This window comes from Paramicrobacterium agarici (assembly GCF_002563955.1).
Taxonomy (GTDB): Bacteria; Actinomycetota; Actinomycetes; order Actinomycetales; family Microbacteriaceae; genus Paramicrobacterium; species Paramicrobacterium agarici.
On record NZ_PDJE01000001.1, the window covers coordinates 1,468,273 to 1,580,321 of the forward strand.

At 65.2% G+C, this 112,049-nt stretch carries 117 protein-coding genes, 1 tRNA gene and 1 other RNA gene (2 of these 119 only partly in view); 50 read left to right on the forward strand and 69 right to left on the reverse strand.

What is annotated here, in order from left to right; genetic code table 11:
* Both ATJ78_RS07175 and ATJ78_RS07180 read right to left on the reverse strand, forming a co-directional pair.
* Positions 1-805, reverse strand: partial view of a DEAD/DEAH box helicase gene (locus ATJ78_RS07175; RefSeq protein ID WP_098406967.1) — the 5' portion only. Its footprint begins 731 nt before the window's first position; 805 of the gene's 1,536 nt are visible here — the first part of the coding sequence; its start codon is at positions 803-805; its stop codon lies beyond the left edge, outside the window.
* Positions 806-999: 194 nt separating this feature from the next.
* Positions 1,000-1,485 (reverse strand): hypothetical protein, encoded by a 486-nt coding sequence (locus ATJ78_RS07180; RefSeq protein WP_098406968.1) that lies wholly within the window; start codon positions 1,483-1,485, stop codon positions 1,000-1,002.
* A 46-nt stretch (positions 1,486-1,531) separates the two neighbouring features.
* On the opposite strand from ATJ78_RS07180, the gene ATJ78_RS07185 reads away from it, so the two are divergent.
* Positions 1,532-2,038 (forward strand): EVE domain-containing protein, encoded by a 507-nt coding sequence (locus tag ATJ78_RS07185; protein WP_098406969.1) that lies wholly within the window; start codon positions 1,532-1,534, stop codon positions 2,036-2,038.
* A gap of 62 nt (positions 2,039-2,100) precedes the next feature.
* Positions 2,101-2,706, forward strand: coding sequence for a 2-phosphosulfolactate phosphatase (locus ATJ78_RS07190; protein WP_098406970.1), 606 nt, complete (start codon positions 2,101-2,103; stop codon positions 2,704-2,706).
* On the opposite strand, the gene ATJ78_RS07195 is transcribed toward ATJ78_RS07190, so the two are convergent.
* Both ATJ78_RS07195 and ATJ78_RS07200 read right to left on the reverse strand, forming a co-directional pair.
* Positions 2,688-3,329 carry a CGNR zinc finger domain-containing protein gene (locus tag ATJ78_RS07195; protein ID WP_245836241.1) on the reverse strand — a complete coding sequence of 214 codons (642 nt, stop codon included), beginning with the start codon at positions 3,327-3,329 and terminating at the stop codon, positions 2,688-2,690. The genes ATJ78_RS07190 and ATJ78_RS07195 overlap by 19 nt on opposite strands.
* A 51-nt stretch (positions 3,330-3,380) precedes the next feature.
* Positions 3,381-4,397, reverse strand: coding sequence for a LacI family DNA-binding transcriptional regulator (locus ATJ78_RS07200; protein ID WP_098406971.1), 1,017 nt, complete (start codon positions 4,395-4,397; stop codon positions 3,381-3,383).
* 171 nt (positions 4,398-4,568) lie between these two features.
* On the opposite strand from ATJ78_RS07200, the gene ATJ78_RS07205 reads away from it, so the two are divergent.
* The 7 genes from ATJ78_RS07205 (at position 4,569) to ATJ78_RS07235 (ending at position 11,678) form a co-directional block, all read left to right on the forward strand.
* Complete coding sequence (locus ATJ78_RS07205; protein ID WP_098406972.1) at positions 4,569-5,870, forward strand: extracellular solute-binding protein; 1,302 nt, start codon at positions 4,569-4,571, stop codon at positions 5,868-5,870.
* 83 nt (positions 5,871-5,953) lie between these two features.
* A complete protein-coding gene (locus tag ATJ78_RS07210; RefSeq protein ID WP_098406973.1) occupies positions 5,954-6,799 on the forward strand; it encodes a carbohydrate ABC transporter permease in 846 nt (281 codons plus the stop codon).
* Entirely contained in the window at positions 6,796-7,623 is an 828-nt protein-coding gene (locus ATJ78_RS07215) for a carbohydrate ABC transporter permease (protein ID WP_098406974.1), read from the forward strand. The genes ATJ78_RS07210 and ATJ78_RS07215 overlap by 4 nt, the downstream gene beginning before the upstream one ends.
* Before the next feature lie 11 nt (positions 7,624-7,634).
* Positions 7,635-8,810, forward strand: a complete 1,176-nt coding sequence (locus tag ATJ78_RS07220) for a Gfo/Idh/MocA family protein (RefSeq protein ID WP_098409266.1) — start codon at positions 7,635-7,637, stop codon at positions 8,808-8,810.
* Positions 8,811-8,835: 25 nt separating this feature from the next.
* Positions 8,836-9,846, forward strand: a complete 1,011-nt coding sequence (locus ATJ78_RS07225) for a sugar phosphate isomerase/epimerase family protein (RefSeq protein ID WP_098406975.1) — start codon at positions 8,836-8,838, stop codon at positions 9,844-9,846.
* 24 nt (positions 9,847-9,870) lie between these two features.
* Positions 9,871-10,575, forward strand: coding sequence for a ThuA domain-containing protein (locus ATJ78_RS07230; RefSeq protein ID WP_098406976.1), 705 nt, complete (start codon positions 9,871-9,873; stop codon positions 10,573-10,575).
* Positions 10,560-11,678 carry a Gfo/Idh/MocA family protein gene (locus ATJ78_RS07235; RefSeq protein WP_245836242.1) on the forward strand — a complete coding sequence of 373 codons (1,119 nt, stop codon included), beginning with the start codon at positions 10,560-10,562 and terminating at the stop codon, positions 11,676-11,678. The genes ATJ78_RS07230 and ATJ78_RS07235 overlap by 16 nt, the downstream gene beginning before the upstream one ends.
* A 6-nt stretch (positions 11,679-11,684) precedes the next feature.
* Here the strand turns inward: ATJ78_RS07235 and ATJ78_RS07240 are convergent, their stop codons facing one another.
* Positions 11,685-12,647, reverse strand: coding sequence for an acetylxylan esterase (locus tag ATJ78_RS07240; protein WP_098406977.1), 963 nt, complete (start codon positions 12,645-12,647; stop codon positions 11,685-11,687).
* 290 nt (positions 12,648-12,937) lie between these two features.
* Between ATJ78_RS07240 and ATJ78_RS07245 the strand changes: the two genes are divergently transcribed.
* The 7 genes from ATJ78_RS07245 (at position 12,938) to ATJ78_RS07275 (ending at position 22,049) form a co-directional block, all read left to right on the forward strand.
* On the forward strand, positions 12,938-14,173 hold the full coding sequence (locus ATJ78_RS07245; RefSeq protein WP_098409268.1) for an ABC transporter substrate-binding protein: 1,236 nt from the start codon (positions 12,938-12,940) through the stop codon (positions 14,171-14,173).
* A 143-nt stretch (positions 14,174-14,316) separates the two neighbouring features.
* Positions 14,317-15,222, forward strand: a complete 906-nt coding sequence (locus tag ATJ78_RS07250) for a carbohydrate ABC transporter permease (protein WP_098409269.1) — start codon at positions 14,317-14,319, stop codon at positions 15,220-15,222.
* Entirely contained in the window at positions 15,222-16,106 is an 885-nt protein-coding gene (locus ATJ78_RS07255) for a carbohydrate ABC transporter permease (RefSeq protein WP_098406978.1), read from the forward strand. The genes ATJ78_RS07250 and ATJ78_RS07255 overlap by 1 nt, the downstream gene beginning before the upstream one ends.
* The gene (gene yicI / locus ATJ78_RS07260; protein WP_098406979.1) at positions 16,107-18,404 is read left to right on the forward strand and encodes an alpha-xylosidase; all 2,298 of its coding nucleotides are present in this window, start codon (positions 16,107-16,109) and stop codon (positions 18,402-18,404) included.
* 64 nt (positions 18,405-18,468) lie between these two features.
* On the forward strand, positions 18,469-19,488 hold the full coding sequence (locus ATJ78_RS07265) for a LacI family DNA-binding transcriptional regulator (RefSeq protein WP_098406980.1): 1,020 nt from the start codon (positions 18,469-18,471) through the stop codon (positions 19,486-19,488).
* A gap of 77 nt (positions 19,489-19,565) precedes the next feature.
* Positions 19,566-20,747, forward strand: a complete 1,182-nt coding sequence (locus ATJ78_RS07270) for an ROK family transcriptional regulator (protein ID WP_098406981.1) — start codon at positions 19,566-19,568, stop codon at positions 20,745-20,747.
* A 75-nt stretch (positions 20,748-20,822) separates the two neighbouring features.
* On the forward strand, positions 20,823-22,049 hold the full coding sequence (locus tag ATJ78_RS07275; RefSeq protein ID WP_098406982.1) for a multidrug effflux MFS transporter: 1,227 nt from the start codon (positions 20,823-20,825) through the stop codon (positions 22,047-22,049).
* A 63-nt stretch (positions 22,050-22,112) separates the two neighbouring features.
* Here the strand turns inward: ATJ78_RS07275 and ATJ78_RS07280 are convergent, their stop codons facing one another.
* From ATJ78_RS07280 to ATJ78_RS07290, 3 genes are all read right to left on the reverse strand, one after another.
* On the reverse strand, positions 22,113-22,985 hold the full coding sequence (locus tag ATJ78_RS07280) for an ABC transporter permease subunit (RefSeq protein ID WP_098406983.1): 873 nt from the start codon (positions 22,983-22,985) through the stop codon (positions 22,113-22,115).
* Positions 22,982-23,893 carry an ABC transporter ATP-binding protein gene (locus tag ATJ78_RS07285; protein ID WP_098406984.1) on the reverse strand — a complete coding sequence of 304 codons (912 nt, stop codon included), beginning with the start codon at positions 23,891-23,893 and terminating at the stop codon, positions 22,982-22,984. The genes ATJ78_RS07280 and ATJ78_RS07285 overlap by 4 nt, the downstream gene beginning before the upstream one ends.
* Positions 23,894-24,032: 139 nt before the next feature.
* Positions 24,033-25,040, reverse strand: coding sequence for a LacI family DNA-binding transcriptional regulator (locus ATJ78_RS07290; protein WP_098406985.1), 1,008 nt, complete (start codon positions 25,038-25,040; stop codon positions 24,033-24,035).
* 199 nt (positions 25,041-25,239) lie between these two features.
* On the opposite strand from ATJ78_RS07290, the gene ATJ78_RS07295 reads away from it, so the two are divergent.
* The 6 genes from ATJ78_RS07295 to ATJ78_RS07320 are packed head-to-tail and all read left to right on the forward strand — an operon-like array spanning position 25,240 to position 32,782.
* A complete protein-coding gene (locus tag ATJ78_RS07295) occupies positions 25,240-26,523 on the forward strand; it encodes an ABC transporter substrate-binding protein (protein WP_098406986.1) in 1,284 nt (427 codons plus the stop codon).
* A gap of 48 nt (positions 26,524-26,571) precedes the next feature.
* Positions 26,572-27,546, forward strand: coding sequence for a carbohydrate ABC transporter permease (locus ATJ78_RS07300; RefSeq protein ID WP_434061488.1), 975 nt, complete (start codon positions 26,572-26,574; stop codon positions 27,544-27,546).
* Positions 27,546-28,415 (forward strand): carbohydrate ABC transporter permease, encoded by an 870-nt coding sequence (locus tag ATJ78_RS07305; RefSeq protein ID WP_098406988.1) that lies wholly within the window; start codon positions 27,546-27,548, stop codon positions 28,413-28,415. Before ATJ78_RS07300 ends, ATJ78_RS07305 begins: the two co-directional genes overlap by 1 nt.
* A 52-nt stretch (positions 28,416-28,467) precedes the next feature.
* The gene (locus ATJ78_RS07310) at positions 28,468-30,771 is read left to right on the forward strand and encodes a beta-xylosidase/alpha-l-arabinosidase (protein WP_098406989.1); all 2,304 of its coding nucleotides are present in this window, start codon (positions 28,468-28,470) and stop codon (positions 30,769-30,771) included.
* 46 nt (positions 30,772-30,817) lie between these two features.
* Positions 30,818-31,477 carry a phosphatase PAP2 family protein gene (locus tag ATJ78_RS07315; protein WP_245836244.1) on the forward strand — a complete coding sequence of 220 codons (660 nt, stop codon included), beginning with the start codon at positions 30,818-30,820 and terminating at the stop codon, positions 31,475-31,477.
* A gap of 45 nt (positions 31,478-31,522) precedes the next feature.
* Positions 31,523-32,782, forward strand: coding sequence for an FAD-binding protein (locus tag ATJ78_RS07320; RefSeq protein ID WP_098406990.1), 1,260 nt, complete (start codon positions 31,523-31,525; stop codon positions 32,780-32,782).
* Positions 32,783-32,864: 82 nt separating this feature from the next.
* On the opposite strand, the gene ATJ78_RS07325 is transcribed toward ATJ78_RS07320, so the two are convergent.
* A complete protein-coding gene (locus ATJ78_RS07325; protein ID WP_098406991.1) occupies positions 32,865-33,287 on the reverse strand; it encodes a VOC family protein in 423 nt (140 codons plus the stop codon).
* A gap of 80 nt (positions 33,288-33,367) precedes the next feature.
* Here ATJ78_RS07325 and ATJ78_RS07330 point away from each other — a divergent pair, with 80 nt between their 5' ends.
* Complete coding sequence (locus ATJ78_RS07330) at positions 33,368-33,961, forward strand: GNAT family N-acetyltransferase (RefSeq protein WP_098406992.1); 594 nt, start codon at positions 33,368-33,370, stop codon at positions 33,959-33,961.
* 15 nt (positions 33,962-33,976) lie between these two features.
* Here ATJ78_RS07330 and ATJ78_RS07335 read toward each other — a convergent pair whose 3' ends face one another.
* The 3 genes from ATJ78_RS07335 to ATJ78_RS07345 form a co-directional block, all read right to left on the reverse strand.
* Positions 33,977-34,510, reverse strand: a complete 534-nt coding sequence (locus ATJ78_RS07335; RefSeq protein ID WP_098406993.1) for a hypothetical protein — start codon at positions 34,508-34,510, stop codon at positions 33,977-33,979.
* 103 nt (positions 34,511-34,613) lie between these two features.
* Entirely contained in the window at positions 34,614-35,372 is a 759-nt protein-coding gene (locus ATJ78_RS07340; protein ID WP_098406994.1) for an ABC transporter permease, read from the reverse strand.
* Positions 35,369-36,298, reverse strand: coding sequence for an ATP-binding cassette domain-containing protein (locus tag ATJ78_RS07345; protein WP_098406995.1), 930 nt, complete (start codon positions 36,296-36,298; stop codon positions 35,369-35,371). The genes ATJ78_RS07340 and ATJ78_RS07345 overlap by 4 nt, the downstream gene beginning before the upstream one ends.
* 80 nt (positions 36,299-36,378) lie before the next feature.
* On the opposite strand from ATJ78_RS07345, the gene ATJ78_RS07350 reads away from it, so the two are divergent.
* A complete protein-coding gene (locus ATJ78_RS07350) occupies positions 36,379-36,993 on the forward strand; it encodes a TetR/AcrR family transcriptional regulator (protein ID WP_169923417.1) in 615 nt (204 codons plus the stop codon).
* Between the two features lie 10 nt (positions 36,994-37,003).
* Here the strand turns inward: ATJ78_RS07350 and ATJ78_RS07355 are convergent.
* A tRNA-Ser gene (locus ATJ78_RS07355) sits at positions 37,004-37,091 on the reverse strand.
* A 109-nt stretch (positions 37,092-37,200) separates the two neighbouring features.
* Between ATJ78_RS07355 and ffs the strand changes: the two genes are divergently transcribed.
* Positions 37,201-37,297: signal recognition particle sRNA small type (gene ffs, locus ATJ78_RS07360), an RNA gene on the forward strand.
* Positions 37,298-37,301: 4 nt separating this feature from the next.
* Here the strand turns inward: ffs and narI are convergent.
* The 5 genes from narI to ATJ78_RS07385 form a co-directional block, all read right to left on the reverse strand.
* Complete coding sequence (gene narI, locus ATJ78_RS07365) at positions 37,302-38,063, reverse strand: respiratory nitrate reductase subunit gamma (RefSeq protein WP_098406997.1); 762 nt, start codon at positions 38,061-38,063, stop codon at positions 37,302-37,304.
* Positions 38,060-38,740: a nitrate reductase molybdenum cofactor assembly chaperone gene (gene narJ / locus ATJ78_RS07370; protein WP_098406998.1), complete on the reverse strand. Its 681-nt coding sequence runs from the start codon at positions 38,738-38,740 to the stop codon at positions 38,060-38,062. Before narJ ends, narI begins: the two co-directional genes overlap by 4 nt.
* Complete coding sequence (gene narH / locus ATJ78_RS07375) at positions 38,737-40,386, reverse strand: nitrate reductase subunit beta (RefSeq protein ID WP_098406999.1); 1,650 nt, start codon at positions 40,384-40,386, stop codon at positions 38,737-38,739. Before narH ends, narJ begins: the two co-directional genes overlap by 4 nt.
* The gene (locus ATJ78_RS07380) at positions 40,386-44,177 is read right to left on the reverse strand and encodes a nitrate reductase subunit alpha (protein ID WP_098407000.1); all 3,792 of its coding nucleotides are present in this window, start codon (positions 44,175-44,177) and stop codon (positions 40,386-40,388) included. Before ATJ78_RS07380 ends, narH begins: the two co-directional genes overlap by 1 nt.
* A gap of 62 nt (positions 44,178-44,239) precedes the next feature.
* The gene (locus ATJ78_RS07385) at positions 44,240-45,568 is read right to left on the reverse strand and encodes an MFS transporter (RefSeq protein WP_245836245.1); all 1,329 of its coding nucleotides are present in this window, start codon (positions 45,566-45,568) and stop codon (positions 44,240-44,242) included.
* A 139-nt stretch (positions 45,569-45,707) separates the two neighbouring features.
* Between ATJ78_RS07385 and ATJ78_RS07390 the strand changes: the two genes are divergently transcribed.
* Both ATJ78_RS07390 and ATJ78_RS07395 read left to right on the forward strand, forming a co-directional pair.
* Entirely contained in the window at positions 45,708-46,199 is a 492-nt protein-coding gene (locus tag ATJ78_RS07390; protein ID WP_098407001.1) for a MogA/MoaB family molybdenum cofactor biosynthesis protein, read from the forward strand.
* Positions 46,196-46,630, forward strand: coding sequence for a molybdenum cofactor biosynthesis protein MoaE (locus ATJ78_RS07395; RefSeq protein ID WP_098407002.1), 435 nt, complete (start codon positions 46,196-46,198; stop codon positions 46,628-46,630). Before ATJ78_RS07390 ends, ATJ78_RS07395 begins: the two co-directional genes overlap by 4 nt.
* 22 nt (positions 46,631-46,652) lie before the next feature.
* Here ATJ78_RS07395 and ATJ78_RS07400 read toward each other — a convergent pair whose 3' ends face one another.
* From ATJ78_RS07400 to ATJ78_RS07415, 4 genes are read right to left on the reverse strand one after another with little or no spacing between them, the layout of a single operon-like run.
* Entirely contained in the window at positions 46,653-47,531 is an 879-nt protein-coding gene (locus ATJ78_RS07400; protein ID WP_098407003.1) for a GntR family transcriptional regulator, read from the reverse strand.
* Between the two features lie 46 nt (positions 47,532-47,577).
* A complete protein-coding gene (gene pdxA, locus ATJ78_RS07405; RefSeq protein ID WP_098407004.1) occupies positions 47,578-48,603 on the reverse strand; it encodes a 4-hydroxythreonine-4-phosphate dehydrogenase PdxA in 1,026 nt (341 codons plus the stop codon).
* Entirely contained in the window at positions 48,600-49,874 is a 1,275-nt protein-coding gene (locus ATJ78_RS07410) for a four-carbon acid sugar kinase family protein (protein WP_169923418.1), read from the reverse strand. Before ATJ78_RS07410 ends, pdxA begins: the two co-directional genes overlap by 4 nt.
* A gap of 29 nt (positions 49,875-49,903) precedes the next feature.
* Positions 49,904-50,917 (reverse strand): 2-keto-3-deoxygluconate permease, encoded by a 1,014-nt coding sequence (locus ATJ78_RS07415; protein ID WP_098407006.1) that lies wholly within the window; start codon positions 50,915-50,917, stop codon positions 49,904-49,906.
* Between the two features lie 162 nt (positions 50,918-51,079).
* On the opposite strand from ATJ78_RS07415, the gene ATJ78_RS07420 reads away from it, so the two are divergent.
* Positions 51,080-52,087, forward strand: coding sequence for an isopenicillin N synthase family dioxygenase (locus ATJ78_RS07420; protein WP_098407007.1), 1,008 nt, complete (start codon positions 51,080-51,082; stop codon positions 52,085-52,087).
* A 72-nt stretch (positions 52,088-52,159) separates the two neighbouring features.
* Here the strand turns inward: ATJ78_RS07420 and ATJ78_RS07425 are convergent, their stop codons facing one another.
* From ATJ78_RS07425 to ATJ78_RS07455, 7 genes are all read right to left on the reverse strand, one after another.
* A complete protein-coding gene (locus ATJ78_RS07425; RefSeq protein ID WP_098407008.1) occupies positions 52,160-54,100 on the reverse strand; it encodes a BCCT family transporter in 1,941 nt (646 codons plus the stop codon).
* Positions 54,101-54,290: 190 nt separating this feature from the next.
* Positions 54,291-54,530 carry a MoaD/ThiS family protein gene (locus ATJ78_RS07430; RefSeq protein ID WP_211288444.1) on the reverse strand — a complete coding sequence of 80 codons (240 nt, stop codon included), beginning with the start codon at positions 54,528-54,530 and terminating at the stop codon, positions 54,291-54,293.
* Positions 54,527-54,769, reverse strand: coding sequence for a DUF6457 domain-containing protein (locus ATJ78_RS07435; RefSeq protein WP_098407009.1), 243 nt, complete (start codon positions 54,767-54,769; stop codon positions 54,527-54,529). The genes ATJ78_RS07430 and ATJ78_RS07435 overlap by 4 nt, the downstream gene beginning before the upstream one ends.
* Positions 54,762-55,358: a molybdenum cofactor guanylyltransferase gene (gene mobA / locus ATJ78_RS07440; protein WP_098407010.1), complete on the reverse strand. Its 597-nt coding sequence runs from the start codon at positions 55,356-55,358 to the stop codon at positions 54,762-54,764. The genes ATJ78_RS07435 and mobA overlap by 8 nt, the downstream gene beginning before the upstream one ends.
* Positions 55,359-55,445: 87 nt before the next feature.
* Positions 55,446-55,970 (reverse strand): cyclic pyranopterin monophosphate synthase MoaC, encoded by a 525-nt coding sequence (gene moaC, locus ATJ78_RS07445; protein ID WP_281253372.1) that lies wholly within the window; start codon positions 55,968-55,970, stop codon positions 55,446-55,448.
* Positions 55,967-57,211: a molybdopterin molybdotransferase MoeA gene (locus ATJ78_RS07450; RefSeq protein WP_245836246.1), complete on the reverse strand. Its 1,245-nt coding sequence runs from the start codon at positions 57,209-57,211 to the stop codon at positions 55,967-55,969. Before ATJ78_RS07450 ends, moaC begins: the two co-directional genes overlap by 4 nt.
* Entirely contained in the window at positions 57,208-58,314 is a 1,107-nt protein-coding gene (locus ATJ78_RS07455; RefSeq protein WP_098407011.1) for a ThiF family adenylyltransferase, read from the reverse strand. The genes ATJ78_RS07450 and ATJ78_RS07455 overlap by 4 nt, the downstream gene beginning before the upstream one ends.
* 158 nt (positions 58,315-58,472) lie before the next feature.
* On the opposite strand from ATJ78_RS07455, the gene ATJ78_RS07460 reads away from it, so the two are divergent.
* The 9 genes from ATJ78_RS07460 to ATJ78_RS07500 all read left to right on the forward strand — a co-directional run bounded on the left by ATJ78_RS07460 (position 58,473) and on the right by ATJ78_RS07500 (position 68,443).
* On the forward strand, positions 58,473-58,874 hold the full coding sequence (locus ATJ78_RS07460) for a TOBE domain-containing protein (protein WP_098407012.1): 402 nt from the start codon (positions 58,473-58,475) through the stop codon (positions 58,872-58,874).
* Positions 58,875-58,908: 34 nt separating this feature from the next.
* Positions 58,909-59,706 (forward strand): molybdate ABC transporter substrate-binding protein, encoded by a 798-nt coding sequence (gene modA / locus ATJ78_RS07465; protein WP_098407013.1) that lies wholly within the window; start codon positions 58,909-58,911, stop codon positions 59,704-59,706.
* Complete coding sequence (modB, locus tag ATJ78_RS07470; protein WP_098407014.1) at positions 59,703-60,491, forward strand: molybdate ABC transporter permease subunit; 789 nt, start codon at positions 59,703-59,705, stop codon at positions 60,489-60,491. The genes modA and modB overlap by 4 nt, the downstream gene beginning before the upstream one ends.
* On the forward strand, positions 60,488-61,687 hold the full coding sequence (locus tag ATJ78_RS07475) for a sulfate/molybdate ABC transporter ATP-binding protein (RefSeq protein WP_098407015.1): 1,200 nt from the start codon (positions 60,488-60,490) through the stop codon (positions 61,685-61,687). Before modB ends, ATJ78_RS07475 begins: the two co-directional genes overlap by 4 nt.
* Before the next feature lie 114 nt (positions 61,688-61,801).
* A complete protein-coding gene (locus tag ATJ78_RS07480; protein ID WP_098407016.1) occupies positions 61,802-62,245 on the forward strand; it encodes a helix-turn-helix transcriptional regulator in 444 nt (147 codons plus the stop codon).
* Between the two features lie 10 nt (positions 62,246-62,255).
* Entirely contained in the window at positions 62,256-62,666 is a 411-nt protein-coding gene (locus ATJ78_RS07485) for a VOC family protein (protein WP_098407017.1), read from the forward strand.
* A 28-nt stretch (positions 62,667-62,694) separates the two neighbouring features.
* Complete coding sequence (locus ATJ78_RS07490; RefSeq protein ID WP_098407018.1) at positions 62,695-65,073, forward strand: ATP-binding cassette domain-containing protein; 2,379 nt, start codon at positions 62,695-62,697, stop codon at positions 65,071-65,073.
* A 74-nt stretch (positions 65,074-65,147) separates the two neighbouring features.
* Positions 65,148-67,250, forward strand: coding sequence for a phosphate acetyltransferase (pta, locus tag ATJ78_RS07495; protein WP_098409275.1), 2,103 nt, complete (start codon positions 65,148-65,150; stop codon positions 67,248-67,250).
* Positions 67,247-68,443: an acetate/propionate family kinase gene (locus tag ATJ78_RS07500; protein ID WP_098407019.1), complete on the forward strand. Its 1,197-nt coding sequence runs from the start codon at positions 67,247-67,249 to the stop codon at positions 68,441-68,443. Before pta ends, ATJ78_RS07500 begins: the two co-directional genes overlap by 4 nt.
* 2 nt (positions 68,444-68,445) lie before the next feature.
* On the opposite strand, the gene ATJ78_RS07505 is transcribed toward ATJ78_RS07500, so the two are convergent.
* Positions 68,446-68,913, reverse strand: coding sequence for a hypothetical protein (locus ATJ78_RS07505; RefSeq protein ID WP_098407020.1), 468 nt, complete (start codon positions 68,911-68,913; stop codon positions 68,446-68,448).
* A 206-nt stretch (positions 68,914-69,119) separates the two neighbouring features.
* Between ATJ78_RS07505 and ATJ78_RS07510 the strand changes: the two genes are divergently transcribed.
* From ATJ78_RS07510 to ATJ78_RS07520, 3 genes are read left to right on the forward strand one after another with little or no spacing between them, the layout of a single operon-like run.
* Positions 69,120-69,539 (forward strand): hypothetical protein, encoded by a 420-nt coding sequence (locus tag ATJ78_RS07510; RefSeq protein WP_098407021.1) that lies wholly within the window; start codon positions 69,120-69,122, stop codon positions 69,537-69,539.
* Positions 69,540-69,550: 11 nt separating this feature from the next.
* The gene (locus ATJ78_RS07515) at positions 69,551-70,144 is read left to right on the forward strand and encodes a signal peptidase I (RefSeq protein ID WP_098407022.1); all 594 of its coding nucleotides are present in this window, start codon (positions 69,551-69,553) and stop codon (positions 70,142-70,144) included.
* Positions 70,141-70,965 (forward strand): hypothetical protein, encoded by an 825-nt coding sequence (locus tag ATJ78_RS07520; protein WP_098407023.1) that lies wholly within the window; start codon positions 70,141-70,143, stop codon positions 70,963-70,965. Before ATJ78_RS07515 ends, ATJ78_RS07520 begins: the two co-directional genes overlap by 4 nt.
* A 66-nt stretch (positions 70,966-71,031) precedes the next feature.
* On the opposite strand, the gene csrA is transcribed toward ATJ78_RS07520, so the two are convergent.
* From csrA to ATJ78_RS07670, 30 genes are all read right to left on the reverse strand, one after another.
* Complete coding sequence (gene csrA, locus ATJ78_RS07525) at positions 71,032-71,283, reverse strand: carbon storage regulator CsrA (RefSeq protein ID WP_098407024.1); 252 nt, start codon at positions 71,281-71,283, stop codon at positions 71,032-71,034.
* A gap of 4 nt (positions 71,284-71,287) precedes the next feature.
* Positions 71,288-72,220, reverse strand: coding sequence for a hypothetical protein (locus ATJ78_RS07530; RefSeq protein ID WP_098407025.1), 933 nt, complete (start codon positions 72,218-72,220; stop codon positions 71,288-71,290).
* Positions 72,195-74,234, reverse strand: a complete 2,040-nt coding sequence (locus ATJ78_RS07535) for a flagellar biosynthesis protein FlhA (protein WP_098407026.1) — start codon at positions 74,232-74,234, stop codon at positions 72,195-72,197. The genes ATJ78_RS07530 and ATJ78_RS07535 overlap by 26 nt, the downstream gene beginning before the upstream one ends.
* On the reverse strand, positions 74,231-75,322 hold the full coding sequence (locus ATJ78_RS07540) for an EscU/YscU/HrcU family type III secretion system export apparatus switch protein (protein ID WP_098407027.1): 1,092 nt from the start codon (positions 75,320-75,322) through the stop codon (positions 74,231-74,233). The genes ATJ78_RS07535 and ATJ78_RS07540 overlap by 4 nt, the downstream gene beginning before the upstream one ends.
* Positions 75,322-76,080 (reverse strand): flagellar biosynthetic protein FliR, encoded by a 759-nt coding sequence (locus tag ATJ78_RS07545; protein ID WP_098407028.1) that lies wholly within the window; start codon positions 76,078-76,080, stop codon positions 75,322-75,324. The genes ATJ78_RS07540 and ATJ78_RS07545 overlap by 1 nt, the downstream gene beginning before the upstream one ends.
* Before the next feature lies 1 nt (position 76,081).
* Positions 76,082-76,357 carry a flagellar biosynthesis protein FliQ gene (gene fliQ, locus ATJ78_RS07550; RefSeq protein WP_098407029.1) on the reverse strand — a complete coding sequence of 92 codons (276 nt, stop codon included), beginning with the start codon at positions 76,355-76,357 and terminating at the stop codon, positions 76,082-76,084.
* Entirely contained in the window at positions 76,354-77,199 is an 846-nt protein-coding gene (gene fliP, locus ATJ78_RS07555; protein WP_098407030.1) for a flagellar type III secretion system pore protein FliP, read from the reverse strand. The genes fliQ and fliP overlap by 4 nt, the downstream gene beginning before the upstream one ends.
* Positions 77,196-77,666 carry a flagellar biosynthetic protein FliO gene (fliO, locus tag ATJ78_RS07560; protein WP_245836247.1) on the reverse strand — a complete coding sequence of 157 codons (471 nt, stop codon included), beginning with the start codon at positions 77,664-77,666 and terminating at the stop codon, positions 77,196-77,198. The genes fliP and fliO overlap by 4 nt, the downstream gene beginning before the upstream one ends.
* A 1-nt stretch (position 77,667) precedes the next feature.
* Positions 77,668-78,321: a flagellar motor switch protein FliN gene (gene fliN / locus ATJ78_RS07565; protein ID WP_098407031.1), complete on the reverse strand. Its 654-nt coding sequence runs from the start codon at positions 78,319-78,321 to the stop codon at positions 77,668-77,670.
* On the reverse strand, positions 78,318-79,226 hold the full coding sequence (locus tag ATJ78_RS07570; protein WP_098407032.1) for a flagellar motor switch protein FliM: 909 nt from the start codon (positions 79,224-79,226) through the stop codon (positions 78,318-78,320). Before ATJ78_RS07570 ends, fliN begins: the two co-directional genes overlap by 4 nt.
* Positions 79,227-79,276: 50 nt before the next feature.
* Entirely contained in the window at positions 79,277-80,089 is an 813-nt protein-coding gene (locus tag ATJ78_RS07575) for an OmpA/MotB family protein (RefSeq protein WP_098407033.1), read from the reverse strand.
* 1 nt (position 80,090) lies between these two features.
* Positions 80,091-80,888, reverse strand: a complete 798-nt coding sequence (locus tag ATJ78_RS07580; protein ID WP_098407034.1) for a motility protein A — start codon at positions 80,886-80,888, stop codon at positions 80,091-80,093.
* The gene (locus tag ATJ78_RS07585; RefSeq protein WP_098407035.1) at positions 80,888-81,160 is read right to left on the reverse strand and encodes a flagellar FlbD family protein; all 273 of its coding nucleotides are present in this window, start codon (positions 81,158-81,160) and stop codon (positions 80,888-80,890) included. The genes ATJ78_RS07580 and ATJ78_RS07585 overlap by 1 nt, the downstream gene beginning before the upstream one ends.
* A 145-nt stretch (positions 81,161-81,305) precedes the next feature.
* A complete protein-coding gene (locus ATJ78_RS07590) occupies positions 81,306-82,463 on the reverse strand; it encodes a flagellar hook protein FlgE (RefSeq protein WP_098407036.1) in 1,158 nt (385 codons plus the stop codon).
* Between the two features lie 21 nt (positions 82,464-82,484).
* Positions 82,485-82,904 carry a flagellar hook assembly protein FlgD gene (locus ATJ78_RS07595; RefSeq protein WP_098407037.1) on the reverse strand — a complete coding sequence of 140 codons (420 nt, stop codon included), beginning with the start codon at positions 82,902-82,904 and terminating at the stop codon, positions 82,485-82,487.
* Positions 82,905-82,919: 15 nt separating this feature from the next.
* Positions 82,920-84,398: a flagellar hook-length control protein FliK gene (locus ATJ78_RS07600; protein WP_098407038.1), complete on the reverse strand. Its 1,479-nt coding sequence runs from the start codon at positions 84,396-84,398 to the stop codon at positions 82,920-82,922.
* Entirely contained in the window at positions 84,395-85,102 is a 708-nt protein-coding gene (locus tag ATJ78_RS07605) for a C40 family peptidase (RefSeq protein WP_098407039.1), read from the reverse strand. The genes ATJ78_RS07600 and ATJ78_RS07605 overlap by 4 nt, the downstream gene beginning before the upstream one ends.
* The gene (locus tag ATJ78_RS07610; protein WP_098407040.1) at positions 85,099-85,521 is read right to left on the reverse strand and encodes a flagellar FliJ family protein; all 423 of its coding nucleotides are present in this window, start codon (positions 85,519-85,521) and stop codon (positions 85,099-85,101) included. Before ATJ78_RS07610 ends, ATJ78_RS07605 begins: the two co-directional genes overlap by 4 nt.
* Entirely contained in the window at positions 85,521-86,819 is a 1,299-nt protein-coding gene (locus ATJ78_RS07615) for a FliI/YscN family ATPase (RefSeq protein ID WP_245836248.1), read from the reverse strand. Before ATJ78_RS07615 ends, ATJ78_RS07610 begins: the two co-directional genes overlap by 1 nt.
* Positions 86,816-87,424, reverse strand: coding sequence for a FliH/SctL family protein (locus tag ATJ78_RS07620; RefSeq protein WP_098407041.1), 609 nt, complete (start codon positions 87,422-87,424; stop codon positions 86,816-86,818). The genes ATJ78_RS07615 and ATJ78_RS07620 overlap by 4 nt, the downstream gene beginning before the upstream one ends.
* Positions 87,414-88,421 (reverse strand): flagellar motor switch protein FliG, encoded by a 1,008-nt coding sequence (gene fliG / locus ATJ78_RS07625; protein ID WP_098407042.1) that lies wholly within the window; start codon positions 88,419-88,421, stop codon positions 87,414-87,416. Before fliG ends, ATJ78_RS07620 begins: the two co-directional genes overlap by 11 nt.
* Entirely contained in the window at positions 88,418-90,007 is a 1,590-nt protein-coding gene (fliF, locus tag ATJ78_RS07630; RefSeq protein ID WP_098407043.1) for a flagellar basal-body MS-ring/collar protein FliF, read from the reverse strand. The genes fliG and fliF overlap by 4 nt, the downstream gene beginning before the upstream one ends.
* Positions 90,007-90,309 (reverse strand): flagellar hook-basal body complex protein FliE, encoded by a 303-nt coding sequence (fliE, locus tag ATJ78_RS07635; protein WP_098407044.1) that lies wholly within the window; start codon positions 90,307-90,309, stop codon positions 90,007-90,009. Before fliE ends, fliF begins: the two co-directional genes overlap by 1 nt.
* A complete protein-coding gene (locus tag ATJ78_RS07640; protein WP_098407045.1) occupies positions 90,309-90,701 on the reverse strand; it encodes a flagellar basal body rod protein FlgC in 393 nt (130 codons plus the stop codon). The genes fliE and ATJ78_RS07640 overlap by 1 nt, the downstream gene beginning before the upstream one ends.
* Entirely contained in the window at positions 90,701-91,042 is a 342-nt protein-coding gene (locus ATJ78_RS07645; protein WP_098409278.1) for a flagellar basal body rod protein FlgB, read from the reverse strand. Before ATJ78_RS07645 ends, ATJ78_RS07640 begins: the two co-directional genes overlap by 1 nt.
* Before the next feature lie 111 nt (positions 91,043-91,153).
* Positions 91,154-91,426, reverse strand: a complete 273-nt coding sequence (locus tag ATJ78_RS07650; RefSeq protein WP_098407046.1) for a hypothetical protein — start codon at positions 91,424-91,426, stop codon at positions 91,154-91,156.
* The gene (fliS, locus tag ATJ78_RS07655; RefSeq protein WP_098407047.1) at positions 91,419-91,817 is read right to left on the reverse strand and encodes a flagellar export chaperone FliS; all 399 of its coding nucleotides are present in this window, start codon (positions 91,815-91,817) and stop codon (positions 91,419-91,421) included. Before fliS ends, ATJ78_RS07650 begins: the two co-directional genes overlap by 8 nt.
* The gene (gene fliD, locus ATJ78_RS07660; protein ID WP_098407048.1) at positions 91,814-93,196 is read right to left on the reverse strand and encodes a flagellar filament capping protein FliD; all 1,383 of its coding nucleotides are present in this window, start codon (positions 93,194-93,196) and stop codon (positions 91,814-91,816) included. Before fliD ends, fliS begins: the two co-directional genes overlap by 4 nt.
* A gap of 95 nt (positions 93,197-93,291) precedes the next feature.
* Positions 93,292-94,176 (reverse strand): flagellin N-terminal helical domain-containing protein, encoded by an 885-nt coding sequence (locus tag ATJ78_RS07665; protein ID WP_098407049.1) that lies wholly within the window; start codon positions 94,174-94,176, stop codon positions 93,292-93,294.
* Between the two features lie 196 nt (positions 94,177-94,372).
* Positions 94,373-95,179 (reverse strand): sigma-70 family RNA polymerase sigma factor, encoded by an 807-nt coding sequence (locus ATJ78_RS07670; RefSeq protein ID WP_098407050.1) that lies wholly within the window; start codon positions 95,177-95,179, stop codon positions 94,373-94,375.
* 416 nt (positions 95,180-95,595) lie between these two features.
* Between ATJ78_RS07670 and ATJ78_RS07675 the strand changes: the two genes are divergently transcribed.
* The 7 genes from ATJ78_RS07675 (at position 95,596) to recR (ending at position 102,123) form a co-directional block, all read left to right on the forward strand.
* Positions 95,596-96,078 carry a flagellar protein FlgN gene (locus ATJ78_RS07675; RefSeq protein WP_098407051.1) on the forward strand — a complete coding sequence of 161 codons (483 nt, stop codon included), beginning with the start codon at positions 95,596-95,598 and terminating at the stop codon, positions 96,076-96,078.
* A gap of 11 nt (positions 96,079-96,089) precedes the next feature.
* Complete coding sequence (gene flgK, locus ATJ78_RS07680) at positions 96,090-97,499, forward strand: flagellar hook-associated protein FlgK (RefSeq protein WP_098407052.1); 1,410 nt, start codon at positions 96,090-96,092, stop codon at positions 97,497-97,499.
* Between the two features lie 14 nt (positions 97,500-97,513).
* Entirely contained in the window at positions 97,514-98,416 is a 903-nt protein-coding gene (gene flgL, locus ATJ78_RS07685) for a flagellar hook-associated protein FlgL (RefSeq protein ID WP_098407053.1), read from the forward strand.
* Entirely contained in the window at positions 98,413-98,784 is a 372-nt protein-coding gene (gene fliW, locus ATJ78_RS07690) for a flagellar assembly protein FliW (RefSeq protein ID WP_098407054.1), read from the forward strand. Before flgL ends, fliW begins: the two co-directional genes overlap by 4 nt.
* A 64-nt stretch (positions 98,785-98,848) precedes the next feature.
* A complete protein-coding gene (locus ATJ78_RS07695) occupies positions 98,849-99,169 on the forward strand; it encodes a YrhK family protein (protein ID WP_098407055.1) in 321 nt (106 codons plus the stop codon).
* Between the two features lie 74 nt (positions 99,170-99,243).
* The gene (locus ATJ78_RS07700; RefSeq protein WP_098407056.1) at positions 99,244-101,523 is read left to right on the forward strand and encodes a DNA polymerase III subunit gamma and tau; all 2,280 of its coding nucleotides are present in this window, start codon (positions 99,244-99,246) and stop codon (positions 101,521-101,523) included.
* Between the two features lie 3 nt (positions 101,524-101,526).
* Positions 101,527-102,123, forward strand: coding sequence for a recombination mediator RecR (gene recR, locus ATJ78_RS07705; protein WP_098407057.1), 597 nt, complete (start codon positions 101,527-101,529; stop codon positions 102,121-102,123).
* A gap of 24 nt (positions 102,124-102,147) precedes the next feature.
* Here the strand turns inward: recR and ATJ78_RS07710 are convergent, their stop codons facing one another.
* From ATJ78_RS07710 to ATJ78_RS07720, 3 genes are all read right to left on the reverse strand, one after another.
* Entirely contained in the window at positions 102,148-102,549 is a 402-nt protein-coding gene (locus tag ATJ78_RS07710) for a hypothetical protein (protein ID WP_098407058.1), read from the reverse strand.
* Positions 102,550-102,552: 3 nt separating this feature from the next.
* Positions 102,553-102,759: a type II toxin-antitoxin system HicA family toxin gene (locus tag ATJ78_RS16285; RefSeq protein ID WP_098407059.1), complete on the reverse strand. Its 207-nt coding sequence runs from the start codon at positions 102,757-102,759 to the stop codon at positions 102,553-102,555.
* 104 nt (positions 102,760-102,863) lie between these two features.
* Positions 102,864-103,799 carry a TIGR01777 family oxidoreductase gene (locus ATJ78_RS07720; RefSeq protein WP_098407060.1) on the reverse strand — a complete coding sequence of 312 codons (936 nt, stop codon included), beginning with the start codon at positions 103,797-103,799 and terminating at the stop codon, positions 102,864-102,866.
* A 223-nt stretch (positions 103,800-104,022) separates the two neighbouring features.
* Here ATJ78_RS07720 and ATJ78_RS07725 point away from each other — a divergent pair, with 223 nt between their 5' ends.
* Positions 104,023-104,919, forward strand: a complete 897-nt coding sequence (locus ATJ78_RS07725; protein WP_098407061.1) for a glucose 1-dehydrogenase — start codon at positions 104,023-104,025, stop codon at positions 104,917-104,919.
* Between the two features lie 45 nt (positions 104,920-104,964).
* Positions 104,965-105,447 (forward strand): pyridoxamine 5'-phosphate oxidase family protein, encoded by a 483-nt coding sequence (locus ATJ78_RS07730; protein ID WP_098407062.1) that lies wholly within the window; start codon positions 104,965-104,967, stop codon positions 105,445-105,447.
* A 94-nt stretch (positions 105,448-105,541) separates the two neighbouring features.
* Here the strand turns inward: ATJ78_RS07730 and ATJ78_RS07735 are convergent, their stop codons facing one another.
* A complete protein-coding gene (locus tag ATJ78_RS07735; protein WP_098409279.1) occupies positions 105,542-106,906 on the reverse strand; it encodes a cryptochrome/photolyase family protein in 1,365 nt (454 codons plus the stop codon).
* A gap of 8 nt (positions 106,907-106,914) precedes the next feature.
* Positions 106,915-108,096, reverse strand: coding sequence for a ferrochelatase (locus tag ATJ78_RS07740; RefSeq protein ID WP_098407063.1), 1,182 nt, complete (start codon positions 108,094-108,096; stop codon positions 106,915-106,917).
* A gap of 76 nt (positions 108,097-108,172) precedes the next feature.
* On the opposite strand from ATJ78_RS07740, the gene ATJ78_RS07745 reads away from it, so the two are divergent.
* Positions 108,173-109,066 carry a TspO/MBR family protein gene (locus ATJ78_RS07745; protein WP_098407064.1) on the forward strand — a complete coding sequence of 298 codons (894 nt, stop codon included), beginning with the start codon at positions 108,173-108,175 and terminating at the stop codon, positions 109,064-109,066.
* Between the two features lie 8 nt (positions 109,067-109,074).
* On the opposite strand, the gene ATJ78_RS07750 is transcribed toward ATJ78_RS07745, so the two are convergent.
* The 4 genes in view from ATJ78_RS07750 to ATJ78_RS07765 are tightly spaced (each overlapping or abutting the next) and all read right to left on the reverse strand, a layout consistent with a single transcriptional unit that may run on beyond the window.
* On the reverse strand, positions 109,075-110,550 hold the full coding sequence (locus ATJ78_RS07750; RefSeq protein WP_098407065.1) for an SDR family oxidoreductase: 1,476 nt from the start codon (positions 110,548-110,550) through the stop codon (positions 109,075-109,077).
* Positions 110,547-111,446: a prenyltransferase gene (locus tag ATJ78_RS07755; protein WP_098407066.1), complete on the reverse strand. Its 900-nt coding sequence runs from the start codon at positions 111,444-111,446 to the stop codon at positions 110,547-110,549. Before ATJ78_RS07755 ends, ATJ78_RS07750 begins: the two co-directional genes overlap by 4 nt.
* A complete protein-coding gene (locus tag ATJ78_RS07760) occupies positions 111,430-111,762 on the reverse strand; it encodes a lycopene cyclase domain-containing protein (protein WP_098407067.1) in 333 nt (110 codons plus the stop codon). The genes ATJ78_RS07755 and ATJ78_RS07760 overlap by 17 nt, the downstream gene beginning before the upstream one ends.
* Positions 111,759-112,049, reverse strand: partial view of a lycopene cyclase domain-containing protein gene (locus ATJ78_RS07765; RefSeq protein ID WP_098407068.1) — the 3' portion only. It continues 33 nt past the right edge of the window; only the last 291 of its 324 coding nucleotides appear in the window; its start codon lies off the right edge, out of view; it ends in the stop codon at positions 111,759-111,761. The genes ATJ78_RS07760 and ATJ78_RS07765 overlap by 4 nt, the downstream gene beginning before the upstream one ends.

Sequence of the window (112,049 nt, forward strand, 5' to 3'; positions counted from 1 at the left end):
TCAGCTGACGCGCCAGCTTCTTGGCGTGGTGCTTGGTGCGGGTGAAGAGAATGCGGCGACCACGGCCGGAGGCGAGCTTCTCGACGAGGGCCCTCTTGCCGTCAGCATCCTCGACAAAGAACACGTGGTGCGTCATGGCGTCGACGGGGCTGGTCTCGTCGTCGACCGAGTGCGTCACGGGCTTGTGCAGAAAGCGCTTGACGATCTTGTCGACGCCGTTGTCAAGCGTCGCCGAGAACAGCAGACGCTGCCCGTTCTCGGGTGTTGCCGCGAGAATGCGCGTGACGACCGGCAGAAACCCGAGGTCGGCCATGTGATCCGCCTCGTCGAGCACCGTGATCTCGACGGCGTCGAGGCGAACGTGGCCCTGGTTCATGAGATCTTCGAGACGGCCGGGGCACGCAACCACGATGTCGACGCCGGCGTTGAGCGCCTCAACCTGGCGGCGCTGGTTGATGCCGCCGTAGATCGTCGTGGTCTTCATGCCGTACGCCGCGGCGAGCGGTGCGAGCACGGCATCGATCTGCGTCGCGAGCTCGCGCGTCGGCGCAAGAACGAGGCCGAGCGGCCGGCCGGGACGGCGCTTGCCGCCGGCCAGATCTGTGCCGAGGCGCGCGACCATGGGAATCGAGAATGCGAGGGTCTTACCGCTGCCGGTGCGGCCGCGACCGAGCACGTCGCGCCCGGCGAGTGTGTCGGGCAGCGTGTCGATCTGAATCGGGAAGGCTTCGGTCTTGCCATCATTCGCGAGGGCAGACACGAGGGGAGCGGGCACGCCGAGCGCGCCGAATGTGTTTTCTGACATGGTGCCTTTCAGGCATCGAGATCCGCAGGTGATGCGGAGAAATGGCGAAGGCGCGGGATCGCGCATTCGTTCGCCGTATGAAAGTCATCGACCCGTTGCCGGGGAGAGGGAGCGTTCTACGACGCAAGGGGCATGACGTTGCCCGCAAGTGCACTCAGTCTAGCTGATGGATGCTGTGAGTCGCCGCCGCGCTCTCAATCGCTCTGCAGCTCGGGGTCGAACGCCCAACTCGGCGCCATGTCGCGCAAGCGGGAGCCACGCCACTGCCAGATGGCCCAGAGCGGATACCAGTACGCCGCGGCTGCCGGCCCGTGAAAGCTCAGTCGATCGCGCAGCAGCGTCCGGCCGGGTTCGCCGGGAGCGGGCGACACCGCCATACGGTGGTTCCAGCCGCGCAGGGCGCTGAGCGGACCGCTGGTTGGAGCGCCCGTGTCGCGCAGAATCTTCACGCCGCGGTGGCTCGTCTCGTCGTAGTCCAGGTCGATCAGCTGGCGCCCGAGCGGCACGAGTCCCGCGAACGACAGAGGTGCCTCGCGTGCGGTATTGCCCCACATGGTTTCGGCGCCCGTGTCGACGCTGATGAACGGAGCGTACAACTCCCGCATCACCGCGGGCGACCTCAGTGCCCGCCACGCGGCGGCGGCGTCAGTGTCGAGCACCAGCTTCAACTGCACGTACATGGCCCCAGTCTGCCTGCGCGTCGTCGGTTTCGGGTAGAAATAGCACATGGCGATTCGGTTCTGGCTTGGCGTGGTTCAGCGGGACCACGTGCGCGAGGCGGTTCGTCTGGGCATCGCTCAGCTCAATTACGGCAGCCGCGAGGCGATCAGCCGGCTCGGCGAAGCCGACGGTCTCGTCTACTACTCGCCGCGCGAGTCGGCGGATGGCGCACCGCTGCGCGCCTTCACAGCGATCGGGCGCGTTGCCGACGATGAGGTCTACTCGGCTGATCGTCGCGCCGACGCATCCGCTCGCCACTGGCGGCGCCGCATGGACTGGTACCGCCCTGCGATCGAAGCGCCGATTCGCCCGCTCAAACCCCACCTTGATCTCACCCGGTCCAGTCGCACCTGGGGCGTGAAGCTGCGTCCGGGCCTTGTCGAGCTCAGTCGTCACGATTGGGACGCCATTCGTCTCGCCATGCGCATGCCAGCGCCCGAGGATCGCCGTCCGCACGACCGCATCATCGCCGATGTCGTTCCCGAGCCGCGCGATGACCCGCGCTGGTATTGACGCGGTCGTCATACGGGGCAACACTCCGGATGCTGCCGCCGGCACAGGCCTAGGCTGGCGGCGTGAGCACAGAAGTTCAGCAGCAACAGCGGTATGAGGTTCGGTTCGAGTGGGGAAGCGCGGGGCTCGAGACCATCGCTGAGGGCGCTGGCGTCGTCATCGTTGCGCAGGGGATCGCCGACGGGCATCCGCTCTCGACGGAGATCGAGGCGCGCGGCCGCGCTCGGGCGAGCGAGTGGGTCGAGGATGCTGCTCGAGCAACGGGTGCGCGCGTGTACGCCGCCTCGCTGCGCAATCGCACGGCTGTCGCACAACGCGTTCTGCAGTTCCAAGTCGAGCAGGGCGACCGAGTGCGCGTCGCCGTCGTCGCCGAGACGGCATCTGAGCCGAACGGGTCGGGGTTCGCCGTTGACGCGTTGTTCGCGGGCGGTGCCATCGTCGATGCACTCGCTGCCGTCGGCATCGACTACGCCTCTCCCGAAGCCGCGGCGGCAAGTGCGGCGTTCACCGGGCTTGAGCGCGCCGTCGGCCACCTGTTCACGGCGTCCGCGGCGGGGCAGAAGCAGATCGCTGCTGGCCGTCGTGACGATGTTGTTGCCGCGGGCACGGTTGACGTGAGCGAGCTTGTCCCGGTTCTCGGAGCAGACGGCTACTGGGCAGCGGGCTGAGCGTTCGCCTCGGCCCTCGCTCGCTGCCTGGCTCGATGCTGCCGCACTTTGTGCCGGTTTCCGCAGCGCTGCATGGAGCACCAGCGCCGCGTTCCCGCGCGCGAGACGTCCAGGTAGATCAGCGAGCAGTCGTCGGCATCGCATGTGCGGATGATTCCGCCGCGCTCGCCGCCGAAGACGCTCACGGCGTCGCGCGCGATTGTCGACAGCGCTTGCCCTGCTCTCGGCATCGTTCGCCCCGCCTGCCGCGATCCGCCGTCGAGCCGCGGAGGAAGGTCGGGAGTCGCGGCATACAGATTGATGATGTCGATGTCGCGGCGCAGTGGGTTCTTCTGCGCAGCAGCGGTTTTCATGACATGCGCAATCGCTTCGCGCAGTGTGAGCGCGTCGCGCAGATCGCGTTCGTTCCCGGCAGACACGGTGAAGCGGTCGCTCAGCCATTCATCGAGGTCAGCCGAATTGACGAGCTGCTCCCAACTCGAGGCCAGGCCGTCGCCGGTGTCATCGTTCGGTCCGGTGTAGGCGAAATCGAGGCACAGCGCCCCGCTGTCGTACCACCAACGGGTGCCCTCTTGAGACTCGAGCCACTGCCCGGTCTCTGAAAGGCGTTCCCCCGAAATCACGCATTTACTCTATCCGGTCGCGTCGGGCCGCTTTGGTCCCTCGAAGAACCGTCACCGTGGCGGCGCCGTCGACTCGCGCACGACGAGCGACGTCGCGAGCTGAATGTGCATCGACGGCGGCGTTGCGCCGCGCGAGAGACTCAGCACGGTCTCCACGGCCATCGCACCCATACCCGCGAGCGGCTGATTAACTGTCGTCAGTTGGGGTGTCGCGCGCCGGGCGGCCGGAGTGTCGTCGAACCCCACGACCGACACGTCATGCGGTACGCCGAGCCCCGCTTCGCGTGCGGCCTGAATCACTCCGAGGGCGATCTCGTCATTGCCGCACACGAAGCCGCTCGGCGGATGTGCACGCGACAGCAGTGGCAGCGCGTTCTCGTATCCCGTCTGGAACGTGTAGTCACCGCTCACGATCAGTGACTCGTCGATGGTCAACCTCGCTCCTTGCATTGCGCTCGCGTATCCGTGACGTCGTTCAATAGACGGAATCGACCCCGAAAGGCCGCCGATCCACGCAATGCGCCGGTGCCCGAGGGTAATGAGGTGCTCGGTTGCGGTTCGACCACCCTCCCAGTTCGTGGCGCCGATGGAGACGACTCGGCTGTCTTTGGTATCGATCGGATCGATCATCACGATCGGAATGTTCATCGAATGCGCTGTCGAGATCATGGAATCCGACAGAGTTCCCGTAAGCATGATCACACCCGTTGCGTCCGCGAGTTCGGCAAGCCATTGCTCAGCGGACGCGACGTCGTCGTGCGTGTCCGTACGTCGAGCGAGAGTCACGACGAGGTCGACGCCCAGCGGATCGACGGCGCGCGCCATGCCGTCGACGATGCTCGCCGCGTATGCAGAGTCGAAGCCGTGAGAGGCAGCGACGATCGCTGGGCGTCGGTGTGGAGCTGTCTCGACGCTGCGGCGGTACCCCGTCTGCTTGATCGCATCGAGCACGCGTCTTCTCGTGCTCTCCGCGATTCCTTCGCGGTCATTGAGCACCTTGGATGCTGTCGCCGCTGAAACTCCCGCCATGTGCGCCACCGTGTGCAGCGTTGGTCGAGCTACCTCCATGCGACACCTCCCCTGAAACTATTTCGAGCCTATACCTCTGGCGAGACGTGCGGGGAGTACACGCGCGGGCCATTGTCCTGCGTAATTTGGTCTGCTAATCTCTCGAAACGACGCGGAAAGAACTGCGGAAATTGTTTCGAAGCGATACTCAACGATGAGAAAGGGCGAATCATGATCCGATCGCGAAGGAGACTGGCGCTCGGTACTGCGCTGCTGGCCACAGCCGCATTGACGCTGAGCGCATGCGGTACGAGCGGACCCGGCGAAAGCGCTGCCGGCGAGGCGAGCGCATGGGCCACCACCGGAAGCGTGCACGAACAAATCTGGAAGACGTCGTTCGAGAACTGGAACAGCGAACATCCCGATGCCGAGATCTCCGTCGAGTGGTTCAACAACGACGCGTACAAGGAGAAGATCCGCACGGCAATCGGCGCAGGTACCGGCCCGAGTCTGGTGTTCGGCTGGGGTGGCGGCACACTCGCCGACTATGTGGATCAGGGAAAGGTCGTCGATCTGACGGGCAAGGTGTCCAACCTCGTTGATCGTGTGCTTCCGTCCGTCGTGAAGAACGGCATGATCGGCGACAAGCTCTACGCTGTTCCCAACTCACAGAGCCAGCCCGTGGTTCTGTACTACAACACTGAGCTTTTCGACGAGGTCGGTGTCGACGTACCGAAGACGTGGAACGAACTGCTCTCGGCTGTCGATGCGTTCGTTGACGCAGGCGTGACACCGTTTGCCCTCGCCGGTGCGTCGAAGTGGCCGGAGTTGATGTGGATTCAGTACCTCACCGACAGGATCGGCGGATCCGAGGTCTTCGATGCTGTACTCGCAGGAGAAGAGGACGCATGGTCCGACCCGGCGATCATCGAAGCACTCGAGAAGATTCAGGAACTCGTTGATCGCGGCGCGTTCGGCGATGGCTTCGGTTCCGTCGTGGCCGATACCCGCGCAGACGCGGCCCTGCTGCACACGGGCAAGGCAGCGATGCTTCTGCAAGGCAGCTGGCTCTACTCGTCATTCCTCACAGACGCCCCCGACTTCGTGGAGCGCGGCGGTCTCGCCACGACGAGCTTCCCGACCATCGAGGGTGGTGCCGGTGATCCTGCCAACATCGTCGGCAACCCGGCCAACTACTGGTCCGTGAGCGCCGACGCATCGGAAGACGTGCAGGACACGGTCACCTCGTATCTCGACGAGATGGTGTTCTCTGACGATTACACCACCCAGCTCATCGAGGGCGGAGGGGTTCCGCCCGTCGCTGGCCTTGAAGAGGAGCTTGCGAAGTCGGACAACGCGGACTTCCTCACCTTCGCCTACGACTTGGTCAAGAACGCCCCGCACTTCCAGTTGTCCTGGGATCAGGCGCTGCGCCCGTCGCAAGCTCAGGAACTCCTGACGAACCTCGATCTCGTCTTCTTGAAGAAGTCGACACCGCAGCAGTTCGTTGACGCGATGAACGGGACGCTCTAGTGGTCACAACCGTCACCGAACGGTTGGTAGCGGGAGGAGCCACTCGGTCCGCGACGCGTGCGCGTCGCGGTCCGAGCCCGGTCATGGTCATTCCGGCCCTTGCGTTCTTCGCGGTTTTCGCTCTGATTCCGTTGGCAGGCGTCCTGGTTCTGAGCTTCATGAGCTGGGATGGGCTGGGAACGCCGACGTGGGCGGGCGTCGACAACTGGCTGCGTACGCTCACGTCGCCGGAGACTGGAAACGCGGCGTGGCTGAGCTTCGTTGTCATGGTCGCGAGCTGGCTCATCCAAGCGCCGATCAGTCTTCTGCTCGGAGTGTTCACGGCCGGTCACCAGCGCTACCGGGCCGTGCTTGCTGTGCTGTACTTTCTCCCGCTCGTGTTCTCGGCCGCAGCGGTGGCCATCGCCTTCAAATCACTCCTCGACCCGAACTTCGGCCTCGGCAGCGCTCTGGGAATCGACGCTCTCGCGCAGAACTGGCTCGGAGATCCGCAACTCGCCCTCGGCGTCGTGCTCTTCGTGATCGCGTGGAGTTTCATTCCGTTTCACACGCTCCTGTACCAAGCCGGCGTCAAGCAGATCCCGGCAAGCTTGTATGAAGCCGCGATGATCGACGGAGCGAGCGTCTGGACGAGATTCTGGTCGATCACGATCCCGCAGCTGCGGTACACAATCGTGACGTCATCGACGCTCATGCTCGTCGGCTCGCTGACCTACTTCGACCTGATCTACGTGCTCACGGCGGGAGGCCCAGGGAATGCAACCCGCATCCTTCCCCTGGACATGTATCTCGTCGGGTTCCGCAGCTTCGACATGGGGCGCGCGAGCGTCATCGCCGTCATCCTCGTTGTCGTCGGCCTGACATTGTCGCTCGTTCTCAACCGAATGAGCGGCGCCAACCGCATGGAGAGCCAGATGGAGGGCGCATGAGCGCGGTCAGAACACGCCCGAACGTCATCGGAGGGCTCCTCGGCTGGGTCTGGCTCGCCATCATCATCGTGCCGATCTACTACGTCGTCGTCACCAGCATCCGGGAACAGTCGTCGTTCTTCAGCGAGAACGCACTTCTTCCGCCGTCTGAACCCACGCTCGACGCGTATGTCACGGTGCTGCAGAACGATTTCGCCCTCTACTTCATGAACAGCGTGATCGTGACGGCGTCGACGGTTCTGGTCGTGCTCATCGTGTGCGTCATGGCCGCCTACTACGTGGTTCGCAGCAGAACGCGATTCGCGAAGAACTCGTTCGCGCTCATCCTTCTGGGAATCGCGATACCGCTGCAGGCGACGATCATTCCGATCTACTACATGATCACGCAGCTCCGCCTTTACGACAGTCTGCTTGCGCTGATCCTTCCGTCGATCGCCTTCGCCATTCCCATCACGGTGCTCATTCTCGTCAATTTCATGCGAGACATTCCCGGTGAACTTTTCGAGTCGATGCACATGGACGGTGCGGGTGATTGGCGGATGCTGCGCAGCCTCGTCGTGCCGTTGGCGAAGCCCGCGATCATCACCGTCGCGATCTACGATGGGCTCAACGTGTGGAACGGCTTCCTCTTTCCACTCGTTCTCACGCAAAGCGCCGACAAGCGGGTACTTCCGCTTTCACTGTGGGCGTACCAAGGTGAGTTCCAGATAAACATTCCTGCCGTGCTCGCCGCGGTGACACTGTCGGCGCTTCCGATCGTTGTTCTCTACGCGCTGGGTCGCCGGCAGCTCGTGAGCGGTCTCACAGCAGGATTCGGAAAATGACGGGAGACACAATGACCACACAACGACTGCGCGTCGGCATGGTCGGATACGCGTTCATGGGCGCCGCACACTCGCACGCGTGGCGCACAGCCCCGCGGTTCTTCGACCTGCCGCTGACGCCAGAGCTGACGGCGGTCGCAGGACGCAACGAGGCAGCGGTCCGCGAGGCTGCAGACCGCATGGGCTGGGAGTCGGTGGAGACCGGTTGGCGACGCCTCATCGAGCGCGACGACATTGATCTCATCGACATCTGCACACCGGGCGACACGCACCGAGAGATCGCACTCGCCGCGCTCGCCGCGGGCAAACACGTCATGTGCGAGAAGCCGCTGGCGAACTCCCTCGCCGACGCGGAGGAGATGGCGGATGCTGCTGCGCGCGCAGCCGAGCAGGGGGTCTTTGCCATGTGCGGCTTCACGTACCGCCGCACGCCCGCATTGACCCTCGCAAAGAGATTCGTCGAGGAGGGCCGGCTCGGCAGCATCCGGCATGTGCGCGCGCAGTACCTGCAAGACTGGCTGAGCGACGAGAACGCGCCTCTCACGTGGCGGCTCGATCGCGAAAAGGCGGGAAGCGGCGCGCTCGGCGACATCGGGGCCCACAGCATCGACATTGCGCAGTGGGTGACGGGGCAGCGCATCGAGGGAGTCTCGGCGCTGACCCACACGTTCGTGACCGAGCGGCCCGTCGGCGGCGATTTCGTCGGACTCGGCGGCCATGGCGATGCAGCGAATGCCGAGAAGGGCGCCGTGACCGTGGACGACGCCGCGATCTTCAGCGCGCGATTCGCCGACGGCGCGATCGGGGTGTTCGAAGCCACGCGATACGCGCTTGGCCGCAAGAACGCCATGCGGGTGGAGATCAACGGCAGCCGCGGCTCGGTCTCGTTCGATTTCGAGGAGTCGAACGTTCTCAACTACTACGATGCGACAGACGATGCCGAGGCCATTGGCTTCAGGCGCATCATCGTGACCGAGCCCGAGCACCCGTACGTGGGCAACTGGTGGCCGACGGGGCACGGTCTCGGCTACGAGCACGGCTTCACCCACCAGGTCGTCGACCTCGTCAACGACATCGCGGCAGGCAGGCAGCCCAGCCCGTCGTTTGCCGAGGCTGCCCAGGTGCAGCGGGTGCTGGATGCTGTCGAGCACAGCGCACAGAACGCGTCGACGTGGCGCACCGCATGAGATTCGAGAATCGAGAGGAAGAGCAATGACGCGTCCGATCACACTGTTCACCGGACAATGGGCCGACCTGCCGTTCGAGGAGGTCGCTCGCCTCGCCGGCGAGTGGGGATACGACGGCCTCGAGATCGCGAGCTGGGGTGACCACCTCGACGTTCGCCGTGCAGCATCCGACCCCGACTACGTGCGCAACCGCAGAGAGATTCTCGAACGCAACGGGCTGTCGGTGTTCGCGATCTCGAACCATCTCGTCGGGCAGGCCGTGTGCGACGATCCAATCGACGAACGGCACGAGGCGATTCTGCCCGCACACGTGTGGGGCGACGGCGACGCCGAGGGCGTCCGCCAACGCGCCGCTGAGGAGATGAAGCAGACGGCCCGCGCGGCCGCGGCCCTTGGCGTTGACGTCGTGACCGGCTTCAGCGGTTCGGCGATCTGGAAGACCGTCGCCGGTTTTCCGCCCGTACCGGATGGCATGATCGACGCAGGCTACCGGGACTTCGCCGATCGATGGAATCCGATTCTCGACGTGTTCGACGAGGTCGGCGTGCGGTTTGCCCTCGAAGTGCACCCATCAGAGATCGCGTACGACTACTGGACGGCGAAGCGCGCTCTTGAGGAGATCGGCGACCGTGAGGCGTTCGGCTTCAATTTCGACCCGAGCCACTTCGTGTGGCAGCAGGTCGACCCGGTGACGTTCCTGCTCGATTTCGCGCCGAAGATCTATCACGTGCACTGCAAGGAATCGGTCGTGCAGTTGACGGGAGGGCGAAACGGCCGTCTCGGCTCACACCTGCCGTGGGGCGACCCGCGGCGCGGCTGGGACTTCGTCTCGACGGGTCACGGCGACGTTCCCTGGGGTCCGATTTTTCGAACGCTCAACGCCATCGGGTATGACGGGCCGACGAGCGTCGAGTGGGAAGACGCCGGAATGGAACGGCTCGTCGGTGGCCCAGAAGCGCTGGAGTTCGTGCGCAACCTCGCGCGGATCAGTCCGCCGGACGCCGCTTTCGACGCCGCGTTTTCGCAGAAGAAGTAGCTCACAGAAAGAAGACAATCAGCAATGAGCAGTAATCGCAGACAAGCGCTCATCGTGCGCGGCGGGTGGGACGGCCACCAGCCGATCGAGACGACCGACAGCGTCATTCCGTTTCTCGAGAGCAACGACTTCGACGTGCAGGTGGAGGAATCGACGGGGGTATACACGGACGCCGAATTTCTGGCATCCGTCGATCTCATCGTGCAGACGAACACCATGAGCACCATCGCCGACGATGAGCTCGCCGGGCTCATCGGAGCGGTGCGCGGCGGCACGGGGCTCGCGGGCTGGCACGGCGGCATCGCGGACTCGTACCGCAACAGCGCAGATTACCTGCACATGGTTGGCGGGCAGTTCGCCCACCACGCGGCGAAGGCTCCGAAGAGCGAGCTCGCGGGGGAGCAGGCCGACAACTACCTCACGCACACGATCACCATCGTTCCCGAGCGCGCCGACCACCCGATCGTCGCGGGGCTCAGCGACTTCGAACTCACGACCGAGCAGTACTGGGTGCTCTCAGACGGCTACAACGACGTGCTCGCGACGACGACAGTCGCCGCCCGTGACTTCGACGCGTGGAACGAGCCCGTCACGACGCCCGCTGTGTGGACCCGCAAGTGGGGTCGCGGACGCATCTTCGTCTGCACCGCCGGTCATCGGCTCGAGGTTCTTGACGACCCGAACGTGCGCACGATCGTCGAGAGGGGACTCCTGTGGGCGGCACGCTGAACGCCGACCGAGGCGGTTCAGCAACCGGAGGCCCCCTGCGCATCGGAATCGTCGGCGTCGGCAACATCAGCGCGCAGTACTTCGCCGAACTGCCGCGGCACGCGGGCGTTCAGATCGTCGCCGTCGCCGATGTTGACCAGGGGCGAGCGGATGCTGTCGCCACAGAGCGCGGCGTCAGATCGCTGACCGTCGACGCACTGCTCGCGGACCCCGGCGTCGACCTCGTGCTGAACCTGACGATCCCTGCCGCTCACGCCGAGATCGCTCGACGCGCTCTTGAGGCAGGCAAGCACGTGTACGGAGAGAAGCCGCTCGCGCTCACCCCCGAGCAGGCGCAGCCCGTGCTCCAGCTCGCGCGAGACCGAGGACGCCGCGTGGGATGTGCGCCGGACACCGTGCTCGGCACCGGCGTGCAATCGGCGCGGCGCGCTCTCGACGACGGGCGCGTCGGGTCGCCCGTTGCAGCATCCGTTCACTGGAGCGCACCGGGCCACGAACTCTGGCACCCCTCTCCGGCGTTCTACTACCAGCCGGGCGGCGGGCCCCTGTTCGACATGGGTCCGTACTACCTCACGAGCCTCGTGACGCTGTTCGGGCCGGTGACGCGGGTCTCGGGAACCGTGAGGCGGTCGAACAGGCAGCGCACCGTCGCGACCGGAGCGCTCGCCGGAGAGCCGGTGCCCGTCGACGTCGACACGCACATCACGGCGCTGCTCGAGCACGCATCGGGGGTGACGGCGACGGTCACGATGAGCTTCGAGGTATGGGCGACGCGGGCCCCGCTGTTCGAGGTGTACGGCACGGAAGGCACGATCGCCGTTCCCGACCCCAATCATTTCTCGCAGACCGGCGAAGTGTGGACGCCCGAGAGCAGGCAGTGGATGCCGCTGGTCGACGCGGCGGGGTTCCGCGACGGCGGCCGTGGCATCGGCATCGTCGACCTCGCGGAGGCGATTGACGAAGGCCGGCCGCACCGAGCGTCTGGCGAGCTCGCGTTTCACGTGCTCGAGGTCATGGACGCGATTCTGCGCGCGGGCGCGGAGCACGCGGTCGTCGACATCGCGAGCACGGTCGAGCGACCGGATGCTGTCGCGCTGCGGTGACCGGGGCTAGCCCAGCACGTCGCGGAAGAACTCGAGGGCGTACTGGCGGTCGAGCGGTCCGCCGCCCTCGTGGCCGTTGTACTGCCACAGCGACATGCGCTTCGGCCCGCGCCACTCGTTGAACGCGCCGTAAATTGTCGACGGCGGGCACGTCGGGTCCATGAGGCTCGCCGAGAACAGCGTCGGAGCCACAGCCCGGCGGGCGAAGTTGACGCCGTCGAAGTACGACAGCACCTCGTGCACGCTCGCGACCTTGTCGCGATGCACGGCGAGGTAGCGGCCGATCTCCTTGTACGGATCGTTGTCGGTGATCACGGTCGCCCGGGGAAAATCGCACAGGAACGGAACGTAGGGCGCCGCCGCGGCGACGTCGGGAACCAGCCCGGCGACCGCGATGGCGATGCCGCCGCCCTGACTGCCGCCCGTGATCACCGTGCGTTCAGCATCCGTGATCTCGAGCTCGCGCGCGGTTTCAAGTGCGCGTACCGCGTCGGTGAAGACGCGGCGGTAGTAGTACGTGTCTGTGCTGTCGATGCCGCGCGTCATCATGCCCGGAATCTGCGGCCCCGTGCCATCGGGATCGGGAGTGTCACCGGTCGCCCAGCCCGCTCCCTGCCCTCGGGTGTCCATGAGCAGATGAGCGAAACCGGCAGATGCCCACATGAGGTTCTCGTGCAGGTGACCGCGGCCTCCGCCGTAGCCGATGTACTCGACAACCGCAGGCAGCGGCCCCTGTGCTCCCGCGGGCACACGCAGCCACGCGCGCACCGGCTGCCCCGCGTACCCCGAGAACGTCACGTCGTACGTGTCGATCGTCGTGAGCCCGGAGTCGACGAGCGTCAGGGCCGGAGCGGATGCCGCATCGCGGGCTTCCTGCAGTGTGCGACGCCAGAATTCGTCGAAGTGCTCGGGAACGGTCTGCGAGCTGCGATAGGCGACAAGGTCGGCCTCTGGCATATCAACGAACATCGATGGGCGTCTCTTTCTGCGTCGGTGCACGGTCGGATTCCTCAACAGTAGCGGCAGAGCACGCACCGCCTCGTTGTTTGTCGTTCGATTCGACAAATCGGTTGCGAAAGGCTTATCGAAGCGTTTAGACTCGTGCGCAACACAGCGCGTCGAAACGTTTAGACAAACGACGATCTCCCTCGATCGAGTTCGGCGTACACAGCCCTGGCGACCAGGGCCTTACAAGGAGGTAAACCGTGAAACGCCAATCGAAGGTGGCCACTGCAATCGCCGCCGTTGGACTGGGCGCGATGGTTCTCTCGGGCTGCTCAGCGGGAGCGAGCCACGACGAGGACACACTCGTGCTCTGGCACTACGAGAGCGCGGACAGCGCCATGGGCATCGCCTGGGCTGAAGCGATCAAGATCTTCGAAGAAGAGACCGGCGCAACCGTCGAGTTCGAAGAGAAGAGCTTCGAGCAGATCCGCTCGACAGCAAGCCAGGTTCTCAACTCAGACGAGGCGCCCGACCTGCTCGAGTACAACAAGGGCAACGCAACGGCTGGCCTGCTCTCGAGCCAGGGACTGCTGTCGAGCCTCGACGAGGCCGTCGAGAAGTACGGCTGGGACGAGAAGCTCGCGCCCTCGCTGCAGACGACCGCGATGTACAACGAAGACGGCATCATGGGCTCGGGCAGCTGGTACGGCGTGCCCAACTACGGCGAGTACGTTCAGGTGTACTACAACAAAGACATGTTCGCCGAGGCCGGACTCGAGGTGCCGACGACGCTCGACGAGTTCGAGTCGGTCATGCAGGCCTTTGCCGATCAGGGTGTGACCCCGCTCGCCGAGGCGGCAGCCGAGTACCCGCTCGGGCAGCTCTGGTACCAGCTCGCGCTGACCAAGGCAGACCGCGACTGGGTCGACGCCTACCAGCTCTACACGGACGACGTCGACTTCTCGGGTCCCGAGATCAGTTACGCCACCGAGACGATTCAGGACTGGACAGACAAGGGCTTCATCTCGCCCGACGCAACAGGGCTCAAGGCTGAAGACGCCGGAACGGCATTCATCAACGGCACATACCCGATCTTCTTCTCGGGCAGCTGGTGGTACAACCGTTTCACGACGGAGATGGATGCTGACTGGGGAACCTTCCTCTTCCCCGGTGCCGAGATGTCGCCCGGCTCGGCCGGGAACATGTGGTCTGTGCCCGAGAAGGCACAGAACAAGGAGCTCGCCTACGAGTTCATCGACATCACGATGCGCCCCGAGATTCAGGCGCTCATCGGCAACAACGGTGGCGTTCCCGTTGCGGCAGACGAGGCTGACATCACCGACGAGAAGAGCAAAGAGCTCATCGCCAACTTCAACACGCTGACGGAGCGCGACGGCATCGCCTTCTACCCCGACTGGCCCACCGCCACGTTCTACGACGAGCTCAACGCAGGGCTGCAGGAGCTGCTGAACGGCACGAAGGATGCCTCCGCAGTGCAGAAGCAACTCGGAGAGCAGTACCAGGCGGGCGTCGACGACATCGTCGGCTGAGCCGTACGGATGCTGCGGGGCGACGCCCCGCAGCATCCGGCCCCTCTTCTGCACACTGATTCGAAGGACTTCTCATGGCGACAACGGCTGCCGTTGCCCGTGCGCGCTCGCGCGACCGGCAGCGTGATCGCGCGCCCGAGGGCATGATCCCCGGCGCGACCTCGCGAACCTATTGGTTCTACCTGATTCCCGGTCTTGCCCTGCTCGCGGTGATCATCGTGATCCCGCTGTTCTGGAACATCTACCTGTCGTTCACCGACTACCGGGGAATCAAACCGCCCGAGTGGACGGGACTCGATAACTGGATCAAGCTCTTCGGCGATGAGACGTTCTGGACGTCGTTCATCAACTCGATCGCGATGATCCTCGCCATGGTCGTGGTGCCGACGCTACTCGGCCTCGTGCTCGCCGCCATGCTCTTCGACCTCATCGGGCGCAAGTTCGGCGGCAAGCTCGCGAGCTTCTTGCGCGCCACTTACTACCTGCCGCAGATCATGCCGTCGGTGATCGCCGCGATCGTGATCGGGTGGATTCTGCGGCCGCAGAACGGCGCGCTCAACAACGTCCTCGCCGCGATCGGACTCGGTGACCTGCAGCATAACTGGCTCGGCAGCCCGGACACGGCGCTCATCAGCATCATGGTGATCATGATCTGGGTGCAGCTCGGCTACCCGGTCGTGATCTTCATGGCGGCGCTGCAGCGCGTGGACCCCGAGCTGTACGAGGCGGCAGAGCTCGACGGCGCGAACTGGTTTCAGCGCTTCCGCGCCATCACCGCGAGCATCATCCGGCCCGAGATCTTCGTCGTCGTGCTCACGTGCACGATCGCCGCCCTCAAGGTGTTCGGTCCGGTCTACGCGCTCACGGGCGGCGGACCAGGCACCTCCACGATCGTTCCCGCGTACTACGCGTACAGCGAGTTCTTCCAGTCGCAGCAGGTCGGCTACGGCGCGACGATCGCCACAGCACTCACCGTCGTGATCGCGATCGTGAGCATTGTCTTCATCACCTTCCAGAACCGGCTCGAGCGCAAGGAGGAGCAGGTCTGATGGCCACAGAACTCGTGACAACAGGCAGGCGCGCTCCCATTCGCAGAGCGGGCAGCAAGAACCGCAAGACCGCGGGCGACTGGGTCGTTCTCGCCGTCGCGATCATCATCGGCTTCTTCATCGCCGTGCCGTTCCTGATGATCCTCATCAACTCGTTCAAGTCGCCCGAGGACTACAACATGTCGGGGCCGCTCGCGCTGCCGACCGAAATCTACACCGACGGGCTCGTGGCATTCTGGGAACGCGTGAACTTCCCTGAGAAGCTGTGGAACAGCATCTACATCTCGGGACTCGTCGCCGTGTTCGCCGTGCTGATCTCGATGTTCAACGCCTTCGCGCTCGGCATCGGCCGCATCAAGGGACGCACGTGGATCGTCGTGCTCATTCTGCTGGCGAACATGCTCCCGCAGGAGGTGCTGCTCTACCCGCTGTACTTCATGTTCAAGCAGATCGGGCTCTACGACAGCCAGTGGGCCGTGATCATCATCTTCACGGTGATCCAGTCGGCATTCGGCACGTACCTGCTCGCATCGGTGTACGGCACCTTCCCGAAGGAGCTGCTCGAAGCAGCATCCCTCGATGGCGCCAGCCGCTGGCGCATTCTGTGGACCGTCGTGTTTCCCATCTCGCGCCCGACGCTGAGCGTGCTGCTCATCTTCTTCTTCATCTGGACGTGGAACGAATTCCTCATTCCCCTCACGTTCCTGATCAGCAATGCGACGCAGACGGTGCCTGTCGCGATCACCGTGCTGCAGGGCGACCGGCTCATGGATGTGACGACGACGAGTGCGTCTGCGCTTCTCGGACTCATACCGACACTCATCTTCTTCCTCATCTTCCAACGCACCCTCACCAGGGGCATCACCGCAGGAGCAGTCAAGTAAATGAAGTTCACCGACGGATTCTGGCAGACCCGCCCCGGCGTCACAGCGCTCTACGCCCAGGAGGCGTATGACATCGAGCGCGTGGGGGAGTCGGTGCGCGTCACCGCACCCACGCGGGTGATCGCCAGGCGCGGCGACACGCTGAACCGCCCGGCGCTCACGGTGTCGCTGTCGAGCCCGCTCGCGGGCGTCATAGCGGTGCGCGTCGAGAACCACCTCGGTTCGGCGCACCATCGCGGGTTCGAAATGCCCGGTGCGGATGCTGCCGCGACGGAGATCCGCATCGATGACGTCGGCGGTTCGCTCACGAGCGGATCACTCACGGCGCGCATCGCCGCCGGAAGCCCGTGGAGCCTTGAGTTCGAATCGAACGGGCGCGTGCTCACGCGAAGCGGCGGAAAGTCGATCGGGCGCATGGATCTGGCACCGGATGCTGCCGTGGCAGCCGAGCCAGTCGGAGAAGTCGGTGCCTCGGCAGACGGCCGCCCCGCGGCATCCCGCTATCTTCACGCTCAGCTCTCACTCGGCGTGGGCGAGCTTGTCTACGGGCTCGGTGAACGGTTCGGCCCGCTGGTCAAGAACGGCCAGTCTGTCGACGTCTGGAACGCCGACGGCGGCACGTCGAGCGAGCAGTCGTACAAGAGCGTTCCGTTCTACCTCACCAACCGCGGCTACGGCGTGCTCGTCAACCACTCCGAACACGTGTCGTTCGAGGTGGGCAGCGAAGCTGTCGAGCAGGTGCAGTTCTCGGTCCCCGGCGAAGTTCTCGAGTACCTCGTAATCGATGGCCCGACTCCCGCCGACGTGATCGAGCGCTACACGCGGCTCACGGGGCGCCCGGCAGAGGTTCCGGCCTGGTCGTATGGGCTGTGGCTCTCGACGAGCTTCACGACCGACTACGACGAGAAGACCGTGTCGAGCTTCATCGACGGCATGATCGAACGCGACCTTCCCCTGAGCGTCTTCCACTTCGACTGCTTCTGGATGCGCGAGTTCAACTGGACCGATTTCGCGTGGGACACACGCGTGTTCCCCGACCCGGACGGCATGCTCGAGCGCTTGCACGGCAAAGACCTGCGCGTGAGCGTCTGGATGAACCCGTACATCGCCCAGCGCGGTGCAGCGTTCGAGGAGGCTGCTGCGGGCGATTACCTGGTCAAGAAGCCGAACGGCGACATTTGGCAGTGGGACATGTGGCAAGCGGGCATGGCGCTCGTCGACTTCACGAACCCCGACGCTGTCACGTGGTATCAGGGCAAGATCCGCGCGCTGCTCGAGCAGGGCGTTGACGCGATCAAGACGGACTTCGGCGAGCGGATTCCGACCGACGTCGTGTGGCACGACGGCACCGACCCTGCGGCGATGCACAACCTCTACACGCAGCTGTACAACAAGGCCGTCTTCGACGTGCTGGAGGAGTACCGCGGAAAGGGCGAAGCCGTACTGTTTGCGCGCTCGGCCACCGCGGGCGGCCAGCAGATGCCGGTGCACTGGGGCGGCGACAACTCATCGAGCTTCGAATCGATGGCCGAGACGCTGCGCGGGGGGCTCTCTCTCGCACTGAGCGGCTTCGGCTTCTGGAGCCACGACATCGGCGGCTTCGAGGGCATGCCCGACGCCGACGTGTTCAAGCGGTGGGTCGCGTTCGGGCTGCTGTCGAGCCACTCGCGCCTGCACGGATCGACGAGCTACCGCGTGCCGTGGCTCTTCGACGACGGCACAGAAGAGCCGGGGCAGAGCGCTGTCGACGTGACGCGCACGTTTGCGCAGCTGAAGAACCGGCTCATGCCGTACCTGCTTCAGGTGGGACGCGAAGCGCACGAGACCGGGCTGCCGTTCATGCGTCCCATGCAGGTGGAGTTCGCTGGAGATCCGTCGGTCGATCACCTCGACCGCCAGTACATGATCGGCTCTCAGATGCTCGTCGCTCCCGTGTTCAGCGCGGCGGGCGAGGTGCAGTACTACCTCCCGGCGGGCCGCTGGACGAACTTCTTCACGAACGAGACCGTCGATGGGGGCGCGTGGCGCGCCGAGACGCACGCGTTCGACAGCATCCCGCTCTGGATTCGCGAGGGCTCCGTGATTCCCCTCGGCGCGCGGTCTGATCGCCCGGACTACGACTACCTCGACGGCCTGACGCTCGCGGTGTATCCGACACAGGATGCCGGTGGCCGCGACGTCACCATCACCACTCCCGACGGAGGCGCCGCGGTGTTCCACGCGAGCTGGAGCGACTCCGGCGTGCAGGTGACCAGCGACGCTGAGGGGACATGGACGTGGCGAAATGCTGCCGAGTGAGTCCGTCGGTGTGATCTAAACTCCGACTGAGCGATCTGCGATTCGATGGGGAAATGGGGGACGGGTGGCGAACATCCACGATGTTGCGAAGGCAGCAGGGGTATCGATCAGCACGGTCTCGTATGCGCTGAGCGGGAAACGATCGATCGGCGAAGAGACGCGCAAGCGCATTCAGGATGCTGTGCGAGAGCTCGGCTATCGCCCGAACGCCGGCGCGCGCATGCTCGCGGGAACGAAGACGCACATCTTCGCCGTGACGGCTCCGCTGCACGCCGACACCTATGCCCCAGCACACATGGCGTTCGTGCTCGCCGTCACACAGGCGGCGCGATCGTTCGACTACGACGTGCTTCTGCTGACGGAGGATGAGGCGACGGCGGGCCTGCAGCGGGTCGCGGCGAGCCGGCTCGCCGACGGAATCATCGTTCTCGACGTCGCGAAAGACGACGAGCGCGCTCAGATGCTGCGATCGATCGGCCTGCCGTCGACGGTCATCGGAATTCCAGACGACACGCACGGCCTCGTCTGCGTCGACCTTGATTTTCGACAGGCGGCCGAGCTGTCGCTGACTCGTCTGGCCGAGCACGGGCACCGATCGATCGGCATGCTGGGACACCCGCCGCGCATCTACGAGCGCGGGTCGAACTTTCCTCATCGCTTTCGCTCCGGCTTCGTCGACGCCGCAGACGAGCTCGGCGTGCGCAGCGCCGTCGCGCTGCCTGGGCACGGGCCAGCGGGGGTGCGTGCTGCTCTCGACGAGCTCTACGCACAGCTTCCCGATATGACGGGCCTGGTCATGAACTGCGAAGAGCCGATTCAGACCTCCGCGCTCGACGAGCTCGCCGATCGCGGGGTGACTGTTCCCGACGACCTGTCTGTCGTATCGGCGTGCTCGAGTTTCGACACGTCGCGTTTCGCGCCTCCGCTCGACGTGATTCCGCTGGTCGCCGCGGACTCCTGCGTGCGCGGCGTCGAGCTGCTTGTTCAGCAGCTGACCGCAGAGATCGATCCGCACATCGAGCTTGTGCCTCCGCGGTACATCGAACGCGGGTCGGTCGCGACGGTTCGTGCGGTGGCGTCGTGATCGGCGCGCGCTGCGTCGTGACCACGGGACGAGACGCGATCCGGCCCGCATGCCGCGGCACGCATTAGAGTCGCAGTGTGGCAGTGCGCGGAAACAATCTCGATACCGTCAGACGGCATAATCTCTCGACGGTCGTCGGGCTCGTTCACCGCAGCGGCGGGCTCTCACGCTCACGGCTGACCGCCCTCACCGGTCTTAACCGGTCGACCGTCGCGGCGCTCGTCGCTGAGCTCGTCGAACTCGGACTCGCCGTCGAGGAGCTCCCCGAGGGAACGCGAACCGTCGGACGGCCCTCGCCGCTCGTGCGACCGCATAAGGATGCTGTCGCTTTCGCGGTCAACCCCGAGGTCGACGCGATCACGGTTGGCGTCGTCGGACTCGACGCCGTCGTGCGCTCGCACGTGCGCCGCGAGGTCGACGCCGCGCCGACGCCGGAAGAGGCTGTGCGCATCACCGCCGGTCTTGTCTCGGAGCTGCGCAGCGAGCTGCCCGATCGCGCCGTGATTCTCGGGCTCGGCGCCGCGGTTCCCGGTCTCGTTCGCAGCTCAGACGGCTGCGTGCGCCTCGCTCCCCACCTGGGCTGGGAGGACGTGCCGTTTTCGGCGATGCTCGCCGAGGCCACGCTGCTGCCGTGCTGGGTCGGCAACGATGCGAGCCTCGGCGCCGTCGCCGAGCGCAACTTCGGCGCAGGTGACGGCGTCTCGGACCTCGTATACCTCAACGGCGGTGCGAGCGGTATCGGTGGCGGAATGATCGTGGGCGGTGAGCTGCTCGGCGGCGTCGGCGGGTTCGCGGGCGAGTTCGGTCACACGCGCGTCGCCGGGGCGGCGGTTCCCGGTGCCACGCTCGAAGACGAAGTGAATCGAGCACGACTGCTCGACGTGCTCAACGTTCCCGCTGTCGACTCCGACCAATTGGAGCAGGCCGTTTTGTCTGCACTTGACGACGACGCCGTCGCCGAGATCGATAGGCAAGTCGACATGCTCTCGACAGCGCTGCGCAACACGATAAACATCCTCAACCCCGCCCTCGTGGTGCTCGGGGGCTTCCTCGGCGCGCTCTACGACGCTCGCACCGACGAGATGACGCGGCTTGTCGGGCTGCAGACGCTCGGCCCCGCCTTCGAAGACGTCGCCATCGCGCGTGCGGCGCTCGGCGACGAGATTCTGCTCATCGGCGCGGCGGAACTCGTCTTCGGCAGCGTGCTCGACGACCCGGCGAGAATCGTGAACGCTGTTCCACAGCATCCAGTAGAGTAGTCACTCTCGAATCGATTCGAGCGCTGGGCGGCTCGGGACCGCGCTCGACACCTCCATGCTCGGCCAAGGACTTCTGTGACTACTGTCGTGCACCCCGGAGACTCGCTCTCCGGACGTCAGCGCCTCGTCTACGTGCTCGTGCTCGGTGCCCTCACCGCGCTCGGCCCCTTTACGATCGACCTGTACCTGCCCGCGTTCCCCGTGCTCACGGAGGAGTTCGCTGTGCCGGACTCGGTGATTCAGCTCACCCTCACCGGAACGACGATCGGCTTCGCTGTGGGGCAGCTGTTCATGGGCCCGTGGAGCGACAAGGTCGGACGCCGGCTTCCGCTCATCATCGCCACGAGCGTGCACGTGTTCGCGAGCCTCGGGGCATCGGTTGCGACGGATGTCGTGACGCTCATGGTGTTCCGCGTGCTGCAGGGCGCGGGCGCGGCCGCAGGCGGCGTTGTGGCGATGGCGATGGTGCGCGACCTGTTCGGCGGCAAGCCTCTCGTGCGGATGCTGTCGCGACTCGCTCTCGTCAACGGGCTCGCACCGATTCTCGCTCCCGTGCTCGGATCGCAGCTTCTGTTGTGGCTTCCCTGGCGCGGCCTGTTCTGGTTTCTCGCTGTGTACGGGCTCATTGTCGTCGTGTGCGTCGCAGTCTTCATCATCGAGACGCTTCCCAAGGAGCGGCGCGTTGGCAAGGGACATGGAACGGTCGGTGAGCGCTACAAGAATGTCTTCGGCGACCGCATCTTCGTCGGCGTCGCGCTCATGGGCGCCATGAACTTCTCTGGACTGTTCTCGTATCTGTCGAGCTCATCGTTTCTGTTTCAGGAGATGTACGCGATGGATGCTCAGCAGTACGGCCTGCTGTTCGGGGCCAACTCCATCGGCGTGGTGATCGGCGTGCAGATCTCGTCGCGGCTCATGCGCTGGTACGGCCCGCAGTGGGTGCTGGCGACGACGACCATCGTGCAGATGCTGTCGGCCGCGACGATGTTCATTCTCGCGTTCACAGGCGCTGGCCTGATCGGCATTCTGATTCCGCTGTTCTTCTACATCATGTCGTGCGGGTTCACGTTTCCCGCTGTGCAGGTTCTCGGGCTCGTCAACCACGGGCATGAGGCGGGCACCGCAGCATCCCTTCTGGGTGCTCTCAACTTCGGCGTCGCGGGCTTGACCTCTCCGATCGTCGGTGCCCTCGGCGTGAGCACGCAGTCGATGGCCGGCGTCATGATCGCAACGGCCGCCATCGCGATCACGGCGCTCTGGATCATCGTGCGCCCGCGTTCGGTCCCTCGATTGAGCGACTGACCCGCGCACAGCACGACGCCCCCGCCGCGAGGGTGGCGAAGGCGTCGAGCCGATCGCGACGTGTCAGGCGTCGCGACGTTTGGTGAGAATCGCTCCGGCGATGAGACCGACCACGATCCACGCGGCGAAGATGACGATCGACCAGGTCTGATCGAGAACCAAGAGACCGTCGCCATCGAAGCCAGGGGCCGGTGCAGGACCGGCACCCTCACCCGTGTACTGGTAGAGAGCAGCCCCGACCGAGCCGGGCAAGATCGTGGCGATGTTCGCCGCCCAGGCCGCACCCGTGAAGCTGTAGACAATGTTGATGCCGACGGGCAGCACGAACAGCAGACCGACGGCGGCCGCGATTCCTCCCGCGGAGTTGCGCAGGATCGCGCCGAGCGAGAACGAGAGCAGCGCAATGAGCGCGAGATAGGCAGCCGAGCCGACGAGCGGGATCAGCACGTCCGGGTTGCCGAGCTCTGGAACGATCTTGTTGGCGGCGAAGATGGGAAGCGACACGGCAAGGGCTGCGGCGATCGAGATGAGACCCACGACGAACGTCACGACCGTGAGCACGAGGCCCTTCGCCGTGTACGCGCTGAGACGCTTCGGTGCCGCCGTGTACGTGGTGCGGATCATGCCCGTCGTGTACTCGCCACTGATGATCAGCACGCCGAGCACGGCGGCGATGAGCCCCGTGAAGTTGCCGCCGATCGTCAGGTACTGGGCGACCATGTTGTTCTGGGCTGTTTGCGGCAGAGCATCGTTTTCGATGTTTGCCGAGAGCGCCATGAGCACGCCGAACCCGGCCGTTCCGAGAATGATCAGAACATAGCACCAGACGGTCGAACGCAGACTGCGCAGCTTGATCCATTCGGAACGAACGAGTCCGGGAAATGACAGGCGGATGCTGTCGAGAGCCCGGGGAGCGGGAGCGGTTGCGGTGGTCATCGGACTTCCTCCGTGCGGTACTCGACCGCATCATTCGTGAGTTGCAGGTAAGCGTCTTCGAGCGACGCGTTGACGGGCGTGAGCTCGTGGAGCACGAGACCGTGGGACGCTGCGGACTCGCCGATCTGCCTTGCGTCGAGACCGGTCACCTCGAGCAGACCGTTCTCGCGCGATGTCACCGTGACGTCGGGGCCGGCGACGACGCGCGCGAGGTCGGCGGGCTGCGGCGTGCGCACGTGCACGAGGTTTCCCGTGGACGCGGCGATGATGTCGGTCATCGGAGCGTCGGCGATGATCTTGCCGCGACCGAGCACGATCACGTGATCGGCCGTCTGGGCCATTTCGCTCATGAGGTGCGACGAGAGAAAGACCGTGCGCCCCTCGTCGGCGAGCTGACGCGTCAGTCGCCGCACCCACAGCACGCCCTCGGGATCGAGACCGTTGACCGGCTCGTCGAGAATGAGCGTGTGCGGGTCGCCGAGCAGTGCAGCGGCGATACCGAGACGCTGGCCCATGCCGAGCGAGAAGCCTCCGACGCGCTTCTTGGCGACAGACCCGAGGCCGGTCATCTCGATCACCTCGCCCACGCGCTTCTTCGAGATTCCGTGCGTCGCGGCGAGGGCGAGCAGGTGGTTCTGCGCCGTTCGCCCGGTGTGCACGGCCTTGGCTTCAAGCAGCGCGCCCACCTCGTGCAGCGGTGCCTTGCTGTCCCGGTACTGGTGGCCGCCGATCGTCACCGACCCACTCGTCGGCCGGTCGAGTCCGACCATCATGCGCATCGTCGTTGACTTTCCGGCGCCGTTCGGCCCGAGAAAGCCGGTGACGATGCCGGGCCGGATCGCCGCCGTGATGTCGTCGACGGCGAGCTTCGTGCCGTAGCGCTTGCTCAGATGCTGTATTTCGATCATGATTCCACGTTAGAGACGCCGGCGCCGTTGCCGCGTCCCCCTGAAGAATGACGCTTTCATCCTCAGGATGATCTTGCTCCCGGCCAGCGGGGCGACGACTCGTGGATGCTGCGGACGCAACGTCCGCGGTGAGGTGTCGTTAGCGCGCGTGACGCGGCGGAGCCGTGGTGGCCCGCGGGATCAGCGCCGTCGCGAGGCGAATATGCGCAGCATCCGTCGTCTCGCCGTTCATCAGCGCGAGCAGCAGCGTGACAGCCTCGGTTCCGAGGCGCTGCATCGACTGCCGCACTGTCGTGAGAGGAGTGCTCAGCCGCGATGCCTCGGGAATGTCGTCGAATCCGACGATCGAGAGATCGCGCGGCACCGTCAGTCCCATGCTCGTCGCGAGCTCGAGCACGGCGATCGCCGAGATGTCGTTCGCCGCGAAGATCGCGGTCGGCCGGTTCGCGCTCGCCAGAAGGGATGCTGTCCGCTCGCGCGCCTCGGCCGGTTCGTAGCGTCCGACGCGCACGAGCGCCTGATCGAACGGGATGCCGGCTTCGCGAAGCGCCTGCCGGTAGCCGGCCTCACGCAGCGTCGAGGAGCGAAGATCGGGACGGCCGGCGACGAAGCCGATGCGCTCATGGCCCAGCTCGACCAGATGGCGCGTCGCCTGCAGTGCTCCTCCGAAACTGTCGGACTCGACGGTGGGAAGATCGGCGCGTCCCGTGTGCGGGTCAACGGCGACGATGGGAATGTCGGAGCTTGCGCCGACCACCGTCGGGGTCACCATGATCGCACCGTCGATGAGCGTGCCGCTGAGCCGGCTCAGCGACCGGCGCTCCCAGCCCTCGCTGTCGCGCTGACGTGTGCCGCTGTACGCGAGCAGGTCGAGCTCTGACTCATGGAGGGCCGCGCCGACGCCCTTGAGAATCTCTGCGCTGAAGGGCTCGAAGTCGGCGACGAGCACGCCGACGACTCCCGTGCGTCGTGATCGCATGCTGCTCGCGACGAGGCTCGACTCGTAGCCGAGCTTGTCGACAGCGTCCAGAACGCGGCGCACGGTGGGAGGTGCGATGCCGTAGCGGCCGTTCACCGCCTTCGACACAGTGGCGACCGACACGCCGGCCTCTCGGGCCACGTCGTGAATCGTTGCTCGTCGCGCCATGCGCTGACAGTAGCATGGAAAAGGATTTCGAAAACGTTTGACATCGTTGTGGGGCGTTGTCAGTATCGACCTACTCGAGTCGTGTGAGCACAGCAGCGATAAGCACGATCCGGGTCGCGACAGCATCCTTTCCGCTGGCGCAGCACCGCGTCCTCCCTTCTCGCGAGGGACGTCGCTCAATGAAGAGAAAAGGTGAGACATGAAAACCAAGCGATGGCTCGCCGCGTCCGCGTCGCTCGCTGCAGGGGCACTCCTGCTCAGCGGATGCAGCGGAACCGGCGCGGCAGATGATGGCAGCGTCGAGATGACCCTGTGGCACAACTCCACGACGGGCGACGGAAAGCAGTTCTGGGAAGATGCCGCCGCCGCGTTCGAAAAGGACCACGACGGCGTCACCATAAGGATCCAGGCGCTTCAGAACGAAGACCTCGACGGCAAGCTCCAGACGGCGCTCAACTCGGGCAATGCTCCCGACATCTTCCTGCAGCGCGGCGGAGGCAAGATGGCCGCCATGGTGGATGCCGGGCAGCTGATGGACATCACAAACGAGCTCTCGGACACGGCACAAGAACAGATCTCGAAAGAGACGTTCGCGGCGGAGACCTATCAGGACAAGATCTGGGCCATGCCGATCGCGGTCCTGCCGGGCGGAATGTTCTACAGCCAGGATCTGTTCGACGAAGCAGGCATCTCAGAGAACCCCGAGACCATCGACGACCTCGAAGGTGCCGTCGGTAAGCTGAAAGACGCGGGAATCTCCCCGATCGCGCTCGGTGCCAAGGACGCCTGGCCTGCGGCGCACTGGTACTACTTCTTTGCGCTTCGCGAGTGCTCGTCCGACGTCATGCTCGAGACGGCTGACACGATGGACTTCAGTGACGGCTGCTGGCTGAAGGCGGCAGAGGACCTTGAGGACTTCGCCTCGATCGAGCCCTTCAACGAAGGATTCCTCACGACGTCGGCTCAGCAGGGAGCCGGAAGCTCTGCTGGCCTCATCGCGAACCACCAGGCCGCGATGGAGCTCATGGGCGCATGGGACCCGGGCGTGATCGGTTCGCTCACTCCCGATGAGAAGCCGCTTCCCGACCTCGCATGGTTCCCGTTCCCCGAGGTTCCGGGTGGCAACGGTGAGCCAGGTTCCATGATGGGCGGCGTCGACGGATACTCGTGCTCCGCATCCGCACCCCCGGAGTGCGTGGAGTTCCTCAACTACCTGGCGACTGCTGACGTTCAGGAGAACTACTACAAGGCGTTCAACGCACCCCCGGTGAACACCGAGGCGCAGAAGGCCGTGACCGAGCCGTACCTCAAGCAGATCCTCGAGGCGTACAACGAGGCGCCGTTCGTCTCACAGTGGCTTGACACGGTCTACGGGCTCAACGTCGGCAACGCGCTGAACGTTGCGGTCGTCGACCTCCTCGCGGGGCAGGGCACGCCGAAAGACATCATCGATGCCGTGACCGTCGCCGCGAAGAAGGGCTAAGGCACACACATAATGTCCGTTCGAACGCACTCACCGTCACCCCGACGCGTGGACGCAATCGACGAGTCGACTGGGGCCGGCGCGGAGGTGCCGGCCCCAGTACGGCGCCGCCCCACGGGGCAGAGCTGGAGAACCCGGCTCGAGATCACTGTTCTCGTCGGCCCCGCCCTCGTCATGTTCCTGTCCTTCGTGATCTTTCCCGTCGCGATGGCCGCCTTCTACGGCTTCTTCCAGTGGAAGGGCTATGGGCCGCCGACAGACTTCGTCGGGCTGCAGAACTACCTCACGATCTTTCAGGACTCCGCCTTTCTCGAGGCGCTGATGCACAACGGCATCATCGTCGTGCTCTCGCTCGTGCTCCAGGGGCCGGCGGCGATCCTTCTCGCTCTGCTGCTCAATCGCCGCATGCGCGGGCAGTCGGTCATCCGCGTGCTCATCTTCATTCCCTACGTCATCTCGGAGGTCGTTGTCGGTACGGGGTGGAGCCTGATGCTGCAGACCACCGGCGCTCTCAACGGCTTTCTCGAGAACATCGGTCTCGGAGCTCTCGCGCAGGACTGGCTGTCTGATCCGGCCATCGCGATGTGGACGCTGATGCTCATCATCACGTGGAAGTACATCGGCTTCGCCGTCATCATCTTCCTCGCGGGACTGCAGGGGATCCCAGAAGAGCTCACCGAAGCGGCTCAGATCGACGGAGCATCCTTCTGGCAGATTCAACGACGCATTACGTTGCCGCTGCTCGGGCCGACGCTGCGCATCTGGGCGTTCCTCTCGATCATCGGCTCCCTGCAATTGTTCGACCTCGTCTACATCGTCTGGGGCCAGTACGTCGCATCGACGGCGGGCACGTCGACGATGGCCACATACATGGTCGCGAGCGGTCGCAACTCGGGCAACTACGGCTTCGGAAATGCCGTCGCCGTCGTCATGTTCGTCATCTCGCTGATCATCGCCCTGCTCTACCAGCGGTACGTCATGAGACGAGACACCGAAGGCGCGATCACGGAAGGACAGAAGTGATGGCCACCGCAACGATTCGACCTCGACTCGCGCCGCGACGCGCTGGGGAGAAGCTGCGGTGGGGAAACCCCGTCGTGTACTTCATCGCGCTCGTCGTTATCGCTCTCATGCTCGCGCCGATCGCGTACATCATCCTCGGCGGGTTCCGCACCAACGCGCAGATCACGACGGACCCGGCGGGGTTCCCTGCCCCATGGAACATCGGCAATTACCTCGACGTTCTGTTCGGATCGATCTTCTGGCAGCAGGTGCTCAACTCGACGATCGCCGCCGTCGCCACCACGCTCGGCGCCGTGGTGCTGGGCGTCATGGCGAGTTACGTCATCGCCCGGTATCCGTTCCGCGGCAGGGGAATCCTGTACTCGACGTTCGCTGCAGGGCTGATGTTTCCGATTACTGTCGCGATCACTCCGCTGTACATCGTCATCAAGAACCTCGGTCTGATGAACTCGCTTGCCGGAGTGATCCTTCCCCAGATCGCGTTCGCCCTACCCGTGACGATCATCATTCTCGTTCCGTTCCTGCGCGCGATTCCCAAAGAACTCGAGGAGGCGGCATTCATCGATGGATGCTCCCGCATCGGCTTCTTCTGGCGAATGGTCGTGCCGCTGGCAACGCCCGGCGTCATCACGACCGGCATCCTCGCGTTCATCGGCAGCTGGAACGGCTACATCCTTCCGCTGTTCATCTTGAACGACGCGTCGACGTTCACGCTCCCGCTCGGGGTGCAGGCTTTCGCCTCGCAGTACGCGGTGGACACGGCGAAGGTTCTCGCTTTCACGTCCCTGTCGATGATTCCCGCTCTGGTGTTCTTCAGCCTGTTCGAACGCCGCATCGTCGGCGGTCTCACGGGAGCCGTCAAGGGATAGCCGTTCAGGCGCACCGATTTACGCATCACACGCAGAGAAGAGAAGAAGAACTATGGTCATCTCCGGTATGCCGGAGCCGTCAGACCGCGTGCGCGAGCTGCACGCGCGCATGACGCTCGAAGAGAAGCTTGCGCAGCTCGTCGGATTCTGGGTCGACCAGGGCGGCGAGGTCGTCGCCCCCATGGCCGACGAGATGGCGACGTCGAACAAGTATGAGGAGGCGACTCGGCACGGCATCGGTCATTTGACGCGGGTGTATGGCACCAGGCCCGTGGATGCTGCGGAGCGCGCCGCCTGGCTTGCCGGCGAACAGCATCGCCTGCGCACGCAGACTCGCCTCGGCATCCCGGCTCTGGTTCATGAGGAATGCCTCACGGGGCTTGCCGCGTGGAAGGCGGCGACCTTCCCGACGCCTCTCGCGTGGGGCGCTGCCTTCGATGAGGGCCTCGTCGAGCAGATGGGACGTGTGATCGGAGAATCGATGCGCTCCCTCGGCATCCACCAGGGTCTCGCTCCTGTGCTCGATGTCGTGCGCGATCCGCGCTGGGGCCGTGTCGACGAGTGCATCTCAGAAGACCCGTACGTCGTGGGCATGCTCGGCACCGCGTACGTGCGCGGGCTGCAGTCGGCCGGGGTGCATGCGACGCTCAAGCACTTCGTCGGCTACTCGGCGTCGCAAGCGGGGCGCAACCACGCGCCTGTGCACGCGGGTCCGCGGGAGATCGCCGATGTGCTGCTGCCCCCGTTCGAGATGGCGGTTCGCGACGGCGGGGTGCGCTCTGTTATGAACTCCTACGCCGAGATCGACGGCGTTCCCGTTGCCGCCGACCCGTCGTACTTCGAGCAGCTGCTGAGACAGGAGTGGGGTTTTGACGGCGTCGTCGTCTCGGACTACTTCGCCGTGGCTTTTCTCCACCGTATGCACGGCGTCGCCGCGAGCAAGGGGCAGGCCGCCGAGCTCGCGCTGACCGCCGGGATCGACGTCGAGCTGCCAACGGGCGACGCGTACCTCGAACCGCTCGAGGAGCGGGTTCGGGCGGGAGTCACCGACGAGCAGATTGTGGACCGCGCCGTGCTGCGCGTCCTCGCGCAGAAGGAGGAGCTTGGTCTGCTGGAGGAGGACTTCGTGTTCGTTCCTGAGCCGGTCGACCTCGACTCTCCCGCGCACCGCGACGTTGCCCGGCGGCTCGCGGAGAAGTCCGTCGTGCTGCTGGCAAACGATGGCACGCTGCCGCTCACCGCGCCTGCGGAGCGCCGCATCGCCGTGATCGGACCGAACGCTGAGTCCGCCGAAGCGCTCATGGGCTGCTATTCGTTCGCGAATCACGTGCTCGCGAACCACCCGGGCACGCCCCTGGGGTTCGAGATCCCGTCGGTCGCTGAGGCGTTGCGTGGCGAGCTGCGGTCGGCGCGCATCACGACAGTGCGGGGCAGCGATGTCGACGGCGACGATCGCTCGGGAATCGCCGACGCCGTGGCGGCAGCCGGAGACGCCGAGGTGGCGATCGTCGTCGCCGGCGATCGAGCCGGCCTCTTCGGACGCGGAACGGTGGGTGAGGGCAACGACAGCGAAACGCTCGAGCTTCCCGGTGTGCAGCGTGAGCTCGTCGAGAGGGTCGTGGCGACCGGCACGCCGGTCGTGCTCGTGCTGCTGACCGGCCGGCCGTATGCGATCGACTGGGCCGTCTCGGGCGACTTCGCTCCCGCTGCCGTGGTTCAGGCATTCTTTCCCGGCGAAGAGGGCGGTGCAGCGATCGCGGGCGTTCTGTCGGGCCGCGTGAATCCCTCGGGTCGCCTGCCCGTGTCGCTTCCGCGCTCAGCCGGTGCGCAGCCGTACAGCTACCTCCACCCGCGGCTCGGCGGCACGACGGACATCACGTCGGCGGCGAGCGACCCCGTGCTGCCGTTCGGGCACGGCCTGTCGTACACGACGTTCGAGCACAGTGCCCTTTCGGTCGACGACGCGGTGGTCATGTCAGACGCCCCGTTCACGGCGCGCGTCATGGTGCGCAATACGGGCAGCGTTCGCGGCAGCGACGTCGTGCAGCTGTATGCGCACGACGAGCACGCGAGCGTGACGCGGCCCGTCGCGCAGCTTGTCGCGTACGCTCGCGTCGACCTCGACCCGGGCGAGGCCGTGGAGGTCTCGTTCCGCGTGCCGCCGACACGACTCGCGTTCAGCGACAGGCAGCTGCGCAAGGTCGTCGAACCCGGACGGATTCACCTGTGGGTCGGGGCCTCATGCGCGGATCGAGAGACCGAGGCGAGCATCGAGCTCACGGGGGAGACGTACGAGATCACATCGGACGACGAACGCGTCGTGCGCACGGAGGTGACAAGCGGCGCCGTCGTGTAGCGGCCGGCTGCGCGGCAGCATCCGCCACCGATGGCAAGATGGGGCTATGCACCGAACGCGCGATGACGCTCTGCTCGCACGCGCACGAGTCGCACGACTGTGGCCGCTGACGGCTGCCGGGGTCGCTGCACTGCTCGTCGCCGCGCTCGCTGTGCTCGTGCTGCTCGTCGACACGCCATTCGAGACCGATACCGAGTGGATGGCGACAGTGCGTGAAGACCCGAACGCCGTGCTCATGTACGTGAGCTTCGTGATGGACGTGATCGGGGGAGGCGTGATCGCCTGGGCGATCATTCCTCTCGGCGGCGCCGTCGCATTTCTGCTGGCCCGCCGGCCGATCGCGGCAAGCTACTGGCTCGTCTCGCTCGCCGCGAGCGCCGCTGTCGTGCAGGGCGTGAAGCAGCTGGTGGGCCGCGAGCGGCCGCTCGAGATGCTTGTGGTCTCGGACCACGGATCGTTCCCCTCGGGGCACACAGCGAACGCTGCCACGATTGCTATCGTTCTCGGCATCGTGCTGCAGCGCGCGTGGGTCTGGGTCGTCGGGGTGCTCGGCATCGTCGTCATGGCGCTCTCGCGCACCTACCTCGGGGCGCACTGGCTCACCGACACGCTCGGCGGCGCCCTGATCGGAGTGTGCATTGCCATCATCGTCTGGGCGCCGCTCGGGGTTCCGCTGCTGAAAGAGCGTCTCCGCCCGCGACAGTGACGAGCTCGCGCCGTCACATCAACTCATCGAACGACAGGAAGCACGATGCCACTCGAAATCGGAACAAACTGGGCCGGAAACCTCACGTATGGTGCCGAGCGCATCGTCGCACCGACGACGGTCGACGAGGTGCGTGAGGCACTCGCGGGAGCATCCCAGGTGCGCGCCGTCGGATCGCGGCACTCGTTTAATACGATCGCCGACACGTCCGGGCTGCTGCTGGCCACGTCGGGTCTCGCGGCCGCTCCCGTGATCGACGAGCGCGCAGGAACGGTGACGGTCGGTGCGGGAATGCGGTACGGCGAATTGGGGGCGGCGCTGCAGCAGAAGGGCTGGGCGCTGGCGAACCTCGCCTCGCTGCCACACATCTCGGTCGCGGGCGCGATTGCGACGGGCACGCACGGATCAGGCGATCGCGTGCCGTCACTCGCGGCGGCTGTTGCCGGACTCGAGCTCGTCACGGCGAACGGCGACGTCGTCACGCTGCGTCGCGGCGACATCGACTTCAACGCTGCCGTCGTGTCGCTGGGCGCACTCGGCATCGTCACGAGCGTGACGCTCGACATCGAGCCGACGTTCGAGGTGTCGCAGCACGTCTACGAATCGCTCGCGCTCGAGCGCGTTCTCGACAGCTTCGATGCGATCACGAGCCTCGGGTACAGCGTCAGCATGTTCACGACCTGGCGTGACCCTCAGACGATCGACCAGGTGTGGGTCAAGAGGCGAACGGATGCTGACGCGCCAGCACCTGCCGAGCTGCTCGGAGCCCGGCCGGCGACCGTGGCCCGTCATCCGCTACCGGGCATCTCCGCGGAGTTCTGCACGGCGCAGCTCGGTGAACCCGGCGCGTGGGTCGACAGGCTGCCGCATTTTCGCCTCGACTTCACGCCGTCGAACGGCGACGAGCTGCAGACCGAGTACCTCGTGCCGCGAGCACGTATCGGGGAGGCGCTCGATGTCATGCGCGAGATGGCACCGCGCGTCGCACCACTGTTGCAGGTGAATGAGATCCGCACCGTGCCCGCAGATGAACTCTGGCTGAGCCCGTCGAACGGTCACGACGTCGTCGGCCTTCACCTGACATGGCTTCCGGCGCAGAGCGAGGTGGAGCGGCTGCTCGTCGAGCTGGAGGAGCGACTGCTGCCGCTCGGCGCACGACCGCACTGGGGCAAGCTCTTCGCCGCCGACTCGCCGGCGCTGCACGAGGCATACCCCAAGCTCGCCGACTTTCGCGGCGTCGCCGAGCGCTATGACCCGAGGGGCGTGTTTCGCAACGACTTCCTGCGCCGTGTCTTCGGCGGCTGAACACACCCCTGCGAACTCATATGTCACAGATGGCACGAAGCAGCGCCGATAACGACGGACTTTGCCACATGAACAGCAGCAGTCACGCAGTACCCGGCGAGAGCACCTGCCACATCACCCCGAAGTGGTCGCGAACCTCGCCATAAGTGTCGCCCCACGGTGCGGGTAAGAACGGCATCTCGATCGTGCCGCCCGCGTCGGTGAAGCGCGCGATGAGATCGTCGCCGTCACTCGCGGTGTCGACCATCGCGAGGATCGAGTACACGCTCGAGCGAGGCGAAGGCAGATCGTCGCCGATACTGTCGCCGGCACGCAGGTCGAGGGCGCCACCGGTAAGGCTCGCGTGTGCGACAGCATCCGGACCCGGCTTGACGGGAAAACCCTCCGTCGGCATGCCCTCGTAGCTCAGTACCTCCAGCTCGCCGCCGAAGATCGACTGGTAAAAGGCCATGGCCTCGGACGTGGTGCCGGGAAACGAAATGTACGGCGCGGTCGTCAGTGACATGAGGAATCCTCTTTTCGCATGTGGCAACATCGTCGCACAACGCGTCTCTGTGCGAAAGAGAATGTCCGTAGACTCGCTGTGTGAGCAGCATCCGCCCCTATCGTCCCGCCGACCTCGACGACGTGTACGACATCTGTCTGCGCACGGGTGACAGCGGTGCCGATGCGACAGGCAAGTTCTCGCGCGACACGCTGCTCGCCGACATTTACGCGGCGCCCTATGTGCGCCACGACCCGAGCCTCGCGTGGGTCGTCGATGATGGGCGCCGGGCGATCGGGTACATCATCGCGACAGATGACACACGCGCGTTCACGCGCTGGTTCAGGGAGCAGTGGTGGCCGGCGCTCGCCGACCAGTACGCGCCGGCTCCGAACGAGAAACCGGGGGAGCGAGAGCTCATCGCATCAGCGGCACGTCCAGAGCGGATGCTGAACGACGATGTCGACGCGTACCCCGCTCACCTGCACATCGATCTTCTTCCCGAGACTCAAGGTCAGGGGGTGGGGCGTCAGCTTGTCGAGACGCTCGTCGCTGAGCTGAGGCGGCGAGGTGTCGCGGGTCTTCAGCTGACGGCGGGTGCGGCGAATGCGGGCGCGATCGCATTCTATGAGCGCGTCGGCTTCGACGTGCTGCATCGCGACGAAGGCGGCGTCACCTTCGGCATGGCGCTCTGAGGCGGCGCGGCCCGGTCACCGGCTGCGCTGGGGGCGACGTTCGAACCACGTGAGCATGTCGGGGTTCGAGCGCTGCAGCTCGTCGAGCGTCACCGCGTTCTGCACGTGCTCGACGGGTGCCGTCACCAGCCTCGAGGCGATCGTGTTGATGGCGTCGTCTTCCCAGAACTCCCCGCGCATACGCAGCAGCAGCGCACCGTCTGCATCGAGAACGAACATCTGGGTGACCGGGTCCGTGCCACCCGTGCGCCGCAGACGCAGAACGATTGCGCGTGCGACATCGGCGAGTTCGACGTTGCGCGACCCTGACAGGAACGGCACGATCATGAGCTCGGCGGCCGAAACCGTAACGCGCATCGACGCATAGCGCACGCCGGCGACGACGAGCGCGATCATGAGCAGCGCTTGTGCGCCGAGGACCCACCATCCGGCACCGACGGGAATCGCAAGCCAGTAGAGCGTCAGCAGAAGGGGCAGGGCGATCGCGCACACGACGAGCAGCCCCTGCCACAGCAGTGACCGCCGCACACGCACAACTGTCGTGTCCATCAGTGCAGCTTCCCCCATCGATCCTCCCCGTCCATCTTGGTACGGATCGACCCGCTTGTCGTGTCCTCCTTTTGGAGGACAGGCGCTGCCTTGTGGTTCGTGATTACACGTCGCGGACGCGGAACGCGACATGGCCGACGGTATACATGCTCAGAGCGGCGAGAGCGAGAATGCCGAGCCCTGCCGTGGGCGGAAGGGCTCCGTCGACGGGGATTACCGAGTATGCAGCCTGTCCTGCCGTGATCGGCCAGAACTGCTCGAACCAGTCTCCCAGAACGCCGGGGAGACCGGGTGCCAGGGCTGGAACGAGCAATAGGACACCGACGAGCACGGCGAGGCTCGCGGTGGACGATCGCGTAACAACGCCGATCGCGACGCCGATCAAGGCGACGAGTGCCAAGTAGAGCACGGCGCGGATGAGGGCGCCGAGAACGCCTGGCGAGAGGATGCTTGCAGCGGGGAGTCCCTCAGACAGGAGCGATGCCTGTCCTGCGGCAAAGCCGAATCCTACGGCGATCTCGCTCGTCAACAGCGAGAACTCAGTGGCAACCAATGTCTTTGCGGCCAGCAGCCGGCCGCGTGCCGGCACCATGGAGAGTGATGTTCCGATCGTGCCTGTGTCGTACTCCGACGTGACGCTGAGCGCGCCCAGCATCCCTATCAGCAGCTGCACGAAGAGGATGCCCTTCATGCTCAGCGCTGTCGGATCCCAGGGTTGGGGGAGATCGGTGGGAGGCGCGCCACGTACATCGGACGTGCCGAGGACGCCAAGTGCGGTGCTCGCGACGATGGTGCCCGCGGCGATCACCCAGGTGCTCCGGATGCTGCGGAGTTTCGTCCATTCCGCTCGGATGACGCTCACGCTGTCACCTCCAGCGGTGCGCTCTCACGTGTCAGCGTGAGAAACACATCCTCCAGGGAGCTGCGGTGTGTCGAAAGCGCAGTCAGTGCGATGCCGCGCTCGCTCGCGACGGCACCCACGTGTCGGGTATCGGCGTCGTGCACGATCACGGTGCGGTTTTCATCGATGTCCGCGCTCAGGCCGCCGCGTCGTAACGCGCGAACGAGATCGGACGCGCGATCCGAGCGGGCAGTGACGGTGAGGGACGTGTGGGTACGTACGAAGGTGTCGAGTGAGGATGCTGCGAGCAAGCGTCCGTGATGGATCACGATGAGGTCATGCGCGGTCAATTCCATTTCGGACATTAGATGGCTCGAGAACAGAACAGTGCGACCGTCAGCGGCAAGTTCGCGCATGAGTAGCCGCATCCAGCGGATCCCTTCGGGATCGAGGCCGTTGAGCGGCTCGTCAAGAACGAGCACCGCTGGGTCCCCGAGAAGAGCGGTTGCAATGCCCAATCGCTGGTGCATGCCGAGCGAGAAGTCGCCCGCGCAGCGAGTCCCTGCGTGAGAAAGGCCCACGAGATCGAGCACCTCGTCAACGCGTCTTGAGCGGAGGTTCATCGCTTGCGCGTATGACCTTAGATGGTCGACGGCACGACGACGCGGGTGAATTGCGCGCGCGTCGAGTAACGCGCCGATGACGCGTGCCGGTTCTCGCAGCCGAGAGACTGGTGCTCCCCCGACTGTGATCGAGCCGGCCGTCGGTGCGGCGAGGCCCAGTAGCATCCGCATCGTCGTCGATTTGCCGGCGCCGTTGGGGCCGAGGAAGCCCGTTACGCGGCCCGGCTTCGCGGTCATTGTGAGATTGTCGACGACCGTCGCCTGTGCGTAGCGCTTCGTGAGATTGCGGGATTCGATCGCGCGGCCTGCAAAGGGTGGAACCATTCGGGTCTCCTCTCTTGGAAAAAGTAAACTATCGAGTGTGGTTTTAAATCCGCTTGGCGTAGTCTATGAAAGTGGTCAGAATGACGGAGCAGACCCCGGGCCGCAGACGCCGTTCCGAGCAGAAGCGCGCGGTTATTCTCGAGGCAGCTGAATCTCTCTTCGCCTCGGAGGGTTTCGACCGAGTGAGCGTCGATGCGATTGCGGATCGTGCCGGCGTGTCGAAGCGCACGGTCTACGATCACTTCGCCGATAAGCGAGCGCTGTGGGAGAGGGCTTACACCCGAGTCGCCGACGCTCTCGCGCGAGATGTAGGCGAGGCAATCGACCAAGAGCTGGTTTCAGGACGTGAGATTCGCGAGGCGTTGATCGGATTCGCTGAGCGAGTCACGACGCGGACGCTCCCGTCAAACAGCTATTCAACGTTCCGGCGGCTCGACGAGCAGGCGAGCGGGGTCGCATTCTCCGGCGAGGAAGAGCGGAAGGTCCCCGATCGCCTTTTGGCGCGGCGCTTTAGCGAGATGACAGCTGCCGGACAACTCCATGCGGATGACGCCGAACTCGCGGCTTTGCAGTATTCCGCTCTCACAATCAGATTGGTGCTCAACGAGCTCCGTCGCGACGAAGATGTGGGTGGCGCTGAGCGACACAGGCTCATCGCCGCTGGCGTCGACGTATTTCTCAGCGCCTATGCGTGAGCTGGAAAATTGGCGGAGAATGGGGGATTCGAACCCCCGAGGGCGTTAACCCAACACGCTTTCCAAGCGTGCGCCATAGGCCACTAGGCGAATTCTCCATGGCCGCGAAAAGCGGCCTTGGTCATCTTACCCGAGACCAGGAGGTGCTGCTGACCACGACTGCTCCGTTGCTGGTACGCCGCCTCATTCTGAGTCTGTACAATGGATGCTGGCTCCTCGCGTGGCGCCATCCAGGCCAACTCCCCCAGGACGGAAACGTAGCAAGGGTAACCGGGCTCTGGCGGGTGCGCGGGGGGTCATTTTCTTTTCTAGAAGCGCTTCTGCTGCGGCGTCTTCGGCGGCAGGTTCGATCCCTCCCAGCCACGCCGGATCGAGCGGGACCCGCGATGCTCGTCGCGCGACCGATACACGATGTACGGCCGGAACAGGTAGCCGACCGGTGCTGAGAACACGTGAACGAGACGCGTGAACGGCCAGAGGATGAACAGCAGCGTCGCTGTGAGAGCGTGCAGCTGAAACAGCAGAGGAGCGTCGATCATGAGCGCGGGGTCCGGCTGGAAGAGCAGGATGCTGCGCACCCACGGTGAGATCGTCTCGCGATAGTTGTACCCTCCGCCGATGATTTGGTGCGCAATCGTCGCCGCTGTTCCGATCAGGATCGTGAGCCCGAGGAACACGTACATGATCTTGTCCATCACGGTCGTCGCGAGAAAGACCGGACCGTTCGAACGCCTGCGGTAGATGAGAATCCCGAGCCCCGCGACGAGCATCGCCGCGGCTGCCGTGCCCAGCACGGTCGCGCCCCAGTGATACATGTGCTCATCGATGCCGATCGCGTAGAGCCATTCAGCGGGAATGAGCAGCCCCGCGACATGGCCGGCAAGCACCATGAGGATGCCGAAATGGAACATCGGCGACCCGAGCCGCAGCAGCCTGCTCTCGTATACCTCGCTCGATCGGCTCGTCCACCCGAACTGGTCGTAGCGGTATCGCCAGATGTGCCCGACGATGAACACCGCCATGCCCGCGTACGGCAACGCGATCCACAGAATGAAGTCGAGGGCGTTCACGCGCCCACCTCCTCGCGAGCGGAATACGGTTTGAGGTTGCCGAGAAACGTCAGCCCGACCGTCTCGGTCGGCGGTCCCTCGTTCACGAGACTGAGATAGCGTTCGCGCGTTGCTGCGTCGATCTCGGGCAGCGACGCGGCGACAGCCTCGATGAGGTGCACGTATGGACTCTGAAGTCCGGCAAGCGCCGCGCGCAGCACCTCGATGCCGTCGCGGTGCGCGGCAAGAAGATCGACGGCAACGGGTGACGCGCTCGCCGCGGAGAACTCGAGTACCGCGGGCAGATAATCCGGCAGCTCCTCATCGCCCGGCTCCCAGCCTGCCGCTCGGTAGGCCTCGATGAATCGCACGAGCGCCATTCCCCTGCGGCGTGTATCGCCGGCTGCGTAGTACGTGAGGTACATGGCGGACTTGCGTTTGAGATCGAAGGTGGCGACGTAATTCTGCTCCAGCGCTGCCGCGTCAGCATCCGCCATCTCTGTCAGAAAGCGCCGAAAACGCTGCTCGAGCGCGACCGGAAGGCTCGACACCGCATCGGCAACAGCAGGCCAGGCGGAACGCCGCTCTTCGTCGGGGTAGTCGAGAAGAATGGATGCTGCCATGTGGGCGATGCGCCGCTGATCCGCCGTGAGCTCCAGCGGCGGCACCGGCTCGGGCAGAGGCTTCACGGGGCTCATGACTCGTCTTTCTGTTTGTCTGGCGGGAACATGCCGGTCGGCCTGCCATTGCCGTCCCAATTGAGCAGGTTCATGCGACCGGGCGTCGACGGTCGATCTGCGGTCTGGCGATCCTTCAGAACGTGGAAGTTCTCGACAGCGACGGGTTCGGGGCCGTGCCCACTCGAGAGACCGAAGGGTCCGGCTCCGCCCATTCCGGGTCCGCCCTCGTAGTCGAGCGAGCACGCAAGCTCGTCGAGCTCGCGCGCCTGCTCCGAGTGCGCCTGCGGGATCACGTAGCGCTCTTCGTACTTTGCGATCGCGAGCAGGCGGTACATCTGCTCGACTTCGTCGCCCGTCATTCCCACGGCTTCGGCGATCGACTCGTCGCGCCCCTCATCGAGGTTGATGCCGCGCATGTAGGAGCGCATCGCCGCGAGCTTCTGCAGCGATTCGGTCACGGGCCCCAGGTCTCCGGCGCTGAACAGCCCCGCGAGGTACTCCATCGGAATGCGCAGCTTGTCGATCGCGGCGAACAGGTTGTTGGCGTCTTCGCCATCGTTACCGCTCGATGCGACGACGTCGACGACGGGCGACAGCGGCGGGATGTACCAGACCATCGGCATGGTGCGGTACTCCGGATGCAGCGGAAGCGCGACGCGGTACTCGTTGATGAGCTTGTAGATCGGGCTCGACTGCGCGGCCTCGATCCAGTCTTCGGGGATGTTCTCGGCGCGCGCAGCTTCGATGACGGCTGGGTCGTGCGGGTCGAGGATGATGTCGCGCTGAGCGTCGAGGAGTTCTTTCTCGTCTTCGACGGATGCCGCCTCGAGAACCCGGTCGGCATCGTAGAGCACGAGCCCGAGGTAGCGCAGCCGCCCGACGCAGGTCTCGGAGCACACGGTGGGCAGGCCGACCTCGATCCGCGGGTAGCAGAGCGTGCACTTCTCGGCCTTGCCCGTCTTGTGGTTGAAGTACACCTTCTTGTAGGGGCACCCCGAGACGCACATGCGCCAGCCGCGGCACTGGTCCTGGTCGACGAGCACGATGCCGTCTTCAGCGCGCTTGTACATGGCGCCTGAGGGGCACGACGCGACGCACGAGGGGTTGAGGCAGTGCTCGCAGATGCGCGGCAGGTAGAACATGAACGACTGCTCGAACTCCATGGCGACGTGGTCGCTCATGTGTTTGAGAATCGGGTCCTCCTGCACGGTCTCGGTCGAGCCGCCGAGGTTGTCATCCCAGTTCGCCGACCAGCCGATTTTCATGTCGTCGCCCGTGAGCAGCGACTTCGGGCGCGCGACCGGAGTGTGCTCGCTCTGCGGCGCGTTGAGCAGCATGTCGTAGTCGTACGTCCACGGCTCGTAGTAGTCCTCGATCTCGGGAAGCTTCGGGTTGTAGAAGATGTTCGCGAGCTTCTGAAGACGTCCTCCCGAGCGCAGCTTGAGCCGGCCGCGCTTGGTGCGCACCCAGCCGCCGCCCCACTTCTCCTGGTCTTCGTAGCTGCGCGGGTACCCCACGCCCGGCTTGGTCTCGACGTTGTTGAACCACACGTACTCGACGCCCGTGCGATTCGTCCACGCCTGCTTACACGTGACTGAGCACGTGTGGCAGCCGATGCATTTGTCGATGTTCATCACCATGGACATCTGAGCCATGACGCGCATCAGTAATCGACCTCCTGACTGCGACGGCGAATCACCGTCACCTCGTCTCGCTGATTTCCTGTCGGACCGAGATAGTTGAACGCGAACGAGAGCTGGGCGTAGCCGCCGATGAGGTGGCTCGGCTTCAGCAGCACGCGCGTGAGGGAATTGTGGATGCCGCCGCGCAGACCGCTCGTCTCGGACTTCGGCACGTCGACCGTTCTGTCCTTCGCGTGGTACATGAACACGGTGCCCTCCGGCATGCGATGCGACACGTTCGCGCGCGCGACGACGACGCCATTGCGGTTGTACGCCTCGATCCATTCGTTGTCGCGAACGCCGATCTTCGCGGCGTCCTGCGGAGACATCCAGATGGTGGGGCCGCCTCGGCTGAGCGAGAGCATGAAGAGGTTGTCCTGATACTCCGAGTGAATCGACCACTTCGAGTGCGGCGTGAGGTAGCGAACGGCGACCTCTGCCTTTCCGGCGGAGCCGGGAGAGCCGGTTGCTGCCGTCGAGCCGACCTGCGCGTCGCCGAACAGCCGGTAGAGGTCGAGCGGCGGACGGTAGATCGGCAGGGCCTCGCCGAGCTCCAGCATCCAGTCGTGGTCGAGGTAGAAGTGCATGCGTCCCGTGAGCGTGTGCCACGGCTTGGAGTGCTCGACGTTGACGGCGAACGCCGTGTAGCGCCGGCCGCCGTGCTCAGAGCCCGACCACTCGGGGGAGGTCACGACGGGCACGGGCCGCGACTGCACGTCGGGGAAGGTGATGCGCGTCTCTTCGTTTCCCGCCGCGAGCTCTTGAACCCCGGGCTGGCCGGTGTGCGCACCGAGCTTCTCGAAGCCCTGTAGCGCGAGCCGCCCATTCGTGGTGCCCGAGAACGCGAGGATCATCTCGCACGCTCGAACGTCGCTGTCGAGGCGCACACTGCCGGCGTATGATCCGGTCTGCACAATGCCGTTCACGCGGCCGAGCTTCTCGATCTCGGGCGTCGGGTCGTACGTGATGCCCTTCGTCTGCATGCCGAGCTTCGCCGTGAGCGGCCCGAGCGTCGCCATCTGCTCGGCGAGCTTCGTGTAGTCGCGTTCGACGACGACGAGCTTCGGCATCGTCACCCCGGGAACGAGCGGGGCGTCGTCGGTGACCGTGCCGTTCGGCGTCGACATGGCGTCTGCCGTGTCGTGCATGAGCGGCGCAGCGACGAGGTCTTCGCGTACGCCGAGGTGCGTCGTCGCCATGTCGCTGACCTTCTTGGCGAGCGTGTGGAAGATGTCGAAGTCGGTGCGTGTCTGCCACGGCGGCTGGATCGCGGGGTTGAAGGAGTGCACGAACGGGTGCATGTCTGTCGACGACAGGTCGTACTTCTCGTACCATGTCGCCGCGGGCAGCACGACGTCGGAGAACAGGGTCGTGCTCGTCATGCGGAAGTCCGCGGTGAAGAGCAGATCGAGCTTGCCCTCTGGCGCGTCGTCGTGCCACTCCATCGTGCGCGGCCTGCGGTCGCCTTCCGCTTCGGGAGCGCGTACCGCAGCATCCGTTCCCAGCAGATGCTTGAGGAAGTACTCGTTTCCCTTTCCCGACGAGCCGAGAATGTTCCCGCGCCAGATGCTGAGTACGCGCGGGAAGTTCTCGGGGGAATCCGGGTCTTCGCACGCGAACCGCAGCCTGCCGTCTTTCAAGCTGTCGACCACGTACTGCTGCGGCTCGACGCCGGCCGCCCGCGCCTCGTCGACGATGTCGAGCGGGTTGCGATCGAAGGTCGGGTAGCTCGGCATCCACCCGCGCTTCGCCGACTCGACCATGCAGTCGGCCGTCGTGCGATCGGCGAACTGGCCCTTCGCGAGGGGAGAGGCGAGCTGGTCGGCCGGCAGCCCGTCATAGCGCCACTGGTCTGTCGCGAGGTACCAGAACGCCGTGCCGATCATGTTGCGCGCGGGGCGCACCCAGTCGGCGGCGAGCTGGTACTGGTTGTACCCGGTGAGCGGGCGCACCTTCTCTTGCCCCACGTAGTGTGCCCAGCCGCCTCCGTTGACGCCCTGGCATCCCGTGATCGTCGTGAGCGTGAGGAATGTGCGGTAGATCGTGTCTGAATGGAACCAGTGGTTCGCGCCAGCGCCCATGATGATCATCGAGCGGCCGCCGCTGCGCTCGGCGTTGTCGGCGAACTCGCGGCCGATGCGCGCCACCTGCTCGGCGGGCACCGACGTGATCTCCTCTTGCCATGCGGGCGTTCCCGGTGTCGACGGGTCGTCGTAGCCGGTGGGCCATCGCCCGGGCAGCCCGTCGCGACCCACGCCGTATTGCGCGAGCAGCAGATCGAACACGGTCGTCACGGTCTGACCGGCGACGGATGCTGTCGGCACGCCGCGGCGCACGACGCCGGAGCCGCCCGTGTGCGCGTCACTTCCGCTGTCGCCGTCGTCGGCCTCGGCATCCGGGGTGATGTCAAAGCGCGGCAGGTCGATCGCCGCGGCGTCGCCTGCCCAGGTGGGGGAGTCCATGATGGACAGCAGCGGATCGACGTCGCCGAGATCGAGGTTCCACGATCCCGTGTCGGCATCGCTGAAGCGGTGCCCGAGTGAGCCGTTCGGCACGACCGGCGCGCCACTCTGATCGAGAAGAACCGTCTTGAACGCCGGGTTCGCCGTCGCGGCATCCTGACCCCCGAGGTCCTCGGCGGTGATGAACTTGCCCGGCACCCAAGCATCGCCTCGCTTCTGCAGAGCGACGAGGTACGGGGCGTCGGCGAAGCGCTTGAGGTAGTCGCGAAAGTACGGCGTTGTGCGGTCGACGAAGAACTCTTTAAGAATCACGTGGCCCATCGCCATGGCCAGCGCGCCGTCGGTACCGGGGTGCGGCGCGAGCCACTCGTCGGCGAACTTCGAGTTGTCGGCATAGTCGGGCGAGACCGTGATGACCTTCTGGCCGCGATACCGCGCCTCTGTCATGAAGTGCGCGTCGGGCGTGCGGGTGACGGGGACGTTCGAGCCCCACATCATGAGGTACGACGCATTGAACCAGTCGGCGGACTCCGGAACGTCGGTCTGGTCGCCGAACACCTGCGGACTCGCCACCGGAAGGTCGGCGTACCAGTCGTAGAACGACTGCATCGTTCCGCCGATCAGGTTGACGAAGCGGGCGCCGACACCGTGCGACACCATGGACATGGCGGGAATCGGCGAGAACCCGGCGACGCGGTCTGGGCCGTACTGCTTGATGGTGTGCACGTGGGCAGCGGCGACGATCTCGGCGGCTTCGTCCCAGTTCGCACGCACGAGACCGCCCTTGCCGCGGGCGCGCTTGTACGCTTTTGCCTTCTCGGGATCTGAGGTGATCTCTGCCCACGCCGCGACGGGATCGCCGAGGCGCTGCTTCGCCTCGCGATACATCTGCAGCAGAACGCCGCGCACGTACGGATACCGCACGCGCGTCGGAGAGTACGTGTACCAGCTGAACGCGGCGCCTCGGGGGCATCCTCTCGGTTCGTACTCGGGCGAGTCAGGGCCCACCGAGGGGTAATCGGTCTGCTGCGTCTCCCACGTGATGATGCCGTCTTTCACGTACACCTTCCACGAGCACGAGCCCGTGCAGTTGACGCCGTGCGTCGAGCGCACAACTTTGTCGTGCGACCAGCGGTCGCGATAGAACGCGTCGCCCGCACGGCCGCCCTTCAGATACACCGAGCGCAGATCTTCCGAGACCTCTCCCGGGCGCAGGTATCGCCCCAGATTCACGAGCGAATCGGCGAGCGGTCCGTCGGTCCTCGCTCCGCTGTCGACTCGCTCGGGTGCGGTACGTGTGCGCTTCGCCATGGAAATCCGTGCCTTTCGTCTCGTCTAGGTCTGCTCGCGGTGTGTCACAGCATCCGCGCCCGTCAGCTGGGCTTCTCTGCGCCGGGCCTGGCGTAGTACCACCAGGCCAGCCACGAGCAGAAGCCGCACCAGACGGCGCAGATGATGAAGAACGTGGTCGGGCTCATGACCGAGAGAGCCATGCCGACGAGAAAGGGGCCGAAGGAGCCGATGGATGCTGTCCAGCCGATCGTTCCGCCCGCCTGCACCTTGGTGAAGATCATGGGCATCTGCTTGAACGTGCCCGCGTTCGCGAAGCCGGAGAAGAAGAAGATGACCATCATTCCGGTGAGGAAGCCCCAGAACTCGGTGACGCTCGACGGCGACAGGAAGAACAGCGTGATGACGGTGCCCGCTGTCATGCCGAGGCCGCCGACGAGCGTGAACTTCGCGCCGCCCCACTTGTCGCACAAGGGCCCGCACGCTGCACGGATTCCGGCGCCTAGTAGCGGACCGATCCACGCCCACGCGAGAGGATTCGGAGCGTTGTCGAAGTCACCGTAGACGTGGCCGATGATGAGGCCGGTCTGTGCAGCGAGGCCCGAGAACGCGCCGAACGACATGAGGTACAGCGCCGACATGATCCACGTGTGCTTGAGGCCGAAGATGTTCATCTGCTGCCGGAAGTTCGCTTTCACGGGCACGCGGCGCAAGAAGACGATGGCGGCGATCGCCGCGAGCAGCACCCACGGCACCATGACGAGGCCGCCGTTGTGCAGCCAGACGAGCGTGCCATCGGTCTGCGATTGCGGGGTCAGCGCGGCGGTGCCGAGCAGGCCGAACCCCACGACCCACGGCACGAGAAATTGCACGATGCCGATGCCGAAGTTGCCGATGCCCGCCTGCAGGCCGAGCGCCGTGCCCGAGAGGCGCTTGGGAAAGAAGTAGCTCGTCGAGGCCATGAGCCCGCTGAAGCTGCCCCCGCCGACGCCGGCGCTGAACGACAGCAGCATGAGAAACCAGAATGGAATGGTGGGATCGCGAACGACGAACGTCCACCCGAGAAGGGGAATGAGCAGCAGCATCGCGGCGAGGGCGACGAGCGTGCGTGTGCCGAGCAGCGGCGGAAGAAACATGAAGATCAGGCGGATGAGACCGCCCGCGAGCCCTGGCAGAGCGACGAGCCAGTAGAGCTCTTGATCGGAGAGTGAATAGCCGATGTCGTTGAGGCGAGGCGCAATGGCGCTCACGAGATACCACGTGGCGAACGCCAGGATCATCGTGTAGGTCGTGATCCAGAGAGTGCGCCACGCGAGCGCTTTGTCCCAGGTTTCGTCGTGCTCGGGATCCCAATTGGACAAGTCAGGCTTCAGAGGGATTCTCTCGTCTCCCGTGCCTGTCGTCGCGCTCACGCTTCCCCCTTCAATCGTGAAAGGTCGCGGCCGAAATCGGCATCTGCTTCTTGCGCTGAGCCTATCGGCACTTCTCTGAGTTAGGACAGACTTACTGCTGCTGCTGCTGCTCGTGGTGGACGTTGCCTACACTGGCGGTATGCAGAATGATTCGCCGAGCAAGGTGGCCCGGGTCATCACGGTGTCCGATCGCGCGTTCTCCGGTCAGCGCGACGACGTGTCGGGGCCTCTCGCGGTCTCGATGCTCGAAGAGGCCGGATGGAGCGCCGACGTGAAGGTCGTGCCCGACGACATCGATGCGGTGGCCGGCAACATCCGCTCTGCCGTTGACGATGGTGCGCGGCTCGTCGTCACCACGGGCGGAACGGGTATCACTGAGCGCGATGTGACTCCGCAGGCGACGGCGCCGCTGCTGCGTTTGGACCTTGCGGGCGTTGCCGAGCAGATTCGCCGCGTCGGCGCCGAGAACGTGCCCACGGCTCTGCTCTCGCGCGGGCTCGCGGGCGTGAGCGGAAATGCTCTGGTCGTGAATCTCGCCGGTTCTCCTGGTGCCGTGCGCGACGGCATTCCCGTTGTCGTCTCGGTCGCCGGACACGTGCTGTCGCAGCTCGACGGAGCAGACCACTCATGATCGTGACCACGAGTGTGTCGGAGCGTCCGCTCGACGTGATTGAGCACATGGATGCTGTCGCGCACGACGCGCAGGGAGCAACGGCGCTGTTCGTGGGCACGGTGCGCGACAACGATCCCGACGCGAACGGACGCGTCGTGCGACTGGAGTACAGCGCGCACCCCGACGCCGAAGCGGTGCTGACAGAGCTGGCCGCGGCCGCGGATGCTGAGAGGCTGCGCCTCGCGGTGAGCCACCGCGTTGGAACATTGGGCATCGGTGACGCCGCGATCGTGTGTGCCGTGTCGAGCGTGCATCGCGCGGAGGCCTTCGACGTGTGCCGCGCGCTCGTTGAATCGGTGAAGGCCGAGCTTCCGGTCTGGAAGAAGCAGATCGAGGCGGACGGCAGCTATTCGTGGGTGGGCCTCGGCCGGCTCGGTTCTGCTCAGTAGCGAGGCCTACGACGACTGAATCCTACGACGACAGTGTGTCGGCGAGGCGCCGCGCCTGATCCGCGAGGTCGCGTGCCATCGTGGCGACGTCGCCCGTGGGTGTCTGCGCCGCGCGCGCCCCTGACCGCGGCTGAGCGGAGAGAGGCGCTTCCGTGGCGTCAGAGTTGGCGTCGACATCGAAGACGACGCGGTCGGCGCGGTGCCATGTGCAGAAGTACTCGATCGTCGTCCCGTTCTCGTCACAGCTGGTGCCCTCCAGAACGAGCAGGGGAGCGCCCGGTGACAGCGCGAGATCGTGAGCAAGGGTCTCTGACGCGGCGATAGCGCGCACTTGTCTGTGCCCGGCCGAGACCGGCACGCCGTAGCGCGTGCCGAGCGTCTCGTGGAGCGAAGCGTTCGTGAGATCGGCCGGTTCAAGGCCGGGAACGAGAGCCCGCGGAATCCAGGTGTGGATGATCGCGATCGCCTCGCCGTTGATGCTGCGTCGTCGAACGAGGGCGATCAGGTCGCTCGTGCCGAGTGCCTGTTCTGCTCGGGGGTCCGACGACCGCGCGAAATCGAGAACGTCGGTGGTGACGACATCGTCAGGAGTCGAGATCTGCGACGACAGTCCCGACATTTTCTGAACGGCGCGGTGATGTTCGTGATGAGGCGCGACCACGCTTCCGCGCCCGCGCCCCCGCTGAATGAGGCCGTCGTTCGCCAGTGCAGACATGGCCTGCCGAACGACGGATCGGGATACTCCGAATCGCGCTTGAACGTCGGCTTCGGTCGGCAGTTGTGAGCCGGGAGGCAGGCTGCCTTCGGCAATGGCCTGCCGGATCACGGAGCTCAGCTGATGATGAAGGGGCCCGTCATTGCGCGCATCGACCGTGGACGGTGCGACACTGTCGATCCACATGACAGCTCCTCTCGGTCGTCAGCTTCCAGCGTACTGGCCGGTTCCGCTACATCGCCTGAGCTGCCTCCCACACGACGTCCCACTTCGGTGCGAGGTCCGCTGCCCGCTCGATCGACAGCACGAGACTGGCCTCGCGGGCAATCCCCTTGCCGGCGATGTCGAACGCGGTGCCATGATCAACCGAGACGCGCACGACGGGCAGGCCAACGGTGATGTTGACGCCGTCGTCGCCGTAGACGGCTTTGAAGGGGGCGTGACCCTGGTCGTGGTAGCAGGCGACAACGAGGTTGTATTTTCCCTTGACCGCGGCGGGAATCAGCGCGTCGCCGGGCAGCGGACCGACGGCGTTCAGCCCCTCTTCGCGAGCAGCTTCGACGGCAGGCGTGAGAATGTCGGCATCCTCGTCACCAAAGAGCCGGTTCTCACCCGCGTGAGGATTGAGACCCGCGAGGCCGATGAGCTCGTCTGGCTTGCCCATGGACTCGGCGAATGCGCCCGCAAGTTTGAGGACGCTCAGCGTGCGGTCGAACGTGATGTTCTCAATGGCCTGCCGCATGGAGACGTGCGTCGTGAGGTGGAAGAAGTAGAGATCGCCCGCAGACAGAACGAGCGAGTAGTCCGTGACGCCGAACTCGTGCGCGAGGAGCTCCGTGTGCCCGGGAAAGTTGTGTCCGCCCGCGTGCATGGCCGCCTTGTTGAGCGGAGCCGTGACGATTCCCGCGACGTCGCCGTTCTTGGCCAGCCGGCACGCCTCGACGACAAAGCGGTACGATCCATCGCCGGCTGCAGCGCTGAGCTCGCCGACGGCAACGTGCTCAAGAGAGGGTCCGACCTGAATGACCTCAATCGTTCCCGGCGCGTTCTGGGCCTCCGCCGGGCTCGCGATCTGCCGAACGGCGGCCGCGTCGCCTCCAACGCTTTCAACGCCGCGCCTGACCGATGCCACATCGCCAATCACGATCGGAATGCACTTCTCACGAAGCTCGTCGTGCGCGAGCAGTGACTTTGCCGTGATCTCTGGGCCGATGCCGGCGACATCGCCCAGGGTGATTGCCAGTGCGGGTTTGGTCATAACGGTGTTCCTACGCTTTCGTTGTCGAGAAGTTCCGAGACGATGTCGGAGATGTCAGTGCGGGCCCCGAAGCCGCCGGCCTTCGTGACGACGGTGGCGCCGTTCGCCACGCCGCCCTCGATCGTTCCGATCGGCATGCCCTCGCGGATCGCCCGATGAATGTGCACGCGTTCGGTGCCGAGCGTCTCGAGCACGGCGCGCGCGCCCTCGCCGCCCATGAGCACGAGGCTCGCGCCAGGCTCGCCGGCGACCAGCGAGTGTGCGGCCTGGGCAAGACCGTCGGCGACGCGGCCGGATGCGTCTGAGCGCGACGACGCGAGTGTCTCCCGTCGCTCTGTTGGTGCTGCGATGACCGTGACCGGAGCCGTGCGGGCGCTGGCCGCCGACACCGCGTCGTGCCACTGCGAGCGAGCGCCGCTATTGAGGAGCTGTTGTAGCGACGGCCGGAGCACCACGACGTCGGACCGGGCGTCTGAGAGCGCGTCGACTTGCTCGAGCGTGACATCGTGAAGCGAACTGGCGACGAGCACCACACGCGATGCCTGCGCGCTCGGAGGAGTGGCTGCGACGAGGCCGTCGCCCCATGCGGCCGCCAGCGCCAGTGCGAGTCCCGCCGAGCCGACCGGAATCGCGCGATGTCCGAGAGAGGTGATGGCCTCGGCGAGCTCGGCGATGTCGGCTTCCGTCGAGGCGTCGACGGTGAGAACCGACGACGCGGCACTCGCAGCCTCGAGTGCGTCGCGCAGCGAGACGTTCGCGGAGCGCGCCACTCGAGTGCTGCCCGCAAGCAGATCAGCGATAGCGCTGGTCGCGACGGGCGTGACGGGGTCGCGGCCGATCGGCGTCTCGTGCACGGGCACGTTGTTGACGAGAAGGCGGCCGTCGACGACCGTTCGACCCATCGGCGGGTACGCCGAGCAGACGACGGCGACGGCAGACGGATGCTTCTCGCGCCAGACGTCGAGAGCTCCGCTGATCTGATCCATGACCGTGCCGCGGAGCGTCGAGTCAATCTTGAGGAAGAGGTGCGAGGCGTGTCCTGCTCCAGCAGCGACAGCCTCTCGCGTGCGGCTGCGGGCCTCGGCGGAACCGAGTGCACGAGCATCCGTCACTCGTGCGGTGACCGAGCCCGGCTTGCCACCCGCCTCAGCGCGGGAGTCGAGGACCAGCTGTGTGTGCCAGCCGGCCCTCGCGAACTGCACGGCCGAATCCGTTGCGCCCGTCAGGTCATCGGCGACGATCATCGCCGAAGGCGCCTGGGAAGTCGACACGTCGTTCATTGTCCTCTCTGTGGGCTCCGTCATTCGGCCGCGTGAACGGGTTCTGCTTCTGTGTCGAGTTCTGCCATTCCGCCCTGACGCTTGAGCACCCACGCCGCGAGGAGCGGCGCGAGAACCGCCGAGACGAGAACCGCGGAGGCAACCTGGGCCGTCGCGACCTCCATGTAGGGCTCGAACGCGGGGTCGGCGGCGGCGATGATCGCGGGAGTGGCGATCGCGTTGCCCGCTGTGGTCGCCGAGGCGATGCCGATTCCCGATTGCTTGCCGCGGCGCAGGATCCAACGGTATCCAAAGTAGGCGAGCGTTCCCGTGATCAGGGTGGCGATGGCACCGACGAGCAGTCCAGAGAGGCCGCCGCTGACGACGTTGCCCAGGTTGATGCCGGTTCCGAGCGCGAAGGCGAAGAAGGGGATGACGATGTTCGGGATCGGGCGCATGATCTCGGTCCACCGTTCGTCGAGGTTGCCGACGATGACGCCCAGCAGGAGCGGAATGACCGCGGCGAGAAGGAGGGTGTAGGGGATGTCGGCGAGTCCTGCCGCTCCGAGGAACAGCATCGAGAAGAACGGTCCGTCGTTGATGGCCGACGCCATGTACGCGCCGCGGTCGCGGGCGTCGCCGTAGCGTCCCGTGAACGCGAGCCAGAGTCCGCCGTTGCTGTTGTCCATGGTGACGATCAGCGCCAGGATCGAGACGCCAAGGATGCCGTCGAGGCCGGTGAACTGGCCCAGAAGCACGACGAGCCCTGCCGGAATGAGTGACTTCGTCAGCAGGATCGTACCTGTCGTCGCGAGCACAGGGCCCGACGTCTTGAGGGTGATCTGCATTCCCGTCGCGAAGATGAGGATGCCGATGAGGGGGAGTGCGCTGTCGCGGAACAGCGCAGACGTGAAGTTTCCGAGATCGAGGAACGCGGGAAAGAAGGTTCCGACGATCGACCCGAGAATGAGCGGAATGAGCATGAGCCCGCCGGGGATCTTGTTCATTCCGTCGAACAATGGAACGCGACTGGTGATGCGTGATTCGGCTGCCATGGCGAATCTCCTCTGATAAAGGGGTGGGGCACTTGTAGGTACTCAGTGTACGTACATATGGACTGAATGCAAGTGCGTGTCCTAGCAGCATCCGTGTCATATTTCACGCTGTGCGCGTAACACTCGTGACAAAAAGTGGTTGTCGGTGCAAGTATTTATTTCATGATCACTTCACTTCCCATTCTCGACATGTCACGCCTTGACGCCGGAGCCGACGAGGCAGCCGCCTTCCGCGACGAGCTGCGCGAGGTCACCCACGACGTCGGATTCTTCTACCTCGTGGGGCACGGCGTTCCGCAAGAGCTCATCGACGAGGTCGTCGCGGTGTCTCGGCGGTTCTTCGACCTTCCCGCCGAGCAGAAGCTCGCGATCGAGAACGTGAATAGCCCGCAGTTTCGCGGGTACACACGTATGGGCGGCGAGCTCACGGCGGGCGAGGTGGACTGGCGCGAGCAGATCGACGTGGGTCCCGAGCGTCCCGCGGCTGAGGACGGGAAAGAGGACTACTGGCGGCTCGAAGGACCGAACCAGTGGCCGGACGCCCTGCCCGAGCTGCAGAAGACGGTGACCGAGTGGACCGACCGCTTGAATGAGGTCGCGCTGCGACTGTTGCGCACGTGGGCGCTGTCGCTCGGCGCTCCCGAAAACGCCTTCGACGAGGCGTTTGCCCACGACCCGTTCTCGGTGCTCAAGATTGTGCGCTACCCGGGCGAATCAGACCCCGAGCCCAAGCAGGGCGTCGGCCACCACCGCGACGGGGGCGTGCTCACGCTGCTGCTCGTCGAAGAGGGAAAGGGCGGCCTGCAGGTCGAGCACGAGGGCGAATGGATTGACGCGCCCAGCGTTCCCGGTGCGTTCGTCGTGAACATCGGTGAGATGCTCGAGCTGGCGACCGGCGGTTACCTCAAGGCCACGCTTCACCGCGTGATCTCGCCGCTCAAGGGCACCGACCGCATTTCACTTCCGTTCTTCTTCAACCCGCACCTCGACACCCGAATGCCGCAGCTTGAGCTCAGCCCAGAGCTCGCGGCGAAGGCGCGTGGCCTGTCTGTCGACCCGACGAACAGCCCGATTCTCGAGACGTACGGAGACAACGCGCTGCGCTATCGGCTGCGTGCGCACCCGAACGTGGCGGAGGCGCACCACAGCGACCTGCTCGCTCGCGCGTAGCCATCGATCAGCGACGCACAAAGTAGAAGGCGCGGGATGCCGGAGCATCCCGCGCCTCGTTCGCGGATTGACTTAATTTTCACGCCGTCGTCTCGGAGGCTTCTTCTCGGAGTTTTCCGCTGGCCTCTGAGAGCCATCTGCAGCGCCGGGGACGCGCGGCTTCTGAACGGGGCGTGACCGAGAAATGCGGTAGTCGATGCGGTCATCGATGTAGCTGCGAAGCTCGGGAATCTCAGGGATCGACTCCGTCATTCGTCCCGTGACGTGCGTGGTCACGCGATCAAGGCGCGCCAGCCGCTCCGCGTAATCCATCACGCGTCGTTCATATCGGAGACCGCGCACCGTCGCAACGCACATGATCACGAGGATCACGCTGAACGGCAGCGCAGTGATCAGAGAGCCGGCCTGCAGCGATTCGAGTCCGCCGGCGATGAGCAGCGCAATTGCCACGGCACCCTCAAGCACCGCCCAGAGAATGCGTGACCACGTGGGCGGGTTTGGATGCCCGCCCGAGGCCAGCATGTCGACAACGAGTGAGCCCGAGTCCGAGGAGGTGATGAAGAAGATCGCAACAAGAAGAATGGCGATTACAGAGAGCACCTGGCCGAGGGGAAGCCCGCTGAGTACCTGGAACAACGACCCCTCCGCCGACACTTCGCCATCTTCGACGAGGTCCCCGGCGCCGAAGAACTGCCGAAACAATCCTGATCCGCCCAGAACCGAGAACCAGATCATTCCGACAATGGTGGGGACGAGAAGGACTCCCGCGATGAACTGGCGAACGGTTCGGCCGCGCGAGATGCGGGCGATGAACACGCCGACGAATGGCGCCCAGGCGATCCACCAGCCCCAGTAGAAGATCGTCCACGACGCGAGCCATTCCTGGCCCTCGGCGCCTGTGTACGCGCCGACGTCAAACGTCATGCTGAGGACATTGGCCAAGTACACGCCGAGAGACTCGACAAGGTTGCGCAAGAGGAAGAGCGTTGGACCAAAGATCAGCATGGTGATCATGAGGAGGCCGGCAAGGCTCAGGTTGATGTTCGACAGCCACTTGATACCTGCGCCGACCCCGCTGACGACCGACAGTGTCGCGAGGAACGTGATCACGATGATGAGAATGACCAGGACTGTTGTATTGACCTCACCGATGACGCCGATCGCCTGCATTCCCGCGGAGATCTGCTGGACACCGAGGCCGAGTGATGTAGCGATACCGAAGACCGTGCCGAAGATCGCCAGGATGTCGATGACGTCGCCCGGCCACGATTTCACCTTGTCGCCGAAGAGCGGCTCGAGGGCCCATCTGATGGACACCGGGCGGCCGCGACGGTGGATGGCGTAGGCCAGCGCGAGGCCGATGACCGCGTAGACAGCCCACGGGTGCAGGCCCCAATGCACAAACGTCTGTGCCATGGCAAGACCAGTGATATCGCTCTGATCGCCGTCCCAGCCCGGCTTCGGAGAGACCGTCGCGTAGGTGAGTGGCTCGCCGACTCCGTAGAACACCAGACCGATGCCCATTCCCGCCGCAAAGAGCATGGCGAACCATGAAAGAACGCCGAATTCGGGCTCGTCATCTTCCCGGCCAAGCTTGACCGCGCCGAGACGAGAGAATGCGAGCACGATCATGAAGGCGACAAACCCGCCAATCACGAGCATGTAGTACCAGCCGACGTTCTCGACGATCCACCCTTGAACATTGCTGAATACGTCAGCGGTGCCCGCCGGGAAAGCGATGGCGAGAACAACGACGGCAAGGATGATGATGAGCGCTGGCCAGAACACTCGAGGGGCGATGAGCCCTTTGCCCAGTCGCACTCCCTGCCGTTTCAGTTTGGCCGTGATCTCGTCGTCGGAGTCGTTCTCGGCGATATGCATGTGCGTGGGGACCGGCGTTACAGCCAGGTTGACCTCCGGGGCTCCGGGGAGGGTCGGGGTGCTCGCCTCAGTGGCCGATTCTGGTGGTGTCGTTCCTTCGTCAGCTTCGGGCGAGTCGTTGTCTGCGCTCATTGTCTTCCGTTCCGTCGATTTCGACTAGCGGGTATTCATCCTGGTGCCCGAGCCGCGGAGATTCAACCGGGTTGCGCGCGGCGAGCAATCCGAATGTCGATTCTTCGCTCTCGCGTTGCCGGCGCGAGTGCCGTGTCTGTACGCGTTACTGTGCCTGCGTGTGATGGCGGAGTATTGCAGCCCCCGTCGATCACCCGCCGGCGAAGGGTGGCAGAACGTCGACCGTTGCGGCATCCGGAATCGCCGCATCGTCGCCGAGCCGCGATCCGTTCACCATGAGCGAGCAGCGCTCGAGAACGCCGGCGAACTCGGGGCCGTGCGCGTCAGCGAGGTGCTGCTTGAGTGCACCCACCGTCGTTGCAGTGTCGAGCTGTGCCTCGTCGCGGCCTGCAGCATCCGCCGCCCCGGCAAAGTAGCGAACACGAATCACGCCGTCCTCCGTTCGACGAGTGACTGGGCCGTCGCGATCGCGGCGTCGATGTCGGTTCCGCGAGCCGTGGCCATGCCGACGAGAAAGGTCGTGAGCGGGCCGGCCGGGCGCGTGACGCCGTGAGCGACGTCGCGCGTGAGATCAAGCAGTGCACCCGTGGGCACCTCGGTCACGTCGATGCCGAGCTCTGATGCCAGCTCGGCGACCCAGGTGTCGAGCTCCTCGGGTGTGTCAGCCATCGTGTTCCTCCTCGCTGCTTCGATAGTGGTTGATTGCCGCCCAAGTATCAAGGTCGCAGCTCGCGCCGAGGCGGTCGGGCACGAGGTGCAGGCGGATGCTGCTGAGAAGCTGCCGCATCGATGCACCGGAGAGCTGGGGCACGGCGTCGACCGCGGACCGCAGCGCCGGAACGCGGTAGCGCCCCGCGAGCCACTGCTCTCGGCCATCCGCGTCGACGAGGGCTACGGCGTCGGCGTTCGGCGGTATCGGGGCGCTCAGCTGCGCCACGATGTCGCCTGCCCGCGGAAGGTCGCACGCGAGCAGCCACGTTTCGGGCGAGTCGGCGTCGGGCAGGGCGTCGAGCGCAGCGGCAAGCGCGGCGACGGGGCCCGTGAACGGCGGGTCCTCCCGCACGAGTGTCACCTCGGGGTAGGGGCGCAGCACCGTCTGCGCGAGGTGCGGCGGACCGACGACGATGATGGGCGCGCAGCCGGCTACCGCCGCGAGCACGTGCTCGAGAAGCATCCGCCCGCCCACGTCGACGCTCGCCTTGTCTGTGCCGCCGAGGCGCGACGCGCGGCCTCCGGCAAGTATGATCGCGGCGTTCACGACTCGGCACCCTGCCTGCCCGAGGTCGACCTCACATGAGGGGTGCGTGCCGCAGCATCCACTCGCGCTCGTGGTGCGTGCCGGATGTCACGCATGGCGATGCCAGTCTCCGCTCTTGCCGCCGGTCTTGTGGATGAGTTCGACGCTCTGGATCGACGTCGACTTGTCGAGACCCTTCACCATGTCGACGATGGTCAGCGCGGCGACGCTCACGGCCGTGAGGGCCTCCATCTCGACGCCCGTGCGATCTGCCGTGCGCACCGTGGCCTTGATGCCAACGCCGTCGTCGCGCACCTCGAGGTCGAGCGTCGCGCCGTGCACGCCGATCACGTGGGCAAGCGGAAGCAGCTCAGGAGTGCGCTTTGCCGCCTGAATGCCGGCGATGCGCGCAACCGCCAGCACATCGCCCTTCGGCGCGGTTCCGTCGCGCAACGCCGCAACGATGTGGGGCGCGCAGCTCACAAATCCGCGCGCCGTCGCACTGCGCACCGTCGGCGTCTTCTCGGTCACATCGACCATGCGGGCCTGGCCGCGCTCATCGAGATGCGTGAACGGCTGGTCCGTTGTTGCGCGAGAGCCCTCTCCGGCGGGGTTCGAAGTATCGCCGGTCACGACAGCACCATCACCGTCACGGCGTCCCCCTCGTGCACCTGGTCGACGTCGGCGGGCACGATCGCCAGGCCCTCGGCGTCTGCGAGCGAACTCACCAGGTGTGAGCCGCTTCCACCGTGTGACGCCGGCTGCACGATCTGCTCGTTGAAGATCACCGGAAGAACCTGCGTGCGTCCGCGCGGAGTGCGCCAGCCGGTTGCCGCGGTGCGGGTGACGCGCGGTCTGTCGATGTCGGCATGTCCGGCCATGGTGCGCAGCGCCGGTCGCACGAACATCTCGAACGAGACGGCGACGCTCACCGGGTTGCCGGGCAGACAGAACACGAGGGTGTCGTCGATGCGCCCGAAGCCCTGCGGTTTGCCCGGCTGCATGGCAACACAGTCAAAGCGAATGGATGCTGTGCCATTCAGCACCGACTTCACAACGTCGAATGCTCCGACGCTCGCCCCGCCCGTGAGCACGACAGCGTCGCTCACCGCACGTGCGTCGACCATGGCTGTGCGCAGCGCAGCGTTGTCGTCGGGGACGGTCGACACCAGAGTGACGTCGACGCCTGCCGCGCGCAGAGCGGCGCGCAGCAGCACGGAGTTGGACTCGGGAATCTGCCCGCGACTGGGTGTCGCGCCGGGCTCGATCAGCTCAGAACCCGTTGAGATCACCGAGACGCGGGGGCGTCGATGCGCTGTGACCGATGCATGACCGGCAGCGGCGATCGCCGACAGTTGCCACGCGCCGAGCTCGGTGCCCGCGCCCACGGCGATGCTGCCCGATTCGGCGTCGCTCCCTGCACGCCGAATGTGCGCGGACGGAGCCGGCTGCTCGGTGACGGTGATGACCTCGGGCGGCGTCTCGTCGATCGCCGTCCCCAGATCGGTATGTTCGAGCGGAACCACCGCATCGGCATCCTTAGGCATCGGCGCTCCGGTCATGATGCGCGCCGCCTCGCCCGGCCCGATCGCGGGGTCATCGGGAGACCCCGCGGCGACGTCGGCGACGATCCGCAGTCGGGCTCCCGCGACAGCATCCGCTCGGTGTGCGGCGTAGCCGTCCATCGCCGAATTGTCGAACAGCGGCACGGGCCAGCGGTTCTCCACGTCATCGGCGAGCACGAGCCCCAGCGCGTCGCGCAGAGCAACGGACTCGGCCGGCAGCACCTGTGTCGCGCCGAGAATGCGTGCCCGGTGCTCGTCGATCGTGATCATGGGCGCGCCGCTTGCGGGGGAGTGCGTGTGCTCGCTCATACTCTGCTCCTCTGCTCCCATGCCGCATAGCCGCCATCGAGCAGCCGGATGTCGGCCTCGGGGTGCGCGGCTGTGAGGGCTCGTGCGGCTGATCGCGCGCGCGGGCCCTGCTGGCAGAACACGACGACGGTGTCGTGAAGATCGATGGATGCTGCGTCGCCGAGCACGCGCGCCAGCGGAACGGACTCGGCGCCGGGGATGCTGCCGCGGGCGAACTCCTCGGGCTCGCGCACGTCGAGCAGCGTCGCCCCCACGAGGCCGTCAAGATCCTCGAGGGAGATGTGTGCCGGGCGGCGCTCGGCGGTTGATGTCGTTTCCGCGGGAGTGTGTGCGGCAGCATCCGGGGCGAGTGGCACCTCGCGAACGCGCTGGCCGAGGGCGTCGAGCACGAGCATCCGTCCAATCAGGCTGTCGCCGATGCCGCAGATCAGCTTGACCGCCTCGGTGACGAGGATGCCGCCGAGCTGACCGCACAGCGCGCCGAGCACACCGGCCTCGGCGCACGATGGAACATCGCCTGGCGCAGGCGCTGCGGGAAAGACGTCGCGAAGCGTCACCGCCGGGCCCGAGGGCGGGCGCGACCAGAACACGGTCGCTTGCGCGTCGAAACGCAGCACGGATCCCCAGACGAGCGGGATCCCGAGCGCGGCGCACGCGTCGGCGACGGCGTAGCGGGTGTCGAACGAGTCGCTGCCGTCGATGATGAGGTCGTAATCGGCGAAGATGCGCTCAGCGTTGTCGGGCGTGAGGTGCTCGCGGTGCTCGATCACGTGCGTGTGCGGCGAGAGGGAGCGGATGCGGTCGGCGGCGACGCCCGCCTTGGGCTGGCCCACATCGGCGGACGAGAAGATCACCTGACGCTGCAGGTTGCTCGCGTCGACAACGTCGTCGTCGACGATGCCGATCGTGCCGACGCCCGCCGAGGCGAGGTACAGCAGCACGGGTGAGCCGAGGCCACCCGCTCCCAGAACGCCGACGCGCGCGGCGAAAAGGCGACGCTGACCGGGCTCGCCTAATTCGGGCAGGCGCAGCTGACGTGCAGCGCGCTCGCGTTCGTCAGCGGGCAGCTGCTCTGCTGGCGCGACGAGAGGGGGAAGAGCCATGGCTCAACGCTAGCGTGAACGGTCGCAGAAATCGTGGGGCGATCGTGTGGGAATCGTTCCGAACGCATCACGGTTTGTCTCGCTGTGTGAAAACGTAATTCCATGAGCGCGGGCTACATCGAGTTATCGAACCGCAGATGCGGTGTTATCTTCGCTGTATGACCGCATTTCGCATCAGTGAGGCTGCGCCGCTTCTCGGCGTCAGCGACGACACCCTGCGCCGCTGGATCGACTCGGGGCAATTGCGGTCATCGCGCGACGCCGCGGGGCGCATCGTCGTCGAGGGCGCCGACCTCGCCGCTCGGCTGCGAGGCTCCGCGCGCGGGCCGTCTGATCCCGTGCATCGAGCATCGAGTGCGCGCAACCGCTTCGTCGGCATCGTCACCGACGTGATCTCCGACACCGTCATGGCGCAGGTCGAGCTGCAGTGCGGGCCGCATCGCGTCGTCTCGCTCATGTCGAGTGAGGCGGTGCGCGACCTCGGTCTCGAGGTGGGCTCGCTCGCGACAGCGGTGGTCAAGTCGACGACCGTCATCGTCGAGACTCCCAAAGAAGACTGACGCGGCGAAAGCCAGCGCAACCCGATACAGAGAAATGAGAATCGTGGCACAGACTTCGCGCCGCGTCGCCGCGGTGCTTTCCGCGGCGGCCGCAACAGCGCTGCTTCTCGCGGGATGCGCCAACACGACTACGCCAGAAGAAGACAGCGCAACAGCATCCTCGCCCCTCATCATCTTCGCCGCTGCTTCGCTGCAGGGATCGCTCGACGAACTCGCTGAGGAGTTTGAGACGCAGCATCCGGAGTTCGCCATCGCCCCGATCGTGTACGACGGTTCGCAGGCACTGGCGACGCAGATCGTCGACGGCGCCGATGTCGACGTCGTCGCGTTCGCAAACGAGCCGAGTCTCGCGCCGGTGACCGACGCCGGCGTGGTGGGCGAGAGCACGATCTTCGCCACGAATACGCTGCAGATCGCCGTTGCGCCAGGCAATCCGAAAGGCATCGACGATCTCGACGACCTCGCGAACGACGACCTTGCGGTGGTGCTGTGCGCGCCGGAGGTGCCGTGCGGCATGGCGTCGCACACGCTTCTCGACGACGCAGGTGTCGCGGTGACGCCCGTGAGCGAAGAGACGAACGTCACGAGCGTCGTGACACGCGTGACGAACGGAGAGGCCGACGCGGGGCTCGTCTACGCAACTGACGTGGCGGCAGCGGGCGATGATCTTGAGGGGATCACGCCGGCGAACGCCGATGCCGCGGTCAACCGATACCCGATCGCCGTGTCACGGTCGGCGCCGGCGCCCGAGGCCGCGCGCGCATTCGTCGACTTCGTGCTCTCTGATTCGGGGCAGAAGGTGCTCGCGGAGTACGGGTTCGGGGCGCCATGACGCTGCCGCGCGGGTTGTATATTCCGGCGGTCGCCGCGCTGGCGCTTCTGGTGCTGCCGATCGTCGGGCTCGTCTCGCGCGTGCGGTGGGAGACGCTCTGGAGCGACCTCTTCTCGGCAGAAGCGCTCACGGCACTGTGGCTCTCGGTGTCGACGGGCGCTGTCGCGACGGTCGTGTGCCTCGTGATCGGCGCACCGCTCGCGGTGATCATCGCCCGTTCCAGCATCCGTACCGCCGCCGTTCTGCGCACGATCGTGCTGATTCCCCTCGTGCTGCCGCCGCTCGTCGGCGGCCTCGCCCTCATCGCGCTGCTGGGCCGCTCGGGGCTCATCGGACAGCCGATCTACGAGGCGACGGGCTTCAGCCTGCCGTACACGACGGCGGCCGTCGTCGTCGCGCAGGCGTTCGTCGCGATGCCGTTTCTCGTGATCACGCTCGAGGGCGCCATCCGCACGTCCGGTGTCTCGCACGAGCAGATCGCCGCGACGCTCGGTGCGGGGCGCTGGCGCGTGCTCAGCCGTGTGACGCTGCCGCTCATCATGCCGGGCCTCGTCGGCGGCACAGTGCTGTGCTTCGCTCGGGCGATCGGCGAGTTCGGCGCGACGGCACTGTTCGCGGGCAACGCCGAGGGTGTCACGCGAACGATGCCGCTCGCGATCTACACGGCGTTCAATGGCGTCGGCGTCTCGCAGGAGTCGGCGGTGGCGCTTTCGCTGCTGCTGCTGGTCTGCGCCATCGTGATCGTGGGCGGAATGCGCTCGTGGCGAGAGGATGCTGTGCGATGAACGCCGCTGCGCCTGGTTTCGAGGATGCTGAGGGTCGCCCTTCTGCCGTGGACTCCGGCGTGCACAGATTCGGAAATCCTGAGCGACATGCCGACAATTCGGTGCGACACGCCGCAGATGGCCGCGGAATTCCGAATTCATGCAGGCCCCACCATCTCGACGCGCACGTTGTTGTGCAGCGTGCCGACTTCGCCGTCGATGTCGAGCTGAACGTGCCCGCGGGCTCACGTCTCGCGGTTCTGGGGCACAACGGGGCAGGGAAGACGACTCTTCTGCACGCGCTCGCCGGGCTGCAGCCGCTCACTGACGGGCACGTGCGGCTGGGCGATGTCGAGCTCGAGCGCCCTGGCAGCATCCGGATACCCTCCCATCTGCGGCGCATCGGGCTGCTCGACCAGAAGCCGCGGCTGTTTCCGCACCTCTCTGCACTGCGCAACATCGCGTTCGGCCCCCGTTCCCTTGGGCACGGCAGGCACGCGTCGCGGCAGATCGCTCTGCAGTGGCTGGAGCGCATCGGCCTCGCGCATCGCGCCTCGGCAAAGCCGCACGAGTTGTCGGGAGGGCAGCAGCAGCGCGTTGCGATCGCGCGCGCCCTCGCGGCCAGTCCCGAGGTGCTGCTGCTCGACGAACCTCTGGCCTCGCTCGACGCCGAGAGCACCCCGGGGGTGAGGCGGATGCTGGTCGACGAACTCGCCCGCACGGCGACGACGAGCGTCCTCGTCACCCACGACCTCGCTGACGCGTGGCAGCTCGCCGACGAGTGCGTCGTGCTGTCGGAGGGGCAGGTTGTCGACAGCGGCGTTCCCGATGAGCTCGCGACCGCGCCACGGCATCCGTTCACGGCCGCGCTCGCCGGGTTCGCCGTTGTGCGGGGAACCTGGAGCGCTGGCGGGCTCCGGGTTGGCGACAACGTGCTGCCGGGCACGCCGGGCGCGGCGATCGCCGAGGGTGCCGACGCGATCGCGATCGTCGCGCCGGCGAGCGTTGCACTCTCGGCGACAAGCGGCACATGGAGGGCGACGATCACGGAGGTGACGTCGCGCGGGGGCAGCGTGCGTGTCGACGACGCGGCGGGCCTCGCGGCGGAGCTGCCACTCGACGATGCGCGTGCGCTCGCGGGCGGGCGCCTGCCAGCATCCGGTGACCGTCTCTGGTTCACGCCGGACCCTGCGCACGTTCGGATCGTGCCCGCGTAGCGGGCCCTGCGATCGGGCTCAGGGTCTCGAGAGTTTCGGGGACCCAGACGGGTACTGCCGTCACGCCCGCCGGCGCTCTGGACAGCAGGCGTGAGCCATGGCACGATTTGTGACGTGACCAGCGCCTCCGACGAAGCACAGCAGCGGGCACGAGACCTCGCATCGTTGCGCCGTGTTCGAGACCGCATCGACCGCGAGTACGCCGATCCGCTCGACCTGGAGGCGCTTGCCCACGGCATCAACATCTCGTCTGGGCACCTCAGCCGGCAGTTCAAGCTCGCGTATGGCGAGTCCCCGTATTCGTACCTGATGACGCGGCGGGTTGAGCGGGCAATGGCGCTGCTGCGCCGCGGCGACATCAGCGTGACCGATGCGTGTTTCGCGGTCGGCTTCTCATCGCTCGGCACCTTCAGCACGCGGTTCACCGAACTCGTCGGCCTGTCGCCGCGCGAGTTCAAGAGCCGCGCCGACAAGCACGAAGGTGTGCCGTCATGCATCGTGAAGCAAGTATCGCGACCGATCAGGAATCAAGAAGTCCCTGGTCGGCGACCGCTCTAAGCTCACACATATGAAGATCACCATCGATACAACGGTTCTGCCCCACACTGACCCTGATGCCTCGCTCGCGTTCTACCGCGACGTGCTCGGCTTCGAGGTGCGCAACGACGTCGGAAAGGACGCGATGCGCTGGATCTCAGTCGGCCCGGCCGGGCAGCCAGACGTTACGCTGCTGCTGTCGCCGGCCGCCGTCGACCCTGGCATTACCGACGACGAGCGCCGCACGATCACCGAGATGATGGCGAAAGGCACATACGGGTGGCTGCTGCTGGCCTCCGACGATCTCGACGGCCTATTCGAGCGCGTGCAGGCGACAGACACCGAGGTCGTGCAGGAGCCTACCGACCAGCCGTACGGCGAACGGGACTGCGCCTTCCGTGATCCCGCGGGCAACCTCATTCGCATCAAGCAGGCGCGCTGACAGCATCCGAGAGAAGAGAACGAGCACGATGAGCACAACGGCCCCGATTTCTGAAGCCACCGCAGCCGACAGCCACGACGTGATCCGCGTTGTCGGTGCACGCGAGAACAACCTCAAGGAGATCTCTGTCGAGATTCCGAAGCGCCGTCTCACGGTGTTCACCGGAGTGTCGGGATCGGGCAAATCATCACTCGTGTTCTCGACGATCGCCGCCGAGTCGCAGCGCATGATCAACGAGACCTACAGCGCCTTCGTTCAGGGATTCATGCCGAACCTGGCGCGGCCCGACGTCGACGTGCTCGACGGACTGACGACGGCGATCATCGTCGATCAGGAGCGCATCGGCTCTGATCCGCGATCGACCGTGGGCACCGCAACCGACACCGGCACCATGCTGCGCATTCTGTTCAGCCGGCTCGGCAAGCCGCACATCGGATCACCGCAGGCGTTCTCGTTCAACGTCGCGTCGATCAGCGGGGCTGGCGCTGTCGCTTTCGAGCGCGGCGGCAAGACCGTCAAGGAGCGTCGCGACTTCAACATCGTCGGCGGCATGTGCCCGCGATGCGAGGGACGCGGGCAAGTGAGCGACTTCGACCTCACGGCGCTGTTCGACGAGACGAAGTCGCTCAACGACGGCGCTCTGCTGGTGCCCGGGTACACGGCAGACAGCTGGTACGGGCGCATCTATCGCGGCAGCGGCTACTTCAACAACGACAAGCCCATCAAGGACTTCACGACGAAGCAGATGGACGATCTGCTGCACAAGCCGGCGACGCGCATCAAGGTTGAGGGCATCAACGTCACCTACGAAGGGCTCATCCCCAAGATTCAGAACTCGATGCTGTCGAAGGACCGCGAGGCGATGCAGCCGCACATTCGTCGCTTCGTCGACAAGGCGATCACGTTCGACACCTGCCCGGAGTGCGACGGTACGCGCCTGAGTGAGAAAGCACGGTCGTCCAAGATCGATGGCCTCAGCATCGCCGACGTCAACGCCATGCAGATCAGCGACCTCGCGGAGTGGATCCGCGGCATCGATGACCCTTCGGTGGCGCCGCTCGTCACGGCGCTGAGCGAGACGCTCGACGCATTCGTGACCATTGGGCTCGGCTACCTCTCGCTCAACCGCCCCGCGGGAACGCTCTCGGGCGGCGAGGCGCAGCGCACCAAGATGATCCGCCACCTCGGGTCGAGCCTCACCGACGTGACCTATGTGTTCGACGAGCCGTCGATCGGTCTCCACCCGCATGACGTCGAACGCATGAACACTCTGCTGCTGCAGCTGCGCGACAAGGGAAACACGGTTCTCGTCGTCGAGCACAAGCCCGAGCTCATCGGCATCGCCGACCACGCCATCGACCTCGGACCGCTCGCAGGCACCGAGGGCGGCCAGATCATGTTCGAGGGGACCGTCGATGGCCTGAAAGCCAGTGACACCGTCACGGGTCGCCACCTCGATGATCGTGCGCAGCTGAAGAGCGAAGTCAGAACATCGACGGATGCTCTCAAGATCCGCGGTGCCAGCACGAACAACCTGCAGAACGTCGACGTCGACATTCCGCTCGGCGTGCTGTGCGTGCTCACGGGAGTCGCGGGGTCGGGCAAGAGTTCGCTCGTGACCGGATCTCTTGCGAAGCACGACGACGTGGTGCTCGTCGATCAGCAGCCCATCAAGGGGTCTCGTCGCAGCAACCCGGCGACGTACTCGGGCCTGCTCGAGCCCATCCGCAAGGCGTTCGCCAAGGCTAACGGCGTCAAGCCCGGCCTCTTCTCGGCGAACTCCGACGGCGCATGCCCCATGTGCAACGGCGCGGGGGTGATCTTCACCGACCTCGGCGTCATGGCGAGCGTGGAGTCGCCGTGTGAGCTCTGCGAGGGCAAGAGGTTTCAGCCCGAGGTTCTCGAGTTCACCTTCGGCGGCAAGAACATCAGCGAGGTTCTCGAAATGTCGGTCGCGCAGGCGGCGGAGTTCTTTGCCGATGGTGAGGCGAAGCTGCCTGCCGCGCACAAGATTCTCACGCGCATGGTCGATGTTGGGCTCGGCTACCTGACGATCGGGCAGCCGCTCACGACGCTGTCCGGCGGTGAACGTCAGAGACTCAAGCTTGCGATCCAGCTCGGTGAGTCCGGCGGCATCCTGGTTCTCGATGAGCCGACGACAGGCCTGCACCTCGCCGATGTCGAGAATATGCTCGCGCTGCTCGATCGGCTCGTCGACTCGGGCAAATCGGTCATTGTGATCGAGCACCACCAGGCCGTCATGGCGCATGCCGATTGGATCATCGACCTCGGGCCCGGTGCGGGGCATGACGGCGGACGTGTGGTCTTCGAGGGAACGCCCGCGGATCTCGTGGCGCAGAAGTCGACGCTCACGGGCCAGCATCTGGCCGAATACGTGGGCGCCTGAGCATCCGCAGAATTCTACGTGGCGTAGAAGCGTGTAGATTTAAAAGAGACCACGCGCATTCTTGAGGGGTGATGGTGTCTCGATCGATCTACATCACGTCAGCCGAGGGCTACTCGGGAAAGTCGACGGTTGCCCTGGGCATGCTCGACACCCTGACGCACCAAGTGAAGCGCGTCGGTGTCTTTCGCCCGATCGCCCGCTCGACGGACCAGCGCGACTACGTGCTCGAGCTTCTGCTCGGTCACGAGGGCGTTGACCTCAGCTACGACGAGTGCATCGGTGTCACCTACGACGACGTGCACGCTGATCCCGAGGCCGCGCTCTCGAACATCGTGCACCGCTACAAGGCCGTGGAGGCCAAATGCGACGCCGTGGTGATCGTCGGAAGCGACTTCACCGACGTCGGAAGCCCGACGGAGCTCGGGTACAACGCTCGCATCGCGGCGAATCTCGGGGCTCCGGTTCTGCTCGTGCTCGGCGGCCGCGAGGGGCAGGGGCACGGTGAGCGCCTCGGTCAGGCCGAGGGGCGCACGGCAAGCGAGATGCGCCAGATCGCCGACCTTGCTCTCGTCGAGCTGCACGATGCTCACGCCACGCTGCTCGCGATCGTCGCCAACCGTGCCGACCCCGAGCACCTCGACGAGATCACGCGTGCGATCGGCGAGGTGACGAACGGTGCGCCGGTGTGGGCGCTTCCCGAAGAGCCGTACCTGGTGGCGCCGACAATCGGGCTGATCAAGGATGCTGTCGCGGGAACGCTCATCAAGGGCGAAGAAGAGCTGCTCACGCGCGAGGCGCTCGGCGTCGTGATCGCCGGGATGAGCCTGGAGAACGTGCTGCCGCGGCTCACAGAAGGCGCTGTCGTCGTTGTCGCGGGCGACCGCACAGAGACCCTGCTCGCTGTGCTGCTCTCGCAGCAGTCGGCGGCGTTCCCGTCGATCTCGGGCGTCGTGCTCAACGGCGGTTTCGAGCTGCCTGCCTCGATCAACAGCCTCATCGAAGGTCTGACGGTGAAGCTCCCGATCATCGCGACCGAGTGGGGCACCTACGACACCGTCATGCGCATCACGCACACCCGCGGGCGGCTTGCAGCGGAGTCGCAGCGCAAATTCGACTCGGCCCTCTCGCTCTTCGAGAAGCACATCGACAAAGAGACGCTCGTCAGCCTGCTCGATGTCGCGAAGACCGACGTCGTCACGCCGCTCATGTTCGAATACGGCATCCTCGATCAGGCGCGTCGCAACCCCCGGCACATCGTCTTGCCCGAGGGTGACGACGATCGTGTTCTGAGGGCCGCGCACACGCTTCTGGCGCGCGATGTCGCGCAGCTCACGATCCTCGGCGAGAAGTTCGAAGTCATGTCGCGTGCGATCGAGCTCGGGCTCGACATCTCCGCCGCCGAGGTGCTCTCGCCGCACGACCCCGTGCTCAGCATGAAGTTCGCGCACGAATACCACCGACTGCGCGAGCACAAGGGCGTCACCCTCGAGCAGGCGCGTGAGGTCGTCACCGATGTCTCGTACTTCGGCACGATGATGGTGCACACCGGCCTTGCCGACGGGATGGTGTCGGGGGCCGCACACACGACGGCACACACGATTCGCCCCGGGTTCGAGATCATCAAGACGAAGCCCGGAACCGCCGTTGTCTCGAGCGTGTTCCTCATGGCCCTTGAAGATCGCGTGCTCGTCTACGGCGACTGCGCCGTCATTCCCGACCCCACGGCCGACCAGCTGTGTGACATCGCGATCTCGTCGACCGCCACGGCAGAGCGCTTCGGCATCGACCCGCGCGTCGCCATGCTCTCGTACTCCACGGGGGAGTCCGGTACGGGCGCCGAGGTCGACAAGGTTCGCGAGGCGACGGCCCTCGTGCGCCAGCGCATGCCTGAGATCCTCGTTGAGGGCCCGATTCAGTACGACGCGGCAGCCGACGCCGCCGTCGCGGCAACGAAGCTGCCGCAATCCGACGTGGCCGGGCGGGCTACGGTGTTCATCTTCCCCGACCTCAACACCGGCAACAACACCTACAAGGCCGTGCAGCGCTCCGCCGGAGCCGTCGCGATCGGACCCGTGCTGCAGGGGCTCAACAAACCCATCAACGATCTTTCTCGAGGAGCTCTCGTGCAAGACATCGTCAACACGGTCGCCATCACGGCGATCCAGGCGGCATCATGACCGCCGTGCTCGTCATCAACTCGGGATCCTCGTCGTTCAAGTACCAGCTGATCGAGATGGATGCTGAGACCACGCTCGCCCGCGGACTCGTGGAGCGCATCGGCGCCGACGAGTCTCACGTGACCCACGAGGTCGTCTCGCAGAACGGCTCCGAGGAGTACGAGCAGGCGCGCAGCATCCGCAACCATACCGAGGGGTTCGCTGTGATGCTCGACGCGTTCCGCGAGCACGGCCCGAGCCTTGACGAGCACGCGCCCGTCGCGGTCGGCCATCGCGTCGTGCACGGCGGTAAACGCTTCTTCGAGCCCACGATCATCACAGACCTCGTGCGCATCAATATCGAAGATCTCGCCGAGATCGCTCCGCTGCACAACCCGGCGAACGTGCAGGGCATCGAAGCAGCGCAGAAGTCGTTCCCCGACATTCCCCACGTCGCCGTCTTCGATACCGCTTTTCACCAGACGCTTCCCCCGGCCGCGTACACGTACGCGATCGACAAAGACGTCGCCGAGAAGCACAGAATCCGCAAGTACGGCTTTCACGGAACCAGTCACAAGTTCGTCTCCGAGGAAGCCGCGCGTTTTCTCGAGCGTGACATCGCCGACCTCAATCAGATCGTGCTGCACCTGGGAAACGGCGCGTCGATGACCGCGGTGCGCGGCGGCGAGTCTGTCGAGACGTCCATGGGGTTCACGCCGCTCGAAGGTCTCGTCATGGGCACGCGCTCGGGCGACATCGATCCAGCTGTGCTCGTGCACCTGCACCACAAGGCCAACCTGAGCGTCGACGAGCTCGATGACCTGCTCAATCGGCAGAGCGGTATCTACGGGCTCTCGGGGCTGAAAGACATGCGTGACCTCACAGACGAGGCGAACGAGGGCAACGACACGGCACGGGCGGCGCTCGATGTCTATGTGCACCGGCTCAAGCAGTACCTCGGCGGGTACTTCTTTCAGCTCGGTCGTGTCGACGTCATCGCGTTTACGGCCGGAATTGGCGAGAACAGTGCGCAGGTGCGTGCCGAGGCGCTCGCCGGTCTCGAGAACTTTGGCGTGAAAGTGGATGCTGCTCGCAACGAGCAGCGCTCACACGACACCCGTGTCATCTCCGCCGACGACTCTGACGTGACGGTCCTCGTCGTTCCGACCAACGAAGAACTCGAGATCGCGAGGCAGACGCTCTCTGTCGTCTGAGCTCACGCGCGCTCGCCGAAGCTCGGGGGAAGCTTGCACAGGTCGTAATAGTGCTCCTGCGGAAACGCGGGATCTGTCGCGTCCACGATGAAGTTCGCTTTGCCATGGGGCAGAGTGCCGTCGGAGAACGTCCACACCGTGTAGTGCCAGACGCCGATGACGGCGGCATTGAGCAATCGTTCGCCGTCGACAAGCAGAATCACATCATCGCCGTTAGCGAGATCTCCGGCGCGAAAGGGCTCGACGGTGTCAGAGCGAAGCGTGGCCTCATCCACAGAGCCGAGCGACATCCGTGTCACGTGTTGGCCGCGTTCCCGCAGCGCCTGCGCGGCATCGTCGGCGAAGGCGGCTGCTGCGGCAGCATCCGTGCCCTCAACGGCAACGAGGCGACGTCCCCGCGCATTGTTGTGCAGAATTTGCTCGACGATGCGCGAGACGAGAGCGTCGCGACGTTCCGGGTGATCGGTCATGCATCCAGGGTACGCGCAGCGTCAACGCGATTCTGTCTGGGGAGCCGCGGCCATACGGAATAAGGATACTTTCCGAACAAAATACGCAATCTTGAGGAATTCTTTGGATATTGCTGACATCGACCGCCTAATGTGAGTGTGTCATGTCCCCCACATGGCCGACAAGATCCTGTCGATGAACCCGTATTTGTACCCGGAGTGTCCCTATGTCCTCGTCTGCTACAAAGACCAAACCTTCAACCCGCAAGATCGCCGCGTTCGTTCTCGCGGCACTCGGCATCGCCGGCCTTTCCGCCGCGTCGGCCGCTAATCTTGCACTCGGCTCGTCAACCCTTGGCGCCGGCCAGCAGGTTGTTGCGTCGTGCCAAGAGAGCGATGCAGACCCGATCGACCTGTCGTTCAGCACCGCGCTCTCGGCTGGCAGCTACCAGGCGCAGGCGCTCACGTTGTCGAACATCAGCGACGCGTGCTCCGGACTTGACTACAAGGTCGCCGTGAATGGCGCGGAGGTGGCGACGGGATCCCTTGACCCGATTACGGCCGGCACTCGCGGCGTGCTCGAGATTCCGCTGACGTCGACGGCTGCCGCCGATGTCGAGTCCGTCTCTGTCGTGATCTTCAACTAACGATCCACGGCATGCTCCGCAATCGCACGCACGTCAGATCCCGTGAGGATGCTCCTCACGGGATCTGGCGTCGCGTGCGCGGGGCGGTGACAACGTGCCTGTTCGCTGCTGTGGTGCTGCTCTTCTGGCCCGCGTCCCTCGGCGGATGCAGCACACTCACGATCGTCTCCGGTCACTCGATGGATCCGACCTACCACACAGGCGACATCGTCTGGGCGCGCTGCGGAGTGCCGCAGATCGGCGACATCGTCGTCTATCAGCCCGATGGAGTCGAGGGCGCTCGCGTCATTCATCGCATTATCGATGGCTCGTCCGTCGGGTGGACGATGAAGGGCGACAACAACGACGCCATCGATCCGTGGTCGCCGAGCCAGGCGGACATCATCGGCGTGGCCCAGGGTCACATCCCGGGAGTCGGCAAAGTATTGCTCGCCTTCGGTCATCCTCTCGTCTGGATCTCGTTGCTCGTGCTCGCGGCCGCACTTCTCGTGTGGCCGCAGAAGAAGTTCGATGGCGAGGCTGCTGACCACGCTGCGGAGAGTCTCTCCGTCAACGGGCCGGCGCAAACGCAGCAGCTTCAGGATGCTTCGAAGGTGACGTCGTGAAGACGGTTCGACGTGTCGCACTGATGAGTTGCGTGCTGATTGCCGCTGCATCACTGGTGTCGTCGAACGCGTCGAATCTGGCGATGACCGGTGCCCTTCTCAGCTCGCATTCCGAGGTGCGGTGCGCCGACGCGGCAGAGGTCCAGCCGGCATCAGCAGATGCTGCTGCAACGGCGGTATCCGTGACGCTCGCAGATGCTACGCCGGAGTGCGCTGGCGCTGACGTGTCCATCGCGCTGATCGGCATGGATGGAACCTTGCTCAGTAGCGTTCAGACGACGCTTCCGGAATCAATAGCCGCATCGATGTCGCTGAGGGTTCCGGAGTTCAAGCCATTCGCTGTGCGAACCGCGGCGATGACCATTGCGTCATGGGCTCTGCCGACGACGTGGACGTTCGACGGTACCGGCGCATCGTGTGAGGTGTTCGACGTGCGGACCGAGCAACCGATGCCCGGTGCGTCGTGCTCGCTCGGAGAACCCCTCATCGAATGGGCAAGTGCAGACTGGAAGAACCTTCGCGTTTCCTTTATTCCCGTCACGAAGTCTCTGCCTACGATCGACGGCGTCTATCCTGCCTCTTACTACGCCTACTACGCGTTCTCATTCACAGTGAAACCCGATAGTCCGGAGTGGTGGAGCTGGGGTGCATCCGGATTCCGCGACTCGAGAAACAACTGGTGTTCTGCCTCGCTCGAGCCGCTTTCTGACGGACTCTGGGTGACCGGACGCACGGGCGACAATATTGCCGCCGAGAATACCTGGGGCATCCTCTTCGATATCGGGCAGAACGGCATCACAGACATACAGCTCGAATGCTGAGAACGTTGGCCGCATCATCATTCGTGTGCCCGGCACGTGGCGCCGCGTCGCGCGAGACAGGTGTGATCAGGAGGAAGAATTACGGGTCCGGCGGCCGACCATGTCTTTGAGCGCGTTCTCGGCGTTCTGATCCGCCTGCTGTGCCGCGTCGACGTTCTCTTTGCTGACAGCATCCACGAGCTCGGCGCGTTGAATGCGCGTATCGCGGGGCGCTTGAACGCCGATGCGCACGGTATCGCCCTTGACGTCGAGGACGGTCAGTTCGACATCGTCTCCGATCAGGACGCGTTCGCCGATCCGCCTCGTCAACACCAGCACGTGTTCACCCTACCGTCTCTGCGCTCTCGTCTTCGTCTGCGTCGGTCACGCGGGCAAGCGATGGCGACGTCACACGGCCGCGCGGGATGCCGAGGCGCGCGACCGTCTCGGGGGTTGTCGTCTCGTCCTCGGCCACGGCCAAGACGGCGTCTACGCGCACGCTTTGAGCGACAACGCCGACCCAGCGGGCCGTGTCCTCTGGTTTATGACGAGCATCGACGACCACCCAGACCTGGTCGGGTTGCAGGTCGGCGAGACCCGAGAGCTCGTCGTCTGAGGCAACGGCACTGCTGAGACGCCACGCGAGAACGACGGGAACGTTGTCTGCGACAGCATCCGCTCGAGCCAGATAAGCCGATCTCCGGTCAAATACGGGACGGATGCCGCGAGGACGGCCGTGCCCGGCGACCGCAAGGAGCCCGCGCGTCGTGCGAGACACGTCAAGAGGATCCGAACCGAGCCCGATGAACACGACGAGGGAGCCTGGAGAGGACAGGAGTGTGATGTCTGGCTCGGCGTGTTCGGCCGCGGGCAAGGCGAGGCTGTGTCGGGCTCGAGGCGGAGACAACTCGGATGCTGTCACGAGAGGCGTCGCGTTCCATTCGGGCTCCGGTGCCGTCGGCTCTCGCGTCTGCGCTTCGAGGCTCTGCATGACGGCGTCGAATCGCGTGCCGCTTGTCGACACCTCGTAGCCCAGGTTCTGCTCGGCCTCCTCGGCGTCGGCGATCAGGGCGGCGATGCCAGCCTGCGGCACGTTATCGGGTTCGTCGACCTCGATTGTCGCTTCGTAGCTGTGGCGCGCGAGATAGCCCGCGATGCCGCCCTTCGTCACCTTTTCGAGCGAGACGATGCGTGCGCTCGAACCGTGCTCCCGCCGGATCTTCTCGCGCAAGGCGTCGACGGACGGGCCGTCAAGCTGAAAGCGTCTGGTTGTCACGCACAACTCCCACGGTGTCGATTGCGAGACCCGCGACCGTGGCCTCGGTGTACGAGAGTATGGGCAGCCCGTCGGTCTGCGCCGACACCAGGCGGCGCATCGCAGGACGCAACGACGGCGCACAGACGAGCACGAGTTCGCCGAGTGAGGTGTCGGCCTCGGCAACTAGCTGCTTCACCGAGCCGATTACCGACTCGAGCCGGTCAGGATCGAGAACGATCTGAGGCCCGTCGTCTGTTGGCCGGAGTCCCTCGAGCATCGACTGCTCGAGAAGCGGATCAATCATGATCACACGCAGGTGGCCGTTCTCAGCGAAGCGAGCGGAGATCGCCGGACCAAGTGCTCCCCGTGCGGCCTCGACGAGTCCCTCGGCGTCCGTTGACACCTTGGCGCGAAGCGACAGAGCTTCGTAGATTCGAGCGAGGTCGTTGATCGGGATGCGCTCGGAGAGAAGGTGCTGCAGAACCCGTTGCACTTCGGCGAGCGAGAGCAGAGCGGGCGTCAGCTCGTCGACCGCCGACGGGTTCACCTGCTTGAGACCATCGGTCAGCTGGCGAACGTCTTCGCGCGTGAGGAGCCGTGCGGCGTTCGCCTGCACGATGCTCGACAGGTGGGTCACGAGAACGCTCGCGCGGTCGATGACGGTCGCGCCTGTCAGCTCGGCGCTGTGCCGCATCTCCCCGGGAATCCACTTGCCCGGCAGGCCGAAGACCGGGTCGACGACGCTCTGGCCCGGCAGAGCATCGAGCTCGTCGCCGAGGGCGAGCACGGAGCCGGGCGGCGCGACGCCGCGCCCGGCTTCGACTCCCGCAATGCGGATCGAATACGTCGCCGGGGGCAGCTCGATGCTATCGCGCGTGCGCACCGGCGGCACGACAAAGCCGTTCTCGAGAGCGATCTTGCGCCGCAGCGCCTTCACTCGTGCCAGCAGGTCATCGGGGCCGCCGGACACCAGATCGACGAGGTTGGGGGCCAGCAGAATCTCCAGCGCGTGCACGCGCATGCGTTCCATAAGCTCTTCCGTGGGATCGGCTGCGGGCGCTTCCGGAGCGTCGGCCGCCTCGGCATCCTTTCGTGCCTGGCTCGCCTTGATGCGCTGCGCGGCAAAGAGAAGAAGCGCGCCGATGGCGACGAATGGAATCTTCGGCATGCCGGGAATGAGCGCCATGACGATGGCTGCGGCTCCCGCGATGGTCAGGGCGCCGCGCGACTGCGTCAGCTGGGCCGAGGCAGCGCTGCCCATCTCGGACTCGGCGTTCGACCGGGTCACGATCATTCCCGTCGACACGGCCATGAGCAGCGCGGGGATCTGCGTGACCAGACCGTCGCCGATCGTCAGCAGGCTGTATGTGCTGACGGCATCCTCAATGGTCATGCCGTGCGAGATCATGCCGATGGCGATGCCGCCGACGATGTTGATGATGATGATCACGATGCCGGCGATGGCGTCGCCCTTGACGAACTTCGAGGCGCCGTCCATCGCACCGTAGAAGTCGGCTTCGGCGGCGACCTCCGCGCGGCGCTTGCGGGCCTCGGCGTCGGTGATCAGACCGGCATTCAGATCGGCGTCGATGGCCATCTGCTTTCCCGGCATGGCGTCGAGCGTGAATCGCGCGCCGACCTCGGCGACACGTTCGGCACCCTTCGTGACGACGACGAACTGAATCACCACCAGAATCAGAAAGACGACGGCGCCGATGATGAGTGAGCCGCCAACCGCGATCGTTCCGAACGCCTCGATGACCTGCCCCGCGTATGCCTCGCCGAGCACAAGGCGTGTCGATGCGACGTTGAGACCGAGGCGGAAGAGCGTCGCAACCAGCAGCAGCGAGGGGAACACCGAGAAGTCGAGCGGCTTCTTGACGAACATGGTCGTCAGCAGGATCACGAGGGCGAACATGATGTTCGTGATGATGAGCGTGTCGAGCAGCACGGGTGGCACAGGTACGACGAGCAGCATGATGATGCCGACGACGCCGACCGGAACGGCCAGTTTGCTCAGGGAGATGTTCATGCTTTCCTCCTCGGGGGAAGCGAATGGATGCCGCGGGCGGCGCCGCGCTTCTTGAGGGACATGACAAAGACGAGCACCCGGGCGACGGCGTTATAGAGTTCGGCGGGAATCTCCTGCCCCAACTGGCACGCGGCGTGAATCGCGCGGGTGAGGGGGACGTCCTGCACCATGGGCACGCCGTCTTCGTCTGCCTTCTCGCGAATGCGCGCGGCGACGACGCCAGCGCCCTTCGCCACGACCCGGGGCGCTGCCTTTCCGGGCTCGTACTTCAGCGCAACGGCGACGTGCGTGGGATTGACCATGACGACGTCTGCGTCGGTGACGGCGGCGATCATGCGATTTCGGCTCATGGCGAGCTGCCGCGAACGGCGCTGTTGCCTGATCAGCGGATCGCCGTCCGAGTTCTTGTTCTCATCTTTCACTTCACGCTTCGTCATGCGGGTGTGCTTGCGGTTGCGCTTCATGACGACGAAGAGATCGATCACGGCAAGCCCAATTCCGACGGCGATCGCCGCTTGCAGCATCCCCGCGGTTCCTCCGGCCGCTGACTGCAGCAGCTGAGTGACCGAGTGGGAACCGCTCGACATCAGCACCGGCATGAGACCGGCGATCACGATCCACAGTGCGCCCCCGATGGCCGCGGTCTTGAGCAGAGCCTTCGCGCCTTCCCACAGGGAGCGAAGCCCGAAGACGCGTTTTGCACCGGAGACAAGATTGAACTGCTCAAACCTGCCGGTCATCTTCTTGAGGTGAACACCGCCTTGCGCGACGGCCGCGATCAGGATCGCGACGGCGACCACCGCAAACATGGGCCCGAGCACGCTCGCGACGTCGGCGAAGCCCTCGGTGAGTGCGGCAAGCGCCTTCTGCGGATCGGGGTCGCTGGCGATGCCGGCGACGGTGATCATCTGCTCGGTGCCCGTCGAGGCGCCTGCTGCGATGGCGACGGGCATCATGACCGCTGCGGCGGCGATGCCGACCCACGCGGTGAGATCTTGGCTGCGTGAGAGCTGGCCTTTCTGCCTGGCCTCGCGCAGATGCTTCTCTGTTGCCTTCTCGGAGCGTTCTCCGCTGTCGGACTCGGCCATCACCTCACCCCCGTCATGAGGTTCAGCGCGCTGTCGGTCAGAGCGTTCACGACGCCGGGAAGCACGAGATAGACGGTGCCGACGAGAAACAGCGTGAGGATGATCTTGAGCGGAAAGCCCATCGCGAAGGCGTTGAGCGCAGGGGCGACACGGGTGATGAGGCCGAGCCCGGCGTCGGCGAGGAACAGCACGATTACCAGGGGCCCGGCGATCTGCACGGCCGAGAGGAACATCTGGCTGACAGCATCCACGAGCATTTCTGCCGGTGCCGAAATCGCGAAGATTCCATCGACGGGGACAGCCCTGAAGCTGCCGATGAGCCCTGCGAAAATGATCTGGTACGCGCCGGACGCGAACAGCAGGGCAAGCGCCGTCATCTGGAAGAGGCGGGTGAACTGCGCGCCGTTGACCATCGACTGCGGGTCAAACGCCTGTGCGAGCTGGAATCCCCCGAACACGTCGATGAGGTTGCCCGCCGCGGTGACGGCCGAGAAGCACACGAGCACGAGAAAGCCGAGCAGCGCCCCCGTGACGAGCTGAAGCACGAGAGAGCCGAAGAACTGTCCGGTGCTGAGCGGCTCATAGCCGACGGAGACCGAGGCACCGACGGCGAGTGAGAGACCGACGCCGAGCATCGCCTTGATGCGCGTTGGAATCGCCCCGTATGAGAACGGTGGCGCGATCACGAGGAAGGCCGTGATGCGCACGGCGGCGAGCATTGTCGCTTCGAGCCACCCGAAGTTGATCGCCAGCGTCATCTCAGCCGCCCGCCAGGAGCTGCGGAATGCGGTCGAAGAGTTCGTTCGTGAACGCGATCATCTCGGTGATCATCCAGTTTCCCGCGATGACGAGGGCGACGGCCACCGCGACAGCCTTCGGAACGAACGACAACGTCACCTCCTGCACCTGCGTGATCGACTGAAGCAGCGAGATCGCGAACCCGACGACCAGAGCCGTGACGAGCAGGGGAGCGGCGAGCTTTGCGGCGATGATGAGGCCCTGCATGCCGATGTCGAGGACCGCTTCTGGCGTCATCCGACACCTCCGTAGCTCTCGAGCAGCGCTCGGATGATGAGGCCCCAGCCGTCGACGAGGATGAACAGAAGAATCTTGAACGGAAGCGAGATCATCACGGGCGGAAGCATCATCATTCCCATCGACATGAGCGCAGCTGCGACAACGAGGTCGATGATGAGGAACGGAACGAAGATGACGAATCCGATGATGAATGCCGCGCGCAGCTCAGAGATCATGAACGCGGGAATGAGCGTGTACATCGGCACGCTCGCGGGGTCGAGAGGGTTCGGCTGATCGGCGGCGCGCGTCATCAGCGCAAGGTCTTGATCGCGGGTGTACGCGAGCATCCACTCGCGCAGCGGCTGCTGCCCGACGTCGACGGCCTGCGTGAACGTGATCGTGCCGTCGAGGTAGGGCTGGACGGCGACATTGTTGATGTCGGCGAGCACCGGCCACATGATGAACAGCGACAGAAACAGGGCGAGCCCCGCGAGTACCTGATTCGGCGGAATCGACGGCAGCGAGAGGGCGTTGCGCGTCATGGCCAGCACCACGAAGATCTTCGTGAATGACGACATCATCAGCAGCAGAGCGGGCGCGACAGAGAGCAACGTGATGCCGAGCAGTGTGACGATCGACGCCGAGGGCGAGCCGTTGATGCCGTTGATGTCGACGGTGATTCCGCCGGAGGGGGCGTCTTCGGGATCGGCAGGCGGCGTGGGATCTGTGGGGTCGAGCGGATCGGCGTGCGCGGCAGTCGCCGAGAACAGCACGAAGGCGCACACGAGCAGTGCGACGCCCAGCACGACGACAGCGACGCGCAGGAGCCGTCGCCGTTGAGTGGAGTCTGCCGCTGTCATCTCACGTTGCGCAGAGCATCGGCGGTCTGCCGCCAGGTCATCGGGGAGAGTATCGACCCCGCGATTGGACTTGATTTCGTGTGGTTGCGTGGACGGCGAAGCGGCGCGGGCTCAGGCGATGCGGATGCTGCGAGGACGCGATCGAACTCGGTCGGCTCTGCGCCGGGCACCGACGCGTCAGCCGACGCTTTCGGACGCTCGACCGCCGTGAGTCGAGGACGGCCAGGGGTCGAGTCGATCACGGAGACGCCGTGCTCGGTGACCCCGAGCACGTACCGGGTGTCGTCGACCTGAGCGATGACGAGGTGCGCTTTCTGCCCGAGACTCTGCCTGCCGAGGACCGTGATCGCCTCGGGGGCACGGCGGCGGCCTGAGCCGCGGTTCAGCCGTCGATGCACGTACCAGAGCACGCCGAGTACTGCGGCGAGCGAGACGAGAACGCGCAGCGCGAGCATCAACCCGTCCATGCTAAGACTCGGTGTTCTCGAGAATGCGAGTGATGCGCACGGCGTAGTCCTGATCGACGACGACGACCTCGCCGTGCGCGATCAGGCGGCCGTTGAGCTTGATGTCGGCGGGAGCACCGGCGGAGCGATCGAGCTCGACAATGCGTCCGGGCTCGAGATCGAGAACGTCTCGAACCGGCATCCGAGCCCGCCCGATTTCGACGGTCAGATCCATCTCGACGCCCGCGATTCGACGAAGGCGACCCGACGGCGCCGTCGTTCCCGTGCGCGTGATCTGCACGGCGATGCGACCGAGTGTTGCTCCGGCAGCGTCGTGAAGGTCGAAGACCTGAGCCTGCGGGCTCGAGAAGATCGCGCTTGCGTCTCCCGGGGCGGGCTCGTCGAGAACACCGGCGCCGAGAACGCTCACCGCGGCCCTCAGCGCATCGTGAATGCGGTCGGCAATCGGCGCGTCGGCGAGACCGTCGGCGAACGTGGCGTCATCGATGATCTGCACGGCGAGATGCGCGCTGGCATCGCCGACGAACGACGCGATGACGGCATCCCCCGTGTCGCCTGAGGAATCCGAAGCTCGCGCGGACACCGGCTCCGTGGTCGGCAGCTTCGCGGCAAAGGCCGCTGCGATCGCGGATTCATGGGTCATGGTGCTGGTCACGAAGACTCCTCGGTGGTGGTGGGACCCGTTACGACGCACGCGAGACGCGATCCGTTCGAGCCGACTGCTGCTGCGGCGACGACCTGGCCGTCGACGACAAGCTCGAGCGGCTTGTCGTGGGAATGGGGAAGGGTGATGACATCGCCGACCGAGAAGTCGAGAACCTCGCGAGGCGTCAGGGTGACGGGACTCAAGCGAAGTGCGAGCTCGACCGGTGTGTGCTGCACTTGCCGGCGCATCAGATCGGGAGCATTGTCAACAGGCGTTGTCGGATTGACGCTGCTGAGTCGAGGCACCACAAGCTCAGACGGAAGCATGATGCTTGCGGGCGAAACAAGGTCGCCGACGCGAATGGAGAACCATGAGACGATCACGAGGTCGCTGGAGGCCGCTGCCTGCGCGAACTGCGAGTTGTAGTGCATCGCCGACACCGCGATGCCGTCGGGAAGGAGCCTGTTGAACGAGTACTCGAGATCTTCGAGGGCATCGCTCATGAGCCGGCGCACGAGAGCCTGCTCGATGGGCGTGAACGTGCGCTCGTCGTCAATGGTGACGGGGCGTCCGCCGAGCATCTGGATGATCCACGACAAGGCGGCCGAGAGCGGAAATTGCACAACGGCCTTGTGATCCGTGTCGGGGAACGTGCAGATCACCATCGCGGTCGTCGACGGAAGCGATGCCGCGTACTCGTCGTACGTCAACATCGACAGCTGCTCGCTCGTAACGTGCGACCTGACGCGGATCTTCGCCGTGAGCTGTGTCGCCCACTGCCGAGCGAAGGTCTCGAACGCCAGCTCGAGCACACGCGAGTGCTCGCGCGCGAGCGTCGCTGGCCTGCCGAAGTCGTAAACCTCGGCAAAAGCGCGCGCGGGCGCGACAGTTGTGCTGTGTTCCTGGACCGTCACGACCGTGACTATCGGATGCCGCAGGGAACACGTTAGGTGCGGGTATCAGGTCAGCTGGTCGGCCTCGCCTCCATCAGCCGTGCCATGAGATCGCGGACCGCTTCGCTTTCGTCAGAGAGCACGACGATGTCGACGCGGCGATTGAGCGCGAGATCGGAGTCGCTCTTTCCCTCGGCAATCGGCCGCGTAGCTCCGTATCCCACTGACTTCACGCGGGCTCCCGGCACCTGGCAGTCCTCGACGAGATGCCGGAGAACTTCGGTGGCGCGCCCCGACGAGAGTTCCCAGTTGGTCGGGAACGGGGCGACGGACTTGCGGTAATCCGCGTGCCCTTCGACCGAAACCTGATTCGGAACATCGACGATGACCGTTCCCAATGTATCCAGCACCCGCACCGCCATTGTGCTGAGCTCTGCACTATTCGTAGTGAAGAACGTCTCGCCGCCGACGAGCCGCACCGTCAGGCCTCGCTCATCGATCGTGAAGCTGACCGTGTCGCGCAGCCCCTGCGCTTCGAGCGCAGCCACCATGCGATCGCGCAGATCCTCGAGGTTCTGCAGCTCCGTCTCCGCGCGCACCGTGTTGGCGTCGGGGACGAATCCCTCTCCCTTCTCGTCCATCAGCTCCTCCGGAACGATCAACCCCTCGGAGACATCGGTGGTGTCGGAGACCGTCTGGCCGAACCCCGTCGCGAGCGATTCGCGCAGAGCGGCGAATTTCTTCTGGTCGACCGTCGACATGGCGAACAGAACGATGAACATGCACATCAGCACCGTCACCATGTCGAGATACGACGCCATCCACCGTTCGTCGACGTGGTTCTCGTCTGTGCGCGGCACACGCCTGCGCTGACGAACGCTCATGTCACGCTGCCTCGCGCGACGACTCGTCTGCGCTCGATCGAGCGGCTCGGGAGGGACGCTCCGCGACCAGCGCCCGCAGCCTCTCATCGACGAGACGAGGCTGGCTTCCCGCCTGCACGGCAAGCATTCCCTCCATGAGGAGAGTCTTGCGCTCGACATCGAGCTCTCCCAGACGTGCGAGCCGCATGCCGATCGGCAGCCAGATGAAGTTTGCCGAGAGCAGACCCCACAGGGTGGCGACGAAGGCCGTGGCAATCATCGGACCGAGCGTCGACGGGCTGTCGAGTCGTTCGAGAACGTGCGTGAGCGACACCACGGTTCCGATGATCCCGATCGTCGGGGCGAAGCCGCCCATCATCGAGTAGAAGCGAGCCGCAACGCGGTTGGAGCTTGCCGTTGTCGCGATCTCGTCTTCGAGCATGATGCGCAGATCTTCGGCGTCGGTCCCGTCGGCGATATTCTGCAGCGCACTCTTGACGAAGGGGTCGGATGCTTCGTTCGCGTCGTTCTCGAGCGAGAGCAGCCCGTCGCGTCGCGCACGCTCGGCGTATCCGACGACATCATCGATCGTCGCGTTGAGTGAGGGGGACTTGCCTCGGATGACCCGTGGCAGGGCTTTGAGCGCGAGAACGGCATCCTTCAGGGTTGAACTCGCGATGCCGACGGCGATCGTGGCGCCGAAGACGAGAACCATCGGAGCGGGCAGCAGCAGCGCTGAGACGTGCGCGCCCTCGATCGAGATCATCGCCAGCAGTGCGCCGAACGCGAGAACGAGCCCGATGATGAATGCGGGATCCATCACTTGCCTCCGTCAGAGATCGAGTCGGTGAGCGGGGCGACGAGGCCAAGAGTCGTCGCCCTGTTTGCCGACTGTGGGTAGACGTTGGCTTCGGCGAGTACGCGGGCGCGGAACGCCGCGATCTTGTCGATCACCTCGGTGATCGCCTCAGTGACGACGAACTTCGCGCCGTCGACCATGACGAGTGTGGTGTCGGGAGAAGCGTGAACCCGCTCGATCAAGTCGGGGTTCACTGCAAATTGGCTGCCGTTCAGCCGAGTGACAACGATCATCGGTCCATCCTTGGAAGATCTCGACGGCCCATCCTGGTCCGTCACACGTCACTGTCGGCACTCTCCACGAACAGGTAAGGGCTGCGGCAGGCAGAGGAGTGCCCCACCCGGCTGACACAGAACAGCCGGGTGGGGCACGGGTCGATCAGCGCTTGAGGTTCGTCAGCTCCTGCAGCACCTCGTCGCTCGTCGTGATGATGCGCGCATTCGCCTGGAAGCCGCGCTGGGCGACGATGAGGTTCGTGAACTCCTGCGAGAGGTCCACGTTCGACATCTCGAGGGCACCGCTGATGATCTCACCCATGCCATCGACGCCCGCGGTTCCGATCGCCGCATCTCCCGAGTTGACCGTCGGGCGGTACTGTGACGAGCCGGCCTTCTCGAGACCCGTCGGGTTGACGAATGTGGCAAGGGCGACACGCGCCAGCACCGCCGTCTCGCCGTTGCTGAACGTGCCGATCAGGCTGCCGTCGTCGCTGAGCGCGTATGACTGCAGCGTGCCGGCGGCGTGGCCGTCCTGATCGGTGACGGCGACCGTCGAAAGCTCAGCGAAGCCGGTCACAGACGTGAGGTCAACGGTGACCGGTCCGATGGAGAGGGTCCCGCCCGCGGTCACTTCGCCGTCGGTGAACTCGAGGCTTGTTGTCGAGGTTCCGCTTGAGACGTCCCATCCGGTTCCCGTGCGCACGAACGTGAGCGCGACGTCCGATGCATTTCCGTTCGCGTCGTAGACCGTCACGTCGAGCACCAGTTCGTCGTCGACATCCGCGTCCGACGGCAGATTCCCCGTGACCGTCGCTGCCGTTGTGGCTGCCGGGGCCGAAACGGCGTCGACGGGAAGCGTGATGTTTCCGACCGCGCTTCCCGGGCGGATTGCGCCGTCTTGCGCGGTCCAGCCCTGCACGAATGCGCCGTCGGCGCTCACCATGCGACCTTGCGAGTCGAACGAGAACCCTCCGTTGCGCGTGTAGAGAGTTTCAGCCCCCGAGCGCACGATGAAGAAGCCGTCGCCCGCGATCATGAGGTCGGTGGGAACGCCCGTCGACTGAGCAGCGCCCTGAGCGAAGTTTGTCGAAATGCCGGCCACCTGCACGCCGAGACCGACTTGAGCGGGGTTCGAGCCGCCGGTGTCCTGCTGCGGCAGCGTCGAGTTCTTGACGAGCTGCGAGAGCGTGTCCTGAAACTGCACGGATGACGCCTTGAAGGCTGTCGTGTTGACGTTGGCGATGTTGTTTCCGGTGACGTCGAGCATGGTCTGATGCGACCGGAGGCCAGAGATGCCGGAGTACAGGGAGCGGAGCATGATGCTGCCTTTCTGTGGGTGTCAGGATGCGGTGCTGATGCCCGACACGGCGTCGAGCGGAACGGTTGTGTCGCCGATGGTGACCTGGGGCACCGATTCGGCGAAGGAGACAGACGAGACGAGTCCCGAAACCTCGTTGCCGTCGGCGTCGAGGTAGCTCGCCTGCTGGCCCACCAGCGCGGCGGCGGTCTGCCGCATGCTGAGGGCGAAGTTCTCGTTCGATGTCGTCGCCATGGCGGTGAGCTGCTCCATCATGGCCAGCTGCGTCGTCTGCGAGATCATCTCGTTCGTGTTCATGGGAGAACTCGGGTCTTGGTTCTTGAGCTGCGTGACGAGCAGCTGCATGAACACTTCGGAGTCGAGGGTCTGCTTGCGATCCTGCGCGGGCGTGACCGTGCTGGTGTACAGGCCCGTGGAGGCGACCGGTTCGACAGTGGGCATGAGAATTCCTTTCGGTCAGGCGAAGACGTCGATCGTGGTGTGAGGGGACGGATGCTGCTGCGCAGGCGTGTGCGCGGCGGCATCGGCGTCGGGGGTTTCCGTGCCGCCGTTCGGCTGGCCACCGCTGTGGCGACCAGTCCCTTGCGACCCTGCGCGCTGGTCGAGGGGGTTCTGCTGGCCCCCGAGCAGTCCGCTGCCGTTCGAATTTCCGCCAGCGGTGGTTCCCGAACTCTGGCCCGCGTCGCCGGACGCGAGCGTGAGCGCGGCGTGCGGGGCGACGCCCGCGAGGTCGCGCCGCAAGTCGGTCATGATGTGCCGAATGGCGTCGCGGCCGGCATCTGTCGGCGAGAACAGTTCGATCTGCATGGTGCTTCCGGTGATGTGCGCGCGCACCGTGACGGGGCCGAGGTTCTCGGGCGATACGGTGAGGGTGAGCTGGTGCGTGCCGTCACCGGCTTGTGCGAGGGAGACGAGCGCTGGGGCCAGCTGCGGCGCGAGCGTCGGTCGCGGAACGGCTGCGGTCGAGGGTGCAGCCGAGACAGCGGCGGGCGGTGCCGGTGTGGGAGACGTCGCGCTCGCCGGTGTGTCGAGCGTTGCTGTCGTGTCGGTCAAGACGGCCGACGGTCCCGCGACGCGCGCGGTTTCGCCGTTGGTCGTCGCCGGTTCGGCGGACGGGGCGGCTGGGCGCACCGCGGTGGGATCGGCGGGTGTTGCCGGCACATTCGTCGGTGTCGCTGCCTGGGAATTCGAGGGGGCGGAGACGGACGCCACGGGAGGTGGCGCGGCCTGGTTCACGGCGGGACCGGCGGGCACCAGGGCCGAGGGTGATGCGGATGCTGTCGTCGCGGCGGCGGGAGCGGCAGTTGGACGCGCGCCATCCGGTGTCGAGACGATGGGTGCTTGTGCTGCCGGCGCGGTGCGAGCCGCGGGAGTGCCCGACGTCGTCGCCGACGCCATGGGGGTGCTGGACGCGGGCGAGTCGGCCAGCCGTGGGGGCTGTGCGTTCTCTGGCGGCAGCGGTGCTGTTGCCGGTGTCTGTGCGGTCTGAGTGCGCGTCGTCTCGGCGGCCGTGACCACGCTCTGCGCTGCCTCGTCGTGCGCAACGGGGAGCGACATCGCGGGTGCGAGAGACTCGACGGCTGCAACGACCTCCGTGTGGGGCGCTGCTGGGGCAGCATCCGCTCGTTCCGTCTCCGTGCCAGAGGCTTTCGTCGTGCGCTCAGCATCCGCCCCCGCGTCGGCCGTCTCGCCGATCACTGCGGTGGGGGCAGATGGCGTATCGAGCGCCGCGTTCCCAGGTGCTGGCTCTTGAACGGCGGCTGCGGAGTCATCGGGCGTCGCGCGCGGCGCCCGAGAGAGTGTCCCGTCACCTGAGCTCTCGGAGGCAATCGCAGACAGCGCTTCGTCAAACGCCGCACTGGGAGTGCCGTTCGCCGGCGTTCGGCGGTCGGACGACGCAGGTGCCGCCGTCAGTATGGTCGCGATGGTGGTCATGGGCGCACCGCCTGATTCAGAAAACCGGAGCGCAGCATCGCCAGAAGCTGCGATTCGGCCGGGTTAGACGTGCCCCCGATGGCACCTGCCACACCGCCGAGTCCCGACGCGCCGTACATGCTCAGCAGCGATGTGGTCGTGTCGGTCCGGCCAGCACCACTCATCGTGGCTGCTCCGGCGTCAGGAACGACACGGCGGATCGTGGAGATCTCCGATGGCGACAGGTAATTGTCGACGAGCTCGACGCTCTTGCCCGGGCGCGGAGCATGGATGATCTTGCCGTCGCCGGCGTAGATCACGATGTGACCTTCGCCCTTCACGACGAGCAGATCGCCCGGCTGAGCCTGATCGAGGGACGGCACCTCGACGCCGATATCTGCCTGGTCCTGAACGACGCGGGGAGCGTCGATGCCCAGATCGGCGAGCACGCGCTGCACGAGCCCCGAGCAGTCGATTCCCGACCGGTCTTCGCCCCCGAACACGTACGGCACGCCGAGGTATGACTTCGCCTGCTCGACGATGTCGGTTCCGGTGACAGCACCCGACGATGCCGAGCCGAGCACATCGCTGATCGCCGAGGCGAAATCCGTCGCGGTCGTCGATGAGGTCGACGTGGATGCTGTCGACACAGCACTCGTCGTGGAAAGCTGCTGAATCTGCGTCTGAATATCGCTGATGCGCTCGAGTGCGACAGTGAGGCTCATTGCTCGGGTTCCTTCCACCTGGTTGTGGCGATCTCGTCGAGAACGGCCTGCTCCGCCCGCAGCTCGTCGGCTCGCTCGCGCTTCACGTGTGCCTGCTCGAGCTTCTCGATGCTCTTCTCGTTGCGTTTGGCGCGCGTGTGCTCGCGCTCGGCCTCGTCGCGCTCGCGATTGTGCACGTCGGCGAGGTTCGTCAGCTCGGCGAGCTGACTGCGGGCGGCCACTCGGGACGCTGCGATTGCCGCCAGTGTGCGCACGTCGACGGCTTCTGTGCCGGTCGAGGCGAGGGCTGCGCGCGCTTGACGGTCGCGAGCCTCAGTCTGGCGGGCAGTGATCGACGCACGCGAGAGGCGTTCAGCCGCCTCGCGCTGCTGGATGCTGCGCAGGCGAAGCAGCCCCGTGAGAGCGAACTTTCGAGCCATCAGATCCCTCCGAAGGTCGACACGAGCTGGTCAAGACGACGCCACGCATCATCGGCGGCGCTGATCTCGTCGATGCTCTGCGTGAGGAAGTCCGTGATGCCGCGCTCATTCGCGACAGCAGCATCCACCCGCGGGTTCGCCCCGGGCTGATATGCGCCGACATCGATGAGATCGCTCGCATCGCGGCGGGCGGCGAGCACGGAGCGCAGGCTCGTGGTGATTGCCTTCTGCTGTGGCGAGATGATCTTGCTCGCGACGCGGGACACCGAACCGAGAACGTCAACTGCCGGGTAATGGCCGGTCACGGCGAGGTCGCGGTCAAGAACGATGTGGCCGTCGAGAATCGAGCGAGCTGCGTCTGCGATGGGCTCGTTGTGGTCGTCGCCGTCGACGAGAACGGTGTAGAGGCCGGTGATCGATCCGACAGCATCCGTCCCCGCGCGCTCGAGAAGCTGCGCGAGCATCGAGAACGTCGAAGGCGGGTACCCGCGGGTTGCGGGCGGTTCACCCGCCGAGAGACCGATCTCGCGCTGGGCCATCGCAACGCGCGTCACGGAGTCCATCATGAGCATGGCGTTCGCCCCCTCATCGCGGAACGCCTCAGCGATGCGCGTGGCGACGAACGCCGCTCGAAGGCGCGCCATGGCGGGTTGGTCTGACGTCGCGACGATGACGACGGAGCGTGCGAGGCCCTCGGGGCCGAGGTCGTCTTCGAGAAACTCGCGCACCTCGCGGCCGCGCTCGCCGACGAGAGCGACAACGGAGACTTCGGCGTCTGTCCCGCGCGCGATCATCGACATGAGGGAGGACTTGCCGACGCCCGACCCGGCGAACAGGCCAATGCGCTGCCCGAGTCCCACCGTTGTGAGCGTGTCGAGCGCGCGCACGCCGAGGGTGAGAGGTGACGAGATTCTGCTGCGTCCCATGACAGACGGAGGCTCATGATCAAGCGTCACGCGAGGTGCTCCCGCGAGGGGTCCTTTGCCATCGATCGGTCGCCCGAGTCCGTCGAGAACGCGCCCGAGCAAGGCCCGTCCCGTCGGCACCGTGAGCGGTCGCCCGTGTGCGCGAACGGGAGCGCCGGCTATGATTCCGCCGAGGGGCGACAAGGGCATGCAGCGCAACCGGTCTCGCGTCGTCGCGACGACTTCGGCGATGACATCGTCGCCGATCGTCACCATGTCGCCGACCGGGCACGTCAGCCCACGGACGTCGACGCTGAGACCCAGCACTTGAGAGACGCTTCCGACGCGCTCCGGTCGGGCCGCGTCCACGACGGTGGGCCAGGCGATTGTCACGGTCTCACCTCGCTGAGCGCCGATCGAGCCCGCTCGAATGCATCGCTGAGGTGGGCGTTGACGGCTCCATCGTCGAGGTCAGCGACGGCGTCCCCTGGCGCGAGAGAGAGGTCGGGGACGAGGGTGACCGTGGTGGCGTCGTCGACGTGAAGGCGCCGGAGAATGTCGGCGTCGAGCGGGTTGAGCCGCACGGCCGTGATGTCGTCGGCGTCGACGACCGAGAGGGCTCGATGCAGCGCATTGCGTGCCGACGCCTCGTGGGACGAGAGCTCGCGGGCGACGACGGCCTCGGCCAGCTCAACGGCGAGGCGTTCGAGCAGCGACTGGGCGGCAACGAGCAGCTCACCGTGACGGCGGGAGAGCGCGAGTGCCGATTCCTCGAGAATCGAGAGCGCGGTCTCGATCGAACGCGCCTGCTCGGCGCGGTTAGCCTCGTTCTCGGCGTCGATGCGGGCGCGCTGCTCGGCCGCCACGGTCGCGGCCGCTCGCACACCTTCGGCATGACCGGCGGCATAGCCGCGGGCGCGAGCGCGCTCGACGTCGCGGGCCGTCGCGGCGCCGGTGATGCGAGGGAATACTCCTGGAGTGAAGTTGTCAGTAGACATACTCCTCCTCGTCGGCGCGCTGAACCGTGATGTCTCCCTGCGCCTCGAGTGTGCGGATGACACGCACGATCTCGGCGCGCGCTTCTTCGACCTGAGAGATGCGCACGGGACCGAGCGTCTGCGCCTCGTCGTCGAGAAGTTCGCGATTGCGCTCCGACAGGTTCGTGCGAATGACTTCCGTCACGGGAGCGCTGGCACCCTTCATCGCCGTGGCGAGCACTGTCGTGTCCGTTCCGCGGAGCACCAGCTGGGCGTCTCTCTCGCCGAGCCGCACGAGATCGGCAAACGTGAGCATGCGGGAGCGCACGTCTTCGGCGAGTTCGGCGTCACGGGCCTCCAGGCTCTCGAGAAGCGCCTTCTCGGTGGCAGCATCCGACCTGTTGATGATGTCGACGAGCGGCTGAACCCCGCCGACGGCGCCGACCGTGTCACGCTGTGTGAAGACGCCGCCCGTGCGTGATTTGAGAGTCTCGGCGACGATCGATATCGCCTCCTGCGTCGCCGTTCCCATGGTGGCGATGCACTGCGCGACGTCGGCGCGGAGCGGATCGGGCAGAATGGCGAGCACTGTCGACGCCTGCGCGGGGGAGAGGTGCGCGAGCACGAGAGCAATCGTCTGCGGGAGCTCGCCATCGAGCAGAGACACGACCTGCCCCGCATCGGCGACAGAGAGGAACTCGAATGACTTGCCGGCGAGGCTCGACGTCACGCGCGTCATGACGGTCTCCGCGCGTTCCGAACCGAAGGACGCTTCGAGAATTCCCGCCGCGACCTCGCGACCACCGCGGCCCTGGAAGAGCTGCTGCGTGGCGAGCGAGTGGAACTCGGTCAGAGCAAGACTCGCGACGTCGCCGTCGACTCGGCGGATTCGAATGATCTCGGCAGTGATCTCCTCGGCTTCGGCCTCGGTGAACTGCTTCATCACCTCGGCCGCGCGCTCCCGGTCCATGCTCATGAGCACGATCGCCGCCTTCTGCACGCCGTTCAGCTCGGTCACGCGTCGTTCCTGTCGTCCATGAGCGTGCGCAGCAGTTCGGCCGTCTTGCCCGGATCGCGTCCAGCGATCGCGTCGATCTCAGCACGTCGCCTGTTGATCGAGATCTCCTCCGGTTCCGGATCTGGCTCTGGTGCGGGCTCGCTGGGTTCGAGTGAGAGCTTCTCTGTGGGGGCCTCGAGAAGCTGGTCGAACTCGGTCGGCTCTTCGAGTTGGGTCAGCTCGATGGACTCGCGGGTCTGCTGCTTGTTGCGGCGTGCGTAGAGAATGAGGCCGGCAACCAGGGTGATGACGATCGCCGCCGCGATGATGGACGTACGGATAATCGCATTCATGCGGTCGGCCTCCGCGGCATCCTTTGCCGCCTGCAGCGCCTCCTGCGCGGCGTTCGCGTCGGCCTTGCTGAACGCAACGAGGGCGACAGTCACGTCGTCACCTCGCGCAGGGTCAATGCCCGCTGCGGTTGTGACGAGGTTCTGAATCTCCCCGAGATCGATGTTCTCGGCAGCATCCGAATCGACGGCCACCGACACTGACTGGCGGTCGATCGCGCCCGAGGGTGTTGTTGTCTTCTCGGTCGATTTATTGATCGCGTTATTGCGGGTCGTCTCTGTCGACTCGTAGTTGCCCGTGCCACCGCCGCCGGGAACCCCGATATTGTCGGGACCGAGCACGCCGGAGCCGCCGCCCCCGCCGCCCGAGTACTTCTCGGATTTCGTCTTCTCATCGGTCGAGATGTCGCCCTCAGGAGCCGAATACTGCTCTTCGAGAAGTTCGCTTGACGAGAGGTCCATCTCGGCGGCAACAGTCACCGTCGCGTTTCCGGCTCCGACGATCGTGTCGAGCATCTGCTGAATGTTCTGGCTGACGCGCATTTCGTACTCGCTCGCCTGCTGGTCGGCGCTTCCCGTCGTACCGACGCCGACGGCCGAGAGCACGTCTCCTGACTGGTCGATGACCGCGACGTTCTCTGACTTGAGGTCGGTGATGGCGGCAGAGGTCAGGTGCACGATGGCGTCAACCTGCCCGTTCGAGAGCGCGGCGCCCTTTTCGGTCTCGATGAACACGGATGCTGTCGGATCGACCTTCTCTGAGACGAAGACGCTCTCTTCGGGAATCGCCAGCTGCACGGATGCTGCCGTCACGCCGTCCAGTGACGAGATCGTATCGGCCAGCTCGCCCTCGATGGCGCGCTTGTAGGTGACGGACTGTTGAAACTCCGATGTCGTCACACCCATGTCGTCGAGGAGCGTGTACCCCTCAGAGGTGGAGCTCGGCAGTCCGGCCGAGGCCGCGGCCAGGCGCTGGTCGTAGACGGAGTCCTCGGGAACGAGCACCGTCGCGCCGCCGTCGGTGAGTTCGTACTGAACGCCAGAGGACTTGAGCTGCTCGACGACCGCGTTGGCGTCCGATGCGCTGAGCCCGGTGAACAGTGGCGACATCGAGGGCCGGCTGAGCCACGTGGCGAGGGCGATAGATCCGAGCACAAGAACGGCAATTCCGATGATCGCAATCGTGCGCTGGGCGACCGAGAACGACTTCACGGTGGCGCCCAGTCTCTGAAAGACAGACGTGACGGCGCGGGGCATTATGCCTGCATCCTCATGATCTCGTTGAACGCAGCGACGCCCTTGTTGCGCACGGCGGCGACGAGCTCAAGCGTCACGGCAGCTCTCGCCGAGGCGATCGATGCGGCGTGGATGTCGCTCAGATCGCCCGTGACGGCCGCGACCGACAGCTCGTTCGATGTGGCCTTCAGCTGCTGCAGATCGTCGATCGCGCCGGTGAGCGAGGCGCCGAATCCGCCGTCGCTCGCGGGTTGCGTCTCGAGAGTCGGGGGAGTGAATGCCGCCGCTGCCTGCGAAGGGCCGTCGATGGGGGAGATGGGCATCAGCTTCGTCCGATCTGCAGGGCGGCCTCATAACTGGTCTTCGCGCGGTCGACGACGGCGGCATTCGCTTGGTAACCGCGCTGGGCAAGAATGAGCTCACTCATCTGCGTGCCCAGATCGATGTCGGGGTAGCGCACGTATCCCTCGGCGTCAGCAAGGGGATTCGCTGGCTCATAGACGAGGCGTCCCTCGGGGTCGCCGAACGCGGCTCCCGCGACGTAGACGCCCGGCGACTCCTGCCCCGCCTCGACAACAATGTAGCGTTCCTGAAACGCGGCGCTGTCTGTCGAGGTCGCCGTATTGATGTTGGCGATGTTGTCGCTGAGTGCGTCGAGCCACTTGCGGTGAACCGTGAGGCCGGTCCCGGCGATTCCGATTGCGTCGAAGGTCATCAGCTGCTCCTCAATGCGGTGCGCACGGCACTGAACTGACCGTTCATCGCCTGCGACGCGAACTGGTAGCGCAGCACCGTGTCGATGTTCGAGAGCGTCTCGGTGTCGAGGTTGACGTTGTTGCCGTCGAGACGAGTCGGCTCGAGAGATTCGCCGACGGATGCTGTCACGCTTCCGTTACCGTCGGCGACAGACGCGGCGAGTTCTTCTTCGAACTGCACGCGCTTGGCGTGGTAGCCGGGCGTGTTGATGTTGGCGATGTTGTCGGCGATGGCTCGCTGGCGCATGGAGAGGCCGTCGAGCGCGCTGGTGAGTGCAGCGGCGGTCACTGAATCGAACACGAGTACCGTTCCCAAATGCTTTCGGGTGGCCGATCCCTGGCCGAGCGTTGTGAGCGATCCGTGCTCCCTGTGCTCTATCGGCAGGGTCTCGCGCGTCGTTAGGTGGCTGCGTTATCCGTCGACGTCGAGGTAGACGGCGGCATCGCCGCGCACGGGAGGGAGGCGCTTGAGAGCGTTCAGATGCTGCTGCACCTGCGCCTTCTCGTGGGTGACTCGCGCGATCGCGTCGCGCTGCCGCTCGGCCAGTTGTCGTGCGCGGTCGGCGAGGGCGTCGGGCAGCGGTGTGGCGGCTGGCTGCCAGAGCGAGGTGGATGCTGTCGACGCATCGAGGTCTGCCTCGAAACGGTCGAGCAGCGCTGTCCATTCGGCGATCGCGTTAGGCATTGGCGCTCGCGTGAGTCGCGGTGAGGGAGGCGGCGGCTGCGTGCCAGGCATCGCGAAGCGGAGTGATGATCTCGACGCACTCGTGAGACAAACCGGCATCCCGTGTCACGTTTGCCGTGATCAGCGTTTGCGTGAGATAGGCGTACACCGCACGGAGCCCGTCGCTGCCCTCCCAATCGTCGGTGAGCGACGACATGAGCTCTGCAATGATCGACTGCGCGTGCTGCAGATTGTCGTTGGCAACGGGCCAGTTCTCTGCCTTCTGCGCGGCCTCGGCCCGCTCCACGTCGAGAAGAAGCCGGTCGTAGAGCATGGTGAGCAGGCGTTCCGGCGTCGCCGACATGACGGCATCCGTCTGGTATTGGCGTTGTGCACGAACGACGGCGTTCATGAGCTCTCCTTCATGCTCGGAAGTGACGATAGCTGTGATGTGAGGTAGTCGGATTGCGCCTGCATTTGCGACAGCATGACCTCGAGCTGCGCATACGTGCGCTCCAGCGAGGCGCGGCGCTTCTCGAGGCGCAGATCCCAGCGCTCGATCTGATCGCCGAGGCTCTCGACCTCGTTCTCTTGCCCCGTGATGCGCATCGTGAGCAGGCCATCGTAGGTGTCGGAGTACTGATCAGAGACGTCCTGCACGCGCGTTGCGATTCCCGAGAAGATCGCGTTCACCGCGGCGGGGTCCTTGGCGATGGCATCGGTGAACGTCGCCTTGTCGAAACTGAGCACGCCGTACCTGTCGATCGAGATGCCGATCGTCGACGGTGACGTGCCGTCGACGGGAAACTGCACGGCGCTCGAGAGGGCCTGTCGCAGGGCGCGCACCGTGCTGTCGCCCGTGAAGACGCCGAGGGTGGTGTTCTCGCCGGCCTCCGTCGAGACAGTGGCCTTCGAGCCGTTCGCGATGCCCGCGAGGATCGCCGCGATGGTGTCGACGAACTCTTTCGCCGTCGCGGCGCTGGCTTCAGTGTCAGGAGCGACGGTGATGGAGACGGGGGCCGTCGAGGGGCGCGAGACAGTGACGTCGACTCCCGTCATGAGTCCCGTGAACGTGTTGCTCGACGAGGTGATCGTCTGCTCGGCTGCGGTGCCTGCCCACAGAGTGATCTGCGCGTCCTGTGCGGCGGTCACAGTCGCGGCACCGGGCTGCGTGGCAACGTCGATCGCCGTTCCCGCGTCAACGGAAGCGGCGTCTCCGCGATACACGGTGAATGCGCCTTCCGTGCCGGTATCTGCGGCGACGAGCTGCAGGCGGTAGAGCGCGTTTCCGTCGGCATCTGTGCCGGCGGGAACCGTGCTTGCTGTGACACCGGCTCCTGCGGCGTTGATTGCCGTCGCGACGCTGTCGAGCGACGTCGAACCGGCGGTGATCTCGATCTTTTCGCCTGCTGCGTTCACGATCGTGAGAGTGGGCGGGTCATCGGGCCATTGCGCGGAGGCGGCGGTGACGACGGTCTGCGCCGTCGCAACGCGATCGACCACGATGTCGATCGAGACGGCGGATGCTGTTGCCGAGGCCGACACCGAAACGGCGTCGCTTGAGCTCGTTCCCGTGAACGAGGCAAGGGAGGTCGCACCTGACGCGGTCTTTGCGTCTGCGACGAGGTCCTGAAGCGAAGAATTGAGGGACTGCAGGTTCGCGATGATCGTGTTCTTGTCGGCGACCTTGTTCTTGAGAAGCGTCTGCGGGATCGCCTCGACATCCATGAGGGCTTTGATGATCGCGGTGGTGTCGAGGCCGCTGGCGAGGCCATCGAACGAGAGTCCCATGAGGCGCCTTTCGAATGAAGAATCTGGTCTCGGGCGCCCGGGCGAGGAAGGACGGTCCAGGTCTTTCCCTGCCCGGGCGCCCGGCTGTTCACCGCTTAGCGGAGCAGCTGGAGCACACCCTGGTTTGCCTGGTTGGCCTGCGCGAGCATCGCCGTGCCGGCCTGCGACAGAATGTTCGCCGCGGTGTACTTGACCATCTCGGCCGCCATGTCAGTGTCGCGAATACGGCTCTCAGCAGCCGACAGGTTCTCTGCCGACACGTTGAGGCTGTTGATCGTCGACTCGAAGCGGTTCTGCGAAGCACCCAGTTCGGCGCGTCCTGCCGAAACAGCGGTGATTGCCGTGTCGATCGCCTCGATCGTGGTCTGCGCCACTGTCGAGTCGGTCACGTCGAAGCCGTCTGCCGCAGTCGCAACAGTGCCGTCAGTGAGCGTGACAACTCCGGTCAGGGCGGTCGCGAGGTCGAGCATGTCCACGCTGATCTGCGATGCGGCGTTGCCGTCAGATCCGACCTGGAACGTCAACGAGGCGGGGCCAGCGCCGTCCGTTCCGTCTCCACCAGCCTGGAACAGGTTGATGCCGTTGAAGTTAGTGGACTCGGCGATGCGCGAGAGCTCCGCACCCAGCTGGTCGGCCTCGTTCTTGATCGCGGTGCGCGACTCGACGTTGTTCGAGTCGTTTGCTCCCTGAACAGCGAGGTCACGCATGCGCTGCAGGATCGAGTGGACCTCGGTCAGAGCACCTTCCGCCGTCTGGATGACCGAGATGCCGTCCTGCGCGTTGCGGGCTGCAACGTTCAGGCCGTTGATCTGCGAACGCAGTCCCTCGGAGATTGCCAGACCGGCAGCGTCATCTGCTGCCCGGTTGATGCGCAGACCGCTCGACAGCTTCTCCAGCGAGTTCGACAGGTCGTTCTGCGTGTTCGACAGGTTGCGGTACGCGTTGAGCGCGGCAACGTTGGTGTTGATTTGCATACCCATTGTTGATTCCTCCGTGAGTGGGTGGTGGTGCAGAGCCCGTCCGTGGGCTCTGATCACAGCTATCGGCAACGAACTGCTGCATGTAAGGAGCCGCGTAAGAGCAGACCCTCCTCACGGGGGACTTGCGGCTAGCGCCAAAAACATGAATATTTGTCATGTAACTGACGAGAACAGTAGAAGGGAGGCGCGCGTGAGGTCAGACGGCGGGAACGTGCTGACGGAATACGTCGGCGACTCGCAGGTTTGCGTGCTGGGCCATGCGCGTGAAGTACGCTGCTCGCGAGGCTGCGGAGACGCGCGCTGTGACCGCGAGGTCAGTTCCCGGCTTCTCGGCGAAGTATGCGGCCAGAGCGTCGTGCAGCAGACGCACAGCCTCGGAACGCTGCTGGGACACTGCCGAGTGCGAGATCCCCAGCTCAGCCGCGATCTCCTTGATCGGCCGGTCATTGAAGTACACGTCGCGGACGATGGCGCGCATGCGCTCGGGGAGGGCATCGATCGCGGTCTGAAGAACCTCGAGCCGCTCGCCGACGACAATGCTCTCGTCTGGCAGCGGTATCTGGCTGGCGATGGACTGAGCCGACGGGTCATCGAGGGTCGTCACGGTGCGAGCAGCGTCGGCGAGCGTCTCCGCCACTGTTGCACGGTCCGTACCCATGGCGGTAGCGAGCTCGGCAACACTGGGCGTCCGTCCGAGCCCGGCGGTCAGCGTCTCTTGAACGGCGAGAGTCTCTTTGATGCGTTTCCGGATGCCGCGCGACGCCCAGTCCATCGAGCGCATCTCGTCGGCAAACGCACCGAGAATGCGTCGGCGGGCAAAGGCGCCGAAAGGGACTCCGAGCGCAGGGTTGAAAGCATCGGCGGCGGTGACAAGCGCGACCGATCCGACAGACGCCAGGTCTTCTCGTGAGAGGTGTGTGGCACGGGCCCAGACATCTGCGACGAGATACCCCACAAGAGGGAGGTTCTCTTCAATGAGCCGATTGCGCTCTGCTCGATCCATTCGCTTCCCTGACGCTCTCACTTTGTGCCATGACGGCGTGCTTCTGGGTGCACCTAGGGGAGGCGCTCGTCGCGATGCAGGCACATCCCGGCGGGTTCGGGTCACTCATGAGCCGTTCATCTCGGTCCGCACGTCGGGTCGTGGCCGCTGGCAAGCATGCTGCCAACGAACGGTGCGAGAATTGCACCGTGACCGAGAAAAATCTGCCACTCGTTCACCCTGCACAATCGTGTCAGCAGAACGCCAAAGTATCCATGCGGGAGGTGCCCCCAAAACGGGGCGACTCGCCAATATCGCACGAAGAAGCGGGAAGTCTATGGGGAGAACTCCCCGTGCGAAACCTGTAACGCGATCTCGTCGCCGGCCGATAGATCGTAGTGATGCCCGCCAGAACAATCGAGAAAAGAGGTGAGTTCGTGGCTGCCAATGAACTTTCGATGCTGTTGTGGAGAGAGCGCGAACTCCTCGAGATGCTGCTGTTCAAGCTTGAAGAAGAACAGCTCTTGCTGACGGCGGGCAAATCGCGGTGGATCACGTTTGCGACGCGCGAGGTCGAGCAGGTTCTCGACCGCCTGCGCGCTGCGGGGCTCGGCCGTGCCGTCGAGGTCGCTGCCGTCGCCGACGAGTGGGGCGCGCCCGAAGAGGCGACCCTTCGAGAGCTCATCGCACATGCTCCCGCCGGACCGTGGGGAGACATCTTCAACGATCATCTGCGCGCCATGACCAAGCTCACCGAAGAGATCGGGCAGCTGCGCAACGCGAACGAGCAGTACCTGCGCGCGGCTATGCGTGCGACGCAGGAGACCATCGCAGGCCTGAACGTCGAGACGGGCGTCTACACCTCCCATGGAGACTCGTCACGCGACGACTCAGCGCGCATCATCGACACGGAACTGTAGGCACGAAGACCATGTCAACTTTTAGCGGAATCAACACCGCGTACACGGCTCTGTCTGCGGCGAGGCTTGGCATCGACCTGACGGGCCAGAACATCGCGAACCAGCGGACCGAAGGCTACACGCGACAGCGCCTGTCGACATCGGCAATGGATGCTGTCGCCCAAGCCGGGCGCTTCAGTCTCGGCGCGGTGCCGGGCCACGGTGTCAGTGTCGACGGAATCGTGCGTCTCGGAGATGCGGTTCTCGATGCTCGCGTACGTGACTCCCTCGCAGCATCCGGATTCTGGTCTACTCGCGCCTCTGCTGCGCTGACTGCTGAAGCGGCGATGGCGGAACCCTCAGAAGCGGGGCTGTCGAACCAGCTGTCAGAGTTCTGGTCGGGATGGCAGGACCTCGCCAACGCACCAGATTCGGATGCTGCGGCGGCCGTCGTTCTCAACGGAGCATCCGTGCTCACGTCACAGATCGCCGCGGGTTACGACGCCGTCAGCTCGCAGTGGAGCAGCATCCGAGCCAGCGTCGACAGAACCGTGACCGGCATCAACGTTGCCGCGGACCAGATCGCTGCCCTCAACGGCGAGATTCGCAGCGCCCTCAACGCCGGCCGTTCGGCAAACGAGCTGATCGATCAGCGCAATCTGCTTGTTCAGAATGTGGCTCGCGACGCGGGAAGCACCGCGACGCTTGAGTCCGACGGCACGATGACCGTGCGCATCGGCGGCAACGCTCTCGTCGAGGGAACGAACGCGCGCCACCTCGTCGCGAGCGGGCCGACCGGCATCGCGGCGGGTGAACGCGTCATCGTCGCGTGGGAATCTCGCCCGGACACGGCGATTACTCTCACCGGCGGAGAGCTCGGCGGCACGCTCTCGGTGCTCGCCCCCGCGAGCGAAGGTGGAACACTGGCGCAGCTCGCTGACTCGTACAACGAGGTGGCGACGGCACTCGCGGAGAGTGTGAACGCCGTGCACCGTACGGGCGAGACGCCGGATGGTGCAGCGGGCGGAGACTTCTTCGCAATCGACCCCAGCGGTCCGGCAGCGCTCGGGCTCAGCGTTGTGCCGGGCTCCCGCGATGAACTTGCGCTTGCCTCGCCGGGAGCCGGCGCCCTCGACGGGAGCATCGCCGACGCGATCTCGCAGATCGGCCAGCAGGGTGACTCGCCCGACGCCATCTGGACCGACGTCATCACGAGCTTCGGCGTTGCGACGGCGGGCGACGTGCAGCGCGCGAATCTCGCTGAGACATCCGCCGTGACCGCCGTCGGCGCGCAACAGTCTGTCTCGTCGGTTGATGGCGATGAGGAGACGATCAATCTGCTCACGTACCAGACCGCCTATCAGGCGGCCGCCCGCGTGCTGACCGCCATTGATGAAGCGCTCGATGTGCTCATCAACAGAACCGGCCTCGTCGGACGCTGACCTAAGGGAGCTTCATGTTTTCGCGTGTGACCTCGTCGACAATGACACAGTCGTCGCTGCGCAACCTGCAGAACAATCTGTCTGAACTCGCTCGTCTGCAAGAGCAAGCGACGTCGCAGAAGGCGTTCGCTGTGCCCTCCGAGAATCCGTCAGCCGCCGCGACGACGCTCGGTTTGCACGCTGAGCAGCGTCGCAACGAGCAGTACGCACGCAACCTCAATGATGGTCTCGCGTGGGTGGCGACGATCGACTCGGCGATCTCCGCCAGCACTTCCCTCATGAACCGCGTGCGCAGCCTCACGGTTCAGGGTGCCAACGACGGCGCGCTCGACGCGACGGCGAAAGAGGCGATCGCGGTCGAGCTTGAGGGAATCCGCGACGAGCTGCTCGCGCAAGCGAACACGAGCCTGCTCGGCCGCAACGTCTTCGCGGGAACGTCCAACGCGGGGCAGGCCTTCACGGTCGACGCGGCGGCGCCCGAACAGTATGTGTTCACGGGTATTCCGGGCTCAGAAGTGACCCGGCGCGTTGCCGACAATGCGACAGTGCGGGTGGATGCTGACGGCGCGGCGGTCTTCGGAACAGGTGCTGACTCCGCTTTCGCTCTCATCGACCAGATCGTCGATGATCTTCGCTCCGGCGTCAATGTCGGTCCGCGTCTCGAGCAGATCGACGAGCGAATCACGGCTATGCTCGGTACCCAGGCGGCTGTTGGTGCCCGCCAGTCGCAGATCGAACGCGCGAAGGAGCTGACCATGGATGCGTCCGTGTCGCTGGAATCGCGTCGCGCCTCGGTGGAGGACGTCGACTCGGTGGAGGTGCTCGTCGAGCTGAAGGCTCAGGAACTCGTCTACCAGTCCGCGCTCGCCGTCACGAGTCGTGTGCTGCAGCCGACGCTCATGGACTTCCTCCGATGAGCGCTGCCCTGAGGTTTGTGGCGCCGCCACCAGGATTCGCGCCGCACACGGAGTTCGCGCTTGAGCCCGTCGACGGTGCCGAAGGACTCTTCGCGATGAGCGCCGCCGACGACACCGCACTCCGGGTGTTCCTTCTCGATCCGCGCATGGTCCTTGACGATTACGCACCGGTGATCAGTGACGATCAGGCTGAGCAGATCGAGCTGACGGATGCTGCTGACGCGCTCGTCCTCGTCGTCGCGAACCCGTCCGACGCGGGAGTGAGCGTCAACCTCATGGCGCCTGTCGTTGTCAACACCACAACGGGACGCTCATCCCAGGTCATTCTCGAAGATCAGGACTTTCCGGTTCGCGCGACCCTTTTGTAAGTGCGCCGCGGCGCACGCCGTCAAGCCCTTGAAAACGCCCACGGTGGTTCCTACTCTGCCGAGCATGGGGTTTTACGATCCACGCAACAAGGAAATCAGTCCGAGAGCTGCTCGGCTGTACGCAGCCTTCAGCGTTGCTCATTCCATTGCAGACTTCGCCGCCGCAGCGCTCTTCGTGATCGGCAGCGTGCTGTTCTTCAGCGAAGCGCTGAAGACGCCGGGCATCTGGTGCTTCCTCGTCGGCTCGATCTGCTTCTTGCTCAAACCCACGATTCGCCTGATTCGTGAGATCAAGCTTGCAGCGCTCGACGAGGTCAGCAGTCTTGCCTCACGAGCGCCCGAGGGGCCGGGAAACGTGCACTTCGAGAGCTCAGACGATAAATAGCCGTCTCGCGGCGTGGCGCCCCGCAACTTGCGCCTGCCCAGCAGAATGTCGGCGCTGACCGTTACGATTGACTCGTGGTTACCGCCCTGTATCGCCGCTATCGGCCCGAGACGTTCTCCGAGATGATCGGCCAGTCCCAGGTGACCGATCCGCTGCGTACAGCGCTGCGCACCGATCGTGTCAACCACGCCTATCTGTTCAGCGGTCCCCGCGGGTGCGGCAAGACGACCTCGGCGCGCATCCTCGCGCGCTGCCTCAACTGTGCTGAGGGACCCACCGACACCCCGTGCGGCACCTGCCCAAGCTGTGTTGAGCTCAGCCGTGACGGCGGAGGGTCGCTTGACGTCGTCGAAATCGACGCGGCCAGCCACAACGGCGTCGACGACGCTCGTGATCTGCGCGAGCGCGCCGTCTTCGCTCCGGCGCGCGACCGGTTCAAGATCTTCATTCTCGATGAGGCGCACATGGTCACACCGCAGGGCTTCAATGCTCTGCTCAAGATCGTCGAAGAGCCGCCGCCCCACATCAAGTTCATCTTCGCGACGACCGAACCCGACAAGGTGATCGGCACCATCCGGTCGCGCACTCACCACTACCCCTTCCGGCTGGTCCCGCCGGCGCAGATGCTCGAGTACACGCAGCGACTGTGCGACGAAGAGGGTGTGCAGGTCGAGCCCGGAGTGCTGCCGCTTGTCGTGCGCGCCGGTGGTGGCTCGCCACGAGACACGCTGTCGCTTCTCGATCAGCTCATGGCCGGTTCTGAGGGATCAACGGTCGACTACGAGCGTGCCGTCGCCCTGCTCGGCTACACGCACTCGGCTCTGCTCGACGACGTCGTCGACGCCATCGGCCGCGCCGATGCCAAGGGCGCCTTCGAGTCCGTCGACCGCGTGATTCAAACGGGGCAAGACCCGAGGCGATTCGTCGACGACCTGCTTGAGCGGCTTCGCGACCTCATCATCGTCGAAGCGGCGCAGGGCAATGCTGGGGCCGTGCTACGAGGACTTCCCGAAGACGAGCTTGAGCGCATGATCGGCCAGGCGGCCCTGTTCGGGCAGGCCGAGCTTTCGCGCACGGCCGACATCGCGAACACCGCCCTGACCGATATGACGGGCGCAACGTCGCCCAAGCTTCACCTTGAGCTCATGATCGCGCGCATGCTCGTGCCCGCTGTTGACGCGACAGAACGCGGGGCCCTGGCTCGAGTCGAGCGGCTGGAACGGCGAGCAGGCATGCCAACGGATGCTGCCGCGGCAGCGCCCGCTCCCGTGACACCCGCGCCCACCGCCGTCCCTCGCGCTGCTGAACCGTCTGCTCCGGCTCTCGAACAGCCCGCCGAACCGACGCGGCCGGCCGAGACGGAGCGTCCCGCGGCCCAGAAGGCTCCGGAGCCGACGCCGCGGCCCAAGCCGACCGGGCCCGTCACGCTGCAGCTCTTGAGGGACTCCTGGCCCGAGGTTCTCGAACAGGTGGCGAAGACCAAGCGCGCATCGTGGATGCTCGTGATGAACGCCGACGTTCGCGACCTGAACGACGACATTCTCACCCTCGTCTTCCCGAGTCCCAAAGATGTCGACTCGTTCAAGAAGCTTGCCGGGGGAGACGGCCCCAGTGAACACCTTCGATCGGCGATCGTCGATGTGCTCGGGCTGCGGGTCAAGTACATCGCAAAGGTCGACGGTCCGCCAGAAGCGGCGTCGCAGGGCGCGCCCTCGCACGCGCCTGCGCAAGCGGCTCCCCGCGAGCCGCGCGCCTCAAGCGCCGCCGACGCACCAGCGGCGGAGCCTGAGGAGCCTGCGCCGGCGGGGCCTTCGGGAGCGACCGGTCAGAGTGATTGGGCACCGGCAGACGACGAGCCACCGTACGATCCGTACGAAGACGCTGCGCCACCGGACGAGCCGGTCGCTGTTGTCACGCCCGCGCGCGAAACGAGCCCTGCGCCGGTTTCGGCGCCCGTTGCGTCCGCGAGCGAACCCGCGGCTGATTCGGCACCGGTTACCGGCTGGAGCGTCGTGCAGATTCCGGCGGACGATGACGATGAGGCGGCGGCGCCCGTTGCCGAAGCTCCCGTCGCAGCTTCCGCACCCGTACGTGAGACCGCACACGTGCGCGAGCGCGCTCCCGAGTCTTCGGAGCCGGTCGAAACCGTGCCGGCACCGAACCCGACACCAACCCAATCAGCACCCACCGAGGTCAGGGCCGAATCGCCGAGTGTCCCCGCAGCTGAACCGCCGGCTCCGGAGACTCACCCTCAGCAGCAGCGCGCTCGTTATGGCGAGGCAGTCGTTCGCGAGGTGCTTCGCGCCCGGTTCATCGAAGAGCAGCAGTACACACCGCAGCAGAGGTTCAACTAGCGCATGTATGAAGGAATCGTTCAAGAGCTGATCGACGAGTTCGGTCGCCTCCCGGGTATTGGGCCGAAGTCAGCGCAGCGCATCGCGTTCCACATCGTGCAGACCGAATCGTTCGATGTCTCGCGACTCGCAGAGCTGCTCGTCGAGGTGCGCGACAAGGTGCACTTCTGCGAGATCTGCGGAAACGTCGCAGAGCAGGAGCAGTGCTCGATCTGCCGCGATCCGCGACGCGACCACTCGTTCATCTGCGTCGTCGAAGAGGCGAAAGACGTTGTGGCGATCGAGCGCACACGCGAGTTCCGCGGGCTGTACCACGTGCTGGGCGGAGCGATCAGCCCCATCGACGGCATCGGCCCCGACGATCTGCGCGTTCGGGAGCTCATGCAGCGTCTCGCCGACGGCGCCGTCACCGAGGTCATCATTGCGACGGATCCCAACCTCGAGGGCGAAGCGACAGCGACCTATCTCAGTCGATTGCTCAAGACCTTAGAGATCCGCGTGACGCGGCTCGCCTCGGGCCTCCCGGTCGGCGGCGACCTCGAGTACGCAGACGAAGTCACGCTCGGCCGCGCCTTCGAGGGGCGCACGGCTCTCGGCTAGTTCGTCGTCTTCAGACGAAGTGTGTCATCGCCGAGCAAGCTGATGCGCTCGCGCGACGGAAACGCCCAGCACGCTGGCAATATCCGCGAACGTCATCCCGCGTTCACGGAGATCTTGAACAGACTCCCGGCTCAGCGCAGCCGCTGCTCTTTCGTCGTCTCGGGCGTGCATGGCGAGCTGCCTCGCATGTTTCCACTTCTGCGTAGCGCTGGCAGCCGTGGCAATCGTCACATCGACGTCAACGTGAGACGGTTGGATATCGAGCCACACAGCAGCTGCGTCACGCGCCATAGTCTCGATTTCGCTAACTCGTCGCGCCTGTGTGACGGTGTCGAGATCACGGAACCGGATGATCCACCATTTGTCTTCAAGATCTGCTGTAGCGACCACACTATGCTTCTGCGAAATCCGAGTATCGGTCGACATCTCTTACCTCCACGATTTCGGGTATTCAGGAATGACCGTGATGATTTGACGAATAACACCCGGGGACACAGTTCGGTGACGGGGGACAGACAACCTGCCGTTGCCGTCCGGGCCCTGCCAGTGCGTGTGGCTCCCGGTGGTTCGAATTTGTACCCAGCCTGATTCTTCGAGGAACTTTCGTACCTCTCTGTACTTTACGGCGCGGACCACAGAATTTCAATCCCCTCTTGAAATGAGACTCGAACGAGTTATGGGTTCGATCCGGCACACAATCGAGAGTAGGCGAGGCCTCTGACAGAAGTAGCGGCCGCGACTCAGGGACGCGTCGCGTCGAGTGCAGCCGGCGGCGTCCACGTACGACCGTAGGCTGCCGCGATCGCCTGGTCGAGCTCGACGATCTCAAACTCGAAGCCGGAGTCCTCAAGCTTCTGCGGAATCACCGGTTGGTCAGCAAGCAGCATGTCGTCTGCAGCCACGCCGAGACCAGCGCGCATGAGGGGTGCGGCGATCCGCAGCCAGCTGGGCCTGCGAAGTTGGCGAGCGACAGCATCCGCTACGTCTGACTGCGTGTTGAGGGCGGGTGCAACGATGTTCACAGGGCCCGACACATCGACGGTCAGGATATGCTCGATCGCACGCGCCTCATCGGTCAGCGCCACCCAGGGCCAGCGCTGTGCGCCGGACCCGAAGGTCGGCGACACGTCGAAACGCGCGGCGAGGGTCAGCGGCGTCAGTGCCCCCATGGGGCCGAGTACAACTCCGGAGCGCAACAGCACGACACGCGTCGATTCCCGTGCCGGTGCCGTGGCTGCCTCCCACTCGGCGACCGCGTCGGCGAGAAACCCCGTGCCCTGCGCCGATTCTTCATCAAACGGGTCAAGAGCCGGGCCACGACCGTAGTATCCGACCGCCGACGCGTTGGCCCAGACGGTCGGTGGATGCTGCGACGCCGCGATCGCGGTCGCCATCGCGCTGGTGCTGCGCACGCGGCTCGACAGGATCTCGCGCCGGTAGGCGGCGGACCACGGGAGCCGCGACAGGCTCGCGCCCGAGAGTGAAATGACAGCATCCGCCCATTCGATCTGGCCGGAGGGAACGGTGCCGGAGCTGGGGTCCCACTGCACCTCAAGGCTGTGCCGGGGCGGGCGACGCACTAGAAGACGCACCTCGTGGCCCATGTCGCGCACACGCATGCGCACGGCCGTTCCGATCATGCCGCTGGCGCCCGAGAGCAGAACCCGCATTGTCATACGGCATCGTAGGCATGCGTGCGTGTGAATGGGGTGTGCACCGTGATGGATGCTGTGCGACGGTGCGAACCGAAGCAAGCGCCGAGACTAAGCCGCGATTCGCGCGAGCGCAAGCCTCTGACGAGGTTCGCCGGCAGAAACTACGGTGAACAGCACCGGCGCCGATTCGTGCCGCCGGTCGTTGCAGTCCAGATCATCACAGGTCGCAAGGGAGGAACCCGCCATGACGAACGACCAGCTGACTTTTCAGAACCCCGTAACCCGGTATCCGAAGATTGAGCCGCCGAAGCAGGACCAGCCGGAGCCGGGACTCGACGCCGATTTGAAACCGCACGCCGACCACGGCGAAGACACATACCGGGGCACCGGCCGGCTTGAGGGGCGCAAGGCGCTCATCACCGGAGGCGATTCCGGGATCGGAGCATCGGTTGCCATCGCGTTCGCGCGCGAGGGCGCGGATGTCGCGATTGCGTACCTGCCCTCAGAAGAGGAAGACTCTCAGCGCATTGCCGATCTGATTACGAAGGAAGGCAAGAAGGCCGTTGCTCTGCCCACGGACGTGAGCAGCGCCCAGAACTGCCGCGACCTCGTCGAGGCAGCGGTCGACGAACTCGGCGGGCTCGACATTCTGGTGAACAACGCGGGAAAGCAGATCGCACAGGAGTCGATCGAAGACATCTCCGACGAGCAGTTCGACGAGACGTTCAAGACGAACATCTATGCGATGTTCTGGACGGTGAAGGCAGCACTCACGCACCTGCAGCCGGGATCGTCGATTATCAACACCACGTCGGTGAATGCCTACCTGCCGTCGCCGACACTTCTCGATTACGCAACGACGAAGGGCGCGATCAACAACTTCACGAAGGGACTGTCGCAACAGCTCGCCTCACGCGGCATCCGTGTGAATGCCGTGGCGCCCGGGCCGTTCTGGACGCCGTTGCAGGTGTCGGACGGACAGCCGAAAGACAAGTTGCCGAAGTTCGGCACAGACACGCCCATCGGACGTGCCGGTCAGCCGACGGAGCTCGCGCCCGCCTACGTGTTTCTCGCGTCGAGTGAGTCGAGTTACGTGATGGGCGAAACGCTCAACGTCAACGGCGGAATGCCCACTCCGTAAGGCAGCGCGGCACCGTTTGCACGATAACCAGAGGAGAGATCGCACATGAGCATGGAAGATATTCGCACAGTCGCCGGTCTGGTGAAGAAGGCAAAGATTGCGCTGCTCACGACGCGCACGACCGAGGGGAAGCTCGTGAGCAGACCCCTTGCTGTTCAGGAGGTCGAATTTGACGGAGACTTGTGGTTCTTCAGCAAGGACCCGTCGCACAAGACCGAGCAGATTTCGCGCGATCCGCAGGTGAACGTGGCCATGCAGGCCGGTATGACCGACTACGTTTCGATCTCTGGTCATGCGGAAGTCGTGCATGACCGGTCCCGCGTTGACGAGTATTGGTCACCTGCGGTCGAGGCGTTCTTTCCCAGCGGCAAGGACGACCCCGAGTTGAGCCTCGTTGTGGTCCACGCCGATACGGCCGAGTACTGGAAGAGCGATGACCCGACGGTGGTGACCATGTTCAAGCTGGCGAAGTCGTCGGTGACCGGCGAGCATCCGGATGCCGGCACGAACAAGACGCTCGATCTTTAACCATGGGTGCGAGAACTCAGTCGACGAACTGAACTCAGCGGCGGGTTGCAGGGGTGCAGTGCGATTCTCATCAAGCTGTGCAGACGGCATCGCGCTACGCAGATTTGATGCTGCCGAAGGCCGCGAGCGCTTCTCGTCTGCTCTGTGCGAGGTCAACGATTGGCACGGGCCGGCTGGCTGAGAGGTACTCCGGTGCCCAGGTGCCCACGTATGCATTCTCGGCGTCGAACTTCTTTCGCTGAAGCTCGGGGTTGAAGACGCGGAAGTAGGGAGCTGCATCTGCTCCCGAACCCGCGATCCATTGCCAGTTGAATGGATTGCTGGCGGGATCAGCATCGACGAGGGTGTCCCAGAACCAGCGCTCGCCGTGCCGCCAGTCGACGAGCAGGTTCTTGACGAGGAACGATGCGGTGACCATGCGCACTCTGTTGTGCATCGTTCCCGTGTGCCACAACTCCCGCATGCCCGCGTCGACGATGGCAAAACCCGTCTCTCCGCGCTGCCACGCCGTGAGGTGCCTTTGGTTGAGGGGCGGCCACGGGAAGTCATCGAACTGGGCTCGAAGATTGCGTGTGGCTAACTGCGGAAAATGAAACAGCGTGTGCCATGCGAACTCTCGCCACCCGAGCTCCATCATGAATGCGGATACCGATTCTTGAGGCGCCAGCGTACTCGGGGACGTTGCAACCGCGTTCCAGACCGTGTGCGGGCTGATTTCACCCCAGCGCAAATGGGGCGACAAGCGTGATGTCTGTGACTCGCCTGGTACATCGCGGCCGATGTTGTAATCCGCAAGCTCCGCATCAAGAAATCCGGCGAGTCGATCGGCAGCGGCCTGTTCTCCCACGGACCAGTTCGCTCGGAGCGGTGCTGCCCAGTCGGGGTTCGAGGGGCGCAACTCCCAATGCGCCAACACGTCGCCGTCGACATCGCCATGTGCTGCACGCTGAAACCGTGGTCGTGGCAGCGGCGGGCGGGGGTGCTGGTGCTCGCGGAACGCGCGCCAGAACGGCGTGAATACGGAGTACGGTGTGCCTGCACGAGTCAGGAGTTTCCACGGGTCGTGAAGGAGCGAGGCGCTGAAGGAGGCGCACACGACACTCTCAGCTTGGAGATGCTTCTTGATGTCTGCGTCAATGCGGCGTTCTGCCGCACCATAACGACGATTCCAGAAGACAGCTCCCGCCGAGATATCGGCGGCGACAGCGGGAACGATTTCGTCAGCACGCCCTCGCCGGAGTACAAACGTTGCGCCGGCTGCTTCTACGTCAGAAGCCAGGGACTCAAGGCTGCCGTGTAACCACCATTTCGCCGCGCCGCCGAGCGGACGCACGTCTGGAGAGATCTCGTCGAGCACGAAGAGCACCACAACCGGCCGTTCTCGTTGTGCGGCGGCGTCGAGAGCCGGGTTGTCGTTCAGGCGCAAATCATCGCGGAGCCAGACAAGACTGGGGTGCATCTCACCACTCACGGTTTGAGCCCGGACACGGCGCAGCGTGCCCCAGCGCGAGCGCTGGCACAGCATCCGGGGCGGCAGACATCGAACCATGGGCCCAGCGCTGTGAGGGCGGGCCGCCCGGTGGGGGGTGTGCCGTCAATGCGCTCCTCGATGAGGTCGGCGAGGCCGCTGACAAACGCGGGGTGCGTGCCGGGAGTCGCGACACGGATCATCGCTAGGCCGTGCGCGTCGGCTGTCTTCCGTGCTTCGTTGTCGAGATCCCACATCACCTCCATATGGTCGCTGACGAATCCGATCGGAACGACAACGACAGCGCGACGGCTCGACGCCAGCTCGGCAATAGCGTCGTTGACGTCGGGTTCGAGCCATGGCGTCGACGGGGCGCCCGAACGGGATTGGTAAACCAGCTTCCATTCAGCGGGAGCGTCAGCTTCGTTGCAGCCGCTCCGCCGGCTGCTGACCGCGCGCATCACAACGTCGGCTATCGCCCGATGCTGTGCCTCATAGGCACCGCCGGCCCCGAGATCCAGATCGCGGGGCCCCGAGTTCTGCGCGTCAGCGCTCGGGATCGAGTGCGTGACGAAAAGCACCTCGATGTCGCGGGTGAGATCGAGGCCATCGCTCTCGAGACTGCGGAGTGCAGCATCGACACCATCGACGAAAGGCTCGACGAAACCCGGATGGTCAAAATACTGGCGCACTTTGTCGATGGTCACGCGGTCGACGGCATCGGCGTGACGAAGGGCCTCCCACAAATCTTCGCGATACTGCCGGCAGCTCGAGTACGACGAGAACGCGCTTGTGACAGTCGCGAGAAGGGACGTCGCGCCTCTGGCGTCAGCATCAGCGATCGCTTCGTGCAGATAGGGAGCCCAATTGCGATTTCCCCAGAACACCGGAAGGTCGATGCCGCGCGAGGCCAGTTCCTTCTGGAGCGCTGCCTTGAGCTCTCGGTTGTGGGTATTGATCGGGCTGACGCCGTTGTAGTGGTGGTAATGCTCGGCAACCTCGGTGAGGCGCTCGTCGGGAATGCCGCGGCCCTTCGTGACATTGCGCAGGAACGGCATGACGTCGGCTGGGCCTTCGGGGCCTCCGAAACCGACGAGCAGAATTCCGTCGTATCGCGACGGTTCGTCGACATGCGGTGTGCCGGAGGAAGCAGCAGGGCTGGCATTCAGGACTTGTGTCATTTCTCTTTTTCTCTCGCTTGGTAAAAGATATGCTTAGCTTACATTCCAGCGAACCGTCAGCAAGGAGGACACTGAGATGAACCGTTCTGCCGCTCACGACTCCGCACACTCGCAGGAATCTCGTGCGCCTTCGGGCGGTCTCTCGGACCGGCGTCCACGGGGCAGTGACCGCGTTCGACAGATCGTTGTTCTGGTTCTCGCGGTGCTTGCAATCGCGGGCGCAGCGATCGGGTCGGGTGCGTTCGGCGGAACACAGATTCAGGATGCTGCCGGAGGTGCTCTTGACTCTGATTCCACGCTGATCGCACCCGCCGGTCCTGCCTTCAGCATCTGGTCGGTGATCTACCTCGGTCTTCTGGCTTACGCCGTGTGGCAGCTGTTCCCGAATCAGGCGGGTCGCAGCGTGCACCGTCGCGTTGGGTATCTCATCGCGGTTTCGATGCTTCTCAACGCGGCGTGGATCGGCGTTGTGCAGCTCGGTCTTCTCGGAGGCTCGGTCGCGGTCATCGTCGCGCTGCTCGCTGTACTCTGCGCTGTGTTCGCCGTACTGCAGAAAACACCGCGGCAGGCGGGTTCCCGGGGTGCTGCTGTTGCCGAAGCGATCATTCTCGATGGCACCATGGGCCTCTACCTCGGCTGGGTGACAATTGCGACTGCCGCGAATATCGCTGCATGGCTGAGTGCGCTCGGCTTCACGGGCTGGGGCGTTCGTCCTCAGGTGTGGGGTGTTATCGTCGTTGCCGTGGCTGGCCTCATCGGTGTCGCAACGGCGGTCGGCGACCGTGGGCGGCTCGCCCCGGCGCTCGCCCTCGCGTGGGGGCTCGGCTGGCTCGCCTTCGGGCGTCTCGGGGGAGAACCCGTCTCGGTAAGCGTGGGGACTGCAGCCGTCGTCGCCGTGGTCGTTGTCGTGGTCGCGACCCTCATCGTGCGAATCGTCGCTGAGCGAGCACCGGAGCGTGCAGCGGGCTGAGCACCGGGTCAGTCCCGCGACACGACGGCTGCGTGCTCGGCTTCGCGCAGGATGCTTCTGGCCATTCCCGTGAAGATCACACCGTGGAACGGCAGCAGGACAAGCCAGTACAAGCGGCCGAGAAGTCCCCGGGGGAAATAGACGGCACGCTGACGGTAGCGACTGCCGTCCTCGATGGGGGAGACGCCGAGCTCGAGCCAGCCGCGGCCCGGCATCCGCATCTCTGCGCGCAGGCGCAGCATCCGTCCCCTCTCGACAGATTCGACGCGCCACACATCAATGACATCGCCCGTGTTCACTCGAGAAGGGTGGCGGCGGCCGCGGCGCATTCCCACTCCACCGGACAGCCGATCGATTGCGCCTCGCAGTGCCCACGCGAGTGGGAATGAATACCAGCCATTGCGGCCGCCGATCGCCTCAATGACCCGCCACACGTCGGCGGCCGACGCCGTGCTCGTTCGTGTTCTGAGATCCGTGAAGACCGTGTGCCCTGCCCATTCTGGGTCGCTCGGCAGCGGATCGCTCGGCGCGCCGGGAATCGTCGCGCTCTGCCAGCTCGTCTCAACTTCGCCCTCCGCTTCACGCCGCAGTGCGAGCCGCACCGCGCTGCGGTACGGGAGCAATCCCTCTGCGGGCGGTGGAATATAGCGATCGATCGCCCGGTCGGCGACGACGCACTCGTGTTGCAGCGAGGCGATGATCGGAACGGCGATCTGGCGCGGTACGGGGGTGACGACGTTGACCCACTGGGAGGCGAGCCACGGAGTGAAGACCGGAAGCGAGGCAATCGGGCGCTGGGGAAGCCCGGCTTCGATCGCGTATCCGTTCATCATCTGCCCGTAACGCAGCACGTCCGGGCCCCCGACGTCGAATGCGCGATTGAGCCTCTCTGGGAGCGATACCGCCTTGACGAGGTACCGCAAGACGTCACGGATAGCGATGGGCTGGACCCGGTTACGCACCCAGCGCGGCGCGGGCATATACGGAAGCACGTCTGTCAGGTGGCGGATCATCTCGAACGATGCCGAGCCTGAGCCGATGATGATGCCCGCCTGCAGAACGATGGCGGGCACCGGACTCGATAAGAAGATGTCCCCCACGGCGACGCGCGACGCGAGATGCTTTGAGAGTGAAGCGGTGCGGGGGTGCAGACCGCCCAGGTACACGATTCGGCTCACCTCGTTTCGTGCCGCCGCGTCAGCGAAGATCTCAGCCGAGCGCTTCTCTGTGGCAGCGAAGTCTGAACCCGCGGCCATCGAGTGCACGAGGTAGAACGCGACGTCGATCCCTCCAAGCGCCCGGGACGTTGTCTCGGTGTCCGTGAGATCGCCTGTCTCGACACGCACCTCGTCTCTCCAGGGGACATCGCGGAGCTTCCACTCAGACCGAACGAACACCGTAACGTCATGTCCTGCGGCGAGCAGCTGAGGTACCAGTCGCCCGCCCACATATCCAGTCGCACCCGTGACGAGAACGCGTGTCATGCGAACATCCCCCGCATCGTGCAGACGATAAGCAGGATCGTGATCCCGAAACCGACCGCGTAGTTGATCATGAGAAATCGCCGCCATGCTCGATTGCTTGACTCCGCCGTATCGTCCGTGATGCTGAGGTACGGAGCAACGGCGAGAAGGTAGGGAACCGCGCCGAGGGCTGCGAGGTTGGCGGGCCAGGGTGCAGCCAGCATGAGCAGGCCGGCGACGCCCCAGAGAGCGAACGCAAGGCGCACAGTCGTCGCCGCCCCGAAAACCGTGGCGATCGAGCCGATACCGGCGGCACGGTCGGGACCGATGTCCTGAACAGCGCCGAACGCGTGGCTCGCCATTCCCCACAGAAAGAAGGCAAGCATCGCGAGAGCGAGCGGAACGGTCATCGTCGTTCCAGCCAGCGCGATGCCGAAGAGCGCAGGGGTGACGAAATGCGTGCTCGACGTGACCGAGTCCAGAACCGGAATCTCCTTAAAGCGCAGGCCCCGAACAGAGTAGGCGAGCACGGCGAAGAGACTGACCGCCAGAACGGCAAGAGAGAGCGGATGCTGTAAGCCGAACATCGCGAGAACCACGATGAATGGTGCCGCCGCTACGCCCGCAGCCACGAGCGTCGTGCGGTGCAACCCGGGTGGCAGTTTCGCGCCTTCCGCGCCGCCCTTTCGTGGATTCGCCAGGTCAGATTCGTAGTCGAAGACGTCGTTGATGCCATACATGGCCAGGTTGTACGGCACGAGAAAGAAGAGGGTGCCGACAATAAGCGCAGCGTCCACGCGCCCGGTACCCAGAACGTAGGCCGCCGCAAAGGGGTATGCCGTATTGATCCAGCTGAGCGGCCGAGACGTGATGAGAAGCGTGCGCAGCGTTGCTGTGGTCTTAGATGTCGGCGTCACGGTCTCTTCTTTCGGGCGAAATCAGGCTGCTCAGTCCTGCGATGAATAGTGAGCCGGCCAGGGGGTACAGCAGATCTTCGGCAGGAATCAGGCCGATGCGGAGTCCGGAGATCTGAGACGTGCCGTAGTCGAAGAACCCGGCGGCCATCATGATGTTGTCGAAGATGAGGGTCAGGGCAACGAGGGCTGACACAGTGATCGCCCACGAGGCGAGGTAGCGTCCACCGCATCCTGTTCGATGTGCTCGCACACCGCCGACGGCGAATATGCCGACGGCGACGATCGAGAACGGGACGGACATGAGGCTGTAGGTCACTTGCGCTCCCGGCGGGCGAGTAAGCGCGTGCTTCCGCTCAGCATGACCAGCGTGAGGTAGCTGAGGAACACGAGGAAGATGAGCTCCTCGACAGGAAAATGCGGAGCGAGAAGGATGCCCGTTGCCCACTGTGACTCTGTGTGGCGGAAGACTCCGAGGGCGATACCGGCGACGTCCCAGACGGCGAAGAACGCGACGGAAACGATGATGATCGCGGCGGATCGCGCCGGGGATCGCCAGAGGGCGAGCCGGAATCGCCAGTCGAGAAGGCCGATGCACGTCAGGCT

Coding starts and splice junctions, on each gene's coding strand:
- recR (WP_098407057.1), top strand. CDS start 101,527: ATGTATGAAGGAATCGTTCAAGAGCTGATCGACGAGTTCGGTCGCCTC.
- yicI (WP_098406979.1), top strand. CDS start 16,107: ATGAAGTTCACCGACGGATTCTGGCAGACCCGCCCCGGCGTCACAGCG.
- ATJ78_RS07435 (WP_098407009.1), bottom strand. CDS start 54,769: ATGGCTGACACACCCGAGGAGCTCGACACCTGGGTCGCCGAGCTGGCA.
- ATJ78_RS07240 (WP_098406977.1), bottom strand. CDS start 12,647: ATGTTCGTTGATATGCCAGAGGCCGACCTTGTCGCCTATCGCAGCTCG.
- fliD (WP_098407048.1), bottom strand. CDS start 93,196: ATGGGACTCTCGTTCGATGGCCTCGCCAGCGGCCTCGACACCACCGCG.
- ATJ78_RS07665 (WP_098407049.1), bottom strand. CDS start 94,176: ATGGGTATGCAAATCAACACCAACGTTGCCGCGCTCAACGCGTACCGC.
- ATJ78_RS07650 (WP_098407046.1), bottom strand. CDS start 91,426: ATGCCTAACGCGATCGCCGAATGGACAGCGCTGCTCGACCGTTTCGAG.
- ATJ78_RS07305 (WP_098406988.1), top strand. CDS start 27,546: ATGGCCACCGCAACGATTCGACCTCGACTCGCGCCGCGACGCGCTGGG.
- fliP (WP_098407030.1), bottom strand. CDS start 77,199: ATGACAGCGGCAGACTCCACTCAACGGCGACGGCTCCTGCGCGTCGCT.
- ATJ78_RS07280 (WP_098406983.1), bottom strand. CDS start 22,985: ATGACCACCGCAACCGCTCCCGCTCCCCGGGCTCTCGACAGCATCCGC.
- ATJ78_RS07710 (WP_098407058.1), bottom strand. CDS start 102,549: ATGTCGACCGATACTCGGATTTCGCAGAAGCATAGTGTGGTCGCTACA.
- ATJ78_RS07215 (WP_098406974.1), top strand. CDS start 6,796: ATGAGCGCGGTCAGAACACGCCCGAACGTCATCGGAGGGCTCCTCGGC.
- ATJ78_RS07720 (WP_098407060.1), bottom strand. CDS start 103,799: ATGACAATGCGGGTTCTGCTCTCGGGCGCCAGCGGCATGATCGGAACG.
- ATJ78_RS07620 (WP_098407041.1), bottom strand. CDS start 87,424: ATGTCTACTGACAACTTCACTCCAGGAGTATTCCCTCGCATCACCGGC.
- ATJ78_RS07450 (WP_245836246.1), bottom strand. CDS start 57,211: ATGAGCGAGCACACGCACTCCCCCGCAAGCGGCGCGCCCATGATCACG.
- fliE (WP_098407044.1), bottom strand. CDS start 90,309: ATGCCCATCTCCCCCATCGACGGCCCTTCGCAGGCAGCGGCGGCATTC.
- ATJ78_RS07515 (WP_098407022.1), top strand. CDS start 69,551: ATGCTCCGCAATCGCACGCACGTCAGATCCCGTGAGGATGCTCCTCAC.
- ATJ78_RS07485 (WP_098407017.1), top strand. CDS start 62,256: ATGAAGATCACCATCGATACAACGGTTCTGCCCCACACTGACCCTGAT.
- fliQ (WP_098407029.1), bottom strand. CDS start 76,357: ATGACGCCAGAAGCGGTCCTCGACATCGGCATGCAGGGCCTCATCATC.
- ATJ78_RS07250 (WP_098409269.1), top strand. CDS start 14,317: ATGATCCCCGGCGCGACCTCGCGAACCTATTGGTTCTACCTGATTCCC.
- ATJ78_RS07640 (WP_098407045.1), bottom strand. CDS start 90,701: ATGACCTTCGACGCAATCGGAATCGCCGGGACCGGCCTCACGGTTCAC.
- ATJ78_RS07395 (WP_098407002.1), top strand. CDS start 46,196: ATGATCGTGACCACGAGTGTGTCGGAGCGTCCGCTCGACGTGATTGAG.
- ATJ78_RS07695 (WP_098407055.1), top strand. CDS start 98,849: ATGGGGTTTTACGATCCACGCAACAAGGAAATCAGTCCGAGAGCTGCT.
- narH (WP_098406999.1), bottom strand. CDS start 40,386: ATGCGCGTCATGGCTCAGATGTCCATGGTGATGAACATCGACAAATGC.
- ATJ78_RS07320 (WP_098406990.1), top strand. CDS start 31,523: ATGCCACTCGAAATCGGAACAAACTGGGCCGGAAACCTCACGTATGGT.
- fliO (WP_245836247.1), bottom strand. CDS start 77,666: ATGGACGGGTTGATGCTCGCGCTGCGCGTTCTCGTCTCGCTCGCCGCA.
- fliF (WP_098407043.1), bottom strand. CDS start 90,007: ATGCCCCGCGCCGTCACGTCTGTCTTTCAGAGACTGGGCGCCACCGTG.
- pdxA (WP_098407004.1), bottom strand. CDS start 48,603: ATGACCAAACCCGCACTGGCAATCACCCTGGGCGATGTCGCCGGCATC.
- ATJ78_RS07575 (WP_098407033.1), bottom strand. CDS start 80,089: ATGAGCGTTCGTCAGCGCAGGCGTGTGCCGCGCACAGACGAGAACCAC.
- ATJ78_RS07310 (WP_098406989.1), top strand. CDS start 28,468: ATGGTCATCTCCGGTATGCCGGAGCCGTCAGACCGCGTGCGCGAGCTG.
- modB (WP_098407014.1), top strand. CDS start 59,703: ATGACGCTGCCGCGCGGGTTGTATATTCCGGCGGTCGCCGCGCTGGCG.
- ATJ78_RS07335 (WP_098406993.1), bottom strand. CDS start 34,510: ATGGACACGACAGTTGTGCGTGTGCGGCGGTCACTGCTGTGGCAGGGG.
- flgL (WP_098407053.1), top strand. CDS start 97,514: ATGTTTTCGCGTGTGACCTCGTCGACAATGACACAGTCGTCGCTGCGC.
- ATJ78_RS07220 (WP_098409266.1), top strand. CDS start 7,635: ATGACCACACAACGACTGCGCGTCGGCATGGTCGGATACGCGTTCATG.
- fliW (WP_098407054.1), top strand. CDS start 98,413: ATGAGCGCTGCCCTGAGGTTTGTGGCGCCGCCACCAGGATTCGCGCCG.
- ATJ78_RS07670 (WP_098407050.1), bottom strand. CDS start 95,179: ATGGATCGAGCAGAGCGCAATCGGCTCATTGAAGAGAACCTCCCTCTT.
- ATJ78_RS07750 (WP_098407065.1), bottom strand. CDS start 110,550: ATGACACGCGTTCTCGTCACGGGTGCGACTGGATATGTGGGCGGGCGA.
- ATJ78_RS07505 (WP_098407020.1), bottom strand. CDS start 68,913: ATGACCGATCACCCGGAACGTCGCGACGCTCTCGTCTCGCGCATCGTC.
- ATJ78_RS07475 (WP_098407015.1), top strand. CDS start 60,488: ATGAACGCCGCTGCGCCTGGTTTCGAGGATGCTGAGGGTCGCCCTTCT.
- ATJ78_RS07420 (WP_098407007.1), top strand. CDS start 51,080: ATGATCACTTCACTTCCCATTCTCGACATGTCACGCCTTGACGCCGGA.
- modA (WP_098407013.1), top strand. CDS start 58,909: ATGAGAATCGTGGCACAGACTTCGCGCCGCGTCGCCGCGGTGCTTTCC.
- ATJ78_RS07735 (WP_098409279.1), bottom strand. CDS start 106,906: ATGCACCCCAGTCTTGTCTGGCTCCGCGATGATTTGCGCCTGAACGAC.
- ATJ78_RS07580 (WP_098407034.1), bottom strand. CDS start 80,888: ATGGATCCCGCATTCATCATCGGGCTCGTTCTCGCGTTCGGCGCACTG.
- ATJ78_RS07350 (WP_169923417.1), top strand. CDS start 36,379: ATGACGGAGCAGACCCCGGGCCGCAGACGCCGTTCCGAGCAGAAGCGC.
- ATJ78_RS07595 (WP_098407037.1), bottom strand. CDS start 82,904: ATGCCCACTGTCGAACCGGTCGCCTCCACGGGCCTGTACACCAGCACG.
- ATJ78_RS07200 (WP_098406971.1), bottom strand. CDS start 4,397: ATGGAGGTAGCTCGACCAACGCTGCACACGGTGGCGCACATGGCGGGA.
- ATJ78_RS07180 (WP_098406968.1), bottom strand. CDS start 1,485: ATGTACGTGCAGTTGAAGCTGGTGCTCGACACTGACGCCGCCGCCGCG.
- ATJ78_RS07590 (WP_098407036.1), bottom strand. CDS start 82,463: ATGCTCCGCTCCCTGTACTCCGGCATCTCTGGCCTCCGGTCGCATCAG.
- ATJ78_RS07600 (WP_098407038.1), bottom strand. CDS start 84,398: ATGACCACCATCGCGACCATACTGACGGCGGCACCTGCGTCGTCCGAC.
- narJ (WP_098406998.1), bottom strand. CDS start 38,740: ATGAGCCCCGTGAAGCCTCTGCCCGAGCCGGTGCCGCCGCTGGAGCTC.
- ATJ78_RS07285 (WP_098406984.1), bottom strand. CDS start 23,893: ATGATCGAAATACAGCATCTGAGCAAGCGCTACGGCACGAAGCTCGCC.
- flgK (WP_098407052.1), top strand. CDS start 96,090: ATGTCAACTTTTAGCGGAATCAACACCGCGTACACGGCTCTGTCTGCG.
- ATJ78_RS07490 (WP_098407018.1), top strand. CDS start 62,695: ATGAGCACAACGGCCCCGATTTCTGAAGCCACCGCAGCCGACAGCCAC.
- ATJ78_RS07500 (WP_098407019.1), top strand. CDS start 67,247: ATGACCGCCGTGCTCGTCATCAACTCGGGATCCTCGTCGTTCAAGTAC.
- ATJ78_RS07315 (WP_245836244.1), top strand. CDS start 30,818: ATGCACCGAACGCGCGATGACGCTCTGCTCGCACGCGCACGAGTCGCA.
- ATJ78_RS07290 (WP_098406985.1), bottom strand. CDS start 25,040: ATGGCGCGACGAGCAACGATTCACGACGTGGCCCGAGAGGCCGGCGTG.
- ATJ78_RS07415 (WP_098407006.1), bottom strand. CDS start 50,917: ATGGCAGCCGAATCACGCATCACCAGTCGCGTTCCATTGTTCGACGGA.
- ATJ78_RS07255 (WP_098406978.1), top strand. CDS start 15,222: ATGGCCACAGAACTCGTGACAACAGGCAGGCGCGCTCCCATTCGCAGA.
- ATJ78_RS07540 (WP_098407027.1), bottom strand. CDS start 75,322: ATGGCCGAGTCCGACAGCGGAGAACGCTCCGAGAAGGCAACAGAGAAG.
- fliS (WP_098407047.1), bottom strand. CDS start 91,817: ATGAACGCCGTCGTTCGTGCACAACGCCAATACCAGACGGATGCCGTC.
- ATJ78_RS07585 (WP_098407035.1), bottom strand. CDS start 81,160: ATGATCGTTGTCACTCGGCTGAACGGCAGCCAATTTGCAGTGAACCCC.
- ATJ78_RS07400 (WP_098407003.1), bottom strand. CDS start 47,531: ATGTGGATCGACAGTGTCGCACCGTCCACGGTCGATGCGCGCAATGAC.
- ATJ78_RS07205 (WP_098406972.1), top strand. CDS start 4,569: ATGATCCGATCGCGAAGGAGACTGGCGCTCGGTACTGCGCTGCTGGCC.
- ATJ78_RS07545 (WP_098407028.1), bottom strand. CDS start 76,080: ATGACGCTGGCGATCAACTTCGGGTGGCTCGAAGCGACAATGCTCGCC.
- ATJ78_RS07230 (WP_098406976.1), top strand. CDS start 9,871: ATGAGCAGTAATCGCAGACAAGCGCTCATCGTGCGCGGCGGGTGGGAC.
- ATJ78_RS07610 (WP_098407040.1), bottom strand. CDS start 85,521: ATGGCTCGAAAGTTCGCTCTCACGGGGCTGCTTCGCCTGCGCAGCATC.
- ATJ78_RS07745 (WP_098407064.1), top strand. CDS start 108,173: ATGAACCGTTCTGCCGCTCACGACTCCGCACACTCGCAGGAATCTCGT.
- ATJ78_RS07510 (WP_098407021.1), top strand. CDS start 69,120: ATGTCCTCGTCTGCTACAAAGACCAAACCTTCAACCCGCAAGATCGCC.
- ATJ78_RS07295 (WP_098406986.1), top strand. CDS start 25,240: ATGAAAACCAAGCGATGGCTCGCCGCGTCCGCGTCGCTCGCTGCAGGG.
- ATJ78_RS07740 (WP_098407063.1), bottom strand. CDS start 108,096: ATGACACAAGTCCTGAATGCCAGCCCTGCTGCTTCCTCCGGCACACCG.
- ATJ78_RS07455 (WP_098407011.1), bottom strand. CDS start 58,314: ATGGCTCTTCCCCCTCTCGTCGCGCCAGCAGAGCAGCTGCCCGCTGAC.
- ATJ78_RS07245 (WP_098409268.1), top strand. CDS start 12,938: ATGGTTCTCTCGGGCTGCTCAGCGGGAGCGAGCCACGACGAGGACACA.
- ATJ78_RS07460 (WP_098407012.1), top strand. CDS start 58,473: ATGACCGCATTTCGCATCAGTGAGGCTGCGCCGCTTCTCGGCGTCAGC.
- ATJ78_RS07210 (WP_098406973.1), top strand. CDS start 5,954: ATGGTCATTCCGGCCCTTGCGTTCTTCGCGGTTTTCGCTCTGATTCCG.
- ATJ78_RS07325 (WP_098406991.1), bottom strand. CDS start 33,287: ATGTCACTGACGACCGCGCCGTACATTTCGTTTCCCGGCACCACGTCC.
- ATJ78_RS07605 (WP_098407039.1), bottom strand. CDS start 85,102: ATGAGCCTCACTGTCGCACTCGAGCGCATCAGCGATATTCAGACGCAG.
- ATJ78_RS07390 (WP_098407001.1), top strand. CDS start 45,708: ATGCAGAATGATTCGCCGAGCAAGGTGGCCCGGGTCATCACGGTGTCC.
- ATJ78_RS07425 (WP_098407008.1), bottom strand. CDS start 54,100: ATGAGCGCAGACAACGACTCGCCCGAAGCTGACGAAGGAACGACACCA.
- ATJ78_RS07345 (WP_098406995.1), bottom strand. CDS start 36,298: ATGGTTCCACCCTTTGCAGGCCGCGCGATCGAATCCCGCAATCTCACG.
- ATJ78_RS07185 (WP_098406969.1), top strand. CDS start 1,532: ATGGCGATTCGGTTCTGGCTTGGCGTGGTTCAGCGGGACCACGTGCGC.
- ATJ78_RS07535 (WP_098407026.1), bottom strand. CDS start 74,234: ATGAACATCTCCCTGAGCAAACTGGCCGTTCCGGTCGGCGTCGTCGGC.
- ATJ78_RS07725 (WP_098407061.1), top strand. CDS start 104,023: ATGACGAACGACCAGCTGACTTTTCAGAACCCCGTAACCCGGTATCCG.
- ATJ78_RS07380 (WP_098407000.1), bottom strand. CDS start 44,177: ATGGCGAAGCGCACACGTACCGCACCCGAGCGAGTCGACAGCGGAGCG.
- ATJ78_RS07225 (WP_098406975.1), top strand. CDS start 8,836: ATGACGCGTCCGATCACACTGTTCACCGGACAATGGGCCGACCTGCCG.
- ATJ78_RS07730 (WP_098407062.1), top strand. CDS start 104,965: ATGAGCATGGAAGATATTCGCACAGTCGCCGGTCTGGTGAAGAAGGCA.